Source organism: Sandarakinorhabdus sp. DWP1-3-1, assembly GCF_049896705.1.
In the GTDB taxonomy this organism is placed as follows: domain Bacteria; phylum Pseudomonadota; class Alphaproteobacteria; order Sphingomonadales; family Sphingomonadaceae; genus Sandarakinorhabdus.
In genome coordinates this window covers 509,592-620,777 of record NZ_JAFCUV010000002.1, presented here as the reverse complement: position 1 = coordinate 620,777, position 111,186 = coordinate 509,592, and the positions used below count along the sequence as shown (strand labels likewise).

The 111,186-nt window shown below is 68.6% G+C and carries 104 protein-coding genes and 2 tRNA genes (2 of these 106 running past the window's edge); 52 read left to right on the top strand and 54 right to left on the bottom strand.

The window, feature by feature from the left end:
• Nucleotides 1-534, bottom strand: partial view of a 16S rRNA (cytidine(1402)-2'-O)-methyltransferase gene (gene rsmI / locus ACP7AI_RS12395; RefSeq protein ID WP_426167775.1) — the 5' portion only. Its footprint begins 354 nt before the window's first position; 534 of the gene's 888 nt are visible here — the first part of the coding sequence; its start codon is at nt 532-534; the stop codon falls past the left edge of the window.
• Here rsmI and ACP7AI_RS12390 point away from each other — a divergent pair, their 5' ends adjacent.
• Entirely contained in the window at nt 535-1,800 is a 1,266-nt protein-coding gene (locus ACP7AI_RS12390; protein WP_426167774.1) for a penicillin-binding protein activator, read from the top strand.
• A gap of 151 nt (nt 1,801-1,951) precedes the next feature.
• On the opposite strand, the gene ACP7AI_RS12385 is transcribed toward ACP7AI_RS12390, so the two are convergent.
• Nucleotides 1,952-4,543, bottom strand: coding sequence for a TonB-dependent receptor (locus ACP7AI_RS12385; protein WP_426167773.1), 2,592 nt, complete (start codon nt 4,541-4,543; stop codon nt 1,952-1,954).
• A gap of 223 nt (nt 4,544-4,766) precedes the next feature.
• Between ACP7AI_RS12385 and ACP7AI_RS12380 the strand changes: the two genes are divergently transcribed.
• On the top strand, nt 4,767-5,540 hold the full coding sequence (locus ACP7AI_RS12380) for a glucose 1-dehydrogenase (RefSeq protein ID WP_426167772.1): 774 nt from the start codon (nt 4,767-4,769) through the stop codon (nt 5,538-5,540).
• A 58-nt stretch (nt 5,541-5,598) separates the two neighbouring features.
• Here ACP7AI_RS12380 and rpoZ read toward each other — a convergent pair whose 3' ends face one another.
• Complete coding sequence (gene rpoZ, locus ACP7AI_RS12375) at nt 5,599-5,940, bottom strand: DNA-directed RNA polymerase subunit omega (RefSeq protein ID WP_426167771.1); 342 nt, start codon at nt 5,938-5,940, stop codon at nt 5,599-5,601.
• 226 nt (nt 5,941-6,166) lie between these two features.
• On the opposite strand from rpoZ, the gene rpsD reads away from it, so the two are divergent.
• The 7 genes from rpsD (at nt 6,167) to ACP7AI_RS12340 (ending at nt 13,956) form a co-directional block, all read left to right on the top strand.
• The gene (rpsD, locus tag ACP7AI_RS12370) at nt 6,167-6,778 is read left to right on the top strand and encodes a 30S ribosomal protein S4 (protein ID WP_426167770.1); all 612 of its coding nucleotides are present in this window, start codon (nt 6,167-6,169) and stop codon (nt 6,776-6,778) included.
• A 466-nt stretch (nt 6,779-7,244) separates the two neighbouring features.
• A complete protein-coding gene (locus ACP7AI_RS12365; RefSeq protein ID WP_426167769.1) occupies nt 7,245-9,872 on the top strand; it encodes an Rne/Rng family ribonuclease in 2,628 nt (875 codons plus the stop codon).
• Between the two features lie 157 nt (nt 9,873-10,029).
• Entirely contained in the window at nt 10,030-10,815 is a 786-nt protein-coding gene (cobA, locus tag ACP7AI_RS12360) for a uroporphyrinogen-III C-methyltransferase (protein ID WP_426167768.1), read from the top strand.
• Nucleotides 10,800-11,087, top strand: a complete 288-nt coding sequence (locus tag ACP7AI_RS12355) for a DUF2849 domain-containing protein (protein ID WP_426167766.1) — start codon at nt 10,800-10,802, stop codon at nt 11,085-11,087. The genes cobA and ACP7AI_RS12355 overlap by 16 nt, the downstream gene beginning before the upstream one ends.
• Nucleotides 11,087-12,727, top strand: coding sequence for a nitrite/sulfite reductase (locus ACP7AI_RS12350; protein WP_426167764.1), 1,641 nt, complete (start codon nt 11,087-11,089; stop codon nt 12,725-12,727). The genes ACP7AI_RS12355 and ACP7AI_RS12350 overlap by 1 nt, the downstream gene beginning before the upstream one ends.
• Nucleotides 12,720-13,202 carry a DUF934 domain-containing protein gene (locus tag ACP7AI_RS12345; RefSeq protein WP_426167762.1) on the top strand — a complete coding sequence of 161 codons (483 nt, stop codon included), beginning with the start codon at nt 12,720-12,722 and terminating at the stop codon, nt 13,200-13,202. The genes ACP7AI_RS12350 and ACP7AI_RS12345 overlap by 8 nt, the downstream gene beginning before the upstream one ends.
• On the top strand, nt 13,195-13,956 hold the full coding sequence (locus ACP7AI_RS12340) for a phosphoadenylyl-sulfate reductase (protein ID WP_426167760.1): 762 nt from the start codon (nt 13,195-13,197) through the stop codon (nt 13,954-13,956). The genes ACP7AI_RS12345 and ACP7AI_RS12340 overlap by 8 nt, the downstream gene beginning before the upstream one ends.
• 112 nt (nt 13,957-14,068) lie before the next feature.
• On the opposite strand, the gene ACP7AI_RS12335 is transcribed toward ACP7AI_RS12340, so the two are convergent.
• From ACP7AI_RS12335 to ACP7AI_RS12320, 4 genes are all read right to left on the bottom strand, one after another.
• The gene (locus ACP7AI_RS12335) at nt 14,069-16,048 is read right to left on the bottom strand and encodes a DNA/RNA helicase domain-containing protein (protein ID WP_426167758.1); all 1,980 of its coding nucleotides are present in this window, start codon (nt 16,046-16,048) and stop codon (nt 14,069-14,071) included.
• A gap of 73 nt (nt 16,049-16,121) precedes the next feature.
• Nucleotides 16,122-16,616, bottom strand: coding sequence for a helix-turn-helix transcriptional regulator (locus ACP7AI_RS12330; RefSeq protein WP_426167756.1), 495 nt, complete (start codon nt 16,614-16,616; stop codon nt 16,122-16,124).
• 9 nt (nt 16,617-16,625) lie between these two features.
• Complete coding sequence (locus tag ACP7AI_RS12325) at nt 16,626-17,258, bottom strand: cytochrome b/b6 domain-containing protein (protein WP_426167754.1); 633 nt, start codon at nt 17,256-17,258, stop codon at nt 16,626-16,628.
• A gap of 112 nt (nt 17,259-17,370) precedes the next feature.
• Nucleotides 17,371-18,978 (bottom strand): phosphoenolpyruvate carboxykinase, encoded by a 1,608-nt coding sequence (locus ACP7AI_RS12320; protein ID WP_426167752.1) that lies wholly within the window; start codon nt 18,976-18,978, stop codon nt 17,371-17,373.
• A 211-nt stretch (nt 18,979-19,189) separates the two neighbouring features.
• On the opposite strand from ACP7AI_RS12320, the gene ACP7AI_RS12315 reads away from it, so the two are divergent.
• Genes ACP7AI_RS12315 through ACP7AI_RS12290 form a run of 6 tightly spaced genes read left to right on the top strand, consistent with a single transcriptional unit; the run spans nt 19,190 to nt 25,091 of the window.
• On the top strand, nt 19,190-19,924 hold the full coding sequence (locus ACP7AI_RS12315) for a response regulator transcription factor (RefSeq protein ID WP_426167750.1): 735 nt from the start codon (nt 19,190-19,192) through the stop codon (nt 19,922-19,924).
• A 16-nt stretch (nt 19,925-19,940) separates the two neighbouring features.
• Complete coding sequence (locus ACP7AI_RS12310) at nt 19,941-21,479, top strand: ATP-binding protein (protein WP_426167748.1); 1,539 nt, start codon at nt 19,941-19,943, stop codon at nt 21,477-21,479.
• Complete coding sequence (gene rapZ, locus ACP7AI_RS12305) at nt 21,476-22,858, top strand: RNase adapter RapZ (RefSeq protein WP_426167747.1); 1,383 nt, start codon at nt 21,476-21,478, stop codon at nt 22,856-22,858. Before ACP7AI_RS12310 ends, rapZ begins: the two co-directional genes overlap by 4 nt.
• Entirely contained in the window at nt 22,855-23,256 is a 402-nt protein-coding gene (locus ACP7AI_RS12300) for a PTS sugar transporter subunit IIA (RefSeq protein ID WP_426167745.1), read from the top strand. Before rapZ ends, ACP7AI_RS12300 begins: the two co-directional genes overlap by 4 nt.
• Nucleotides 23,253-23,543 (top strand): HPr family phosphocarrier protein, encoded by a 291-nt coding sequence (locus ACP7AI_RS12295; RefSeq protein WP_426167743.1) that lies wholly within the window; start codon nt 23,253-23,255, stop codon nt 23,541-23,543. Before ACP7AI_RS12300 ends, ACP7AI_RS12295 begins: the two co-directional genes overlap by 4 nt.
• A gap of 48 nt (nt 23,544-23,591) precedes the next feature.
• A complete protein-coding gene (locus tag ACP7AI_RS12290) occupies nt 23,592-25,091 on the top strand; it encodes a M28 family peptidase (RefSeq protein ID WP_426167741.1) in 1,500 nt (499 codons plus the stop codon).
• A gap of 46 nt (nt 25,092-25,137) precedes the next feature.
• Here the strand turns inward: ACP7AI_RS12290 and ACP7AI_RS12285 are convergent, their stop codons facing one another.
• The 5 genes from ACP7AI_RS12285 to ACP7AI_RS12265 all read right to left on the bottom strand — a co-directional run bounded on the left by ACP7AI_RS12285 (nt 25,138) and on the right by ACP7AI_RS12265 (nt 33,302).
• Nucleotides 25,138-27,297 (bottom strand): penicillin acylase family protein, encoded by a 2,160-nt coding sequence (locus tag ACP7AI_RS12285; RefSeq protein WP_426167739.1) that lies wholly within the window; start codon nt 27,295-27,297, stop codon nt 25,138-25,140.
• A 27-nt stretch (nt 27,298-27,324) separates the two neighbouring features.
• A complete protein-coding gene (locus ACP7AI_RS12280) occupies nt 27,325-28,599 on the bottom strand; it encodes an MFS transporter (RefSeq protein WP_426167737.1) in 1,275 nt (424 codons plus the stop codon).
• A gap of 64 nt (nt 28,600-28,663) precedes the next feature.
• Nucleotides 28,664-29,344, bottom strand: a complete 681-nt coding sequence (pdeM, locus tag ACP7AI_RS12275) for a ligase-associated DNA damage response endonuclease PdeM (protein ID WP_426167735.1) — start codon at nt 29,342-29,344, stop codon at nt 28,664-28,666.
• Nucleotides 29,345-29,383: 39 nt separating this feature from the next.
• Nucleotides 29,384-30,775, bottom strand: a complete 1,392-nt coding sequence (locus ACP7AI_RS12270) for a peptide MFS transporter (RefSeq protein WP_426167733.1) — start codon at nt 30,773-30,775, stop codon at nt 29,384-29,386.
• 106 nt (nt 30,776-30,881) lie between these two features.
• Nucleotides 30,882-33,302, bottom strand: coding sequence for a ligase-associated DNA damage response DEXH box helicase (locus tag ACP7AI_RS12265; protein WP_426167731.1), 2,421 nt, complete (start codon nt 33,300-33,302; stop codon nt 30,882-30,884).
• Between the two features lie 97 nt (nt 33,303-33,399).
• Between ACP7AI_RS12265 and ACP7AI_RS12260 the strand changes: the two genes are divergently transcribed.
• Together ACP7AI_RS12260 and ACP7AI_RS12255 are read left to right on the top strand one after the other, a co-directional pair.
• Nucleotides 33,400-33,621, top strand: coding sequence for a hypothetical protein (locus ACP7AI_RS12260; protein ID WP_426167730.1), 222 nt, complete (start codon nt 33,400-33,402; stop codon nt 33,619-33,621).
• 64 nt (nt 33,622-33,685) lie between these two features.
• Complete coding sequence (locus ACP7AI_RS12255) at nt 33,686-34,045, top strand: DUF4440 domain-containing protein (RefSeq protein ID WP_426167728.1); 360 nt, start codon at nt 33,686-33,688, stop codon at nt 34,043-34,045.
• 3 nt (nt 34,046-34,048) lie between these two features.
• Here ACP7AI_RS12255 and efp read toward each other — a convergent pair whose 3' ends face one another.
• On the bottom strand, nt 34,049-34,618 hold the full coding sequence (efp, locus tag ACP7AI_RS12250; protein ID WP_426167726.1) for an elongation factor P: 570 nt from the start codon (nt 34,616-34,618) through the stop codon (nt 34,049-34,051).
• Between the two features lie 94 nt (nt 34,619-34,712).
• Here efp and epmA point away from each other — a divergent pair, with 94 nt between their 5' ends.
• The gene (gene epmA / locus ACP7AI_RS12245; RefSeq protein ID WP_426167724.1) at nt 34,713-35,732 is read left to right on the top strand and encodes an EF-P lysine aminoacylase EpmA; all 1,020 of its coding nucleotides are present in this window, start codon (nt 34,713-34,715) and stop codon (nt 35,730-35,732) included.
• Here epmA and ACP7AI_RS12240 read toward each other — a convergent pair.
• Entirely contained in the window at nt 35,729-36,148 is a 420-nt protein-coding gene (locus ACP7AI_RS12240; protein WP_426167722.1) for a DUF3617 domain-containing protein, read from the bottom strand. The two genes, epmA and ACP7AI_RS12240, sit on opposite strands and share 4 nt — an antisense overlap.
• 112 nt (nt 36,149-36,260) lie before the next feature.
• On the opposite strand from ACP7AI_RS12240, the gene ACP7AI_RS12235 reads away from it, so the two are divergent.
• The gene (locus tag ACP7AI_RS12235; RefSeq protein WP_426167720.1) at nt 36,261-37,268 is read left to right on the top strand and encodes a ligase-associated DNA damage response exonuclease; all 1,008 of its coding nucleotides are present in this window, start codon (nt 36,261-36,263) and stop codon (nt 37,266-37,268) included.
• Here ACP7AI_RS12235 and ACP7AI_RS12230 read toward each other — a convergent pair.
• Together ACP7AI_RS12230 and ACP7AI_RS12225 are read right to left on the bottom strand one after the other, a co-directional pair.
• Nucleotides 37,265-38,926 carry a hypothetical protein gene (locus ACP7AI_RS12230; RefSeq protein ID WP_426167718.1) on the bottom strand — a complete coding sequence of 554 codons (1,662 nt, stop codon included), beginning with the start codon at nt 38,924-38,926 and terminating at the stop codon, nt 37,265-37,267. The genes ACP7AI_RS12235 and ACP7AI_RS12230 overlap by 4 nt on opposite strands.
• Nucleotides 38,927-39,030: 104 nt before the next feature.
• Nucleotides 39,031-39,285 (bottom strand): YjhX family toxin, encoded by a 255-nt coding sequence (locus tag ACP7AI_RS12225; protein ID WP_426167716.1) that lies wholly within the window; start codon nt 39,283-39,285, stop codon nt 39,031-39,033.
• Nucleotides 39,286-39,523: 238 nt separating this feature from the next.
• Between ACP7AI_RS12225 and ACP7AI_RS12220 the strand changes: the two genes are divergently transcribed.
• From ACP7AI_RS12220 to xth, 5 genes are read left to right on the top strand one after another with little or no spacing between them, the layout of a single operon-like run.
• Nucleotides 39,524-40,552, top strand: coding sequence for a quinone-dependent dihydroorotate dehydrogenase (locus tag ACP7AI_RS12220; protein WP_426167714.1), 1,029 nt, complete (start codon nt 39,524-39,526; stop codon nt 40,550-40,552).
• A 10-nt stretch (nt 40,553-40,562) separates the two neighbouring features.
• Nucleotides 40,563-40,964: a GNAT family acetyltransferase gene (locus tag ACP7AI_RS12215; RefSeq protein WP_426167712.1), complete on the top strand. Its 402-nt coding sequence runs from the start codon at nt 40,563-40,565 to the stop codon at nt 40,962-40,964.
• Between the two features lie 57 nt (nt 40,965-41,021).
• On the top strand, nt 41,022-42,710 hold the full coding sequence (ggt, locus tag ACP7AI_RS12210; RefSeq protein WP_426167710.1) for a gamma-glutamyltransferase: 1,689 nt from the start codon (nt 41,022-41,024) through the stop codon (nt 42,708-42,710).
• Nucleotides 42,711-42,720: 10 nt separating this feature from the next.
• Complete coding sequence (locus tag ACP7AI_RS12205; RefSeq protein ID WP_426167708.1) at nt 42,721-44,577, top strand: AMP-dependent synthetase/ligase; 1,857 nt, start codon at nt 42,721-42,723, stop codon at nt 44,575-44,577.
• Complete coding sequence (xth, locus tag ACP7AI_RS12200) at nt 44,574-45,344, top strand: exodeoxyribonuclease III (RefSeq protein ID WP_426167706.1); 771 nt, start codon at nt 44,574-44,576, stop codon at nt 45,342-45,344. The genes ACP7AI_RS12205 and xth overlap by 4 nt, the downstream gene beginning before the upstream one ends.
• 32 nt (nt 45,345-45,376) lie before the next feature.
• Here the strand turns inward: xth and ACP7AI_RS12195 are convergent, their stop codons facing one another.
• The 3 genes from ACP7AI_RS12195 to lptF are packed head-to-tail and all read right to left on the bottom strand — an operon-like array spanning nt 45,377 to nt 48,896.
• The gene (locus ACP7AI_RS12195) at nt 45,377-46,537 is read right to left on the bottom strand and encodes an N-acetyltransferase (RefSeq protein WP_426167704.1); all 1,161 of its coding nucleotides are present in this window, start codon (nt 46,535-46,537) and stop codon (nt 45,377-45,379) included.
• 44 nt (nt 46,538-46,581) lie between these two features.
• The gene (gene lptG, locus ACP7AI_RS12190; RefSeq protein WP_426167702.1) at nt 46,582-47,670 is read right to left on the bottom strand and encodes an LPS export ABC transporter permease LptG; all 1,089 of its coding nucleotides are present in this window, start codon (nt 47,668-47,670) and stop codon (nt 46,582-46,584) included.
• Nucleotides 47,667-48,896, bottom strand: coding sequence for an LPS export ABC transporter permease LptF (gene lptF, locus ACP7AI_RS12185; RefSeq protein ID WP_426167700.1), 1,230 nt, complete (start codon nt 48,894-48,896; stop codon nt 47,667-47,669). Before lptF ends, lptG begins: the two co-directional genes overlap by 4 nt.
• A 147-nt stretch (nt 48,897-49,043) precedes the next feature.
• On the opposite strand from lptF, the gene ACP7AI_RS12180 reads away from it, so the two are divergent.
• Entirely contained in the window at nt 49,044-49,571 is a 528-nt protein-coding gene (locus tag ACP7AI_RS12180; RefSeq protein WP_426167698.1) for a DUF2141 domain-containing protein, read from the top strand.
• 165 nt (nt 49,572-49,736) lie between these two features.
• Here ACP7AI_RS12180 and ACP7AI_RS12175 read toward each other — a convergent pair whose 3' ends face one another.
• Genes ACP7AI_RS12175 through ACP7AI_RS12165 form a run of 3 tightly spaced genes read right to left on the bottom strand, consistent with a single transcriptional unit; the run spans nt 49,737 to nt 52,641 of the window.
• Nucleotides 49,737-50,834: an FAD-dependent monooxygenase gene (locus ACP7AI_RS12175; RefSeq protein WP_426167696.1), complete on the bottom strand. Its 1,098-nt coding sequence runs from the start codon at nt 50,832-50,834 to the stop codon at nt 49,737-49,739.
• Nucleotides 50,831-51,544: a methyltransferase domain-containing protein gene (locus ACP7AI_RS12170; RefSeq protein ID WP_426167694.1), complete on the bottom strand. Its 714-nt coding sequence runs from the start codon at nt 51,542-51,544 to the stop codon at nt 50,831-50,833. The genes ACP7AI_RS12175 and ACP7AI_RS12170 overlap by 4 nt, the downstream gene beginning before the upstream one ends.
• Nucleotides 51,544-52,641 carry a type III polyketide synthase gene (locus ACP7AI_RS12165; protein WP_426168340.1) on the bottom strand — a complete coding sequence of 366 codons (1,098 nt, stop codon included), beginning with the start codon at nt 52,639-52,641 and terminating at the stop codon, nt 51,544-51,546. The genes ACP7AI_RS12170 and ACP7AI_RS12165 overlap by 1 nt, the downstream gene beginning before the upstream one ends.
• Before the next feature lie 81 nt (nt 52,642-52,722).
• Here ACP7AI_RS12165 and ACP7AI_RS12160 point away from each other — a divergent pair, with 81 nt between their 5' ends.
• Complete coding sequence (locus ACP7AI_RS12160; RefSeq protein ID WP_426167692.1) at nt 52,723-53,601, top strand: P1 family peptidase; 879 nt, start codon at nt 52,723-52,725, stop codon at nt 53,599-53,601.
• Here ACP7AI_RS12160 and ACP7AI_RS12155 read toward each other — a convergent pair.
• The gene (locus ACP7AI_RS12155; RefSeq protein WP_426167690.1) at nt 53,598-54,116 is read right to left on the bottom strand and encodes a hypothetical protein; all 519 of its coding nucleotides are present in this window, start codon (nt 54,114-54,116) and stop codon (nt 53,598-53,600) included. The two genes, ACP7AI_RS12160 and ACP7AI_RS12155, sit on opposite strands and share 4 nt — an antisense overlap.
• An 81-nt stretch (nt 54,117-54,197) precedes the next feature.
• Between ACP7AI_RS12155 and ACP7AI_RS12150 the strand changes: the two genes are divergently transcribed.
• From ACP7AI_RS12150 to ACP7AI_RS12140, 3 genes are all read left to right on the top strand, one after another.
• Nucleotides 54,198-54,274 (top strand) — tRNA-Arg (locus ACP7AI_RS12150).
• Between the two features lie 101 nt (nt 54,275-54,375).
• Nucleotides 54,376-55,461 (top strand): hypothetical protein, encoded by a 1,086-nt coding sequence (locus tag ACP7AI_RS12145; RefSeq protein WP_426167688.1) that lies wholly within the window; start codon nt 54,376-54,378, stop codon nt 55,459-55,461.
• 355 nt (nt 55,462-55,816) lie between these two features.
• On the top strand, nt 55,817-57,316 hold the full coding sequence (locus tag ACP7AI_RS12140) for an acetyl-CoA acetyltransferase (RefSeq protein WP_426167686.1): 1,500 nt from the start codon (nt 55,817-55,819) through the stop codon (nt 57,314-57,316).
• Between the two features lie 43 nt (nt 57,317-57,359).
• On the opposite strand, the gene ACP7AI_RS12135 is transcribed toward ACP7AI_RS12140, so the two are convergent.
• From ACP7AI_RS12135 to ACP7AI_RS12115, 5 genes are all read right to left on the bottom strand, one after another.
• On the bottom strand, nt 57,360-58,748 hold the full coding sequence (locus ACP7AI_RS12135; protein ID WP_426167684.1) for an amidohydrolase family protein: 1,389 nt from the start codon (nt 58,746-58,748) through the stop codon (nt 57,360-57,362).
• Nucleotides 58,749-58,811: 63 nt separating this feature from the next.
• A complete protein-coding gene (locus ACP7AI_RS12130) occupies nt 58,812-59,444 on the bottom strand; it encodes a hypothetical protein (protein WP_426167682.1) in 633 nt (210 codons plus the stop codon).
• Between the two features lie 31 nt (nt 59,445-59,475).
• Nucleotides 59,476-59,775 (bottom strand): hypothetical protein, encoded by a 300-nt coding sequence (locus ACP7AI_RS12125; protein WP_426167680.1) that lies wholly within the window; start codon nt 59,773-59,775, stop codon nt 59,476-59,478.
• Nucleotides 59,776-59,851: 76 nt separating this feature from the next.
• A complete protein-coding gene (locus ACP7AI_RS12120; protein ID WP_426167678.1) occupies nt 59,852-60,655 on the bottom strand; it encodes a TrmH family RNA methyltransferase in 804 nt (267 codons plus the stop codon).
• Nucleotides 60,655-61,275, bottom strand: coding sequence for a DNA-3-methyladenine glycosylase family protein (locus tag ACP7AI_RS12115; RefSeq protein WP_426167676.1), 621 nt, complete (start codon nt 61,273-61,275; stop codon nt 60,655-60,657). Before ACP7AI_RS12115 ends, ACP7AI_RS12120 begins: the two co-directional genes overlap by 1 nt.
• Nucleotides 61,276-61,370: 95 nt before the next feature.
• Here ACP7AI_RS12115 and ACP7AI_RS12110 point away from each other — a divergent pair, with 95 nt between their 5' ends.
• Nucleotides 61,371-62,543: a sensor histidine kinase gene (locus tag ACP7AI_RS12110; RefSeq protein ID WP_426167674.1), complete on the top strand. Its 1,173-nt coding sequence runs from the start codon at nt 61,371-61,373 to the stop codon at nt 62,541-62,543.
• Nucleotides 62,544-62,560: 17 nt separating this feature from the next.
• Nucleotides 62,561-63,358, top strand: coding sequence for a LytR/AlgR family response regulator transcription factor (locus tag ACP7AI_RS12105; RefSeq protein WP_426167672.1), 798 nt, complete (start codon nt 62,561-62,563; stop codon nt 63,356-63,358).
• Nucleotides 63,359-63,465: 107 nt separating this feature from the next.
• On the opposite strand, the gene ACP7AI_RS12100 is transcribed toward ACP7AI_RS12105, so the two are convergent.
• Nucleotides 63,466-64,677 (bottom strand): alpha/beta hydrolase, encoded by a 1,212-nt coding sequence (locus ACP7AI_RS12100; RefSeq protein WP_426167670.1) that lies wholly within the window; start codon nt 64,675-64,677, stop codon nt 63,466-63,468.
• Nucleotides 64,644-65,156, bottom strand: coding sequence for a VOC family protein (locus ACP7AI_RS12095; protein ID WP_426167668.1), 513 nt, complete (start codon nt 65,154-65,156; stop codon nt 64,644-64,646). The genes ACP7AI_RS12100 and ACP7AI_RS12095 overlap by 34 nt, the downstream gene beginning before the upstream one ends.
• Before the next feature lie 176 nt (nt 65,157-65,332).
• Here ACP7AI_RS12095 and ACP7AI_RS12090 point away from each other — a divergent pair, with 176 nt between their 5' ends.
• A complete protein-coding gene (locus tag ACP7AI_RS12090; RefSeq protein ID WP_426167666.1) occupies nt 65,333-65,833 on the top strand; it encodes an RcnB family protein in 501 nt (166 codons plus the stop codon).
• Here the strand turns inward: ACP7AI_RS12090 and ubiG are convergent, their stop codons facing one another.
• On the bottom strand, nt 65,834-66,574 hold the full coding sequence (gene ubiG / locus ACP7AI_RS12085; protein ID WP_426167664.1) for a bifunctional 2-polyprenyl-6-hydroxyphenol methylase/3-demethylubiquinol 3-O-methyltransferase UbiG: 741 nt from the start codon (nt 66,572-66,574) through the stop codon (nt 65,834-65,836). It abuts the gene before it with no gap.
• A 127-nt stretch (nt 66,575-66,701) separates the two neighbouring features.
• Here ubiG and ACP7AI_RS12080 point away from each other — a divergent pair, with 127 nt between their 5' ends.
• Genes ACP7AI_RS12080 through ptsP form a run of 3 tightly spaced genes read left to right on the top strand, consistent with a single transcriptional unit; the run spans nt 66,702 to nt 71,250 of the window.
• The gene (locus tag ACP7AI_RS12080) at nt 66,702-67,925 is read left to right on the top strand and encodes an aspartate kinase (protein WP_426167662.1); all 1,224 of its coding nucleotides are present in this window, start codon (nt 66,702-66,704) and stop codon (nt 67,923-67,925) included.
• On the top strand, nt 67,922-68,971 hold the full coding sequence (locus ACP7AI_RS12075; RefSeq protein ID WP_426167660.1) for an NAD(P)H-dependent flavin oxidoreductase: 1,050 nt from the start codon (nt 67,922-67,924) through the stop codon (nt 68,969-68,971). The genes ACP7AI_RS12080 and ACP7AI_RS12075 overlap by 4 nt, the downstream gene beginning before the upstream one ends.
• Nucleotides 68,971-71,250, top strand: coding sequence for a phosphoenolpyruvate--protein phosphotransferase (gene ptsP, locus ACP7AI_RS12070; protein ID WP_426167658.1), 2,280 nt, complete (start codon nt 68,971-68,973; stop codon nt 71,248-71,250). Before ACP7AI_RS12075 ends, ptsP begins: the two co-directional genes overlap by 1 nt.
• Nucleotides 71,251-71,297: 47 nt before the next feature.
• On the opposite strand, the gene ACP7AI_RS12065 is transcribed toward ptsP, so the two are convergent.
• Nucleotides 71,298-71,579 (bottom strand): YciI family protein, encoded by a 282-nt coding sequence (locus ACP7AI_RS12065; RefSeq protein ID WP_426167656.1) that lies wholly within the window; start codon nt 71,577-71,579, stop codon nt 71,298-71,300.
• Between the two features lie 60 nt (nt 71,580-71,639).
• On the opposite strand from ACP7AI_RS12065, the gene ACP7AI_RS12060 reads away from it, so the two are divergent.
• Together ACP7AI_RS12060 and ACP7AI_RS12055 are read left to right on the top strand one after the other, a co-directional pair.
• A complete protein-coding gene (locus ACP7AI_RS12060; RefSeq protein ID WP_426167654.1) occupies nt 71,640-71,993 on the top strand; it encodes a CidA/LrgA family protein in 354 nt (117 codons plus the stop codon).
• Nucleotides 71,990-72,673 carry an LrgB family protein gene (locus ACP7AI_RS12055; RefSeq protein ID WP_426167652.1) on the top strand — a complete coding sequence of 228 codons (684 nt, stop codon included), beginning with the start codon at nt 71,990-71,992 and terminating at the stop codon, nt 72,671-72,673. Before ACP7AI_RS12060 ends, ACP7AI_RS12055 begins: the two co-directional genes overlap by 4 nt.
• On the opposite strand, the gene ACP7AI_RS12050 is transcribed toward ACP7AI_RS12055, so the two are convergent.
• A complete protein-coding gene (locus ACP7AI_RS12050) occupies nt 72,670-72,990 on the bottom strand; it encodes a hypothetical protein (protein WP_426167650.1) in 321 nt (106 codons plus the stop codon). The two genes, ACP7AI_RS12055 and ACP7AI_RS12050, sit on opposite strands and share 4 nt — an antisense overlap.
• A gap of 167 nt (nt 72,991-73,157) precedes the next feature.
• Here ACP7AI_RS12050 and rpmB point away from each other — a divergent pair, with 167 nt between their 5' ends.
• The 3 genes from rpmB to ACP7AI_RS12035 all read left to right on the top strand — a co-directional run bounded on the left by rpmB (nt 73,158) and on the right by ACP7AI_RS12035 (nt 74,611).
• Nucleotides 73,158-73,463, top strand: coding sequence for a 50S ribosomal protein L28 (gene rpmB / locus ACP7AI_RS12045; RefSeq protein WP_426167648.1), 306 nt, complete (start codon nt 73,158-73,160; stop codon nt 73,461-73,463).
• A 69-nt stretch (nt 73,464-73,532) separates the two neighbouring features.
• The gene (locus ACP7AI_RS12040) at nt 73,533-74,141 is read left to right on the top strand and encodes a GNAT family N-acetyltransferase (RefSeq protein ID WP_426167646.1); all 609 of its coding nucleotides are present in this window, start codon (nt 73,533-73,535) and stop codon (nt 74,139-74,141) included.
• Between the two features lie 20 nt (nt 74,142-74,161).
• Nucleotides 74,162-74,611 carry a Rid family hydrolase gene (locus ACP7AI_RS12035; protein ID WP_426167644.1) on the top strand — a complete coding sequence of 150 codons (450 nt, stop codon included), beginning with the start codon at nt 74,162-74,164 and terminating at the stop codon, nt 74,609-74,611.
• Here ACP7AI_RS12035 and ACP7AI_RS12030 read toward each other — a convergent pair.
• Nucleotides 74,608-75,627 carry an esterase-like activity of phytase family protein gene (locus ACP7AI_RS12030; protein ID WP_426167642.1) on the bottom strand — a complete coding sequence of 340 codons (1,020 nt, stop codon included), beginning with the start codon at nt 75,625-75,627 and terminating at the stop codon, nt 74,608-74,610. The genes ACP7AI_RS12035 and ACP7AI_RS12030 overlap by 4 nt on opposite strands.
• A 50-nt stretch (nt 75,628-75,677) precedes the next feature.
• Between ACP7AI_RS12030 and recQ the strand changes: the two genes are divergently transcribed.
• The gene (recQ, locus tag ACP7AI_RS12025; protein WP_426167640.1) at nt 75,678-77,468 is read left to right on the top strand and encodes a DNA helicase RecQ; all 1,791 of its coding nucleotides are present in this window, start codon (nt 75,678-75,680) and stop codon (nt 77,466-77,468) included.
• A gap of 3 nt (nt 77,469-77,471) precedes the next feature.
• Here the strand turns inward: recQ and ACP7AI_RS12020 are convergent, their stop codons facing one another.
• Nucleotides 77,472-78,167, bottom strand: a complete 696-nt coding sequence (locus tag ACP7AI_RS12020) for a glycine zipper 2TM domain-containing protein (protein WP_426167638.1) — start codon at nt 78,165-78,167, stop codon at nt 77,472-77,474.
• A 144-nt stretch (nt 78,168-78,311) separates the two neighbouring features.
• Here ACP7AI_RS12020 and ACP7AI_RS12015 point away from each other — a divergent pair, with 144 nt between their 5' ends.
• On the top strand, nt 78,312-78,599 hold the full coding sequence (locus tag ACP7AI_RS12015) for a hypothetical protein (RefSeq protein WP_426167636.1): 288 nt from the start codon (nt 78,312-78,314) through the stop codon (nt 78,597-78,599).
• Nucleotides 78,600-78,615: 16 nt separating this feature from the next.
• Here the strand turns inward: ACP7AI_RS12015 and ACP7AI_RS12010 are convergent, their stop codons facing one another.
• On the bottom strand, nt 78,616-79,485 hold the full coding sequence (locus ACP7AI_RS12010; RefSeq protein ID WP_426167634.1) for a radical SAM protein: 870 nt from the start codon (nt 79,483-79,485) through the stop codon (nt 78,616-78,618).
• A gap of 220 nt (nt 79,486-79,705) precedes the next feature.
• Between ACP7AI_RS12010 and ACP7AI_RS12005 the strand changes: the two genes are divergently transcribed.
• Nucleotides 79,706-80,761 carry a methyltransferase domain-containing protein gene (locus ACP7AI_RS12005; RefSeq protein ID WP_426167632.1) on the top strand — a complete coding sequence of 352 codons (1,056 nt, stop codon included), beginning with the start codon at nt 79,706-79,708 and terminating at the stop codon, nt 80,759-80,761.
• 4 nt (nt 80,762-80,765) lie between these two features.
• The gene (locus ACP7AI_RS12000) at nt 80,766-81,791 is read left to right on the top strand and encodes an SDR family oxidoreductase (RefSeq protein ID WP_426167630.1); all 1,026 of its coding nucleotides are present in this window, start codon (nt 80,766-80,768) and stop codon (nt 81,789-81,791) included.
• Here ACP7AI_RS12000 and ACP7AI_RS11995 read toward each other — a convergent pair.
• The 8 genes from ACP7AI_RS11995 to ACP7AI_RS11960 form a co-directional block, all read right to left on the bottom strand.
• Nucleotides 81,748-82,485: a glycosyltransferase gene (locus ACP7AI_RS11995; protein WP_426167628.1), complete on the bottom strand. Its 738-nt coding sequence runs from the start codon at nt 82,483-82,485 to the stop codon at nt 81,748-81,750. The two genes, ACP7AI_RS12000 and ACP7AI_RS11995, sit on opposite strands and share 44 nt — an antisense overlap.
• Nucleotides 82,473-83,030, bottom strand: coding sequence for a TIGR04282 family arsenosugar biosynthesis glycosyltransferase (locus tag ACP7AI_RS11990; protein WP_426167626.1), 558 nt, complete (start codon nt 83,028-83,030; stop codon nt 82,473-82,475). The genes ACP7AI_RS11995 and ACP7AI_RS11990 overlap by 13 nt, the downstream gene beginning before the upstream one ends.
• Entirely contained in the window at nt 83,021-83,794 is a 774-nt protein-coding gene (locus ACP7AI_RS11985; protein ID WP_426167624.1) for a Rieske (2Fe-2S) protein, read from the bottom strand. Before ACP7AI_RS11985 ends, ACP7AI_RS11990 begins: the two co-directional genes overlap by 10 nt.
• Nucleotides 83,794-85,641, bottom strand: a complete 1,848-nt coding sequence (gene cobT / locus ACP7AI_RS11980) for a cobaltochelatase subunit CobT (RefSeq protein ID WP_426167622.1) — start codon at nt 85,639-85,641, stop codon at nt 83,794-83,796. Before cobT ends, ACP7AI_RS11985 begins: the two co-directional genes overlap by 1 nt.
• On the bottom strand, nt 85,641-86,027 hold the full coding sequence (locus tag ACP7AI_RS11975; protein ID WP_426167620.1) for a type II toxin-antitoxin system VapC family toxin: 387 nt from the start codon (nt 86,025-86,027) through the stop codon (nt 85,641-85,643). Before ACP7AI_RS11975 ends, cobT begins: the two co-directional genes overlap by 1 nt.
• A gap of 4 nt (nt 86,028-86,031) precedes the next feature.
• Entirely contained in the window at nt 86,032-86,292 is a 261-nt protein-coding gene (locus tag ACP7AI_RS11970; protein ID WP_426167618.1) for a type II toxin-antitoxin system Phd/YefM family antitoxin, read from the bottom strand.
• Nucleotides 86,293-86,366: 74 nt separating this feature from the next.
• Nucleotides 86,367-87,350 (bottom strand): cobaltochelatase subunit CobS, encoded by a 984-nt coding sequence (gene cobS / locus ACP7AI_RS11965; RefSeq protein ID WP_426167616.1) that lies wholly within the window; start codon nt 87,348-87,350, stop codon nt 86,367-86,369.
• 17 nt (nt 87,351-87,367) lie between these two features.
• Nucleotides 87,368-87,826: a J domain-containing protein gene (locus tag ACP7AI_RS11960; RefSeq protein WP_426167615.1), complete on the bottom strand. Its 459-nt coding sequence runs from the start codon at nt 87,824-87,826 to the stop codon at nt 87,368-87,370.
• 215 nt (nt 87,827-88,041) lie between these two features.
• Here ACP7AI_RS11960 and ACP7AI_RS11955 point away from each other — a divergent pair, with 215 nt between their 5' ends.
• From ACP7AI_RS11955 to ACP7AI_RS11940, 4 genes are all read left to right on the top strand, one after another.
• A complete protein-coding gene (locus tag ACP7AI_RS11955) occupies nt 88,042-88,317 on the top strand; it encodes a BolA family protein (protein WP_426167613.1) in 276 nt (91 codons plus the stop codon).
• Complete coding sequence (locus ACP7AI_RS11950; RefSeq protein ID WP_426167611.1) at nt 88,317-89,369, top strand: succinylglutamate desuccinylase/aspartoacylase family protein; 1,053 nt, start codon at nt 88,317-88,319, stop codon at nt 89,367-89,369. Before ACP7AI_RS11955 ends, ACP7AI_RS11950 begins: the two co-directional genes overlap by 1 nt.
• Nucleotides 89,370-89,404: 35 nt before the next feature.
• Nucleotides 89,405-89,479 (top strand) — tRNA-Thr (locus tag ACP7AI_RS11945).
• 76 nt (nt 89,480-89,555) lie between these two features.
• Nucleotides 89,556-90,782 (top strand): Gfo/Idh/MocA family protein, encoded by a 1,227-nt coding sequence (locus ACP7AI_RS11940; RefSeq protein WP_426167609.1) that lies wholly within the window; start codon nt 89,556-89,558, stop codon nt 90,780-90,782.
• Between the two features lie 68 nt (nt 90,783-90,850).
• On the opposite strand, the gene ACP7AI_RS11935 is transcribed toward ACP7AI_RS11940, so the two are convergent.
• The 10 genes from ACP7AI_RS11935 to ACP7AI_RS11890 form a co-directional block, all read right to left on the bottom strand.
• A complete protein-coding gene (locus ACP7AI_RS11935; RefSeq protein WP_426167607.1) occupies nt 90,851-94,135 on the bottom strand; it encodes a WD40/YVTN/BNR-like repeat-containing protein in 3,285 nt (1,094 codons plus the stop codon).
• 90 nt (nt 94,136-94,225) lie between these two features.
• Entirely contained in the window at nt 94,226-96,244 is a 2,019-nt protein-coding gene (locus ACP7AI_RS11930; RefSeq protein WP_426167605.1) for a TonB-dependent receptor, read from the bottom strand.
• 57 nt (nt 96,245-96,301) lie between these two features.
• Nucleotides 96,302-97,738 carry an aminopeptidase P N-terminal domain-containing protein gene (locus ACP7AI_RS11925; protein ID WP_426167603.1) on the bottom strand — a complete coding sequence of 479 codons (1,437 nt, stop codon included), beginning with the start codon at nt 97,736-97,738 and terminating at the stop codon, nt 96,302-96,304.
• Nucleotides 97,739-97,751: 13 nt separating this feature from the next.
• A complete protein-coding gene (locus ACP7AI_RS11920; protein ID WP_426167601.1) occupies nt 97,752-100,871 on the bottom strand; it encodes a VPS10 domain-containing protein in 3,120 nt (1,039 codons plus the stop codon).
• Nucleotides 100,872-101,094: 223 nt separating this feature from the next.
• A complete protein-coding gene (locus tag ACP7AI_RS11915) occupies nt 101,095-102,063 on the bottom strand; it encodes an ABC transporter ATP-binding protein (RefSeq protein ID WP_426167599.1) in 969 nt (322 codons plus the stop codon).
• Nucleotides 102,060-103,040: an ABC transporter ATP-binding protein gene (locus ACP7AI_RS11910; protein ID WP_426167597.1), complete on the bottom strand. Its 981-nt coding sequence runs from the start codon at nt 103,038-103,040 to the stop codon at nt 102,060-102,062. The genes ACP7AI_RS11915 and ACP7AI_RS11910 overlap by 4 nt, the downstream gene beginning before the upstream one ends.
• A complete protein-coding gene (locus tag ACP7AI_RS11905; protein WP_426167595.1) occupies nt 103,037-104,632 on the bottom strand; it encodes a DUF885 family protein in 1,596 nt (531 codons plus the stop codon). The genes ACP7AI_RS11910 and ACP7AI_RS11905 overlap by 4 nt, the downstream gene beginning before the upstream one ends.
• On the bottom strand, nt 104,629-105,735 hold the full coding sequence (locus ACP7AI_RS11900; RefSeq protein WP_426167593.1) for a Gfo/Idh/MocA family protein: 1,107 nt from the start codon (nt 105,733-105,735) through the stop codon (nt 104,629-104,631). Before ACP7AI_RS11900 ends, ACP7AI_RS11905 begins: the two co-directional genes overlap by 4 nt.
• Nucleotides 105,732-106,907 (bottom strand): hypothetical protein, encoded by a 1,176-nt coding sequence (locus ACP7AI_RS11895; RefSeq protein WP_426167591.1) that lies wholly within the window; start codon nt 106,905-106,907, stop codon nt 105,732-105,734. The genes ACP7AI_RS11900 and ACP7AI_RS11895 overlap by 4 nt, the downstream gene beginning before the upstream one ends.
• A gap of 84 nt (nt 106,908-106,991) precedes the next feature.
• Nucleotides 106,992-107,372, bottom strand: coding sequence for a hypothetical protein (locus ACP7AI_RS11890; protein ID WP_426167589.1), 381 nt, complete (start codon nt 107,370-107,372; stop codon nt 106,992-106,994).
• 57 nt (nt 107,373-107,429) lie between these two features.
• Here ACP7AI_RS11890 and ACP7AI_RS11885 point away from each other — a divergent pair, with 57 nt between their 5' ends.
• The 4 genes in view from ACP7AI_RS11885 to ACP7AI_RS11870 are tightly spaced (at most 19 nt apart) and all read left to right on the top strand, a layout consistent with a single transcriptional unit that may run on beyond the window.
• Complete coding sequence (locus ACP7AI_RS11885; RefSeq protein ID WP_426167587.1) at nt 107,430-108,350, top strand: 2-hydroxyacid dehydrogenase; 921 nt, start codon at nt 107,430-107,432, stop codon at nt 108,348-108,350.
• Nucleotides 108,347-109,930, top strand: a complete 1,584-nt coding sequence (locus ACP7AI_RS11880; RefSeq protein WP_426167585.1) for a peptide ABC transporter substrate-binding protein — start codon at nt 108,347-108,349, stop codon at nt 109,928-109,930. Before ACP7AI_RS11885 ends, ACP7AI_RS11880 begins: the two co-directional genes overlap by 4 nt.
• A gap of 19 nt (nt 109,931-109,949) precedes the next feature.
• Nucleotides 109,950-110,903: an ABC transporter permease gene (locus ACP7AI_RS11875; protein ID WP_426167583.1), complete on the top strand. Its 954-nt coding sequence runs from the start codon at nt 109,950-109,952 to the stop codon at nt 110,901-110,903.
• A protein-coding gene (locus tag ACP7AI_RS11870; protein WP_426167581.1) for an ABC transporter permease crosses the window boundary here: on the top strand, nt 110,896-111,186 show its start. The gene runs 519 nt beyond the window's last position; 291 of the gene's 810 nt are visible here — the first part of the coding sequence; it begins with the start codon at nt 110,896-110,898; its stop codon lies beyond the right edge, outside the window. Before ACP7AI_RS11875 ends, ACP7AI_RS11870 begins: the two co-directional genes overlap by 8 nt.

The following is a 111,186-nucleotide window of genomic DNA, read 5'->3' as shown; positions in this document are numbered from 1 at the left end:
CGATTCATACAGCACCAGCGTCGCCTTGATGCCGGCCAGTTCGGCGATGGCGGTGGCGCGCGCGCCGGCCTTGGCGGGCAGGAAGCCGGCGAACAGGAATCGATCGGTCGGCAGGCCCGACAGCGTCAGCGCCGCCACCGCGGCGCAGGGGCCGGGGATGGTGACGAGATTGACCCCGGCGGCGCGGGCATCGCGGACGAGCTTGTAGCCAGGGTCGGAAATCAGCGGGGTGCCGGCGTCCGAGACCAGCGCCACCGGCTCGCGCAGCGCCCGGGCAACCAGGTTCTGGCGCACCTTGTCGTCGCTGTGATCATGATAGGCGAGCATCGGCACCCGCGCACCGATATGGTGGAGCAGCTTGGCAGTCACCCGCGAATCCTCGGCCGCGATCAGCGCCACGCCGGCGAGAACGGCAGCGGCGCGCGGCGACAGATCACCAAGATTGCCGATTGGCGTCGCGACGATGTAAAGGCCGGGCCCTAGCGCCGGCGCAAGATCCGGCGAAATACGGTTTTCTGGGTGAAGAGGTTGCACATGCGTATCCTGATGCGAACGGCGGCGAATAGGCAAGCGCCGCGGCTGCTGGCGCTGGTCGTGGCGCTGGGGCTGACCGCCTGCGTCGCGCCGGAGCGCCGGGTGGCCACCGCGCCGCCGCCGATCGCCGTGCCTGTGGCCCCCGCGCCGGCGCCGCTGGTCGAGGCGCAGCAGAACCGCGTCGCGCTGCTGGTGCCGCTGACCGGATCGAATGCGCCGGTCGGCCAATCGATCGCCAATGCCGCCAACATGGCGCTGCTCGATGTCGGCGACAAACGCGTCAACCTGCGCGTCTATGACACCACGCCGGGTGCCGCGGCGGCCGCGCAGCGCGCACTGGCCGATGGCGCGCGCCTGTTCCTTGGCCCGCTGCTCGCCGGCGATGTCCGCGCCGTGCAGGCCGTCGCGGCCACCGCCGGCGTGCCGGTCATCAGCTTTTCCAACGATTCGAGCCTCGCCGGTGGTGACGTCTACGTCCTGGGCTTCCAGCCGGGCCAGTCGATCGCCCGCACCATCGCCTATGCCAAAGGCCGCGGCATCGATCGCTTTGCGGCGCTGGTACCCGCCGGCGTCTATGGCCAGCGCGCCCAGACCGCGTTCGTGCGGGCCGTCGATGCGGTCGGCGGCCGTTCGACGGCCGTGGTCAGCTATACCCGCGACCCGACCCGGATGGCGGCAGCGGCGCGCAGCGTCACCAACTATGATGCGCGCATCAAGGCGGGCGGCGGCACCGCCAGCATCCGCCCCGACGGCAGCGTGGCGGCGGTGACCGGCGCACTTGCACCGGTACCGTTCCAGGCGCTGCTGATCGCCGATTCGGGCAGCGCCGCGGCGCAGTTCCTGCCGGCACTGGCCAAGTTCGGCGCCGCCCCCGGCACTGTCATCCTGCTCGGCACCGAATTGTGGAACAACGAGCCTGGCCTAGCCCGTGCCGCGGCGCTGCGCGGGGCGCTGTTCGCCTCCGTGCCCGACGAGCGCTTCCGCCGGCTCGCCGAACGGTATCGCGCCAAATTCGGCAGCAGCCCGTCGCGGCTGGCAAGCTTTGGCTATGATTCGATCCTGCTGGTGAACAATATCGCCGGCAACTGGCCGCTGGGCGCGCCGTTCCCGCGCGGGCAATTGACGACGCGCGATGGCTTTGCCGGCATCGACGGCGCGTTCCGCTTCACGCCGGGCAATATCGCCGAACGCTCGCTGGAAGTGCAGCAGATCGGCAATGGCGCGATCACGACGGTGGCGCCGGCGGCGCGGGGGTTTGCGAACTAGTAGCGCGGGCGGGACGCCTGGGGAGCGCGGGCAAAGCCCGCGCTGACGTCAGACGCGTTCGGCCAGCGTGGCTGTCCGCCGCGCTGGCGCCTGTCGGCGCGTAACAGGTGATTGCTGCGCAATCAGCCCGTTACGCGCCGCGGCGCTGCGCTTAGAACTTCGTGCGGACCGTGATGCCGTAGGTGCGGGGTTCGGCCGGGAAGGTGATGAACAGCTGGTTGGCGGTAGCGGACAGGCCCGTTGCAACGGCGCGGAAGGTGCCACTACCCTGGAGCGGTGCGTCGGCGGCGACCTGCTGGTAGAGCTCGTCGAACAGGTTCTGCGCCCACAGTTCGATGCCCCAGCGCTTGTCCTTGCCATAAAGGCCAATGCGCGCATTGGCGACGATGAAGCCGGGCTGGATCTTTTCGAAATCGAGATCCGAGCCGGTGTTCAGCGCCGAGGTGTAGCGGAAGTCGAAGTACAACAGGGCCGACAGCGACTCGTTGATCTGCGGCGTCCAGGCGGCGCTGCCGGTGACGACATATTCCGACGAGTTGGACAGGGTGCGGCCCGGCAGCTGGAACAGCGTCGGCGCCAGCGACACGCCGTTGAGGCCGGTCAGCTGCTTGGCGTAACTGGCATCGGTATAGGTGGCGCCGGTCGTCAACGTGAAATCGGGGAACGGGAAGAAGAAGGCTTCGATTTCGAGGCCTTTCGACACCAGGCCGGCCTTTTTCTTGCCGGCGCAGGTCGAGTTGCCGGCGATCAGGTCGCGGTCGCGGCCGCCCAGGTCGTCGCCGCAGCCACCGATGTTGGTGACCTCGAAATTGACGCCGTTGAAGGTGTTGAGCTGGAAGTCGTCGAACTTCTGGTAGAAGGCGGCAACGTTGAGCTTGAACGCCTGCAGGTCGAGCTTGGCGCCCAGCTCGAACGAATTGACGATTTCCGGCGCGAACTGCAGGTTGAACGCCGAGGGCGCCGTCGCATTCAGCGCCGAGGTGTCGAGGTTGAAACCACCGGCCTTGTAGCCGCGCGAGTAGCTGCCATAGACGAGCAGGTCGTCGATCGGCTTTACCGACAGCACGGCCGTCCCGGTGAATTCGTCTTCCTTGCGCACCGTGCCCGGGTCGCCGACGTTGAAGCCCGGACCCGGCGTGTTGTTGATGACGCAGGCGACCGACGTCACCGTCGGGCGCAGCGCCGCGAGCGGGCCGAGATTGCCGGTGAAGCGGCGCAGCGCCCCGCAGAAATTGTTGCTGGACTGGAAGACGCCTTCCAGTTCCTTCTTTTCATTGGTGTAGCGCAGGCCAAGGGTCAGCGAGATCTTGTCCGGAACGATGTTGACGACGTTGTGGGTGAAGAAGGCATAGTTGGTGCTCTTCTGCTTGAAATAGCCGCCCTGGACGATGCCGGTGTTGTTGAGCAGGCTCTGCCCCGTCGGGGTCACATAACCGATGGCATTGGCGAAGGTCTGCAGCAAATTGGGGCTGAATGCCGCGAACTGGGTGTTGTAATAACGTTCGAAATCATTGCCATAAACGAGATTATCGTCGGTGCGCAGCGTCTCGCTGGAAAAATAGGCGCCGACGAGGTAGTCGAGCCGGTCACCCAGCGCATTGCCCTGCAACCGGACTTCCTGGCTGAAGGTCTGGAACTTGCGATTGGCATCGTCGCGGCGAAGGATGTCGAGATTGTTGAAATCGGCATCCTGGGCAGACTTGTTCTTGAACTGGCGATAGCCGGTGATCGAGGTCAGCTTGGCGCCGCCGAGATCCCAGTTGAGTTCACCCGACACGCCCCAGTCGCGGGTGCGCTGGTCATAGCTGGCACCCGGCGTCACCGAGGTCGCATAGGCATATTTGGTGCCGTCGGTCGGCACCGCGAACCTGCCGCCGAGCCCGGTCATCAGGGTGCGGATGCTGTTCGGCGAGAACACGACATTGCCGGCGGCATCGCGCGACAGGTTCTGCGTCGGCGCGATGATGGCGGCGGCGCAGCATTCCTCGTTCTTCTGATTATAGTCGCCGATCAGCCTGATCGAGATATCGTCGGTCGGCTTCAGCAGCAGTTGGCCGCGGACGAGGAAACGGTCGCGATTGTTGATGTCGCGGCCCGAGATGATGTCTTCGACGAAGCCGTCGCGCTTGTTGAAGACGCCGTCGATGCGGAATGCCGCCTTGTCGCCCAGGATCGGCCCGGTCAGGCTGCCCATCAGGCGGATGTTGTTGTAATTGCCATAAGTGGCTTCGGCCATGCCACCGGGTTCGAACTGCGGCAGCGCCGTGGTGATGCTGATGAGGCCCGCCGAGGCGTTGCGGCCGAACAACGTGCCCTGCGGCCCACGCAGCACCTCGATGCGGTCGATGGGGCCGAGATCGGTGAGGCCGACGCCGGTGCGCGAGCGATAGACGCCATCGATGAACACCGCGACCGAGGATTCGAGTCCGGGGTTTTCGCCGACGGTGCCGACGCCGCGGATACGCGCCGCGCCGTTCGATTCATTGGTGGCGGACGAGACCAGCAGCGACGGCGCGAGCTGGTTGAGCTGGCGAATGTCGGTACCGCCCGAATTCTGCAGCTGTTCGGCGCTGACCGCGCTGACCGCGATCGGCACGTCGGACAGCACCTGGTTGCGCCGGGTCGCCGTGACAACGATCTCGTTGTTGTTTTCGGCTGCCGCCGTCTGTTGCGCCTGGGCAACCGCCGGGATTGCGATGGGCAACACGAACGCCGCAACGGACGCCAGCCAAATGCTCTTCATGCGATCTCCCCAAGCGAAACAGGTTTGCCCTGCGAATAATTAGAGCTTCGATAGATCATTGCGATTTGGCCGCCAATGGAGGCCGCATCCGAAACGGAAAATATTGCAATGCGGTGTGGCAAGCGAACAACACACGGGCCGCCCGTACGCGCGCTTGCCGCCGCCGCGACGGACCGCCATGGTGCCGCGAAATCGCACGACATATCCTTGGGGAGACACGAGAATGAACCGCTTGTCAGGCAAGATCGCGCTGATCACCGGCGCCGCGCAGGGCCTGGGTGCCGCCATGGCGGCCAAGTTCGTCGAAGAGGGCGCCCGGGTGGTGCTGACCGACATCAATGCCGCCGGCGCCGCCGAACAGGCCGCCCAGATCGGCGCGGCGGCGCGCAGCATCGGCCATGACGTGACCAGCCCGGAGGAATGGGAGGCCGCGATCGCCTTTGCCGAAGCGGAATTCGGCGGCATCCATATCCTCGTCAACAATGCCGGCATCTCGGCGGGCACGACGGTCGAGGCCACCAGCTTCGAAGACTGGCGCCGGGTCCATGCCATCGATCTCGACAGCGTGTTCTTCGGCTGCAAGTTGGCGCTGCCGCTGATGGCGCGCACCGTGCACGCGACCGGCGTGCGCGGCTCGATCGTCAACATCTCGTCGATCGCCGGGGTCATCGCCGGCCATAACAGCGCCGCCTACAACAGCGCCAAGGCCGCCGTCCGCCACCTGACCAAATCGGTGGCGCTGCACTGCGCCAAGCAGCGCTATGGCATCACCTGCAATTCGATCCACCCGGTGTTCATCGACACCCCGATCCTCGACGGCATCACCAGCCGCTTCGGCCGCGAGGAGGGGCTGGCCAAGCTCGGCCGGCAAATCCCGCTCGGCGCCGTTGGCGAGCCCGATGACATCGCCTGGGCGGCGGTCTATCTGGCGTCGGACGAGGCCAAGATGGTGACAGGCCACGGCCTGTATGTCGATGGCGGCATTTCGGCGATGTAAGCAAAAGGGCCGGCGGGTGCCCCACCAGCCCTTTGTCATTCGCGGCGACAGGATCGCCTTATTCGTAGTCGGGCCCGAGGTTCTGGTTGCGCGGCGGTTGGGCGGCGGTGATGCGCAGCGCCTCGGCAGAGGCCGACAGCGAGCCGATGGCGTCGGGGGTATCGTCCTCGTTGGCGACGACGCGCTGCATCGAGCTGACGAGGGCTTCCTTCAGGTCGGCCGGCTTGATCAGCTCGTCGGCGATCTCGCGCAGCGCGACGACCGGGTTCTTGTCGCGGTCGCGATCGACGGTGATCTCGGCACCCGACGAGATGGCGCGGGCGCGGGTGGCGGCGAGCAGCACCAGGTCGAACCGGTTGGGGATCTTGTCGACGCAATCTTCGACTGTAACGCGTGCCATGGGGCCGGACTTTCCGATTTTCGGGAAGCGCGGCGTGTGGCGGAGGGGGGCCTGAAAGTCAAGCAGGACTTGACCTTGCGTCGCCCTTCGTCTAACCGCCGCCGCTTCGCAATTGGCCCTGCACCCCCGGTGAAGCAGTGGCCGCGTCCGGCATCATGGCCGGGCGGTGCGAGGCCGGGGTTCGGATCCACTGCCGGGTCCGCATCAGCAAATCGAAAGCGAATCGATGTCGAAGCGTCATAACAGCAAGTACAAGCTTGACCGCCGCATGGGCGAGAACATCTGGGGCCGCCCCAAGTCGCCGGTCAACAAGCGCGAATATGGCCCCGGCCAGCACGGCCAGCGCCGCAAGAGCAAGATTTCGGACTTCGGCATCCAGCTGAAGGCCAAGCAGAAGCTCAAGGGCTATTACGGCGATGTGACGGAAAAGCAGTTCCGTGCCACCTATGCTGCCGCCGTGCAGATGAAGGGCGACACCTCGCAGAATCTCATCGGGCTGCTCGAGCAACGTCTCGACATGGTCGTCTACCGCGCCAAGTTCGCGCCGACGATCTTTGCCGCGCGCCAGATCGTCAACCACGGCCATATCCTGGTCAACGGCCGCCGCTGCAACATCGCATCGGCCAAGGTGAAGCCGGGCGACACGGTCGAACTGGGCGCCAAGGCCAAGGAAATGGCGCTGGTCATGGAAGCCCAGGGCCTGACCGAGCGCGACGTTCCCGAGTATGTTTCGGTCGAAGGCCCCAAGGCCACCTATGTCCGCGTGCCGACGCTGGACGAGGTGCCCTATGCGGTGAAGATGGAACCGAACCTGGTCGTCGAGTTCTACTCGCGCTAAGCGACGATCCACCGACGATACGGAAAAGCCCGGGCCCAGCGCCCGGGCTTTTTCGTTTCCACGGCCCGGCATTGCGCCTGCGTCACGACAGCGGCGCGCTCCCCTTGCCGCTTCGCGCATCCGCTGCTACGACTATAGTGAACAGTGGCTTGGCCGCTGTCTTTCCCGGGCCTTCGTCCTGTTGCCAGCCATGGTGACGTTTGGCGAAGTCGTCCGCGAACAATGCTACCCGGCCGGGGTCGAGGCCGGGCGACTTCTAGGGGCCGGATGATCGAGACGCCAAAAAATCCAGTCGAGGCCGCCCATCGGGCGGACGCGGCATGGACAGCGTCGCGCGCAGGCCTGTCATTCATCCATTCATCAATGCCATCATTCGCACGGGACGCCGCATCGCGCGCACCCGGCACCACCGTTATGCGCCGCGCGCGCCCGTTACCGGGCGGCCGTAGCGCCATGGAGCACCACAATGTCACTACGCATGCTGATCGACGCCCGCCACCCGGAGGAGACCCGGGTCGCCGTCGTCAATGGCCAACGCATCGAGGAATTTGATTTCGAGGCTGCCGACCGGAAGCAGCTGAAGGGCAATATCTACCTCGCCAAGGTCACCAGGGTCGAACCGTCGCTGCAGGCGGCCTTCGTCGAATATGGTGGCAATCGCCACGGCTTCCTGGCCTTTTCGGAAATTCATCCCGATTATTACCAGATCCCGCGCGAGGATCGCGAGGCGCTGCTGCGCGAGGAAGCCGAATACGCTGCCGACCATGACGACCATCATGAGGAGGAACTCGACGAGAACGGCGAACCGCGGGAGCCTTCGGCCGAGGAAGTCGCCGAAACCGGCGGCCAGCACGACGAGCCGACCGACGCGCTGCGCCGCAAGCGCCAGTCGCTGCGCCGCCGCTACAAGATCCAGGAGGTCATCCGCCGCCGCCAGGTGCTGCTGATCCAGGTCGTCAAGGAAGAGCGCGGCTCCAAGGGCGCGGCGCTGACCACCTATCTGAGCCTTGCCGGCCGCTATTGCGTGCTGATGCCCAACACCGCGCACGGCGGCGGCATTTCGCGCAAGATCTCGAACCTGGCCGATCGCAAGCGGCTGAAGACGATCATGGCCGAGCTGAAGCTGCCGCAGGGCATGGGCGCCATCGTGCGCACCGCCGGGCTGAAGCGCAGCGCCGACGATATCCGCCGCGATTTCGACTATCTGACCCGCCTGTGGGACGAGATTCGCGAAAAGACCCTGTCGAGCTCGGCACCGGCACTGATCCACCAGGATTCGGACCTGATCAAGCGCGCCATCCGCGACATCTATCATCGCGATATCGAGCAGGTGCTGGTCGAAGGCCCCGAGGGCTTTGCCGACGCGTCGCGCTTCATGTCGATGCTGATGCCCGGGCACACGCCCAAGGTCGTCGAATATTCCGACAATGTGCCGCTGTTCCAGCGCTTCGGTGTCGAACAGCAGCTGGAGGGCATGTACCAGCCCGTCGTCCAGCTGAAATCCGGCGGCTACATCGTCATCAACCCGACCGAGGCCCTGGTGTCGATCGACATCAACTCCGGCCGATCGACACGCGAATACGGCATCGAGGAAACCGCCACCAAGACCAACCTGGAAGCCGCCGAGGAAATCGGCCGCCAGCTGCGGCTGCGCGACATGGCGGGCCTGGTGGTGATCGATTTCATCGACATGGAGGTTTCCGCCAACAACCGCCGCGTCGAAAAGGCGATGAAGGACGCGCTGCGCAACGACCGCGCCCGCATCCAGATCGGCCGCATCTCGGCCTTCGGGCTGATGGAAATGAGCCGCCAGCGCCTGCGCACCGGCATCCTGGAGGCCAGCACCCACATCTGCCCGATGTGCGAAGGCACCGGCATGGTGCGCTCCGTCGCGTCCGCCGCCCTCGCCGCGCTGCGCGCGCTGGAGGCGGAGGCCCTGCGCGGCCGCGCCAGCGAGTTCACGCTGCGCGCCGGCGACGAGGTGGCCGTCTATATCCTCAACCGCAAGCGCATCGAGCTGGCCGAGCTGGAGGAACTGTACGGCGTCACCATCGTCACCGTGCCCGACGAAGCGCTGATCGGCCCGAATTTCGCCATCGATGCCGGCGGTCCGCCGCCGACCAAGAAGGTCGAGATGCGCGCGCTGCCGGCGCCGGTGCGGATCGAGGACGATCCCGATGACCGCGATGATCGCGACGACGGCGACGCCGAGGACGGCGAGGAGCGGTCCGAGCGCAGCGGGCGTGGGGAACGCAGCGGAGGCGACCGCAACGAGCGCGGCAAGCGCCGCCGCCGGCGCGGTGGCCGCGATCGCGATGGCCGTGACGAAGCCGAGACCGAGACTGTTGCGCCCGTCGAAGCCGCCGAATCCGGCGACGAGATCGACGACACGCCGGTTGTCGCCCGCGACGGTGAAACCCCCGACGAGACCGAGGCCCGCGGCAGCCGCGAGCGCGGCGATCGCAAGCGCCGCCGCCGCGGCCGTCGCGGCAAGCGCGATGGCACGCCGCGCGAGGTGGCGACCGACGTCGCCGCCGATGCCGCGTCCGATACCATGGTCGAGACGCCGATCGCGGACATGACGCATGCCGATGCAGTGCCGGACAAGCCCAAGCGTTCGCGCCGCCGCAAGGCCGATGTCGAGGGCGTTCCCGACATGGTTGCCGAGCCGGTCGCCGAGCCGGAAGCGGTTGCCGTGGCAGAGGCCCCCGAGCCCGCGGCCGAACCCAAGGCAAAGGGCCCGCGCAAGCGTCCGAGCAAGGCCAAGGCCACCGCATCGCCGGCTGCACCCGAAGTCGTGGCCGAGCCGGTTGCTGCCGAGCCGGTCGTGGCCGACGCCCCGGCCAAGCCCAGACGCGGTCGCGGCAAGGCCAAGCCCGACGTTGCCGTGGCGGAGCCGGAAGCCGAAGCTGTCGCTGCCGAGCCCGTGGTCGCCAAGGCCGCGAAGCCGGCCGGCCGTGGCCGCGCCGTTGCCAAGCCGGCCACGACTGCCGAAATAGAAGCGCCGGCCGCTGCTGAAGAGCCTGCGGTACCGGCCGCCGATGCCGCGCCGGTGGTGCCGCGCAAGGGCTGGTGGCAGCGCACCTTCGGCTGATGTGATCACCGGGCGGCGGCCCTGCGTCGCCGTCCGGAATCGCGTTCGGCTCAAATCTCCACCGCTGCCATGGGGAACCCCTGCTTTTGCGGGCAAAAGAAAGCGTTGGGGCCTGGCATCTGGCGCCGGGGGGCATCGACGGCCTAAGTCCCCGATCATGAATGTTACGGAAAATCCGGTCGCAAGCGGCCATGTCGTGCTCGTCGGTGCCGGGCCGGGCGCCGCCGACCTGCTGACGCTGCGCGCCGCCCGCGCCATCGCTGCCGCCGATGTCATCGTCCATGATGGCCTGGTCGGCGCCGATGTCATGGCGATGGTGCCCGCCGGCGCCCGGCTGGTCTCGGTCGCCAAGCGCCGCGATCGCCACACCATGCAGCAGGCCGATATCGGCGCGCTGCTCGTCGCCGAGGCGCAGGCCGGCCATTTTGTCGTGCGGCTGAAAGGCGGCGACCCGTTCATCTTCGGCCGCGGCGGCGAGGAGGTCGAGGCCTGCAACGTCGCCGGGGTCAGCGTCGAGGTGATTCCCGGCGTGTCCTCCGCGCTAGGCGCCGCCGCGGCTGCGCAGATGCCGCTGACGCACCGCGACCATGCCTCCATCGTCAGCTTCGTCGCCGGCGAATGCCGCGGGCTGGCCGAACAAAACTGGGTCGGGCTGGCCGGCAAGGGCCGCACCCTCGTCATCTACATGGGCGTCACCGGATCGGAGCGCATCGCCGAAAAGCTGATGGGCGATGGCCTGGCGCCGGACACTCCCATTGCGATCGTCGAGCGCGCCACCCTGCCCGACATGCGCGTGCTGCGCAGCCTGCTCGCCGACCTCGGCGGCACCGTCGCACGCGAGGCGGTCAAGTCCCCTGCCCTCATCGTCGTCGGCGATGTCGCCACGCTCGGCACCGATACCGTTACCGAAATTGCAAAGGCCCAACCATGCCCCGTGTCCTGACCGCCAACCGGCTCGAAACCGGCGATGTCCTGTGGTGGGACGGCTGCGACTGGAGCACCAGGATCAGCGACGCCGTCGAGATCGGTCCGGAAGGCGAGGCGCTGGTCGCCGATCTCGTCTCCGCCGAGCGGGTCAACGACCCGGCGCTGATCGATGTCACCGGCAGCACGGGCAACTGGCTGCCCACCACCACCCGCGAGCGCGTGCGCGCCTCCGGCCCCAGCGTTCGCGCCGATCTAGCGCGCGGCAGCCTTTCCACGGAAGTCATCTGATGTACAAGTACGACCAATATGACCAGGCTATCGTCGACGCGCGTGTCGCCGAGTTCAAGGACCAGGTCGGCCGCCGTTTGCGCAACGAGATCACTGAGGACCAGTTCAAGCCGCTGCGGCTGATGAATGGCCTCTATCTGCAGCTGCACGCCTATATGCTGCGCGTCGCCATCCCATATGGCACGCTGTCGGGCACCCAGATGCGGATGCTGGCGCATATCGCCCGCAAGTACGACCGCGACTATGGCCATTTCACCACGCGCCAGAATATCCAGTACAACTGGATCAAGCTGGAACAGTTTTCGGACCTGCTCGACGACCTGTCGAAGGTCGAGATGCATGCCTTCCAGACCAGCGGCAACTGTATCCGCAACATCAGTTCCGACCAGTTCGCCGGCGCCGCCGCGGACGAGGTCGCGGACCCGCGGCCTTATGCCGAGCTGCTGCGCCAATGGTCGACGCTGCACCCGGAGTTTTCGTTCCTGCCGCGCAAGTTCAAGATCGCCGTCATCGCCAGCGACACCGACCGCGCCGCCATCCAGCTGCACGATATCGGCCTGCAGCTGTACCGCAATGACGCGGGCGAGCTTGGTTTCCGTGTCTATGTCGGCGGCGGCATGGGCCGCACCCCGATCATCGGCAAGGTGGTGCGGGAATGGATCCCGGTCAGCCAGTTCCTCAGCTATTCGGAAGCGATCCTGCGCGTCTACAACCGCTTCGGCCGCCGCGACAACATCTACAAGGCGCGCATCAAGATCCTGGTCAACGAGCTCGGCATCGAGGAGTTCACCCGCCAGGTGGAGGCGGAATGGGCGGTACTGGAGCCGCTCGGCCTCGACGCGCCCAAGGCCGAATATGACCGGATCATCGCGCAGTTCGCCGAGCCGGAGTATGACGCCGGCGCCCCCGACACGCTCGACCTGTCGGACCCCGACTTCAAGCTGTGGGTTGACCAGAATGTCCACGCCCACAAGCAGCCGGGCTACGCCATCGCGACGATCAGCCTGAAGCCCAAGCGCGGCATTCCGGGCGATGCCTCGTCGGCGCAGATGGACGTGATCGCCGACCTCGCCGAGCGCTATGCCCATGACGAGATCCGGGTGACGCACAGCCAGAACCTGGTGCTTGCCCATGTCCGCAAGGCCGATCTTTATGCGGTCTGGCAGGCGCTCGATGCCGTCGATCTCGCGACGCCGAACCTCGACCAGGTCACCGACATCATCGTGTGCCCCGGCATGGACTATTGCACGCTGGCCAACGCGCGATCCATTCCGATCGCCCAGAAGATCGCCGCCAAGTTCGAGGACGATGCCGCCGAGCAGCGCGACATCGGCGAACTGAAAATCAAGATTTCGGGTTGCATCAACGGCTGCGGCCACCATCACGCCGGCCACATCGGCATCCTGGGCGTCGATAAGAAGGGCGAGGAGGCCTATCAGCTCCTGCTCGGTGGCTCCGGCGCCGAAGACGCGTCGCTGGCCAAGATCCTGGGGCCCGGCTTCGACGAAAATGGCATCGTCGCGGCGGTCGACAAGCTGATCGCATTTTACCGCACCGCGCGCAGCACGCCTGACGAGCGCTTTCTCGACACTTACCGCCGTCTTGGGCCGGCACCGTTCAAGGACGCCGTTTATGGATAACCAGGACCAGCAAGCAGTCGGCGGCGCCGCCCCGCCGCCGCTCGACGATGCGCCGGCGCTGCTGCGCTGGCGGAGCGATGCGCCCGATGACGGCCCGATCGCGCCGCTGGCCGATTTCCTCGCCGGCGGCAATTTTGCGGCGGTGCGGATCGATCCGGGCGAGGATGCGCGGGACCTGGTGCCGCATCTCGGCCGGCTGAAGCTGGTCGAGGTGGCATTCCCCAAGTTCCGCGACGGCCGCGGTTATTCCTCGGCACGCATCCTGCGGGAAGCCGGCTTCACCGGCGAAATCCGGGCGGCGGGCGATATACTGGTCGACCAGATCGAGTTCATGCGGCGCGTCGGTTTCGACAGCTTTGCGCCCGACAAGCCGCTCGACCCCGAGGTCGTGCAGGCGACGCTCGATCGTTATCCGTACGTTTATCAGAAGGCCGCGGACTCCAAGCCGCCGGTCTGGGCCTTGCGGCATGGCTAACAGCGCGCTTGCGCGCGCGGGGGCCAAGCCTGCGCGCGTCATCGACAGCATCACGACGGCGCCGCCGTTCACGGCTGCCGACGTCGCGCGACTGACGGCGAAATATGCCGGGGTGAGCACCGCCGACATGCTCGCCGACCTGCTGGTCGGGGAACTCCACGGCCGCGTCGCTGCGGTGTCGTCGTTCGGCAGCGAATCGGCGGTGCTGCTCGACCTGGTGGCGGCGGTCGACAAGGACGTGCCGGTCATCTTCATCAACACGCAGAAGATTTTCGGCGAGACGCTCGCCTATCGTGACACGCTTGCCGAGCAGTTGGGCTTCACCGACCTGCGCGTCTATCGACCCGATCCGCGGCTGCTGGCGGCGAAGGACGCGACGTCGCTACGCTGGAGCTATGACCCCGACGGCTGCTGCGACCTGCGGAAGGTCGAGCCGCTGCGCCGCGCGCTGGCGCCGTTCGACGCCTGGATTTCGGGCCGCAAGGGTTTCCAGGCCGGCCGCGGCGCGCTGCCGCGGTTCGAGATCGACGAGGGGCGGCTGAAGGTCAACCCGCTTGCCGACTGGGCCAAGGCGGCGATCGACGCGGCCTTCGAGGCCCGCAAGCTGCCGCGGCATCCGCTGGAGGCGCAGGGCTATCCCAGTGTCGGCTGTGTGCCGTGCACATCGCAGGTGCAGCCTGGCGAAGACCCGCGCGCCGGCCGCTGGCGCGGGTGGGACAAGAGCGAGTGCGGGATCCACGATCCGGTCTTTTAGGCATGGTGCCGCGCGCGCAGCGCGCCGACAGGCGCAAGACCGGGCTGCGGGGCGGCTGGCGCTTTGCCAGCCGAACCCGTCTGACTTAGGGCGCGGCTTTGCCGCGACCGGGTTAAAGCTCAGGCACCCCGCACGCCGCCAGCCACGCATCCACCGCATCATAATCCACCGGCGGCCGCGTCGCATCCGCTGCATCCCCGCGCGGCACAAAGATCACCATCCCCTGCCGCGCCCGCGTCAGCAGCACGCGATAGGCGTTGCGGACATAGTCGGCACGGCCGAGCACATCGGCCTCGCCGTGAATGGCGTTCCAGCGCGTGCCGCGGAACTCGCGCGCCTCCCAGCCGGCGCCGCGACGCAGGTTGAGGTCCCAGGCGACGCAGGTCCAGTCGAGTTCCAGCCCCTGCACGGCGAATTCGGTCGCGGCATCCTCCAGGCTGTTCGACGAGCGCACATCCTCGGTCGGGTTGAGGAACCAGTTGCAGACGTCGATGTCGGCCTTGACGTACAGGCCTTCGGGCTTCAACCGCAGCGCGTTCGATGACGCGAGCAGGCCGGCGCGTTCGCCGGCGCGACGCTGCGCGCGCAGCCAGGCGCGGGCGGCCGCGAGGTCGCGGGTGCGCAGGATCGGAAAGGTGTCGGTCGCCGGCCGCAGTGCCGCGGCGGCGCCACCGTCTTCCCCCAGCAGCGCCGCGACATAGCCCGAGACCACTTCGGCCCGAAAAGAGCGCACCGATACCGCCAGGTGCAGCGCCGGATCAGGCGCCGCCACCCGATGCGCCAGATGCCACCGGAGCCCGGCATCGAGGCCCGAGCCCTCCGCCAGCAGATGCGGCGGCAGATGCACCTGCCAGTGCGGCAGTTCGGCCTGCAGCGCGCGTACCCATTCGGCGATGCCGGCCTCGCCGCGATTGATCTCCTGTCCCTCGCCGATCAGGCAGACGACGACGCACCAGTCCGGCCGGCGATCCATCACCGATAGCAGGAACGCCGGCTCCGACTGGTCGAAGCCCGCCTGGCCGCGCTTCTTGCGCATGAAATCGGCGGTCATTGCCTGGTTCCAGGCGCGCTGGGCCTCGTCGAAGACGACGACATGTTCCGATGGCACCTGGTCGGCTGCAATGTATTCGTCGCGGAAATGGTGGACATTCTGCACGAACTTGTCGGGGGAACGCTCGGCCAGATGGCGGGCATCGCCGGGCACCGGCCGGCCCCTGCGCGCCCGCACGTCGCGTTTCAGCGCCTCGCGCAGCACATCCACCAGGGGTCCGTTGCCCGACAGGAAGGTCGCATCCTCGCCGATGTCGCGCGCCATCCGCCCGCACGCAATGTTGAGCCCGGCCAGCGTCTTGCCGGCCCCGGGCACGCCGGTAACGAAGCAGATCGCCTTGCCGCCAGTCGCCTTCATGTCGGCGACGACGGCTTCGATCGCCGCGGCGGTCAGCGTCAGATTCTCGGCGCCGGCCTCGGAGCGGGAAATCTCGGTCACGTCATGGCCGCGGTACAGCGCTTCGGCCGCCTCGATGATGCTCGGCGTCGGGCGGTAGCTGCCAGCGGCCCAGGCGACGGCATCGAACGCCGCCGCATCGCCCGCCGCGACCATGCGGCGGATGGTCGGCAGCACGTCGCCGGGTGCCAGCCGCACCGGGCTGTGGACGCGATCGGGTGCATAGAAGCCGAAATCGAGCTGCTGCGGCGGTGCCTCGGTCGCGATCAGCAGCGGCACGATCGCCTTGTCATGGCTGGTGACGTGGAAGTTCTTCAGGTCGAGCGCATAGCCATGGACCTGTTCGATGGCATGGCGCGGGAAGTCCCGCTCGCCGACCTTGTATTCGAGGACGAAGACCAGCCCGCCGGCGACGATCACCGCATCGGCACGGCGCCCCATGCGGGGAATGGCAAATTCGAGGAAGATGTGCGCATCGGGCAGTTCGGCGGCCAGCGCCTGCAACTGGGCGATCTCGATCAGCCAGGCGCCCTTCTGCGCCGCCTCGACCGGAAAGTTCAACGCAGCGGCCATCGCCCCGAAGATGGCGAGCGGATCGGCGGCGGCAAAGGCTGCACCCCGTGCATCATAATAAGCTCGCCCCATGCGACCTGGTGCCAGGTCTGATCACGCGCGACAAGCACGGTCGACAGTTGACGGCCAATCCGGACAATGGCGGTCACCCGCCGCCGGTATCCACCAGATCCTCGACGAACAGCGCCATCAGCGCGACCTGGGAATTGACGCCGGCCTTGGCATAGACGCTGGCGAGCTGGGCGCGAACCGTGCCTGTGGCGGTGGACCTCAGCGACGCGATCTGTGCGATGTCACAGCCTTTCAGCGCGAACAGGGCGACATCGGCTTCGGCAGCCGTGAGATGCCATTCGGCAAAGCGCAGGCAGACAAGGTCGGCAAGAGCGCCACGGGCGGTCGCCACGGCGGCCGAGTCGCGGTGCACGCGCATGACCAGCCAGCGGAGCTGGACGGCGCCGAACACCACGCCGGCGAGCAGCGCCACAGCGGCGGCGGTCTCGACCGCCAGATGGGATCCGAAGCCGGCGCGCGCATCGCCGGCGACGTCGACAAGGAAGAAGATCGTTGCCAGCAGTTGCAGGACCACGACGACAGCCGTCATCATGGTCCTGCGCTCGAGCGTGCGCTGCCGATCGATCATGCGGCAGGCTTACTGCCGCGTCGGCAACATCGCCATGACGATCTGGCGTCCGCTGCGCCGCGTCTCGAAGACCACGCCGGCGATATGCAGCAGGATAAGGGCATAGAGAATGTTGACGGCGGTCTCGTGCAACTCTTCGGCGACACCCTTGCGCTCCCTGCCAGCGCCATGCCGCCCGTCGTCGTCATCGTCGTCGGCTTCCGAGACAGTCGCATCGGTAGGCACGGCACGCTCCCCCGTCACAGCGGCGGTACTGGGCAGCGGCGGCAGGCCCGACATGGCGATGCCGCTGCCGATGACGACAGCCAGCGTCGCCCAGATGGCGTAGACCATCAGCGCGCCGAGCGGATTATGCGAGCGATGCTCCGACCGCTGGCCGGCGGCGATATCGCGGATGTGCGCCAGCGCGCGCCGCGGGCTGGGCGGAAAGGCGCCGAACCGCGCCGACGCCGGACCGACCAACCCCCAAAGCAGCCGCAGCGCCAGCACAGCCGCCAAGCCATAGCCGACCCGGACATGCACGCCCGAGCCTACCTCCACCAGCAGCGCATTGGCAACGATCGCTGCCGCCATGGACCAGTGGGTCAGCCGGACGACGGGATCCCATCGACGCGCCGGGATCGGGGTTACGGTGATGGACATGCTCTGCTCCTCTGCCGTGGTGACAGAGAGGTGCAGGGCCGGATCGGATGGCGCCATTGCCGAACCGCTTAAGCGCGGCGCCATAAGCACGCGTTTAGCGGCGGCGCGGGGCTCAGGCGGCCTTGGGTGCGCTTTCCATCACGCTGGCATCGACGTGATCGGCGAACTGCGCAAAATTGGCGATGAACATGCCAACCAGCGCCTTGGCCTTGGCGTCATAGGCGTCCTTATCGGCCCAGGTGTCGCGCGGGTTGAGGATCTTGCTGTCAACACCCGGCACCGCGACGGGGACCTGGAAGCCGAAATTGGGATCGGTGCGGAACTCACCGGTCTTCAGCGTGCCGTCGAGCGCGGCGTTGAGCAGCGCGCGCGTCGCCTTGATCGGCATGCGCGACCCCGTTCCGCCGGTGCCGGCGCCGCCGCCGGTCCAGCCGGTGTTGACCAGCCAGACATCGACGCCGCCCCGGGCAATGCGTTCCTTCAGCAGATTGCCATAGACCGACGGATGGCGCGGCATGAACGGCGCGCCGAAACAGGTGCTGAACGTCGCATCGGGCTCGGTCACGCCGATCTCGGTACCGGCGACGCGGGCGGTATAGCCCGACAGGAAATGGTACATCGCCTGGTCGGGCGTCAGCTTCGCGATCGGCGGCAGGATGCCGAAGGCATCGGCGGTCAGCATGATGACATTGTCGGGCACGGGCCCAAGATTGTCGTCCGAAGCATTGGGGATGAAATCGATCGGGTAGGACGCGCGGCTGTTTTCGGCGAGGCTGTTGTCGTCGAGGTCGATTTCGCGCGTCACGGGATCGATGACGACATTTTCGAGCACGGTGCCGAAACGCTGGGTCGTGGCATAGATTTCGGGCTCGGCCTCGGCCGACAGGCGGATGACCTTGGCGTAGCAGCCGCCTTCGAAGTTGAAGACCGCGGTATCCGACCAGCCATGTTCATCGTCGCCGATGAGCGTGCGGCTGGCATCGGCGCTGAGCGTCGTCTTGCCGGTACCGCTGAGGCCGAAGAACACCGCCGTGTCGCCCTTGGGGCCGATGTTGGCCGAGCAATGCATGGGCATCACGCCCTTCATCGGCAGCAGATAGTTGAGGATCGAGAACACGCTCTTCTTCATCTCGCCGGCATAGGCGGTGCCGCCGATGAGGATGGTCTTGCCCTCGAAATCCACCGCCACGATGGTTTCGCTGCGGCAGCCGTGGCGGGCGGCATCGGCCTTGAAACTCGGCAGGTCGATGATCGTGTATTCGGGCAGGAAATCGGCCAGTTGGCCTGCGTCGGGCCGCACCAGCAGCGTGCGGATGAACAGGCTGTGCCAGGCCTTTTCGGTGATGACGCGGACCTTGACGCGATGTTCGGGCTGCGAGCCGCCGAACAGGTCCTGGACGAACAGGTGATCCTTTGTCGCCAGCGCGGCGGCAAAATCGGCCTTTACGGCGGCGAACTGTTCGGGCGTGATCGACTTGTTCTTGTCCCACCAGATCACATCTTCGGTGACCGCGTCACGAACGATGAACTTGTCATTGGCGCTGCGACCGGTGTGCTTGCCGGTTTCGACGACGAAGGCACCGTCCTTCGACAACAGGCCCTCGCCACGCGTTACCGCCAGCTCGATCAGCGGCGCGGTGCCGAGGTTCCAATGCTGCTCGGCCGCGGTGGGATAACCCTGGGCGTCGAGGCCATGGTTCGAAACGATCGATGATGGCACGCGCCAATCCTTCCTTTACGCCGGCAGCCAGCGGCCGCCGGGACGATGATGGCCGACGTTGCGACCGCGATCTCCCCGTAACGGGCGCATAGCGAACGCATGCGTCTTCGTCAAAAGCCCATGCGTCGATCGCGCGTGAAAAGCTGGCCCCGAGGCGCTTGAGTTGGCGCACGTCTTGCCATCGGGCGCGGCAGGCGCGACAACGCGCGCGATGTCCGGCAACGCCCCCACCATCGCGCTGGTTGATGACGACCGCAATATCCTCACTTCGGTGTCGATCGCCTTGCAGGCGGAGGGCTTCACGGTGCGCATGTATTCGGACGGCGATACCGCGCTCAAGGCGCTGCTCGACAATCCGCCCGACCTCGCCGTGCTCGACATCAAGATGCCGCGCATGGACGGAATGGAGGTGCTGCGCCGGCTGCGCGAGAAATCCGAGGTGCCGGTAATCTTCCTGACGTCGAAGGACACCGAGATCGACGAGGCGCTGGGCCTTGCCATGGGGGCCGACGATTACATCGGCAAGCCGTTCAGCCAGCGCCTGCTGATCGAGCGCATCCGCGCCGTGCTGCGCCGCGCCGCCAACCGCCGGGCGCCGCCCGAGGCGGTCGGCGACGAACCCGCCGCCGAACCGATCGTGCGCGGCCGGCTGACGATGGATCCGGCGCGCCACCGCGTCACCTGGGATGCCGGCGAGGGCCGCCGCGGCGATGTCGCGCTGACCGTCACCGAGTTCATGATCCTCGAAACGCTCGCCAGCCGGCCCGGATTCGTCAAGTCGCGCGACCAGCTGATGGATGCAGCCTACCAGGACGACGTCTATGTCGATGATCGGACCATCGATTCCCACATCAAGCGGTTACGCAAGAAATTCCGCGCCGTCGATCATGACTTCAAGGGGATAGAGACGCTCTACGGTGTCGGTTATCGCTTCAACGAGGATTAGTCCGGCACCATTGGAGGTGCAGGAATGGCGCCGGGGCCTGGGCTTCGGTTCGCTGCGCGCGCGCATCTTTGCGGTCAACGTGTTTGCCGTCATCGTGCTGGCGCTGATGCTGCTTTACATCGATTCGGTGCGATCGCGGCTGATCGAGGAGCGCCGGACCGAGCTGGCGCGCCAGGCCGTTACCATCGCCGGGTTCGCCGCCGACCTGCCCGCCACTATCCTGCCCGGCGCCATCGCCCGGCGCAGCTTTGCCCGCGGCACGCGGCTGCGGCTCTACGGTGCCGATGGCCGGCTGGTCGCCGATAACTGGCAGCGAGCCGCCACCACCCGCTTCGTGCTCGATGACCCGGCGACACAAAGCTGGCGGCGCCGGTCGGCACGCTTCATCGACCGCGCGCTCGAGGATATCGCCGCCTTCAAGCCGATCGCGACCTATCGCGAAGCGCAGCCCGATACCGTCGCGCAATGGGACGAAGCCATGGCGGCGCGGCGTGACGGCCAGGCTGCGACCAGCCTGCGCCGCGCCGAGGACGGCTATTTCATCGTCAGCGCCGCCGCGCCGGTGACAGGCGGCGCCGCGGCAGGGGCCATCGTCCATGTCACCGACAGCGCCGCCGACCTGACACGCATCCTGCGGGCGGAGCGGCTGACGTCGTTCTGGCTGCTGCTCGGCATCACCGCGCTGACGCTCACGCTGTCGTCCTATCTCGCCCGCACCATCGTCCGGCCGCTGCGCATGCTGGCCATCGCCGCCCACCGCGTCCGGCTGGGGCGCAGCCGCGAAGTCATCGTGCCGCGCCTGCCCGACCGCCGCGACGAGATCGGCGCGCTGGCGCGGGCATTGTCCGACATGTCGATCGCGCTCAGGAACCGGATCGACGCGACCGAGGCCTTTGCCGCCGATGTCGCGCATGAACTGAAGAACCCGCTGGCGTCGCTGCGCAGCGCCGTCGACACGCTCGATCAGGTCGAACAGCCCGAACTGCGCCAGCGGCTGCTGGCGGTGATCCGCGACGATGTCGGCCGCATCGACCGGCTCATCACCGACATTTCCGATGCCAGCCGGCTCGATGCCGAGCTGTCGCGCACCGGTTTCGAGCCCGTCGATGCCGGCGCGCTGGCGCAGGGCCTCGTCGCCGCCTATCGCACCGCCAGCCTGCCGCCGGGCCTCGACATCGCGTATCTGCCGCCGGCCGCCGGCGCCGCCAAGGTGCTCGGCGATCCGGCGCGGCTGGCGCAGGTACTGCGCAACCTGATCGACAACGCCATCTCCTTCTCGCCCGTACCCGGCCTCGTCGTGGTGGCCGCCGAAACCGGCCGCGGCCGGGTGCGGCTGCGGGTCGAGGACGAAGGCCCCGGCGTGCCGGCGGAAAACCGCGCCGATGTGTTCAAGCGATTCTATTCGCAGCGACCCGAGGCGGAGGATTTCGGCCGCCATTCGGGGCTGGGCCTTTCCATCGCCAGCGCCATCGTCGACGCGCACGGCGGCAGCATGGCTGTCGAGGACCGGGCGCAGGGCGGCGCGGTCTTTGTCGTCGACCTGCCGGCCGAATGATTCCGGACACGATCCACGCCACCGCGGTTGCGCTCGATGGCGAGGCAGTATTGCTGCTGGGGCCGTCGGGCGCCGGCAAGTCGGACCTGGCGCTGCGGCTGATAGATCGCGGCTGGCGGCTGGTCGCCGATGACCGGGTCGTGCTGACCGTTGTCGGCGGCCGGCTGGTGGCGAGCGTGCCGCCGGTGCTGGCCGGACAGATGGAGGTGCGCGGTCTCGGCATCGTGATGGAAGAGACCGCAGCGGCGCCGGTGGCGCTGGCGCTCGACCTGGCGGTGCCGCCCGACCGGCTGCCCGAGCCGGCTTCTGGCGCGTGGCACGGCATCGCGATTCCGCTGTTCGCCTTCGATGCGTTCGCCGAATCGGCACCGCTGAAGGCGGAGCGGGCTTTGCGCGCGGCGCTCGCCACCCTAAATAACAGGCCCGTGGCCGACCATATCCCTCCCGAAGCGACTCGCGCCGCGCCGCCGATGCTGATCATCAGCGGCATGTCGGGGGCGGGCAAGGCGACGGCGCTGAAGGCGCTGGAGGACTTGGATTACGAAGCGGTCGACAATCTGCCGCTCGGCCTCGTCGATACGCTGCTCGCCTCGGCAGAGGGCGGCGAAGGGCCGCCGAGGCCGGTCGCCTTTGGCATCGACACCCGCACCAGGGCCTTCGACGCCCAGGCACTGGTCGACCGGCTGCGCGTGCTGCGCGGCGAAGGCGTCGACATCCGGCTCGTCTATATCGACTGCAGTGACGACGAACTGGCACGGCGCTTTTCGGAAACCCGGCGCCGCCACCCGCTGGCGCTCGACCGCCCGTTTGCAGATGGCGTCGCGCTGGAACGCGAGCTGACCGCGCCGCTGAAACGCTGGGCCGACCTTGTCATGGATACCACCGGCCTGTCGGTGACCGACCTGCGCCGCCGCATCGCCGACCGGCTGGGACGCGGCGACCAGAGCCAGCTGACGGTGACAATCCAGTCGTTCGGCTTTGCCCACGGCCTGCCGCGCAACGCCGACCTGGTGTTCGACATGCGTTTCCTCGCCAACCCGCATTGGGAGCCGGAATTGCGGCCGTTGACCGGCGAGGACCCCACCGTTGCAGCCTATGTGGCAGGCGATCCGGCCTATGAACCGGCGGTTGCGCGCATCGCCGACCTGCTGGCGACACTGATCCCGGGCTATGGCCGGGAAGGCAAGGCCTACCTGACCATCGCCATCGGCTGCACCGGCGGCCGCCACCGCAGCGTTGCAGTATCGCGCGAGTTGCAGCGCCGGCTGGCAGAGACCGGGCACCCGGCGTTGCTCGTCCATCGCGACGTCGGCAAGCAGGGCAATGATGCGGCGATATTGACAGCGGCCCCCACATCGCGCGACGGGGGCGCCACATGATCGGACTGGTTCTCGTCACCCATGGCCATCTGGCCGCCGAATTCCTCGCTGCGACAGAACATGTCGTCGGTCGGCAGGAGCGTGTGGAGGCGATCTGCATTGCCGCCGACGACGACATGGAGATCCGCCGCGGTGACATCGCCGCCGCCATCGCGCGCTGCGACGCCGGCCAGGGCGTCATCATGCTGACCGACATGTTCGGCGGCACGCCGTCGAACCTTGCCATTTCGCTGATGGGCCCGGGCATCGAAGTCATCGCCGGGGTCAATTTGCCGATGCTGATCAAGCTCGCCAGTGTCAGGAAGACGATGAAGGTCGCCGCCGCCGTCGATGCTGCCCAGGAGGCGGGGCGGAAATACATCGCGGTCGCGTCGAAGATGCTGGGCGAAGCGGCTTGAGCGAAGCGGCTCCGGGGACCGTCGGCCCGGTAACCGTGCCGATCACCAACAAGCGCGGCCTGCACGCCCGGGCCAGCGCCAAGTTCGTCACCCTGGCCAGCGGCTTCGATGCCGATGTAACGGTGACGCACGATGGCGCCAGCGTGACCGGCACGTCGATCATGGGGCTGATGATGCTGGCCGCCGGCATGGGCGATTCGATCGAGATTTCGGCGACCGGCCCCGAGGCGGAGGCGGCGGTCGCCAAGCTGGCGGGGCTGGTGCTCGACAAGTTCGGCGAGGACTGACCCTTCACTGCTCCTCTCTCGCCAGCGGGAGGGGAGCAAGGAGATTTGATGACCCGCGCCCTCTTCCTCGCCCTTGTCCTCGCCGCCCCGGCAACGGCCGCACCGGATGCCGCGACGAAAGCCTGGTGGCAGACGACCACCGCGCTATCGGACGACAGCATGGAGGGCCGCGATACCGGTAGCCCCGGCCACGCCCGCGCCGTTGCGATGATCACGGCGCGGTTCAAGGCGGCGAAGCTGCAGCCGGCCGGCGAGAACGGCGGCTGGACCCAGACCCTGACCCTGCACGAGTGGAAGATCGAGCCCAACGGCACCCGTATCGCCATCGTCCAGCCGGGCAGGACGGTGCCGCTGAAGTTCCTCCACGACATCAGCCTGCGCGCCGGACCCGGCCTGCCGGCGACGATCGACGCCGCCATGGTGTTCGGCGGCTATTGTTCGCCTGCGGAACTGGGCGAGACGGTCCGGGGCATGGTCGCGGTGTGCTTCGGCAACCGCCGGGCCGGGCTGCCGTCGGCGCCTGCGCGCAGCGCCGCCGCGACTGCCGCCGGTGCCATCGCCATCGTCACCGTCGACGATCGTGAATTTGCCGTGGAGCCACCACGCTGGCCCGACGCCTATGCCCGCACCATCGTCGCCACCGACCTGCCGGCGCCGGTGGCGGCGATACCGCAGTTCCGGCTGAACGCCGCATCCTTCGCCGCGCTGATCGACGGCAGCGGCCATCTGGCATCGGCGGTGCTGACCGATGGCGGGCTGTCGCGGCCACTGGAGAGCTTTGCGCTGCCGGGGCGCTTCACCGCGACGATCAAGAGATCGGAACGCGACCTCACCAGCGACAATGTGCTGGCGCTGCTGCCGGGCACCGACCCAGCGCTAGCCGCGCAGATCGTCGTCGTGTCGGCGCACAGCGACGGCTATGGCCGCGGCGAGGCTGTCGGCGGCGACGACCTGTACAATGGCAGTTTCGACGATGCCGCCTATGTGGCGACGCTGATCCAGTTGGCCGACGCCCGACGCGGCAAGGGCTTTCGCCGGCCGGTGCTGTTCGCGGTGTTCACCGGCGAGGAAAAGGGCCTGCTCGGCGGGCGGTGGTTCGTGCGGCATCCGACGGTGCCCAAGGCGTCGCTGGCGGCCAACATCAACCTCGACGGCCTGCGTCCGCTGTTTCCGCTGCGCCGGCTGACGATGCTGGGCATGGCCGAATCGACGCTCGCCGAAACGGTACGGGCAGTTGCGGCGCCGATGAAAATCGCGATCCAGGGTGACCCCGAGCCGGAGCGCGGCATGAACGGTCGCACCGACCATGCGGCGTTCCTCGCCGCCGGCATCCCGGCGACGGCGTTCATCTTCGGCTATGCGCCGCGCACGCCGGAGGAGGCGATTTACCGCCACTGGGTCAACACCCGCTACCATCGCCCGCAGGATGACCCGGCACAGCCTTATGACGCCAAGGCTGCGGCGGATTTCAACCGGTTCTTCGGGGCGCTGACGGCGGCGGTGGCGGACGGAGCAGCGCCGCCGCGGATGACACCGAAGGAGCCGTAAGAACAACCCGTCATCCCCGCGCAGGCGGGGATGACGGTAGCGGGCGTTATTTGCCCGGGTGATATTCCCGCTGCACATGGCCCTTCAAATCCTCCGGCGTGAAATACACCGTGCGGAAATCATGCCGCCGATAGCGATCGACCTGATCGGCGAAATGCGGCGATCCGGGATCGCCGCTCTCCCCGCCGGCGGAGATCGCCAGGGCCTTTACCTGCGGGCCGAACTCCACCACCGCGACAAAGCTGTTGCCATAGGTGCCGTACCAGCGGTTGGTGCCCGGCTTGGGGCCCGACCCGAACGACGCCAGCGCGCCCCATTGCGCCGACCCGAGGCCGATCGGCGTGCTCGGCGCCTTGTCGTCGAAGGGCTGGACAAGATCGCCGCTCAGCCGCTGGAAGCGGTTGATCTCGCCCCAGGGAATGTCCCATTTGCCGAACTGGCGGGTCAGCCGCGCCACGGCTTCGGACAGGGCGGCGATGCGATCGGCATCGGTCGGCACCTTTGTCAGATAGGGCACCACCGGTTCGTCATCGCTCTTGGCCGCTTCCCCGAAGCGGTTGACGAGCGCGTCGCCCCAGAACACCGCCAGCGCCGTTGGCACCGACGCCTCGCCGGTGCGATGGTCCCAGCCCCGTAGCGCCGCGATCGGCCCGGCGAGCGCCGCGCGCCGCGGGTCGGCGGCGGGCAGGCGGTCATACGCCCCGACCAGTGTCGGCACGAGATCGGCAAACGCCGGCAGCCACGGATCATAGGCCGCCTCGAGCAGGCTGGCCGCGGTGAACTTGGGCGTGGCTTCGAGCACGCGGATGGCGTGCGGCGTGCGCGGGTTGGCACCGATCTGCGCCATATAGGCAGGGAAGTCGGCCTGTCGGGGGCTGTCGGCGCCGGCAGCGTGCCACGGCGCATCGTTGACGTTCATCACCCAGCCGTTCTTCGGCGTCAGCACCGTCGGCAATTGCGCCAGCGGCGTTTCGCCTTGCCATGCGGTCGCCGGGTCGCTGCCGTCGACGGGCTTCGAATAATCGAAGCGCGGGTCGCGTTTCGGCACGAACTGCGGATAGAGGAAGGCGATCTCGCCCTTGCGATCGGCGAGGAGCGTGTTGTTCGACGAATTGGCGCGCAGCTCGCCGACCTTCATGTAGCCGGCGATGTCCTTGGCCCGGGTGCGCAGCCAGCTTTGCTGGAGCGCCGCCACCGGCTTGTCCATCAGCGATACGCTGATCCATTTACCATTCTCGCTGCGCACCACAGGGCCGTGGAGCGTGCGCCAGGTGGTGAAACTGCGCGTCTTCATCGTGCCGTCGGCGCCGCGATAGGGTACGGCGATGGTCTTTACCGTCACCGGCTTCCAGGCGTTGCCGAACTTGTATTCGATGCGCCCGCCCACGGTGCGGGTGGTCTCGGCGAATTCGTCGACGACATCTGCGACGCTCGTCGGGTGCATCCAGCCGATATCGGCGTTGAAGCCCTGGTAGGTGAAGAACTGGCCCCAGGTCGAGGCGCCATAGACGTTGAGGCCGGTGTCGCTGCTGACCTGTGCTTCCGACCGGAAGAAGAAGCTGGTGTGCGGGTTGATCAGCAGCAGGGCATGGCCATTGGCACTGTGCGACGGCGCGATGGCAATGCCGTTGGAGCCAAGCGGTTCGGGGACCACCCTGCCCGTTTCGACATCGTTCAGCGCCAGCGGCGTGCCGTTGTAGAAGCTCTCGAGCCGGCCGAGTGACACGCCGGCGATGTCGCCGCCGATGCTACCCTCGCTGAACGCCAGCGCCATCCAGGGTTCGAAGCGCGTGATGACGCGCGGCTTCACCGCCGGATGCCGGTGGAGGTAGAAGTTGAGGCCATCGGCCCAGGCGACCATCAGCGATTTCAGCCATTGCGGGCTGGCGACGTACTGGCGCTTCAGGTCGGCGGGATCGATGAACAGCTTCATCCGCAGGTCCTGCCAGATCGCCCTTTCGCCCTCGGCCTCGGCCAGGCGGCCTTGCGCGTTGATGAAATTGGTTTCGACGCGCGGGAAATCATCTTCTGCCTGGGCATAGATCATGCCGAACACGGCATCGGCGTCGGACCGGCCATGGACATGGGCGATGCCCCAGTCGTCGCGGGTGATCGTCACCCGCGCCGCCTGCGCCTGCCAGCGCGCGACGTCATCGGCGGCCAGCGCCGGGGTGGAGACGAGGAGCGCGAGGAGCAGGGTTTTCATGAGTCAGGGCTATCGGGCAGCGAGCCTTCAGGCAAGCGCCGGTCGTTTCAGGACCAGCACGCCGATCAGGCTCGCCGCGGCCGCCGCCGCCAGATAGGCGCCGACCCAGCCCAGTCCGCCGCGTTCGGCGAGCGCCGCTGCCAGGACCGGGGCGAGGCCACCGCCGAGGATGCCCCCCATGTTGAACGCCATCGACGCGCCGGTATAGCGCACCCGCGCCGGAAACAGCCCGGGCAGCCAGGCACCCAGTGGCCCGTAGACAAAACCCATGACGAACAACGCCAGCGACAGGAAAACACCGACGAGCAGCAGGGAGCCACTGCCCAGCAACGGTGCCAACAGGCCACCGACGCCGATCGCGGCGATACAGCCGGCCGCCAGCACGGTGCGCGGGGAGAAGCGGTCGGACAGCCAGCCCGACAGCAGGATGCCGAGCGCCAGGAACAGGATGGCGACGAGCTGGACGCCGAGGAAGGTTTCCCGCGCATAGCCGAGTTTCGTCGTGCCATAGCCGAGCGCAAACGCCGTCGACAGGTAGAACAGCGCGAAGCAGACGATGACGCCGAGCATGCCGCCGAGCGTTGCGCGCCAGTGCAGCCGCAACAGCTCGGCGATCGGCACCGCCGGCGGTGGGCCCTGGGTGGCGAGGGCGACAAAGGCCGGAGTCTCGGTGAGTTTCAGCCGCACCCACAGGCCGACACCGACCAGCAGCGCGCTGGCCAGGAACGGCAAGCGCCAGCCCCATTCGCGGAATTCCGCCTCGGGCAGCCAGAGCCCCAGCAGCAGGAAGAGACCGTTTGCCGCAATGAAGCCGACCGGCGCCCCCAGTTGCGGGAACATGCCATAGCGGGCGCGCCAGCCCGGCGGGGCATTTTCCACCGCCAGCAGCGCCGCGCCGCCCCATTCACCGCCGAGCCCGAAACCCTGGCCGAAGCGCAGCAGGCAGAGCAGCACCGGGGCGAGCCAGCCGATCATCGCGTACGACGGCAGGAAAGCGATGAGGAAGGTGCTGCCGCCCATCAGCAGCAGCGACGCCACCAGCGTCGACTTGCGGCCGATGCGATCGCCGTAATGGCCGAAGACCAGCGCCCCGATCGGCCGCGCGATAAAGGCGACGGCAAAGCTGGCATAGGCCGACAAGAGCTGCGCCGACGGATTGTCGGACGGGAAGAACAGCGGCCCGAACACCAGGCTGGCGGCAGTCGCATAGATGTAGAAATCGTAGAATTCGACCGCGGTGCCGACGAGGCTGGCGCCGAGCACGCGGCGAGTCGACGGCGCGGCGGTGGTGGTTGTCCCCATGAAGGTGCGGTGGCGGTTGCCGGCGGAGCGGTCAAGCTTCCTCCCCTGCAGGAGGCAGGACAGGTTACGCCGCCGCGCGCCCCATCGGCACCGGGAACCGCAGCAGCCGGTCACCTTCCGCCACGAAGGCAAGCGCCGGGCCGCCCAATGCCGCGCCGATGGCGGGATCGGTGACCGACAGCCCGCCGGTAAAGGCGCCATAGGCCGGCAGGATCATCTTCGTTGCCGACACGGCGAAGCAACGGCGGACGATGCGGCGGCCGCGGATGTGGATGGCGACCTTGGGGTGGAAATGGCCCGACAGCTCGGGTTCGGGGGCGCCCGGCACGGCCTCGTGGCGCAAGGTCAGCGCGCCGATGCGGGCCTCCACCATCACCCGACCGCCGAGCGCACCGGCGGCATCGTCATCGTGGTTGCCGGTGATCCAAAGCCAGTCGAGATTCTGCGTCAGCAGGCGCAGCGCGGCACGCGGGCGATCGGGCAGCCGCGCCGGGCCGCCGGCATCGTGGAACGAATCGCCCAGGCAGAAGACGCGGTTGGCGCCGGTCAACTCCAGCGCATCGATCAGGCAGGCGAGCGTATCGGCGCTGTCGTGCGGCGGCAGGAAGCGGCCACGCCGGGCAAAGGCGCTGCCTTTCTCGAAATGCAGGTCGGCGACCAGCAGCGCCTGCTGCGCCGGCCAGTGCAGGCCGCCACAGGCCAGCGGCACCAGCGTTTCGCCAGCGAACGAAAGGGAAACAGACATTGCTGCCGCTATGCCCGCAAAGCCCGGCCGTCGGCAAGATCAGAACGCTGTCGTTGCCCCCGCTGCGTCGATTCCCGCCGGATGGTCGGCCAGCAGCCGCCGCGCCACCGGACGCAGCACCAGGGCCAGCACGACACCGGCACCGGCGATGGCGGCGTTGAGCCACCAGAATCGCGCCGGCCCCAGCGGCTCGTAGAATCGACCCAGCCAGCCGAGCACGACATTGGCGATGCCGACCGACATCAGCATCAGGCTCATCATCGTCGTGGTGACCGCAGCCGGGGCAAAGCGCGAGACGAAGCTGTTGCTCGGCGGATCATACCAGGCATAGGCAAGATCGATCAGCACGAAGAACAGCAGCACCATCAGGATTGGCACCGGCGCCGGCCCGGCAACCTCGGTGCCGAGCGCCAGCAGCGTATAGGCCAGTGCCACCAGCCCGCCCGAAATCACGATCTTGCCATAGGAATCGGGCTCGCGCCGGCGCGCCGCCAGCCAGCGCCACACCGCGACCGACAGCGCCACGCCGACGATGGTCATCAGCCCGTCGAAGGTGAACAGCCAGGTCACCGGAACGTCGAGTCCGTATATCTCGCGATCGACATGGTCGGCAGCCCAGAGAATGAGCACGTTGTAGGCCTGGTACGACGCGGTGTTGATCGGAATCGTGGCGATGATCATCAGCAGGATGGCTACGATGGCGCGCCAGCCACCGCGATCGATCGCCGGCGCTGGATCGGCGGCATCGCGGCGCGGCCGCCGGCGATCGGGCGGCAGGTGGCGGGTGCCGGCCATGTAGAACCCCAGGCCGATGACCATGCCGAAGGCAGCGATGCCGAAGCCATAGTGATAGCCGTAGATTTCCCCGACGGTGCCGCAGACCAGCGGCGCGAGGAAGGCGCCGACGTTGAGCGCGACCAGAAAAATGCTGAAGGCGCGGCTGCAGCGCGCGTCGCCGCGAGGATAGAGTTCGCCGACCTGCGCATACATGTTGCCCTTGAGAAAACCGGCGCCGAGCACCAGGCTGAGCAGCGCGAACAGGAAGGTTGCCTCCAGCCCCATCAGCAGATGGCCCGCCGCCACCAGCAGTAGCCCCGCCATGACCGTGCGCCGCTGGCCGAGGACCCTGTCGCCGAGCCAGGCCCCGAGCAGTGGCGTCAGGTTCACCAGCCCGACGTAGAGCCCGAAAATCTGCGCCGACAGCGCAATGCGGGTCAGCGGGCCGACCACCGCCTCAAGCCCGGCGCGAAAGCCGGCAAAGCCGATGACCTGTTCGACATGGCCGGGCAGCAGCAGTTCGTTGACCATATAGAGGCCGAGCAGTGCCTGCATGCCGTAGAAGGAAAAGCGTTCCCAGACCTGGGTCAGTGCAAGGTAGAAAAGCCCGCGCGGATGGCCGAAAAATGCTGTGTCGTTCTGAAACGCTGGCATCGGGCCCCCTCGACGATACCGGACCGTGGCAGCACGCCCGCCGCCCCGCAAGCGGCAGAATGCCCCGGCCATGCCGCTATCGAACATGCCGCGTTCGCTGTTGACCTCAGTCGAGCCGCATCGCCTCCGCCGCCAGCGCATCGGCTTCGATCAGCAGCGCCGAATCGGCAGCGCCGGCGACGCGCTCGCGGCCGGCCTCCAGCAGTACCGGCACCGCCAGCGGCGACACCCGCGGCAGCGTCACATGCACCATGTTGGCCTGCGCCAGGTCGAGCAGCGCCCCCAGCCGGGCGATATCGGTCAGTTTCGACCGTGCATCCGACCAGGCGGCGCCGAGCAGCAGGTGATCGGGCTCGTGGCGGCGCAGCACGTCGTAGATGAGATCCGATGACACGCTCATCTGCTTGCCGGTCTTGAACTGGCCGGGCAGCGCGCGATCGATGAGGCCGCCGATGATCGCCACCTCGCGAAAGGCGCGGCGCAGGAACGGCGACGCCGCCATCCAGTCGGCGAGTTCCTCCTCGAACACATCGGGGCTGAACAATGGGCGCGGGTCGGTGACCTCGCGCAGCGACCAGACTGCGACGACGTAGTCGCTGCCGACGAACCCCAGCGGCTGCAACCCCGCCGCCTCCATGCGCTGGGTGAGCAGCATGCCAAGGGTCTGGTGGGCATGGCGGCCGGCAAAGCCATAGGCGACCATGTACCAGCGACCGTCGCGCTCGAAGGTTTCGACGAGCAGGTCGTCGATGCCGGGCAGGCGCGACCGGCGCTGCTGGATGTCCAGCCATTCATGGACATCACCCGGCATCTCGCCCCAGCGTTCCGGCGCATTGAACAGCCCGCGCACCCGCGCCGCCAGATTGGTGCTGAGCGGCATGCGGCCGCCAACGTAAGTCGGCACGCGCGGGTCGCCGCGGCCCAGCCGCACGAAGATGTCGGGGCCGTCGAAGCCGGTCACCTCCAGCGTCTGGCCGGCGAACATGAAGCTGTCGCCGACGCGCAACTGCCCGCCGAACCATTCCTCGACCTGGCCGAAGCGCCGCCCGCCGCCCCGACCGCCGGCCCGGCCATAAACGACGTTCATCGTCACCGCCTCGACGATGGTGCCGCTGTTCAGCCGGTGCTGCAACGCCAGCCGCGGATGGCTCAGCCGCCAGCGGCCGTCCTTGTTCTGCTTCAACCGCTGGTAGCGATCATAGGCGCGCAGCGAATAGCCGCCGGTGGCGACAAAGCTGATCGTCGCGTCGAAACGCGCCCGCGTCAGCCCGGCATAGGGCGCGGCGCTGCGCACCTCGGCATAGAGTTCGTCGGGGTCGAAGGGCTCGGCCGCCGCGACGCCGACGATATGCTGGGCGAGCACGTCGATACCGCCGGGCCGGAACAGGTCCTGGTCGAGCTCGTGCTCGCGCACCGCATCCTGGGCGGCGAGCGATTCCAGATATTCGAAGCGGTTGCCCGGCACGATGATGGCGTGGCTGGCCTCGTCCATGCGGTGGTTGGCGCGGCCGGTGCGCTGCAGCAGCCGCGACGAGCCCTTGGGCGCGCCCATCTGGATGACGAGATCGACATCGCCCCAGTCGATGCCGAGGTCGAGGCTGGCGGTAGCGACGATGGCGCGCAGCTTGCCGTTCGACATTGCCGCCTCGACCTTCCTTCGCGCCTCCACCGACAGCGAGCCATGGTGGATGCCGATCGGCAGGGCCTGGTCATTTTCCGCCCACAGGTCGCGGAACACCAGTTCGGCGACCGCGCGGGTGTTGACGAAGACGATCGCGAGTTTCGCCGCCTCCAGCCGCCGCATGACCGCCCGCGCCGCCCAGCGGCCGTTGTGCCCGGCCCAGGGAATGCGGTCCTCGATGACAAGGATCTCCACCACCGGATCGGCGCCGGGGTCGCCGGTGACCAGCGTCACCGCCGCCGCATCGGCATCGGGGGCGAGCCAGCCCTGATAGGCCTCCGGGTCGGCGATGGTGGCGCTCAGCCCGACACGGCGCATGCCGGGCGCGATCGCCTGCAGGCGCGATAGCGCGAGCGCCAGCTGGTCGCCGCGCTTCGTCGTCGCAAAGGCGTGGATTTCGTCGACGATGACGGTCTCGACGCCGGCCAGCATCGTCGCCGCATCGGGATAGGAGATCAGCAGCGCCAGCGATTCCGGCGTCGTCAGCAGGATATGCGGCGGCCGCTCGCGCTGGCGCTTCTTGCGGTCCGACGGGGTGTCGCCGGTGCGCGTCTCGACCCGGATATCGAGACCGATTTCCCCGACCGGCGTCAGCAGATTGCGCTGCACGTCGGTCGCCAGCGCCTTCAGCGGCGAGACGTAAATGGTGTGAAGGCCATCGCGCGGGTTCTCGGCAAGATCGGCCAAGGTCGACAGGAACCCCGCCAGCGTCTTCCCCGCGCCAGTCGGCGCCACCAGCAGCGCATGGCGCCCGGCGCGCGCGGCGGCGACCATCTCCAGCTGGTGCCGACGCGGCGCCCAGCCGCGGGCCGCGAACCAGTCGGCGATGGGGGTGGGGAGGCTCACGACGCCGATATAGGGCGGTCGGCGGCAAAGTGCACCGGGCGCAGGAACTCCCGCTTCCGGCACCCGTTAGCCTGCCGCAAACGACAGGAGTACCACCATGGAACGCACGATTTCGCATTTCACGATCAACCGCGAAGACGAAAATTACATCCTGCATTTCGAGGACGACAACGGCGAAACGGTCGAGCTGACCGCCAGCTTCGACCAGCTCGACCTGATCGCCGAGGCGATCGACACGGCGCTCGACCAGGACGAGGAAGCCGAGCTGGGCGAGGATGACGAGGAGGAGGCCGAAGTCGCCGAAGACACCGAGGAATAGCGCGTCCCGGCCGGCGCATCGCCAGGGCGCGCCGGCCGCCGCCACAGGAGCAAGGAGACGCGCGATGGACGACAACCGTATCTGGGAATTCGAGGAAAGCCTGTGGGTCGGCGATGCCGAGCATTATCACGAGCTGATCGACGAGGCGTGTGTGATGGTGCTGCCGCAGTCACCGCATGTGATGACCGGGGCGCAGGCCATCGAGGCGGTGGCGCACACGCCGCGCTGGTCGAAAGTGACGTTCAGCGATCAGCAGGTGGTGCGGCCGCAGGAAGGCCTGATCACCATCGCCTACAAGGCCGAGGCAAAGCGCGACGGCGCATCGGGCTATACCGCCTGGTGCACCACGACGATGCGGCGGCTCGAACATGATGTCTGGCGCGTCGTACAGCACCAGCAGACGCCGCCGCTGGCAGCAGCGTAAGCGTCAGTCCTTGGCGCGCTCGACGTAGCTCGAATCCTCGGTGTTGATGACGATGCGGGTGCCGACCTCGATGTGCGGCGGCACCAGCACGCGGGCGCCGTTCTCCATGGTCGCGGGCTTGTAGCTCGACGACGCGGTCTGGCCCTTGACCACTGGCTCGGTGGCCATGATCGTCATGGTGACCCGCGGCGGCAGCGTAATCGACACCGGGTTGCCATCGAACATCAGCAGAGCGCACTCGGCGTTTTCCTGCAGCCAGACGACATCGTCGCCGATCATCGCCGCCTTCACGGCAACCTGGTCGTAGTTCTCGTTGTTGATGAAGATGTAATTGTCGCCTTCGTTATAGAGGTAGTTGTGGCTGACCTCCTCCACGAACGCGCGTTCCAGGCCTTCACCGGTCTTCACCGTGATGACGGTCTTCACGCCGTCGGAGATGCGGCGCATTTCGACTGTCGTCGTCGGCGTGCCCTTGCCGGGGCGGAAGCTGTCGGCCTTGAGGACGACATACAGCCCGCCATCATGTTCGAGCACATTGCCCTTGCGGACGTTGCTGGCGATAACCTTGACCATATTCGAGCCCCTGCGGCGGGATTTGTCCCGTAAACTTGCGCTCCTAGCGACGAAGCGGCCAAAGGCCAAGTTTATCGTAACCAAAGGCGTATCGATGACCCCCTATTGGGACCGCGACCGGCATGCCGACCGGCGCCCGCTGCTGTTGGTGCGGGGTCGCGTAAAGGCGGCGCTGCGCGGGTGGTTCGCGGGCGAAGGCTTCATCGAGGTCGAGTGCGGTGCGCTGCAGCGGTCACCAGGAAACGAGACGCATCTCCATGCCTTTTCGACGGCTTGGCAGCCGGAGGGTGGCGAGGCGGCGGCGCGCTATCTCCACACCTCCCCCGAGTTCGCCGCCAAGAAACTGATAGCGGCTGGCGAGACGCGGATCGTTGATTTCGCCCGTGTCTGGCGCAATCGCGAAGCGGGCCCGCTGCATGCGCCCGAGTTCACGATGATCGAATGGTATCGGGCGGATGCACCCTGGACCGATGTAATGGCCGACGCAGTGGAATTGTGCCGCACGGCGCTGGCAGCGGCCGGGCGTGAGCGGCTGACCTGGCGCGAGCGGGCCTGCGATCCGCTGGCCGAGGCCGAGCGGCTGACGCTGCGCGAAGCCTTCGACCGTTATGCCGGGCTGCGGCTGGCGGACCTGCTCGAAAACCGCGACGCGCTTGCCGCCGCCACCGCCACGCTCGGCATTACCGTCGCCGCCGACGACAGCTGGTCCGACCTGTTCAGCAAGATCGTCGTCACCCGCATCGAGCCCCACCTGGGGCACGGCCGGCTGACCTTGCTGTGCGAATACCCGGTTGCCGAGGCGGCGCTGGCGCGGCCTTGCCCCGGCGACCCGCGTTTTGCAGAGCGGTTCGAGCTTTATGCCTGCGGGGTCGAGCTGGCCAACGGCTTCGGCGAGCTGACCGACCCGGTGGAGCAGCGCCGACGCTTCGTCGCCGACATGGACGCGAAGGAGCGACTGTACGGTGAACGCTATCCGATCGACGAGGACCTGCTTGCAGCGCTGGCGTTCATGCCGCCGGCGAGCGGCGTGGCGCTGGGGTTCGAGCGGCTGGCGCTATTGGCAACCGGCGGACGGCATATCGACGACATGATCTGGACGCCGTTCCCGGTTTAGCAGGCGCCGAGCCAGCGGCCTTTGGTCGTGCTCGTCATCGTTATCATCGGCGCCTTGGTGCGGCCGGTGACCTGGTAGCTCGTCGGCCCCATCGTTCCCGTCATCGTCGAACTCATTCCGCCCGGCCCGCACGACATGGCGGCATCGACGCGGCCGCCGGCGAGGTTGAAGCGGTCGTAGCGGCATTTGCCGCCGGTCGCCTTGAACAGCGCTTCGGGACCCGACGCCGCCTGGGCGGCGGTAATGCAGGCTTTGACCACGGTGGTCTTGCCGACCATCGATTTCGCCACGCCGCCGGGGTCGCTCGGCATGTCGATGGCGGTAATGGTGTTCGTGGTTTCCCACTGCCCGGGCTTTACCGGCGGCGCCGCCGCGATGGTCAACAGGCCAGCAACAACGATCAGGCAGCGGCGCATCGGCAATCCCCGTTTGATTACGGGGGCAGCATAACCGCAAGTCGCGTGGCGGCCAAATGCCGCGACGCTTCGGCGATTGGCAATTCCTCGGCTTCGGCCCCATGTTACGGCGGTGAGTGTTTCCGCATCCCCCGACTGGCTGGTCCCGCACCCGGAGGGCATCTACATCGCCCCCGCCGATGTCTGGATCGACCCGTCGACGCCGAAGCCCGCGGCGCTGGTCACCCATGGCCACGCAGACCATGCTCGCGCCGGCCATGGCAAGGTGCTGGCGACGCGCGAGACGCTGGCGATCATGGACGTGCGCTATGGCGAACAGGTCGGTGGCCAGGGGCTGGCCTATGGCGAGACGCTGCGGCTGGGCGATGTGTCGGTGCGCTTCGTCCCCGCCGGCCATGTGCTCGGCTCGGCGCAGATCGTCCTCGAACACAAGGGCCAGCGCATCGTCGTGTCGGGCGATTACAAGCGCCGCCCCGACCCGACCTGCGCGGGGTTCGAGCCGGTGCCCTGCGATGTCTTCGTCACCGAGGCAACCTTCGGCCTGCCGGTGTTCCGCCATCCACCGACGCGCGGGGAAACCGACAAGGTGCTGACGACGCTCGCTGCCAATCCCGATCGCTCGGTGCTGGTCGGCGCCTATGCGCTAGGCAAGGCGCAGCGGGTGATCGCCGAGCTGCGTGGCGCGGGGCATGATGCGCCGATCTACATCCACGGCGCATTGCAGCGCCTGTGCGACCTGTACACCGCGTTCGGTGTCGAACTGGGTGAACTGCGCCCGGCGACGGGATTGAAAGCCGCGGAGATGAAGGGCGCGGTGATCATGGCGCCGCCATCCGCGCTCGCCGATCGCTGGTCGCGGCGGCTGCCGGATCCGATCACGGCGATGGCATCGGGCTGGATGCGTGTCCGCCAGCGTGCCGTACAGCGCGGTGTCGAGCTGCCGCTGATCATTTCCGACCATGCCGACTGGGACGAACTGACCGATACCATCACCGAACTTCGCCCCGGCGAGGTGTGGGTGACCCATGGCCGCGAGGAGGCGCTGGTCCACTGGTGCAGCCTGCGCCAGGTCAAGGCCCGCGCACTCGACCTGGTGGGCCGGGAGGACGACGACGATTAGGTGGCGACCATCTGGAAATCGTTGCAGATTTCTCGGGGCGACGCCGGCGTGACCGTCGCCCAGGCCGTTTTGAACCATTCGGACTTGTAGCGCTGCTTGACCGGCCCGGCGCTGTCCCGCAGGCCCAGCCGCAGCAGGGTCAGGTACAGACCCTGGTCGGCGCGGTCGGGTTCGCGGGTCGCCCAGCGTGCGAGCAGCATCGGGCCGGCAACGGCCGCCGCCGGCACACCCATGCGGCACAGCCCGACGGTGATCTCCCAGACGCGGCGCTTGCGCATCAGTCCGTCCATCAGCACCGGCAGCGCCGGCGGCCCCAGGTCACCGATGCGGCTGTACAGATGGCCGCTGTCCTCGAGCCAATGCTGCTCGCGTTGCCATTCGCGCTTTTCCGCCAGTCGCGCCTGGGTGGCGCGCGGGTAAAGCGCGAGGATGCGCGGGCCATGGGCAACAAACGCGCTGTCCGGCAAGGCCGCGACGATCTCCGCCAACATCCGGCCGGCGCTGGTTTGGCTCGTCCCGGCCGCAACGGCGCTTTCCAGGGCATCCATCAGGCGCGGTGCCAGCGGTACCAGATGTTCTGGCCGCGCGCGCAACAGGGCGAAATCATTGCCGTTCAACCCCATGCTCTGCGGGTCGGCGATCAACCGGTCGAGGTCGGCAACGGCAACCGCGATGCCGCGCGCCTCGGCCGCGGCGACGAGATCGGCGACAAAGGCGGGGTCGCTGCCGACGCGATCGGCGGGCGCCACCGGCCGCAACCCCAGCGCCGACGCCAACGCCACCGGATCGCCGCGGTGCCTCGATCCGGCGTCGTTGAGAGGCACGAAGCCGGTTCGGTGAAAGCCCGCGTCACAATCCCAGCTCGGACCGCCGGAATTGAGGAAACACCCGATGATCGGCATCGGAAACCGTGCCAGTGGCGAGGCCGATCCGCCCCGCAGGACATGGCGCCGTCCGTCGGGCGTGGTGACGGTTGTCGTCGTCAGTCGCAACGGCATCCCGGCCTTCGTCGTCTTCGTCTGTTCAACCTGCACCGTGACGGCCGGCAACCGCGGCTGTTCGGGCTGCTGCACCATGCAGAACCGCCGTTCCAGCTTGCGGTCGGCATAGCCTCCGCCGCCCGATTCATCGTGGAACCAGGTGGTGAAGATGCCCGCGTGGATCATGCCGGGGCCGCTGTTGAGCGCCCGGCACGCATGGTTGGCGACCAGGCGATTTGACCGCCAGGCCCGGGCGCCGCGCTTGCTGTCATAGCCGTAGACGACGGGCAGGCCATAATTCTGCACGTGCCAGCCATCGGCGACATCATGGGCTTCGGCCGACCCCTTGATGCCGACCAACGCCTGGCCTTGCGGGTCGAACGGTACCTTCACCGGCGCGTTGTTGGCAGCGACATCGGCGCGAAGCGCCACGATCGTCGCCTGGTCGCGCGCCGCAAAGACCGCATAGCCGCCGAACCAGGCCACGGGCAGCAGCAGGTACCCGCGTGACACGCGGCCCAGGATGGCCTCGACCCCGGTCCCGACAAAACCGGCATTGACCAGCGCCACCGACCAGAACGGTGCCCCCACGAACATCAGGAAGATGCCGGTCCACGGCAACGCCTGCAGCAGGAACAACAGCCCGGTGGCGGCAAAGAACAGGAAAGACTTCGGCATCTGCCCCCCGGCATGCGTGCAGCAGCATCGCCGCCTTGCCTGCCAAAGGAAAGCGATTTTGCCGCCTGGCGCAGGGACGGCGACGCCATCGCCGCCCCCGGCCATCAGCGGTTGTCGAACTGCGCGCGCACCGCCCGCAATCCGGCTGGCGAAATGCGATACGGCTGGCCGCCTTTCGACGCCACCAGTCCACGCCGGCGCAGACGCGCCAGCACCGCCAGGTTGAAATCGGCCAGCGCATGGCCTTCGCGCGTGAAGCAGGTGGCAGCGATAATGCGATCGCCGTCGCGGTCGTGGCGGATGGCGCCGCCCTGCGCCAGCGCGTGCAGCACGCGCTGTTCGTTCCGTGAAATATTCATGGGATGCTCGTTGCAAAAGGTCGCGATCGGCCCGGATCGCGACCCCCACGGGATCGGCAACCATCAGGCGCCCGGCAACGTCTCGCGGATCACCGCAGACGTTCAGCGACCGGCGACAAGCTCAAGCATCGACGCTCCATCCCGCACATCGGGAGGCGGGGAAAATACCGCGCACGCCGGCCCCGCGTCAACGGGGCGGCTGGCTTTGACCTGCGACCGCTCTCCCGCCATTACTCCGATGATGTTCCGCACGCTCCGCCCGCTGCTCTTCGCGCTCGATCCAGAGCGGGCCCATAACCTGACGATTGCTGCGCTGCGCACCGGCCTGATGCCGATGGTGCCCGTTGATGACCCGATCCTGCGTACGACGGTGGCGGGGCTGGCGCTGCCCAATCCCGTCGGGTTGGCCGCGGGATTCGACAAGGACGTGATGGTTCCCGATGCCATGCTGCGGCTGGGGTTCGGCTTTGTGGAATGTGGCTCGGTGACGCCGCGGCCGCAGGCCGGTAATCCCCGGCCGCGCTTGTTCAGGCTCGCCGAAGACGCGGCGGTCATCAACCGCATGGGGTTCAACAACCTGGGTCTCGAACATGCTGCTGTCCGGTTGAAGGCGCGCGCCGGGCGGCCCGGCATCGTCGGCATCAATCTGGGCGCCAACAAGGACAGTGACGACCGCACAGCGGACTATGTGGTCGGCATGCGGGCGGCGGCAGCTCTGGCCAGCTATGTCACGGTCAACATCTCGTCGCCGAATACGCCAGGATTGCGGGCGCTGCAGGATGGTGCGGCGCTGGACGACCTGATCGCGCGCGTCGTCGAGGCGCGGGGCAACATCGCGGTGCCGATCTTCGTCAAGGTGGCCCCGGATCTGGCGAAAGACGATTTTACAACGATTGCCCGCGCAGCATTGGACGGCGGCATCGATGGGTTGATCGTGTCGAACACGACCGTCGCGCGGCCCATGTTGCGCAGCAAGTTCGGTGGCGAAGCCGGTGGGCTGTCGGGAGCGCCGCTGGCACCGCTGGCATCAGCGACATTGCAGCAGTTCACCGCGGCAACCGGCGGCGCGTTGCCGCTGATCGCCGCCGGCGGCATCGGGTCGGGGGCCGACGCCTATGCCCGCATCCGGGCCGGCGCGAGCGCGGTGCAGCTGTATTCGGCATTGGTCTATGGGGGGCCCGGCCTCGTCCAGCGTATCAAGACCGAACTCGCGGCGCTGTTGCGGCGCGACGGCTTCGCCAGTGTCGGCGAGGCCGTGGGTGGCTGATATCGGGCCATTGACCGCCGCCGAAATCCCGGCGGCAGCGGCACTGTGGCAGGCGGTCGGCCTGACGCGGCCGTGGAACGACCCGACCGCCGATGCCCGGCGGGCGCTGGCGGCGCCGTCGGCGACGATATTGGCGGCGCGGATCGACGGCGTCCTGGTCGGCACGGTGATGACCGGGCACGATGGCCATCGCGGCTGGGTCTATTATCTCGCCGTCGCCGACACGCATCGCGGCGCCGGCATCGGCCGGCGGATGATGGCGGCGGCCGAAGCCTGGTGCGCCGGCCAGGGCGCGCCGCGTTTGAACCTGATGGTGCGTGCCGGCAATGCCGCGGTGATCGCATTCTATGAACGCATCGGTTACCGCGGTTCCGATGTCGTCGTCCTGCAAAAGGACCTGCCCGGGGGATGACCGCCCGATGACGTTGCACTTGTCACCACGGCTTTCGCCCGCCAATGTTTCGGGCACATGAAAACCGCCCTCCTCGCCGCCGCCATCGCCCTTGCCGTTCCTGCCGCCGCCCGCGAGGTGGCGCCCGACACGGCGATGGTGTCCGCCGCCGACCCGCGCGGCGCGGCCGCGGGTGTCGCCATGTTGAAGCAGGGCGGCAACGCCATGGACGCCATCGCCGCGACGCTGCTGGCGCTGAGCGTCGTGGAGCCGCAGTCGTCGGGGATCGGCGGCGGCGGGTTGCTCGTCTACCACCCGGTCGGGGCCAAGGCGCCGACGACCTTCGATGGCCGCGAGAAGGCGCCGGCCGCGGCGACACCGAACCTGTTCATGGAGGGCGCCAAGCCGCAGAACCGGCGCGAGGCGGTGCCCGGCGGCAAGAGTGTCGGCGTGCCCGGCAACATCGCGATGCTCGCACTCGCCCATGCCCGCCACGGCAAGCTGCCCTGGGCGACGCTTTTCCAGCCCGCGATCACCCTTGCCCGCGGCGGCTACGACATCACGCCGCGCCTGGCCCGCGCCATCGCCGGCGGCAGCGAGACGCTGGGCCGCACGCCCGCGGCCGCCACGTTGTTCCTCAATGCCGACGGCACGCCCAAGGCGGCCGGCACCCGCATCGTCAACGAGCCGCTGGCGCGCGTGCTGGAGGCCGTGGCCAAGGGCGGACCGCGGCAGTTTTACACCGGTGAGATCGCCGCCGGCATCGTGGACACCGTGCGCGGCGCGCCGACCAACCCGTCGTCGATGACGATCGCCGACGTTGCCGCCTATGAAGCCAAGCAGCGCCCGCCGGTATGCGCGCCCTATCGCGCCTGGCGCATCTGCACGATGGGCCCGCCATCGGCCGGCGGCATCGCCGTCATCGGCATCGTCAAGCAGCTCGAAGGCTTCGATCTTGCCAGGCTGGGGCCGAAGAGCGTCACCTCATGGCATCTGTTCGGCGAATCGGAACGGCTCGCCTTTGCCGATCGTGCGGCCTATGGCGGCGACAGCGATTTCGTCAAAGTGCCGGTCGCGGGGCTGGTTGCCAGCGACTATCTGAAGGCCCGCGGCGCGCTGATCCGCGCCGACGCGACGATGGCCAAGGTCGAGGCCGGACAGCCCGCCGGCGCCGAGCGGCGCACCGCCGCGCCCGGCGGCGAGATCCCGTCGACCACCCATTTCGCCGCGGTCGACAAGGCCGGCAACGTCGCCTCGCTGACCGCGACGGTGGAGGGCGCCTTCGGCAGCTCGCTGGTCGCCGGCGGCTTCGTCCTCAACAATGAATTGACCGATTTCAGCTTCGAACCCGCGCTCAATGGCGCGCCCGTCGCCAATCGCGTCCAGGGCGGCAAGCGGCCGCGTTCGTCGATGTCGCCGACGATCGTCTATGATCGCAGCGGTCGGCCGGTGCTCGCCATCGGCGCCGCCGGCGGCATGACCATCCCGGCGCAGGTGGCGAAAGCCATCATCGGCGTGCTCGACTGGAAATTGTCGGTGCAGGATGCGATTGCGCTGCCGCTGCTCTATGCGTCGGACGACCTGCTGATCGCCGAAAAATCACCCCAGGGCGAGCCGCTGCAGGCCATGCTGCCGGCGCTGGAAAAGCTCGGGCATCGTACCGGCAGCTATCCCTTGCCGCTGAAGGCCAATGGCATCGAACGCGTCGCCGGCGGCTGGCGCGGCGGCGCCGATCCGCGTAGCGAAGGCGTCGCAATCGGCTATTGAGAGTCCCGCCATGAGTTTGCCGACACTGCCGCCGCTGAGCCCTGCAAAAATGGCCGCGCGCATCGACGCCTGGCCGAATCTGGTCACCATGTTCCTCGATCGCGCCGACGAACATGGCGAGCGCCCGATGCTGTCGCGAAAGCGTGACGGCGCTTGGGTGGCGCAAAGCTGGGCGGAATGTCGCGACATCGTCGCCAGCCTGTCGGCAGCGCTGATCGACCTCGGCATCAAGAAGGGCGACCGCGTCGTGCTGGTTAGCGAGAACCGCCCCGAATGGTGCATCGCCGATCTCGCCATCATGGCCGCCGGCGCCATTACCGTGCCGGCCTATACGACGAACACCGAGGCCGACCATGCCCATATCATCGGCAATTCGGGTGCCCGCGCCGTCATCGTGTCGGGCCCCAAGCTTGCCGCCAACCTGTTGCCCGCCGTCGCCGCCAGCGATCATTGCCGCATCGTCATCGGCATCGACCATCTGAAGGGTGCGCAGCGCGGCGAGCTGGCCATTCATCAATGGGACGCGCTGGTCGATGCCCGCGCCGACGACATACTGACCGACCGCGCCGGCGTCCGCGCCCGGGCGACGATGCAGCGCCACGATCTCGCCTGCATCATCTACACCAGCGGCACCGGTGGGGCGCCGCGCGGTGTCCGCCAGCATCATGGCGCCATCATGCGCAATATCGCCGGCGCCAACACCGTCATCGAGCAGGATTTCTTCCCCGGCGAACCTGTGGGCGAACTGTTCCTGAGCTTCCTGCCGCTGTCGCACGCCTATGAACACACCGCCGGCCAGTACATGCCGATCGGCATGGGCGGGCAGATCGCCTATGCGGAAGGGCTCGAGAAGCTCGCCGCCAACATCGAGGAGGTGCGGCCGACCTTCATGGTGGTGGTGCCGCGGCTGTTCGAGGTGCTGCGCACGCGTATCGCCAAGCAGATCGAGAAACAGGGCGGCATCGCCGTGACCCTGCTCAACCAGGCGCTGCGGCTGGCGCGCAAGGAAGCGCGCGGCCAGAGCCTCAACATCGCCGAGAGGCTGCTTGATGCGGCGCTGGAGCGGACCATCCGCAAGTCGATCCGCGCCAAATTCGGCGGCCGGTTGAAGGGCATGGTGGCCGGCGGCGCACCGCTGAACCCCGAGGTCGGCATCTTCTTCGCCGCCATCGGCATCGCCATCCTGCAGGGCTACGGCCAGACCGAGGCCGGCCCGGTGATTTCGTGCAACCGGCCGCGGGCGCGGCTGAAGATGCACACCGTCGGGCCGCCGTTGACCGGCGTCGAGGTCAGGATCGCCGCCGACGGCGAGATTCTGGTGCGCGGCGAACTCGTCATGGACGGCTATTGGAAGAACGACGCCGAAAGTCACCGCGTGCTGCAGGACGGCTGGCTGCACACCGGCGACATCGGCCATTTCGACAAGGACGGCCATCTGGTCATCACCGATCGGAAAAAGGACATCATCATCAACGACAAGGGCGACAATGTCGCGCCCCAGCGGGTCGAGGGCATGCTGACCCTGCAGGACGAGATTTCGCAGGCGATGGTCTATGGCGACAAGCGGCCGTACCTCGTCGGCGTCGTGGTGCCCGAGACCGAATGGGCGATGTGCTGGGCCCGCGACAAGGGCATGCCGACCGACCTGCACAAGCTGGCGAAGGAACCCGAATTCCACCGCGCCGTGATGGCTGCGGTCGACCGCGTCAATGCGCGGCTGTCGGTGGTGGAAAAGGTGCGCCGGGTCGTGATCGCCGACGAGGCCTTTACCACCGAAAATCAGCAGATGACTCCGTCGCTGAAGATCCGCCGTCATGTGCTGAAGCAGGTCTATGGTCCCCGGCTGGACAAACTGTACGCGGCATGAGGATCGCCAGTTTCAACATCAACGGCACCAATGCGCGGCTGCCGCGGCTGCTCGAATGGCTGGCCGAGATGCAGCCCGATGTCGCCTGCCTGCAGGAGATCAAGACGGTCAGCGAGAATTTTCCCGTCGATGTGCTGCGCGACGCCGGCTACCATTGCCTTGTCCATGGCCAGAAGGGTTTCAACGGCGTTGCCATCCTCAGCCGCGAACCGGCGCTGGAGGTGCAGCGCGGGCTGCCCGGCGACGATGGCGACGAACAGGCGCGGTACCTGGAGGCGGAAGTCTGCGGCATCCGAGTCGCCAGCATCTATTTGCCCAACGGCAACCCGCAGCCCGGCCCCAAGTTCGATTACAAGCTGGCCTGGATGGCGCGGCTGCAGGCGCATGCGGCGATGCTGCTCGAAACCGGCGTCCCGACCGTGCTGGCCGGTGACTACAACGTCGTGCCCCATGACGACGACATCTGGTCGCCGGTGGCGCTGTCGGGCGACGCGTTGATGCAGCCCGAAAGTCGCGCCGCCTATCGGCAACTGCTGTGGCAGGGCTGGACCGACGCGCTGCGCAGCGTTCACCCGCGCGGCGGCATCTGGACGTTCTGGGACTATCAGGCCGGCGCCTGGCCGCGCGATCACGGGTTCCGGATCGATCACTTGCTGCTGTCGCCGGCGCTTGCCGATCGCCTGCTCGAGGCGGGTGTCGACAAGGCGGCGCGCGGGGCGGAAAAGGCGAGCGACCATGCGCCGACCTGGGTGGTGCTGCGGGACTGAGCACCAGCCTCTCCCGCTTGCGGGAGACGAGACTACAGCGCTTTCTCGTACACCCGGTAAGTGCGCGTCACCTTGGCTTCGATCGCGTCGGCGATGGAGCGCATCGGGCCGTTGTCATCGAGGATCCAGCCGATCTCGCCTGCGACGGCGCCATAGTTGAGCACCGCCTCGCGGCGGATGTATTCGATCATCTGGAACGCCATCAGCGAGGCGACGCGGTGGCCCTGAAGCGATTTGCGGATGCCCATCAGCGGCACCCGGATGCGCTGGACCTGGGGCTTGCGCAGCCGCCACAGCAGCCTGGCCCAACCGAACGGGAACAGGCGGCCGCCGAGATCGCGGGTCAGCTCGTTGATGTCGGGCAGCGCGATCATGAAGCCGACGGGAACGCCTTCATATTCGGCGATGCGGATCAGGTCCTCGAACACGATGGGCTTCAGCTTCTTGCCGACAAAGGCGATTTCGGCCGGGGTCAGCGGCACGAAGCCCCAGTTCGTCGCCCAGGCATCGTTGAGAATATCGAGGATCAGCGCCGCTTCCTCGGCAAAGCGCGACTTGTCGACCTTGCGCGTCACCAGCTTCGAATTGCGCTCGCTGGCGGCGACGATGCGCTGGACGATTTCGGGGAATGGCTTGGTGATCGACACCTGCCAGGTGTGCATGTCCTTGATGCCGGCATAGCCGCGGGCGAGGATGAGTTTCTGGTAATAGGCCAGATGGTGACCCATCATCACCGTCGGCGGGCGGTCGAAGCCTTCCACCAGCAGCCCGGGTTCGTCCCAGATCGACAGGCTGAACGGCCCTTGCGCGCGCGTCATCCCTTCGCCGCGCAGCCAGGTTTCGGCGGTGTCGATGAGCAGGTCGGCAACGGCCTGGTCGTCGATGCACTCGAACATGCCCCAATGGCCGGTGCCGGGGCCCATGTGCTGCAGCACCAGCTGGTCGACCTGCGCCGAGATGCGGCCGACGACGGCGCCGTCGCGCTCGACCAGCCATAGTTTCGCCCGGCCGTGCTCGAACCAGGGATTGCCCTTGATGCCGCCGATCAGCGCCGCTGCCTCGTTGCGCAACGGCGGCACGAAACTGCGATCGTCGGCGTAAAGGCTGTACGGCAGCTCGATGAAGCGCGCGCGATCGGCGGCGGTTTCCACCGCGACCAGTTTCAGCCCCCCGGCCCCTGTGGAATGCGTCATGGCGACGGCGCTTAAGTCCGCATTGCGGCCAATTTGGGACCGGATCACTCCTCCGTACGGATGAGGACGGCCTCGCCGATCAGCAGGAACAGGAGGAACGGCGCCCAGGCCGCCATCAGCGGCGGCACCGTGCCGAAATTGCCCATCGCCAGCATGAAATTGTCGGCGACGAAAAACGCGAAGCCGAGGAACATGCCGATGACGGCACGGACGAACAGCCGGCCGGAGCGCGCCAGGCCGAAGGCGGCGACGGCGCCGAGCAGCGGCATCAGTATCGTCGACAACGGCCCGGAGATCTTGTGCCAGGCGGCGACGAGCAGGTTGTCGACGGGCTTGCCGGCGGCGCGTTGCTCCGCGATCTGCGGCCACAGGTCCCAAAGCGGGATCCAGGCCGGATTGATCGACGTCGTGGTGAACTGGCGCGGCACCACCGGGGTGGCGAAATGCAGCGCCGGCGAGGGCGTCAGCGTGCCGCGCGCCACGTCGAAGACGCGCGCCGCGGTCAGGTTCCACCCGTCGCCGTCGGGCCGCGCCGTATCGGCCATGACGACGCGGACCAGCTTGTTGTCTTCCCGGTCGTAGATGGTGACGCCGCGCAGCAGCGTTGCGGGTCCGACGCCGGTCACGGTCAGCGCCCGGAACAGGTCGTCGCCGCCGCGCACCCAGCTTTCGGCGATGGGCTTTTTCTGCAGCGCCACCTTCCTGTAGCCATTGTCCTGCCAGGTCTTCAGCGTCTGTGTGGCGCGCGTCGTGACGCGTTCGTTGAATACGAAGTTGCCGACCGCGATGACGAAGGCCGCGGCGAACAGCGGCGCCAGGATCTGGTGGGCCGAGATGCCGGCGGCCTTGAAGATCACCACCTCGCTGTTCTGGTTGAGCGTCGCCAGCGTCACCAGCGTCGCCAGCAGCACCGAAAACGGCAGGAACAGCTGCACCAGCTGCGGGATGCGCAGCGAGACATAGGTCCAAAGCTCGCTTTCGCCATTGCCGGCCGCGGCGAGGATCTTGCCCGATTCGCCGAGCAGATCGAGCGATTCGAGAATGACGATCAGCCCGATCAGGAACGCCGCGGCGCGCACGGTGAACATCTTTGCCGTGTACCAGGCGATGGTATTGGAGGGAAAAAGCTTCATCCGGCGGACAACGCATCGTCGCGCCAGTTGTCGCGCCGCACCAGCCGGGCGGCGAGGCCCGACAGCGCCGCGCCGATCTTGCCGAACCAGCGGTCGAGCGCGCCGATCGGCTGGCCGCCGGGAACATAGGCGAGGCTGCGGTAAAGCCACAGCGACAGCGCGATGAATCCGAGGAACGGCACCCATTGCGCCAGCACCGGATCGATGCGGCCGAGGCTGCCCATGCGTTCGCCATATTCGGTCAGCTTGTGAAAGGTGACGAGCGCGATCAGGGCGATGAACACGCCGAGCGCCGAAGTCGAGCGCTTGGGCGGCACGCCGAGCGCCACCGACAGGAACGGCAGCACGAACATGACGAGGCACTGCACCAGCCGGCGGTTGAAGGTGGCGCTGGCGTCACGCCGCGCCTCCGGCGTGGCGTCGCTGCCGAAGATCGTCGCCGCCAGCTCGGGCAGCGTCTTTTCAAGATTGCCTTGCCCACGTTTGCGGAAATTGGAGATCGCCGGCAGGTTGACCGGCAGGTCGTGCTGTTCGAACGACAGTACCCGCGGCACGCCGCCTTCCTTGGGCGTGTGGACCAGCGTGCCGTTCTTCAGCCGCAACAGGATGACATCGGGATCGTCGGTCGACAGGAAGGTGCCCTGTGCGGCCGTCACCGCGACGCTCTGCCCGTCCTTGTCCTGGGCACGCACGAACAGCCCGCGCAGGTCGGCACCCTGTTTCTTGCTCTCCTCCACGCGCAGGGTCATGCCCTTGCCGAGGCTGGCGAATTCGCCGACCTTGACCGAGGCGCCGAGCGCACCCGACCTCAGCTCGAACTGCAGATTCTCATAGGCATAGCGCGACACCGGCTGCAGGAAACCGACGATGCCGAAGTTGACCAGTGCAAAGAAGGTGGCGAACAGGAACGGCACCCTGAGCAGTCGATTGTAGCTGATGCCGACGGCGCGCAAGGCATCGAGTTCCGACGACAGCGCGAGTTTCCGGAATGCCATCAATATGCCCATCATCACGCCGATCGGGATGCCGAGCGACAGATATTCGGGCAGCAGATTGCCGAGCATGCGCCAGACGACGCTGACCGGGCCGCCCTCCGTCATCACGAAGTCGAACAGCCGCAGCATCCGGTCAAGCAGCAGCAGCATCGCGGCGATGACCAGCGACGCGAACAGCGGCACGATGATCAACCGGGCCAGATAACGATCGAAACGGGTAAGCGCGAACAAGGTGGTGCCGGGTCCAATCCCTTGATGTCGACACTGCCGCGCCCAATTTTCGCCGCAAGCCGCCACCATGTTGCCAACCACCGGAAGGGTTGGCGACCACCCGGCGACGAACGTCGTACCCCTATAGCTCGGTGAAACTGCAAGGTCATGGCAAATTCTTTCAAGGCTGCGGCAGGCGCCGTCGGCCTGATCCTGATGATGGCGGCAGCAAGCCCGGCAGCGGCGCAGGGCCCGGTCGTGCTCGGCGGCGACGCGGCCGATTGCCGCCCCGGCGCCGCGGGCACATCGGCACTGGTGACCGTGCATGGGTTCAAGAACCGCGACGGCCGGCTGCGCATCCAGAACTACACCGGCACCAAGGGCGAGTACCTTGAAAGCGGCAAGTATCTGCGCCGCCAGGAGATCGCCATGACGGCGGACGGCGACATGACCGTGTGTCTCGCCCTGCCCGGCCCCGGCCGCTATGTCATCGTCGCGCTGCACGACACCAACAGTGACGGCAAGCTGTCGGTCTGGTCCGACGGCATCGGATTTTCGAACAACCCCAAGCTGGGCCTTGCCAAGCCACCCGCCGACAAGACGCTGTTCACGGCGACCCCCGGGGTCAATAATGTCCGGATCGTGATGAATTACCTGCGCGGCCTGTCGGTGAGCCCGCTGAAGGGCGTCAGCTAGGGTCCGTACTCAACAGGAATGGGCGTCGTGATGGTCCGGAGAGGCAAAATGGCTAGGCGGACGACCGCTGGCGGGGCTTCGCTCCCCGGCAAGGTTGTCCAACGACGCCATTTCGCCTCTCCGGACCACGCGAAGCGCGATACCCATTCCTGTTGAGTACGGACCCTAGGCGCCGGCGCGGGCGACGGCAGCGGGTTCGACGCGGGTCCAACGCGCCAGCGCCGCCAGTGCCGCCGGCACTGCGCCGAGCCCGGCGACCAGGGCAAAGCGCCCGGCGCGACTGGTGGCGAAGCGCTGCAGGTTGGTGGCGAGGCGGACCTGGCGGCCCACATCGGCGCGCAGCGCCTGCTGGAACACCGGCGCTGGCGCACCATCGGCGACCATGTCGGCCGCCAGCCGGCCGCCGTGCAGCGCCATCGCCATGCCGTCGCCGCAGAAGCTGGGGATCACCGCAGCCTGGTCGCCGAGCCGGTAGAGGTCGTCGCCGGGTCGCGCCAGATAACCATAGGGCACGTTGGCGATGGTCAGCGGCCTGGCAAGCAGCGGCTCCACATCGGCGAGCGGTGCCAGCCCGGGTTCGCGCAGCAGCGCCGCGAACAGCGCCGGCCAGCTGCCGCCGAGAACGCCGAAGCGTGTCCGATCGACCAGCAGGCACAGGTTGAGCCGGTCGCCCTCGACGCATTGCAGCCCGGCATAGCCGCCATCGAAGGCGGTGATTTCGACAGCGCCGGCGAGCGCGGCGCGCAGGCGGGGCAGGGCGCGGAAGAACTGCTTGAACCCGATGAGGCCCTGTATGGTGCCGGCGGGATCGCGGGGTTCGCCGCGCAGGTCGTGCTTGCCGGTGGCGAGCAGCAGCGGGCCGGCATCGGTGGTGCCGTCCGCCGTCACGGCGCGGCCGCCGGCGATGTGGCGGACAGCGGTGTCGCGCCGCACCTCCGCCCCTGCCGCCGCAGCATGGTCGAGCAGCGCCGCGTCGAGGCTGCGCCGGGTGACGCCGGTGGCGACAAAGGGCAGCCTTGCCTCGGCCGTGCGGTGCCCGGCGTGGATGCGGACGCGGTCGATGCGGGCGCCGCCGAGGCGCGCCACATCGAAACCGAGCGCGGACAGGTGCCGCCCGGCCTCGACCGAGAGGAATTCCCCGCAGATCTTGTCGTGGGCGCCGGCTTCGCGTTCGAGCAGCAGCGGCGCGCGGCCGCGCTGGGCGAGGCGCACCGCCGCGGCGCCGCCGGCGAGGCCCCCGCCGATGATGACGGGGCGGGTCATTTGCGGCGCCCGACGCCCCAGCGGAATGGCAGATGCCAGCGGATATCCGCGTCCGGCACGCCGGCCGCCGCCAGCAGCCGATCCCAATCGGCGCGCACGAAGGCCCGCCGCACCGACAGCGCGCCGTCGTGGCGGACGATCGGGTGCCAGCGCAGCAGCGTCGCCAGCAGGCGGAAACCGGCCCAGGCGACGGGGTGGCGGTGGAGATCGTTGATGAACCAGCCGCGCCGTGCCGTGGCGTTCATCCAGCCGATGAAGCCGACCAGCTCGGCATCGTGCATATGGTGCGCCACCAGCGACGACACGATGAAATCGGGCGCCAGCCCAAGCGCCGCGGCGTCGCCGGTCAGGTAGCGTATGCCCAGCGCCGGATCGGTGGCCGCCGTTGCCACCGGGGCGCTGCGCGGGTTGAGATCGACGCCGGTCAAAGTCGCCACCTTGCCGTGCCGCCGCGCCCAATGCGCGATGGCGCGCAGCATGTCGCCATGGCCGAAACCGACGTCGACGAGGCTGAAACCGTCCATGTCGCGCGTCGCCCGCGCCAGCCAGGCCAGCGTCGGCGGCCGTGCCATGGTGACAGTGTTGACCCGCGCCAGGTCGGCGATCAGCGCCGCATAAGTGGCGGCGTCGAGGTCGGCGCCGTCCATCAGTTCGTCGGCGTCGGCGCGCCGGCTGAGATCCACCCTGTCCGCCAGCGCCAGATTCGCCATCAGACGGTCGTGAAGCGGAAGCTCTCCGCCGCCAGCCCGGGGCCGAACGCCACGGCGAAGCCCTTGGAGGCGCGATCGACCGAGGTGCCGACCTGGCCCATGATGCGATTGAGCACGAACATCAGCGTCGCCGACGACATGTTGCCGAATTCGCGCAGCACCCCGCGCGACCAGTGCAGCGCCTCGGGCGCCAGGTCGAAGCCGGTTTCGACGGCATCGAGGATGGTGCGGCCGCCGGCGTGGACCGCCCACAGGTCGTAATCGCTGGTGCGGGTGCCGCGCAGCAGGCCTTCGCCGTCGTTGCGCTCCGTCTCGAACTTCAGCGCACGCTGGATGCGCCCCGGCACTTCGCCCGACAGGTGCATGTCGAAGCCCTGGTCGCCGACCCGCCAGGTGATGGCTTCGGCCGAATCATCGATGGTGGTAGCGCGAAAGTCGTTGAGCGCCAGGCCGGTTTCGTCGGCGGTGACCAGCGCCGCCGAGCAGCCGTCGCCGAACAGCAGCATCGACAGCAGCCGTTCGAGGTCGCCGGTTTCCTGGAAATGCAGCGTGCACAGCTCCAGATTGACGACCAGCACGCGCGCCGCGGGGTCGGAGCGGACGAAATGATGCGCCAGCCGCAGCGAATTGACCGCGGCATAGCAGCCCATGAAGCCCACCACCGTCCGCTCGACGCCGGGATTGAGGCCGGCAGCCTTGACGATGAGCTGGTCGATGCCCGGCGCGACGAAGCCGGTGCACGAGGCGACGACAAGATGGGTGATGCGCTCGCGCTCGCCATCGAGATCGAGCGCGTCGAGCGCCGCATTGGCGAGCACGGGCGCCGATTTTTCGAAGCGGGCCATGCGGGCGCCGGTCGAGGGAAATGCCCCCTTGGCATAGAAACCGTCGGTGTCGGCGAGGAAGCGATTGGGGTTGGCGAGCGGTTCGAAATAGGAAAAGCGGTGCTCGATGCCGGCGCGACCGACCATGCGCTTGAAGATGAGGGCGTTGCGGCGATCGTCGATCATGTCGCCGACGAAGCGCACGAACGCATCATGGACGTCGTTGGGCGGGACGGCGGTGCCGATGCGGTTGATGTGTGCGGTTACCAAAATTCATCTCCCGACCCCGGGGATTGCCTGCCTTGTCGGGGGACAAGTTGCAAGGCGACGCGGGGTCGCTGCTATAGCTACGTGATGACCGATCGATTCAGCGACGTTCCCGGCCTGTCAGTCGGTCACGCGCATGACCCCGTCATCAACACCGGGGTCACCGTTATCGTTCCGGATGCGCCCGTGGTGATGGCGGTCGATGTCCGCGGCGGCGGCCCCGGAACGCGCGAAACCGATGCGCTGGACCCGTCGACGCTGGTCGAGCGGGTGCATGGCCTGGTGCTGTCGGGCGGATCGGTGTTCGGGCTGGCGGCGGCGGACGAGCTGGTGCTGGGCCTGTCGGCGGCGGGCGTGGGGCTGCATATCGGCGCCGGGCTGCCGGCGGTGCCGGTGGTGCCGGCGGCGATCCTGTTCGACCTCGCCAATGGCGGCGACAAGGCGTGGGGCGCGGCGCCGCCGTATCGCCGGCTGGCGCGCGCGGCGCTGGCGGCGCTGGGCGACGACGCGTGCGGGCGTGTGGGGGCCGGCCATGGCGCGCGCGCCGGCAGCCGGGCGGGCGGGATCGGCAGCGTGTCGGCGATGCTGCCCGGCGGGCATCGCACCGGCGCGCTGATCGCCTGCAACAGCTTTGGCGAGGTCTATGAGGGCGCGCCGCCCGACGGGCCGGTGCCGATGCCGAAGCGGGCGAGCGCCGACAATGTCCGCCGCAACACCACCATCGGGGTGATCGCCACCGACGCACCGCTGACCCGGGCACAGGCGCGGCGGGTGGCGATGATGGCGCAGGATGGCCTGGCGCGCTGCATCCGACCGATCCACACGCCATTCGATGGCGATTGCCTGTTCGTGCTGTCGACGGCCGCCAAGACCGGCGCCGGCAGCGACCCGGTGGCATTGACGGAAATCGGGACGCTGGCGGCGGACCTGGTGGTGCGGGCGGTGCGGCGGGCGGTGTTCGGCTAGAGCCGTTCGCCCTGCAACTGCGCGATTCGCGACCGCAACGCCTGCGTCCGCGCCGCCAGCGCCTCGGCACCCGCCTTGCCGGCAAGGTCGTCCTCGATGGCATCGAGGGCACGTTCCTGGGCGCCGAGCGGCACATAGAGGAGCTCCAGCCGGCTGCGTTCGACCTCGGCATCGCTGGCGGCGTTCGAATCGGGGCGCGTGCCGGCGGCGCGGGCGATGGCGGCTTCAGTGGCGCGGCGCTGCGCCGGCAGCGCGTCGGCGACCGCGGCGACGGCCTTTTCGACCGAATCGAGCCGCGCCGGCACGTCGGCGGGGACCGGCGGCAGCACGATCGGCGCCGGTTCGGGGCTTTCCGTGAACACATCCTGCCCACAGCCGGCGCAGGCGCCGAGCGGCGTGCGCGGCACCATCGGCGAGATTTCGCCGGCGCGCGGTGCCAGCGACGGCCATTTGCCGCTGTTCATCCCCCCGCATCCGGCGAGCACGACACACAGCAAAATCGGGAAAAAACGCATGGCAAGGGTGCTATCGCGCACGGCAACCCCACGCAAGCAGTTGCCAAGCCCGGCGGGGTCGCTTAAGAGCCGCGCCTCTACGCACCCGTAGCTCAGCTGGATAGAGCATCAGACTACGAATCTGAGGGTCGGACGTTCGAATCGTTCCGGGTGCACCATTTCCTTCATCACTTGCTGCCATTCCCAGGCGTCCCCGGCGTTGCTACGCTGGGGTGACGGGGGCCGTGTCGTGGGGAAAAGCTTCAACATCAGTGCGGCCATGCGGCCGGCATACGGGCGCGCGCCGGACCTGATCGGGTCGCTGCGCGGCGTGCCGCGGTGGTGGCGGCTGGCGGCGCTGATGGTGCTGGCCGGGCTGGCGCTGTTTGCGGTCGACCGGTGGCGTGACAGACCTGTGCCTTCAGCGGCCGCCGCGGCGCCGGCCGATGATCCGCGCGACTATGCGGCGGCCCTGGTGGCGGCCGACCGGGCGGTGGCGCGGGCGCCGAATCGACCTGCATTGGCCGGCGCGCTGCTGCGCCGGGCGCGGCTGACGGGGTCGTTCGACGACCTGGCGCGGGCCGATGCAGTGGCGGCGACGCTGGCTGGCGGCGGCACGGCGCTGCGGCAGGCGGCACTGGCGGTGGCGCGGGGTGACTTCGCGGCGCCCGGCACCGCCACGGGGCAGCAGGCGCGGGCAACGACGGCCCTGCAGCACGGCGCGGTGGCGCTGGGGGCGGGACACTGGCCCCAGGCCGCATCATATTTCGCCGAAGCCGAGCAGGTTTTCCCCGGCTGGTGGCTGGTGGCGGCCCACCGGGCGCAAATGCTGGCGCTGCAGGGCGACCTGGAGGGGGCCAACCGGGCCTATCGTGCCATCATCGGGCGCACCGCCACGGCCGATCCGGTGGTGATGGATGCGCTGGCGGCGCTGTGTTTCGAGCGCGGCGACCTGCCCGATGGCCGGTTGTGGGCGGCGCAGGCGGCGGCGGTGTGGGAACGGCGGCTGCTCACATGGCCCGCGGCGAGCCTGGCCCGGGCCGCCGAACACGAGCTGGCGGTGGGCGATCCGGTGCGGGCGCTCGACCTGGCGCGGCGCAACCTGGCGGCATGGCCCGGCCGTGATGCGCAACTGCTGCTGGCAAGGGCGCAGCTTGCCGATGGCAAGGCTGCCGAGGCGGTGGCGACGATCGCGGCGCTTGAGGCCGGCGGCGGGCGCACGGCGGCGCAATATGTCGTGCTCGCCGATGCGCTGGCGGTGCTCGACCGCGGCGAGGAGAGCGAGGCGGCGCGGCAGGCGGCGCTGGCGATCAATCCGAAAGCGCTCGATACGCCGGCGTCGCTGCTGTGGTTCGGCGCGGATTGAGCGCGCCGGCAGCGATTTTCGGACGGTGATTTTGCCCCGATTGCCGGTCGACCCTCGTCAACGCCTGCGAAAAACGTGCGATCACCATGGCATTGCAGGCAATTTTGGCGCCACGGCCGGCGATCGCGCCACGATTTAAGCGCGTTTGTCGGTGGTTCCGGTGCGATTTCGGCGCGGTTTCGTGGTGATTCCGCGCGGAAGCAGTGGCGTCGCATGGGGTTTCGGGGGGGGGGTCGGGGGCGTTTCCGGCGCAAAAGGTCCCCGCCGGCACGGCTTCGCGGCGCGAATCTGGCAGGTTCCGTCCCGCGCGCCGCGCGCCTAGAACGGACAACCGCACCACACGGAGTTTCCAACCATGGCCCTGCCCGCCGATCGCACGCCCGTCATCATCGGCGTCGGGGACATCATCGACCGGCCCGCCGACCCGGCGCTGGCGCGGGAGCCGTTGCAGCTGATGGCCGATGCGGTGCTCGCCGCCGATGTCGATGCCGGCGGCGGTTTCCTGCACCGCATCGATTCGATCGATGTCATCAACCTCGTTTCGTGGCGCTATGATCGCGTCGCGCAGCGGCTGGTGGAGCGGCTCGGCATCGTGCCGGCGCGGGCGGTCTATGGGCTGGTCGGCGGCGAGACCCCGACGACGAAGATCCATGAGGCGGCGCTGCGCATCATGAACGGCAACAGCCTGGTCGCCGTCGTCACCGGCGGCGAGGCGGCCAATGCCGTGTCCAAGGCCAAGGCGGCGGGCATCGAGCTGCCCTGGACGCCGCCGGCGGCGAAAGTCGAGAATCCCATCATCGGCAGCGAGCATGTGACGCCGCTGGCGGTGCGCCACGGCATCATGTCGCCGGTGCATGTCTATCCGCTGTACGAGAATGCGACGATTGCCGAATGGGGGCTGACCCCGGCCGAGGCGCTGGCCGAAAGCGGCATGGCCTATCAGGCGATCTCGGAGATAGCCGCGTCGAACCCCTATGCCTGGGGGCAAAAGGCGTTCAGCGCGGCGGAGATCACCGCCGCGACGCCCGATAATCGCATGATCGCCTGGCCCTATACCAAGCGCATGGTCGCCAACAACACGGTGAACCAGGCCGGCGCCGTGCTGATGACGACGCTGGCGCTGGCGCGGGAGGCGGGCATTGCCGAGGACCGGATCATCCACATCCATGGCGGCGCGGCGGCGGCCGAGCCGATGGATTACCTCGCCCGCGACCAGTACGACCATTCGGTGGCGCAGGATGCCGTGCTCGACCAGGCGATGCGCATCGCGCGCGACGGCTTCGACCGGGTGGAGCTGTATTCGTGCTTTCCGACCGTGCCCAAGATGGCACGGCGCACGCTGGGGCTGGCGGCCGACATGCCGTTCAGCGTCACCGGGGGCCTCAGTTTCGCCGGGGCGGGGCTCAACTGCTACATGCTGCAATCGACCTGCGCGATGGTGCGGTCGCTGCGTGACCGCCCGGCGGCGCAGGCGCTGCTTTATGGCCAGGGCGGCTATGTCACCAAGCATCACGCGCTGGTCATCGGCTGCGACGCCGCCGACCCGGCCGGGCTGATGCTGCCCAAGGACGTGCAGGAGGCGGCCGAGGCAGCCCGCGCCGCGGTGCCGGCACCGGCGCTGGATTATGCCGGGCCGGCGACGATCGAGACGTTCAGCGTGGTGTACGACCGCGACGGCGCGCCGAGCCATGGCAGCATCATCGGACTGACGCCGGCGCGCGAGCGGGTATTCGCGCGGATCGACATGGGCGATGCCGGGTTCGTCGCGCGGTTGCTGTCGCTGGACGAGACGCCGGTGGGGCTTGGCGGGACGGTTTCGGTGGGTGAGGACGGGCTGCAGGCCTGGGCGGGTTGAGTTTACCCGTCATGCTGGCGAACGCCCGCATGCCGCCTGACCGTCAGCGCGGCGCCAGCGCGGCCTCCACCGGCACGCCGCCCTGTTTGTAGACGGTCCCGCCCTTCATCACCAACCCGACATTCTGCAGCAGGCCGATGGTTTCCAGCACGTCGCCGCGCACCGCGATGATGTCGGCATATTTGCCGGCGACCACGGTGCCGCTGGTCTTTTCGACGCCCATGAACTTGGCCGGCCAATAGGTGGCGGCCTGGATCGCCTCCATCGGCGGCACGCCCAGCTTGTTGACCCAGACGTCGAGCTCGTTCCAGGTCGACTGGCAGTGGAAGGTGGCGGGGATGCCGCTGTCGGTGCCGATCAGCATGATGACGCCGGCCTTGCGCAACTGCGCGAACTTGACGTCGAGCGTCGGTTTCCGGCGCGGCGTCAGCTGGTTGTATTCGAGCTGGTCGGGGTGGACGAGCGAGGCCTTGATGTCGGCGATGGTGTCGGGCTTCAGCCCGCGCGTCCAGCAGGCGTCGTCGAGCTTTTCGGGGTTCGCGATCAGGCGGTTGTAGTTGTAGAGGCCCGAGATCGTCGGGGTCCAGTACAGCGGGCTGCCGCGCACCCGGCCTTCGGCGGCGCGGGCCTCGATCGCCAGCATGATGTCGTCGGGGTAGCGCGGCGCGGCGCCGAGCCCGGTATGCTCGAAATTGTCGACGCCGATCTTCAGCCCGATGCGGATTTCATCGGGAAGGTGCGAATGGCCGACGACCTTCAGGCCGTTCTTGTGCGCTTCATCGACCAGGGCGCGGCCGACGGTCTCGCCGATCTGGTCCTGGTCGATCAGCTTGATGACATCGACGCCGGCGGCCTTCAGCTGGCGGACCTTGGCGCGGGCGTCGGCGGCATCCTTGATGCCCCAGCGATAGGCCTCCGTATCGGGATAGGGCGCGTGCTGGAGGAACGGCCCGGACATGTAAAGGCGCGGGCCGGGGATGCGGCCATCGCGCACCGCGTTGCGGACGGCAATCGAATCGTCGAGCGGCGCCCCCAGGTCGCGGGCGCTGGTGACGCCGGCGAGCAGCAGCTGGACGGCGCCGGCGGGCATGATCTCCGACCGGAACCGGTTCATGTACGCCTTGTCCCAGTGCGGATAATCGGAATGGCCGTCGATCATCAGGTGGACGTGCATGTCCCAGAGGCCCGGGAGCACGTCCATGCCGTCGGTGGCGATGACCTCCGCCCCGGCCGGCACCGGCAGCGTGCCGACGGTGCCGACCGCGGTGATGCGGTCGCCGTCGATCAGGATGACACTGTTGGCCACCGGCGGCCCGCCGTTGCCGTCGATCAGCCGGCCGCCGACCAGCGCCTTGATGGGCGCCGCCGCAACCGGTTCTCCTGGCGATGTCGCCATCAGGCACGCCGCCACCGCCGTCAAAAATATACGCATGCAATCCCCCTGTCAGGCGCCACCGTGGGTGGCCGCCCGACAGGTGTCAACGCTGCACGCCGATCAGATGACGCCGCTGCTGCGGTTGATGGTGCGTTCGGTCTCGACCTCGACGCGGTCATAGGCCGGCGAGCCGCCGTCGTAACCGCTCCAGCCGCGGGTGCGGTAATCGGCGCCGCGGGTTTCGGCATCGACGCCGTGGTTGCGCTCGAGGATGCCACGGACCTCGGCAGCCTGGGCGTCGTCCGCCTTGACGCTGACGAGGGTGCCGCCGCGGCGCAGGCCCTCGGAATAGACATGGACCTCGTCGTCGCTGTGCCCTGCGGCCTTCAGCGCGCCGACGATGCCGCCGGCCGCCGCCCCGCCCGCGGCGCCCAGGCCGGCGCCGGTGGCGGCCGCCGCCAGCCAGCCGGCGGCGACGACGGGGCCGAGGCCGGGGATGGCCATCAGGCCGAGGCCGGCGAGCAGCCCGCCGATGCCGCCGATGGCCGCGCCGGCGGTGGCGCCGCGTGACACGTCGCCGTCATCGTCGATGCCCGGCTCCTCATCGCCGGGCGCGGCCTGCTGGCCGGTACGATCGGGATCGCGGCTGGTGACGCTGATATCGTCATGGTCGACACCGGCATCGCCCAGGTCGCGAAGAGCGAGCTCGGCGTCGTGCCATTGGTCGAACAGGCGGGTGATGGTGACTGACATCGCAACATACTCCTGCGAAAACGGGCTGGGCCTATTGGGCGACCACATCGCCCTTGTAGTCGAGCGTGACGCGGACCTGCTGGGACCCCTTCATGGCGCTGCCGACCCATTGGCCATCCTTGGTCTTCACCAGGTCGGTGACGCCGGGATAGCCGGCCTTGGCCATGCGGCCGCGGGCCTGGTCGGCGGTGAAGCTGTTGGCGCCTTCGGCGAGTGCGGTGACAGCCGCCGGCGCCGGGTCCTTCAACGCCGGATTGCTCGATGCCTCCTGCGCCGCGACGGCGGTGCCGATCGCCAGCAAGGTAGTGAAAACGATGGCGGATGTCTTCATGGTCCCTCTCCTCGGGTGGCAGGGAAACAACCCCGCCGGCGGCAACAAGGTTGCACAGCCGGACCATTACGACCTGTTAAAGCGGCTCCATCTGGGCGAGCGCCGCGTACAGCAGCACGGCGGTGGCGACGGCGACGTTGAGGCTGTCGGCGGTGCCCTTCATCGGCAGTTTGACCAGCGCATCGCAGGCGGCGGCATAGGCCGGCGGCAGGCCCGATTGTTCGTTACCCATGAACAGGAACGTCGGCGCGGCAAAGCGGTGGGCGCGATAGTCGACGGTGTGCCCGTCGAGGGCCGCACCGACGAGCTCCCCCGGCCCGGCGCGCAGCCAGGCGAGGAAATCGGGGCCCGTTGCCTGGGCGATGCGGCGGGTGAAGACGCCGCCCATCGAGGCGCGGACAGCCTCCAGGCTGAACGGGTCGCAGCTTTGATCGAGCAGGATGACACCGCCGGCGCCGGTGGCGTCGCAGGTGCGCAGCATGGTGCCGAGATTGCCGGGGTCCTTCAGATTTTCGGCGACCACCCAGAGGGCGGCGGTGCCGCGGTCGATGCGGGCGAGGCCGGTATCGGGGATCGCATAGGCGGCGGCGACGGCGCCGGGATTGTCCTTGCCGGTCAGGCGGTGAAGGAGGTCGCGGGTGCTGCGGATGACGGTGCCGCGCCGCGCCTCGGTCGCGGCGACCAGCGCCGCCGTCAGCGGATGGCCTTCCGCATCGGCGGCAAAGATCAGCGTGCGCGGGACATGGCCGGTGGCCAGCGCCTCGGTACAGACGCGCAAGCCTTCGGCCAGAAACAGCCCCTGCTCGCGGCGGCCCTTCTTGTCGGCCAGCGCCTTCAGCGATTTCAGCACCGGGTTGGCCGGGCTCGTGACGTCCGTCATCATAGCGCGACGATGTTGTAGTGGTGCCACAGGAACACCGCGAGCGCCCCCCGGTGCGGGCGCCAGGGTTCGGCGAGTTCGCGGGTGCGCTTTTCGGTCGGGCGCGCCTCCAGCCCCAGCAGCTTGCCGAGCTGGATCTGCACCGCGAGGTCGCCGGCGGGGAAGACGTCCGGCCGCCCTTCGGCGAACAGCAGGTAGATTTCGGCGGACCAGCGGCCGATGCCCTTGATCGCGGTGAGCGCGGTGACGGCCTCGTCGTCGTCGGCGGGCAAATTGTCGAAATCGATCTGGCCGGTGGCGATGGCCTGGGCGAGGCCCTGGACATAGCTGGCCTTCTGCCCCGACAGGCCGGCGGCGCGCAGGTCCTCGATGGAGGTTTCGGCGATGCGGGCGTGGTCGTCCATGTCGCCGCCGCAGGCAATCTCGAGCTTGTTCCAGATGCTCGCCGCCGCCTTGACGCTGACCTGCTGGCCGACGATGGCGCGCATCATGGTGCCGGCGCCGCGGCCACGCCCGCGCGGTTCGGGATAGCCGACGTTGGCGAGCGCCGCGGCCATGGCGGGTTCGATGGCGGCGATGTGATCAAGCGAGGCGCGCAGCTGTTCGGCGGTGAGGGACATTTCGCCGCTTGTAGCGGGCCGCCGTGCGGCGCGACAGCCCTCACGCCGGCCCGGGGTATGCGCGGCTGGCGGGAATCGGCTACCATTGCCCCGAGATGTTCGAAGACCTGCGCCGCACCAGCTTTTTCCACGACAAGAATCGCGCCTTCTGGATCCTCCAGGGCGGCGGCTGGTCGGCCTATCTGCTGCTGCGCGCGCTGTCGGGGCTGGCCAACAAGATGGGGGTCGGCTTCATCCTGCCCGCGATCATCGTCACCGCCACCGGATTTTCGCTGACGCTGTTGATGGCGGCCGCCTATCGCCGGATCATCACGATGAAGCCGGTCTATGTGTGGACGCTGTCGCCGCTGATCCTGGGGGTCGCGTCGGGCGTGTTCTCGGTGCTGGAGGTGTGGGCGCACGCGACCTTCTACCAGCCGGGGTGGAAGCCGCAGGGCATCGAGTTCCTGGGCGCCATCCTCCTGGATTTTTCGGTGCTCGGCGCGTGGACCGGGCTTTATTACGGCATCAACTATTACCTGCTGCTCGCCGAACAGTCGGAGCGGATGATCAATGTCGCCCGCCAGGCCAATTCGGCGCAGTTGGAGATGCTGCGCTATCAGCTGAACCCGCATTTCCTGTTCAACACGCTGAACTCGATCTCGACGCTGGTGCTGCTGAAACAGACCGAGCGGGCCAATGCCATGTTGTCGCGGCTGGCGTCGTTCCTGCGCTACAGCCTGGTTGGTGAACGCGAAGGGCTGGCGACGGTGGCGCAGGAGGCGGAGGCGCTGAAGCTGTATCTCGATATCGAGCGGACGCGCTTTGAAGACCGGCTGCGCACGCGGTTCGACATCGCGCCCGATGTGCTCGATAGCCGGCTGCCGTCGCTGCTGCTGCAGCCGATCGTGGAGAATGCCATCAAATATGCGGTGACGCCTTCGGAGGACGGCGCCGACATCGTCATCGATGCACGACGGATGAGCGACCGGCTGGTCATCACCATTGCCGACACCGGCCCCGGCCTTGCCGCCTCCGCGGCGGACAGCGGCGGCGGCGGCAACGGCGGAACCAATGTCGGGCTGGCGAATATCAGGGAGCGACTGGCCCAGGCCTATGGCGTGGACCACCGTTTCCAATTGGCAGAAAATGTTCCGCAAGGGTTGATCGTTCTGATAGACATTCCATATCAGACCGAGGTGGTGGCACCGGCCGTCGGGGGCGATGGCCGGGTCGATACGAATCTGGGGGCGCCTGTACCCGGTCCGCAAAGCGTTGCGGCCCAATAGCGAAAGCGCCAGAAAAAATGACGATCCGAACGATCATCGTCGACGATGAACCACTTGCCATCCAGGGGCTCGAACTGCGCCTGGAGGCCTTCGACGATGTCGAGATCATCGAACGCTGCGCCAACGGCCGCGAGGCCATCCGCGCCATTCGCACGCAAAAGCCCGATCTCGTCTTCCTCGATATCCAGATGCCGGGCTTCGACGGGTTCTCGGTCGTCGCCGGTCTCGCCGATATCGAACCGCCGCTGTTCGTGTTCGTCACCGCTTTCGGCCAGCACGCGCTGAAGGCGTTCGAGGCGCAGGCGGTCGATTACCTGATGAAGCCGGTCGACCAGGATCGCCTGGCCGCCACCATCGAGCGGGTGCGCCAGCGCCTGACCGAAAAGCGCAGCTGCGAGGACAGCGAGCGGTTGAAGGAAATCCTGACCGAAGTCGCCCCCGAGGCGATGCCCGACGACTTGTCGGACGGCGACCAGCACGCCGCCAACCGCTATGAGCGGGTGCTCAACATCAAGGATCGCGGCCAGATCTTCCGCGTCGATGTCGGCGACATCGAGCGCATCGACGCCGCCGGCGATTACATGTGCATCTACACCGCCGACCAGACGCTGATCCTGCGGGAGACGATGAAGGACCTGGAACGCCGGCTCGACCCGCGCAAGTTTCAGCGCATCCACCGCTCGACGATCGTCAACCTCGACAACATCAAGAGCGTCAAGCCGCATACCAACGGCGAGTGCTTCCTGGTGCTGGGGTCGAATACCCAGGTGAAGGTGAGCCGGAGCTATCGGGAAGTGGTGGCGCGGTTTTTGTAGCGATCAGCGCTGTCATCCCGGCGAGCCGAAGGCGACCGTAGGTCAACGCCGGGACCCATGAATCGCCAGTTCACCGTCGTGGGCGCAGCCGTTGCCGAATTTGTGGTTCACGGGTCCCGGCCTTCGCCGGGATGACTGGTTGGGAATCCTCTGGCTTCCAGCCACCCCGTGACCACCCCCGTCGCCTCGGCCAGCTTGTCCGGCTGGAAGGCGTAATAGTGCGTTGCCCCCTGGACGACATGCAGCTCGCGATCGACCTGGGCGACGCAATCGTACAGCCGCTGGGTATGTGACGGCGTGCAGGCGTCGTCGGCGCTGTTGCCGATGACGAGCACCGGGACAGTGATGCGCGGGCCGCAGGCGATGCCGTCGGCGTGGCTGAGGTCGTGGCTCCACTGGCTGAGCCAGGATCGCAGCGTCGTGAAGCGGCCGAGGCCGCCGGGCGAGTCGTTGATCAGCCGCGGGTCACCGAGATAGCAGCGGCCGGGCGTGCGGTCGTTGGCATCGACGGCGGGGTCGAGCCAGCGCGGGTCGGCCATGGTACCGTGCACGACGAAGGCGCGTTCGGCATGCGGGCCTTCGCGGGCGACCAGGGTTTTGAGCGTGTCCTGCGCCCAGGCGGTGATGCGGCGGTTGCGCGCCAGCTGGCGGGCGCGAAATTCGGCGAGGAAGTCGGCGCTGTACGGCGGCTGGGCGCAGGCCGGGTCGTAGAGGTTCCACGCAGGGTCGCGCCGCGTCGGGTCGGCCTCGTCGTTGACCGACGGATCCATCCATTCGGTCAGCGTGTGGGCCCGGCTGACATGCGCCGCCAGCAGCATCACGCCATCGGCGGGCGGCAGTTTGGCATCGACCAGGCTCGGCGGGTCGCCGGCGGGGGTGGCGGTGACGCGCGGGTCCTCGGCCTCGGCCTGGTAGAACAGCGCGAGACTGCCGCCGCCCGACCAGCCGCCGAGCACGACCTTGCTGTACCCCAATTTCGTGCGGCAATGGTTGATCCATCTGCCGAGGTCGATGGCGACCTTTTCCATGATCAGCGCGCTGTCGTTGTTGGGATAACGCGACACCGCCGACAGCACATGGACACCCGCCGTCGCCAGCGCGCCGGGCAGCGGCAGATAATGCATGATGCCCATCGGGTGCATGAAGACGACGATGGTGTCGGACGCCGTTTCGGGCTTCAGATGCTGGGCCTGCAGCGCGACGACGCCATCGACACCGCCATAGGTGTCGCGCAGCCCGACGGGTTCGCGCCAGCCGATGATCAGGGGCACGCGCGCATAGGCGCTCAAGCTGCCGCGGCCTGTTTCTTTGCGGTCCATTCCGCGACGACGGCGCGGGCATGGCCGGCCTCCGTCGCCATGATCGCGTCATGGTCGGCGACGCGGGTGGTGATTTCCAGCGGCAGGCCATTGGGGTCGCTGAAATAGACCGACTTCACGAAACCATGGTCGATCGGGCCGAAGCACGGCACGCCGGCGGCGTCGAGCTTGCCCTGCCAGTCGAGCAGCGTCGCCTCGTCGCCGGCCTCGAAGGCGACGTGGCGGTCGAAGCCGTGGACGGGGGTGAAGCTGTCCGGGGTTGCGGTGCCGGGGGCATCGAAAAAGGCGATGTAGTTGCCGTCGCCCAGCTGGAAAAAGATATGGACGAAGGGGTTGCGGCGGCCGCTGCCGGGCTCGCGTTCCTCCGCCAGGGCCGCCGCCAGCGGCAGCCCGAGCAGATCCTCGTAAAAGGCGCGGGTCTCCTCGGCATCGCGGCAGCGATAGGCGCTGTGATGGATGCCGCGCAGATTGGCCGTCATCGGCAGTCTCCCCGGGTGATCTTTCGGCGCAGTCTGCACGGCGGCGCACGGCGGCTCAAGTCCGAAGCTGAACGCCCAAGCTGAACGGTGGCTAAGCAAGGCTTTCACAACGCATTCAGTCGGCGCGCGGCATTTTTCGGCTCGCGCCCTCGACGGCGTCGCAAGGGAGGTGTGGAATGTTCAAGTTGCTTGTTGCGGGCCTTGCCGGGCTGATACTGGCGGGTCCGGCGCTGGCCCAGGATGGCGATCGCGATGGCCGGCGCGGCTGGGAGGACAATCGCGGTGGTGGCTGGCGCGGCGACGATCGGGGCCGGCGCGGTGACGATCGCGGCTGGCGTGGCGACAACCGCGGCGATTGGCGTGGCAATGACGGCTGGCGCGGCAACGGCCGGGGCGGCTGGGACAATCGCCGCGGGAACGATTGGCGCTGGAACCAGCAGCGCTATCGCGGCCCGGCCTTCATCCATCCGCGCGGCTATGGCTATCGGCCCTGGGGTGTCGGCTATCGCCTGCCGCGAGCCTATTTCGGCAACCGCTATTTCATCGGCAACCCGGGGTTCTACCGCCTGCCGCCGGCCTGGTACGGCACCCGCTGGGTGCGGGTCGGCCCCGATGCGCTGCTGATCCGTCTCGGCGATGGCATCGTGCTCCGCGCGGTGCGCGGGCTGTACTGGTAGTCAGGCCCGCGTCGCCGTCAGGAAATAATTGACCGAAACGTCCGGGCCGAGGGTGAAGCCCTGGCCCGGACGCCAGGTCAGCCCCTGCCGGTCGGTGACCGTCAGCCCGGCGTGGACCAGTGCCTCGCTGAGCTCCTCGGGTGTCATGAAGCGCTGCCAGTCGTGCGCGCCGCGCGGGATGGTGCGCAGGAGCATCTCGGCGCCGCCGATCAGCACCGCCCAGGACGCCGGCGTGCGGTTGGGCGTCGACAGTACGGCCAGCCCGCCCGGCGCCAGCAGCGCCGCCAGCGCGGCAAAGAAGCTGTCGCGCCCGGCGACATGCTCGACGACTTCGAGGCAGGTGATGATGTCGAAGCGGACGCCGGTCGCCGCCAGCGCCTCCGCCGAGGTGGCGCGATAATCGATATCGAGCCCGCCCGCCGTCGCATGGGCGGCGGCGACGGCGATATTCTCGGGTGCCGCGTCGATGCCGGTCGCGGTGGCACCCATGCGCGCCAGCGGTTCGGTCATCAGCCCGGCGCCGCAGCCGATGTCGAGCGCGGTCAGCCCCTTGAGCGGCTGGCGGGACTTCACATCGCGGCGAAATCGCGCCACCGCGGCATCGCGGACCAGCCGGCTGCGCAGCGGCGTGATGCGGTGGAGCATCGCCGAGCTGCCGCGCGGATTCCACCAATCCTCGGCAAGACCCCCGAAAAACGTCGCCTCGTCTGGTGAAATACTTGGGCTCAGCAGTTCGGCCATGGCAATCCTCCTGCGCACTAAAGCGGGGCTTGCTTGCCATCGGCGCGGCGCATTTCTATCAGACCGGCAGGTTCCGCCAAGGGGCCGCACCGCCGCAGCGTCTTTTGCAAGGACAATTTTCCCCGCCATGGCCCGCATCGTTATGAAATTCGGCGGCACTTCGATGGCGGGCAGCGAGCGTATTCGCGGCGTCGCGGCGCGCGTGAAGCGCGAGATCGACGCCGGCAACGAGGTCGCTGTGGTGGTGTCCGCCATGGCCGGGGAGACCGACCGGCTGGTGGGGTTCTGCCGCGAGGCCTCGCCGCTCGCCGATCCGCGCGAATATGATGTCGTCGTGGCCGCCGGCGAACAGATCACCGCCGGGCTGCTCGCCATCGCGCTGCAGGCCGCCGGCGTGCCGGCGCGGTCATGGCTCGGCTGGCAACTGCCCATCCGTTCGTCGGCCGCGCACAGCGTCGCCCGCATCGAAGGCATCGAGACCGACAAGGTGCTGGCGGCGATGGCGCGTGGCGAGGTCGCCGTGGTGCCGGGGTTCCAGGGCGTATCCGATGCCGGGCGGGTGACGACGTTGGGGCGCGGCGGGTCCGACACCTCGGCGGTGGCGCTGGCCGCCGCGCTGAAGGCCGATCGCTGCGACATCTATACCGATGTCGACGGGGTCTATACCACCGATCCACGCATCGTGCCGCGGGCAAGGAAGCTGGAGCGCATCACCTATGAGGAGATGCTCGAACTGGCCTCGGTCGGTGCCAAGGTGCTGCAAACCCGCTCGGTCGAGCTGGCGATGAAGGAAAAGGTCCGGGTCCAGGTGCTGTCGAGCTTTACCGACGCCCCCGGTACTCTGGTCGTTGACGAGGATGAGGACATGGAACGCGAACTGATCGCCGGCGTCGCCTATGACCGGAACGAGGCCAAGGTGACTTTGGTCGGCGTGCCCGACGTGCCGGGGGTCGTCGCCAAGATCTTCGGGCCGCTCGCCGACGCCAATGTCAACGTCGACATGATCGTGCAGAACATCGCCAAGGGCGAGGGCACCACCGACGTCACCTTCACCGTGCCGCGGACGCAGTTGCCGCTGTCGCTCGACGTGCTGGGGCGCGAACGGAGCGTCATCAACTATGCCGATGTGCTGTCCGACGCGGCGGTGGCCAAGATCTCGGTCGTCGGGGTCGGCATGAAGAGCCATGCCGGGGTCGCGGTGACGATGTTCCGGGCGCTGGCCGATCGAGGCATCAACATCCAGGCGATCACGACCTCCGAAATCAAGGTCAGCGTGCTGATCGCCGAGGAATATGTCGAGCTGGCGGTGCGCGTGCTGCACACCGCCTATGGGCTGGATGCGGCAGCATGACCCGGCTCGACCAGATTTCGGCGCGCGGTCGCGAATTCCTCGGCAGCCGCCACGCCATCATGGCCGGCGCGATGACCTGGGTGAGCGAGCGCAACCTCGTGTCGGCGATTTCCAACGCCGGCGGCTTCGGGGTGATCGCCTGCGGGTCGATGACGCCGGCACTGCTCGATGCCGAGATCGCCGCGACACAGGCGCTGACAAGCAAGCCATTCGGTGTCAATCTGATCACGCTGCACCCGCAGATGATGGACTTGATCGCCGTCTGCGCCCAGCATCGCGTCAGCCATATCGTACTCGCCGGCGGGCTGCCGTCGGGCGCCGCGATCGAGGCGATCAAGGCGGCCGGCGCCAAGCTGATGTGCTTTGCCCCGACCGCGGCGCTGGCCAAGAAGCTGGTGCGCTCGGGTGTCGATGCCATTGTCATCGAAGGGTCGGAGGCCGGTGGCCATATCGGGCCGGTGTCGCTGGGCGTGCTGGCGCAGGAGATTTTGCCGGTGATCCGCGACGTGCCGGTGTTCGTCGCCGGCGGCATCGGGCGCGGCGCCGCCATCGCCGCCTGGCTGGAGATGGGCGCGTCGGGCGTCCAGCTCGGCACGCGCTTTGCGGCCTCGACCGAGAGTGTCGCGCACCCCAATTTCAAGAAGGCGTTCTTCCGCGCCTCCGCCCGCGACGCCGTGGCCAGCGTGCAGCTCGACCCGCGCCTGCCGGTCATCCCGGTCCGCGCGCTGAAGAATGCCGGCACCGAGGCGTTCACGGCGAAGCAGCGCCAGGTCGCCGAGGCCGTCGATCGCGGCGAGCTGGACCTCGCCGCCGGGCAGCTGGAAATCGAGCATTACTGGGCGGGCGCCCTGCGCCGCGCCGTCGTCGACGGCGATGTCGAGAACGGCAGCCTGATGGCCGGGCAGTCGGTCGGCATGGTGACCGGCGAGCAGAGCGTCGCCGACATCATCGCCGAGCTGGTCGCCGAGGCCGAAGCCGCGCTGGAATCAAGGGTTGGCGGCGGCATCGCCGCGGGCCGCGCCGCCCCGTACGAATCGGCTGCCTGATGGCCGCTGTCAGCGCCGCCCGCGAAATCCTGCGCCGCCTTCACGAAGTGATGGCGGCCAAGAGCGGCGCTGAAGCCAAGCTCAACCAGGTCGTCCAGATCGTCGCCCGCGAATTGTCGAGCGAGGTCGCGTCGATCTACCTGCTGCGCGACGGCATGCTCGAACTGTTCGCCACCCGCGGCCTGGCGCAGGAGGCGGTGCATGTGACCCGGCTCAGCATGGGCCAGGGCCTCGTCGGCGTCATCGCCGCGTCGCGCGAGGTGCTGAACCTCGCCGAGGCCAAGGCGCACCCCGATTTCGTCTATCGCCCCGAAACCGGCGAGGAGGATTACCACAGCTTTGCCGGCGTCCCGATCGTGCGACGCGAATCGGCGATCGGCGTGCTCGCCGTCCAGCATCGCGAGCCGCGCGATTACGACGAGGTCGAGATCGAGGCGCTGCAGACCGTCGCCATGGTGCTGTCGGAGCTGATCCACGGCGCCGGGCTGGTCGATGACTCGCAGGCGGCCAAGGCGCGGGCGGCGAGTTCCGAACCGATGCGGCTGCCGGGGCTGAAGCTGGTCGACGGGCTGGGCCGCGGCGTCGCGGTCTTCCACCAGCCGCGCGTCATCATCGAGCATACCGTTGCCGACGATACCGAGGCCGAGCGGAGCCGCGTCTATTCGGCGTTCGGGCGGATGCGCGAGCAGATCGACGCGATGATGGGCCAGGCCGAATTCGTCGGCGGCGGCGACCATCACGACGTTCTCGATACCTACAAGATGTTCGCCTATGACGAAGGCTGGTCGCGGCGCATCAACGAGGCGATCGACACCGGCCTGACCGCGGAGGCCGCGATCGAGCGGGTGCAGGCGCGGACCCGCGCCCGGATGCGGTCGATCGACGACCCGTACCTGCGCGAGCGGCTGACCGATCTCGACGATTTGAGCAATCGCCTGCTGCGTATCGTGTCCGGGCAACTGGGCACCGCCGCCCAGATGGGCATTCGCGACGATACCATCCTCATTGCCCGCAACCTGGGGCCGGCCGAGCTGCTGGAATATGACAAGCGCTATCTGAAGGGCGTCGTGCTCGAGGAAGGCAGTCTGACAGCGCATGTCATCATTGTCGCGCGGGCCATGGGCGTGCCGGTGCTGGGCCGGGTGCGCGGGCTGTTCAGCGATGTCAGCGAGGGCGACGAATTGATCGTCGATGCCGCCAATGGCGCGCTGCTGGTGCGGCCGCAGGCGGCGATGATCACCTCGTACCAGGCGATGAGCGTGCTGAAGGCCAAACAGGCCGAGAAGTTCGCCGCGGTCCGCGACCTGCCGGCGATCAGCAGGGATGGCCGCCGCGTCGCCATCATGATGAACGCCGGGCTCGCCGACGACGCCCAGGCGCTGGAGCTGACCGGTGCCGACGGCATCGGCCTGTTCCGCACCGAATTCCAGTTCCTGGTGTCGGCCACCCTGCCCCGCCGCGAGCGCCAACAGGCGCTGTATCGCGCCGTGCTCGACGCCGCCGATACCCGGCCGGTGGTGTTCCGCACCATCGACATCGGCGGCGACAAGGCGGTGCCCTATCTGCTCGACGGCAACGACCAGGAGGAAAACCCGGCGATGGGCTGGCGCGCGCTGCGGCTGGCGCTGGGCCGGCCGGCGCTGATGAAGATCCAGGCGCGGGCGCTGCTCGAGGCTGGCGCCGGGCGGACGCTCAACGTGATGTTCCCGATGGTCAGCGAGCCCTGGGAATTCGCCGAAGCCAAGGCGCTGGTCGAATCGCAACGGGCGCTGCTGGCGCGGCAGGGCCATGCGCTGCCGCTGGCGGTGCGCTATGGCGCGATGATCGAGGTGCCGGCGCTGATCGAAACGCTCGACACGCTGCTGCCGATGACCGATTTCGTGTCGGTCGGTACCAATGACCTGACCCAGTTCCTGTTCGCCGCCGATCGCGCCAATCCGCGGCTGGCCGACCGCTATGACTGGATGTCGCCGGCGATCCTGCGGGTGCTGCGCCGCATCGTCGTCGCGGCAAAGGCGGCCGGCGTGCCGGCGACGGTCTGCGGTGAAATGGGCGGCCGGCCGCTGGAGGCACTGGCGCTGATGACGCTGGGCGTCGACACGCTGTCGATTACCCCGGCCGGCGTCGGCCCGATCAAGGCGATGGTGCGGTCGGCGGAGCTGGGGCCGCTGTCGGCGGCGATGGCGGTGTGGCTCGATTCGCCGAACGTGGATGTGCGGGCAGCGCTGCTGGCGGCGGCGAAGGCGCAGGGGGTGGAGCTGGGGTGGTCGCGGGGGTGATCGCGCCGGCCGCGCAGCTTGTCATCCCGGCGTAGGCCGGATGACAGTTAAGCCGGCAAGACCTTGTGCCAGTTCGTCACCGACCGGCTCTCGAACAATCCCGCCTGGTGGTACGGATCGGCCGTCGCGAACGCCACCGCCGCGTCGCGATCGTCGAAATCGATGATCAGCAGCGATCCCATCGGCCGGCCGTCGGGACGCAGCAGCGGCCCGGCGACGAGGACGGCAGCGCCCAGCGCCGTGACATGGGCGAGATGCGCCGGGCGAGTCGCCGCGCGCAGTTCGGCCGAATCGGGCTTGTCGATGCAATGGATGGCAAAATAGGGCATCGCGAACCTGTACTGGGACTATCGTTGGTCTAGCGGCTGGACGGGGCGGGGAAAAGGGGCATGCGCAACAGCATCGAAATCGGCGCGGGCGCGTTGCTCTGCATCGCGCTGGCGATGGCCGGCGATGCGCTGGTCGCGGCGCTGCGGCTGCCGGTGCCCGGCGCCATCATTGGCCTGGTCGTCTATCTCGGCTGGCTGACCATCGGCCGCGGCATCGGCTGGAGCCGGCGCGGCGCGGCGCTGCTGATCCGCTGGATCGGCGCGATGATCGTGCCGGCGCTGGTGGGGCTGCAGGCCTATGCCGGTGCCCTCGCCGGCACGGCGCTGCCGCTGGCGCTGCTGCTGGTCGTCACGACGCTGCTGACGGCGCTGGCGACGGCGCTGCTGTATCGCGCCGCCGGCGGCCGCGGGTGATCGCCACTTTTGCTGCCTGTGGCGGCACGCTCGCCGCCTTTGCGCTGGCGCGGTGGCTGTCGGCGCGACTCGGCCATCCGCCCTGGGCTAGCCCGGTGCTGGTCGGCGCGATCATCGTCGCCGGGGTGCTGGCGCTCATGGGCGTGCCGGTGGCGCGCTATGGTGCCGCCGCGCTGCCGCTGCGCTGGCTGCTGGGGCCGGCGCTGGTGGCGCTGGCGCTGATCATCGATGCCAATCGTGCGGCCTTGCGGCGGGAGGCGGTGCCGGTGCTGGTCGCTGTTGGCGGCGGCATGGCGGTCGGCGTCGGCAGCGCCATCGGGCTGGCGCGGCTGCTCGGGCTGGCGCCGCTGCTCAGTGACGCGGTGGCGGTGAAGACGCTGTCGACGCCGTTCGGCGTAGCCATCATGGGCGCCACCGGCGGCCCGGTGGCGCTGGCGGCGGCGATCGCGGTGCTGACCGGCGTCATCGGCGCGCTGCTGGTGCCGCCGATGTTCCACCGGCTGCGCATCACCGGCGTCGCCGGCCGGGCGCTGGGGCTGGGCACCGCGGCGCACATCGTCGGCACCGACTGGCTGACCCGCCGCGATTCGCGCGCCGGCGGCCTGTCGGCACTGGCGATGGCGCTGGCCGGCACGATTGCCGCGCTGCTGCTGCCGGCGCTGCTGCGCTGGCTCGCTTAGCGGCGGTTATGCCGGGCGCGATAGATGCCGTGGCTCGCGCTGTTCTGGCGATAGGCGACCCGGGCGCGATCGCGGCGGCTGTAGCGGCCGTCGGAGGCCAGGCGGTTCTGGAAGTTGTCAATACGGCCGTTGCGGGCCTGCAGCCGGGACGCCTCGCGGGGATTGATGGTGCCCCGGGCGATACCGGTCGCGATCCGCTGTTCCTGCCGGGCGTCGCGGGCCTCGCTGGCGGCGAAGCGGCGGTCCGATGGCGAGGCGGTGGCGGGCACGGCGAGAGTGGCGAGGGCGAGTACGAGCAGGGGCGTGAACTGGATCATGGCAGGTCTCCCTTGTGTTGCTTGTTGATATCGATACGGGGGGCCGGCGCATTTCCCCCGCCGTCGCCGCCCCGCGATGGTTGACGCCCGCACCCGTCTCCGCTAACAGCCCGCGCTTGCCGTTGGTCCCCGCCGGACCGCATCGTTTCGAATCAAGGACGTTCAACATGTCGCGCGTTTGCGAACTGACCGCCAAGGGTCGCATGGTCGGGAACAATGTCTCCCACGCCAACAACAAGACCAAGCGGACCTTCCTGCCCAATCTGCAGAATGTCACGCTGATCTCCGACACGCTCGGTCGTTCGGTGAAGCTGCGCGTGTCGATGAACGGCCTGCGCTCGGTCGAACATGTCGGCGGGCTGGACAATTGGCTGCTGAAGACCAAGGCCGAAAAGCTGAGCACGCGCGCCGCCAAGCTTAAGCGCGAGATCAAGAAGAAGGTCGCCGAGGCCGCGGCGCCCGCCGCCGCCTGAGCCGCGACGCCATCGTGACCATGCAAACGGCCCGGTATCCCCGGGCCGTTTTCGTGTCCGTTTGACGCGATGCAGCGCCCGCCGATCCCCGTCCGCCCCGCCGCTGCCGATGAACGCGGCGTCACCGCGACCGTGCTGGCGCGGGCGTTCATCGACGATCCGGCCATGGCCTGGCTGTTCCGCGACGCCGGCACGCGGTCCGAACGGCTGCGGCGCTTTTTCGGACTGATCACCCGCGTCGATGGCGACCCGTCGCTATGGACGCTGGCGCTCGATGGCGGCCGGCCGGCGGCGGCGGCGATGTGGCGGCCGCCCGGCGCCTGGGCGACGCCGACATCGGCGATGCTGCGGCTGTTGCCGGCGATGATCCACGCCTTTGGCCTGTCGCTGCCGCGCGCGCTGGCACTGCAGAACCGGCTGGAGGCGCACCATCCGGCGGCGCCGCACTGGTATCTGCAGTTCGTCGGCTGCGAGCCGGCGGCACAGGGCAAGGGGCTGGGCGGCGCGGCGATTCGCGACCGGCTGGCGATGTGCGATGCCCAGCGGCTGCCGGCGGCGCTGGAAACCGCGACGCCGGGCAATCTGGGGCTGTACCAGGCGCTCGGCTTTGCCATCACCGATACTTTCGCGATCGACGACAGGCTGACATTCTGGACGATGTGGCGCGATCCGCGCTGAAACGGGGGTAGGTTATGCGAATGATGCCGATGCTGGCGCTGGCCGCGACGACGATGGCGGCGGGGTGCGCCGCGCCCGAGCGCCGGGTGATCATGGCGACCGACCCGACATTGCTCGCCGCCGAACAGGCCTATGGCTTTGCCGATGCCGTCGTCGTCGGCGACACGGTGACGCTGTCGGGCGTCATCGTCATCCCGCGCCCGGGGGAGACCGGGACCCAGCCGGCGTTCGACCGCGTCTTTGCCGCGATCGACGACACGTTGACGCGCGCCGGCTTCACCTGGGCCGATGTCGTCGAGATCGAGAGCTATCACGCCGACCTGCCGGGCCAGGCCCAGGCGATCATCGCCGCCAAGGCACGCTATGTGAAGGCGCCCTATCCGGCCTGGACGGCGATCCAGGTGACGCGCTTCCTGGTCGACGGCGGGGTCGCGGAGGTGAAGGTGACGGCGCGGAAGTCGAAGCGCTAGAGCCGCAGCTCGAATTTCATCAGCACGGTCTTTTGCAGGCCGCTGAGATTGTCGTCGGACACCATGTAGAGGAAGGTCCGCCCGCCGCTGCGGCGGATGGCCAGCCCCTCCATGTTGTCGAGGGTCAGCGGCGGCACCAGCCGGGCGAGCTCACGGGCAGGCAGCGGCGCGGTCACCTCGCCGGCCAGCGCCGGGGCAAGGTCGATCAGCGTCAGCACGCTGCTCTGGCCCATCGGCGAGAAGCGACGGTTGAGCACCAGGATGCGATGGTCGTCGAGCGCGATGGCGTCGGTCGGGGCATGATCCTCAGCGCCGCCGACGCCGATCTCGACCGTCGTGCCGCCGCGGGTGAGCAATGCGATATGACTGCCGTCGGGGCGTTGTTTCCGCTCCGAAATGACAATCCTTACGCTATCTGTCAGCGTCGCGATCGCCTCGCCGCCACCGTTCGACGGCCAGCCCGTCATCGGCGTCAGGCGTTCCGTCCGCGTTGGCACGGCGGCGAGGCTGGCCGGGCGATCGGCGTCGATGCCGGCGAAGTGCACCAGCCGGTGATCCTGTTCATAGACGATCGTCGCCGTGCCGCTGGCCGGATCCCATTCCAGCGCCTCGGCATCGCCATCGGCCTTGGTCGCCGCAGCGCCGCCATCGGGCTGGAGGATCGGGGCGATGACACCGTCGCTGACCCCGACCAGCCGCCCGCCGCGCTCCACGGTCGTAAACGCCAGCCAGTTGCCGGTGTCGCTGATCGCCAGCATGCGGTCGCCGCGGCCGGCGCGGAGGCCCGACACACCGCCGAACAGCGCGCTGGGTGAGCGCAGCTGCACGGCGCCCATGAAGCGCAGCGCGCCGACCTGGCTCCGCCCCGGATCGTCGCGATCGAGCGGCAGCGGCGTCGCCGACAGCGGCAGCGCCATCGGCGCAAAGGCCAGCGCGGGTGGCGCCCGCACCGCCAGCGCGCCGGTGGCCAGCGCCGCGGCGATGACGGCGCCGGCAAAAATCCGTTCGATCTGCATGCCAGGGGCATAGCAGCGCCGCGCCGGCTGGGCTATCGCTGCGCCGTTCCATGCTTGCCGCCGCCACCCCCCACAATATCCTGCAATCGGTCTTCGGCTTTCCCGCCTTTCGCGGGCAGCAGGAACCGATCATCACCGATGTCTGCGCCGGCCGCGACGTGCTGGCGATCATGCCGACAGGATCGGGCAAGTCGCTGTGCTACCAGATCCCGGCGCTGGTGCGGCCGGGCTGCGGCATCGTCGTGTCGCCGCTGATCGCGCTGATGGCCGACCAGGTGCGGGCGATGCGGGCCTTTGGCGTCCGCGCCGGCGCGCTCAACAGCCAGGCCACCGACAGCGACGCGACGATCGAGGCGCTGCGCAACGGCGAGCTCGACCTGTTGTATGTCGCGCCTGAACGCGCCGCGATGGACGGGTTTCGCGCGCTGATCGCCCGCGCCGAAATCGCGCTGGTCGCCATCGACGAGGCGCATTGCGTCAGCCAATGGGGCCATGATTTCCGCCCCGAATATCGCCAGCTGCGCAGCCTGTGCGACGCCCTGCCCGGCGTGCCGCGCGTGGCATTGACCGCCACCGCCGATGTCGCCACCCGCGCCGACATCTTGCAGCAGCTCGGCATCGCCGAGGACCGCATGGTCGTCGCCGGCTTCGACCGGCCCAACATCCGCTATGAAGTCATGCCCAAGCACGACAGCCACCGCCAGTTGAGCGCCTTCGTCGCGGCGCAGGCCGGGCGGCCGGGCATCATCTATGCGCCGACGCGCGCCGCCACCGACCAGGTCGCCGGCTGGCTGCAGAAGGACGGCATCAACGCCCGCGCCTATCACGCCGGGCTCGACGGCAGCGTGCGCGCGAAAAACCAGGCCGATTTCGTCAAGTCCGAAGACATGGTGATGGTGGCGACGATCGCGTTCGGCATGGGCATCGACAAGCCCGATGTGCGCTTCGTCGCCCATATCGGCCTGCCGAAATCGATCGAGGCCTATTACCAGGAAACCGGCCGCGCCGGCCGCGACGGCGACCCGGCGGTGGCGCACCTGCTGTGGGGGGCGGAGGACATCGCCCGCGCCCGCCAGTTCATCAGCCAGAGCGAGGCCGGCGAGGCGCGCAAGACCGAGGAGACGCGGCGGCTGAACGCGCTGATCGCGTTCCTGGAAACCGGCGGCTGCCGGCGGATCCCGCTGCTCGAATATTTCGGGGAGCCGCGGCCGGCGCCGTGCGGGAATTGCGACAATTGCCTGAACCCGCCGGCGCTGCAGGATGTCACCGAGGCGGCGCGCAAGCTGTTGTCCGCCTGTTACCGCACCGGGCAGCGCTTCGGCGCCCAGCATCTGATCGACGTGTTGATGGGCAAGGCCGGGGAAAAGATCAGCAAGTTCGGCCATGACGCGCTGTCGGTGTTCGGCATCGGCAACGAGCTGAGCCCCGACGGCTGGAAGGCGCTCGCCCGGCAGCTCGAGGCCGGCGAGGCGCTGGTCCGCGACGGCGAGCATGGCGGCCTGGCGCTGGGCCCGGCGGCGCGGCCGATCCTGAAGGGCGATGTGCCGATCAGCCTGAAGATCGTGGCGCCGACCCCGAAGCGCAGCCGCGGCAGCAGCACGACGACGGCCGCGGTCGATGCCGCCGACGTGCCGCTGTTCGAGGCGTTGCGCGCCGTGCGGCGCGAACTGGCGGCGGCGGCGAACCTGCCGCCCTATGTCATCTTTCACGATTCGACACTGCGGGCGATGGCGGCGAGCCGGCCGGGCACACCGGCCGAACTCGCCCGCATCCCCGGCGTCGGCGCGCGCAAGCTGGAAGCCTATGGCGAGCCGTTTTTGGCGGCTATCGCCAACAGCTGAGCGTTAGTAGCCGCCGCAGCGCTGGTTGCGCTCGATCGCCGTGCCGGTCACCGCGCCGACGCCGGCGCCGAGCACGGTGCCGAGCCCGCCATCATAGCGATTCGACAGGCCGTTGCCGATCAGGCCGCCGGCGATGGCACCGATGACGGCACCGGCGCCGCTCGACCGGCACGGATCATAATAGCCGCCGCCATAGCCGGGGCCGCCGCCGTAGTAACCGCCGCCGAAGCCCGGGCCACCGGTGATCACGACCTGGTTGAAGCCGCCGCCGCCATAATAGCCGCCATAGGGGATACCGCCGAAGGGCACACCGCCGAAGGGCACGCCGCCGAAGGGCACGCCGCCATAGGCCGGGTAATAGACCGGGCGGAAACGCACCGGCGGGCGGTAATAGCCGCCGCCATAACCATAGCCGGGGCGACCGTAATAGCCGCCACCATAGCCGGGCCGGCCGCCGTAATAAGCCGGGCGCGCATAGCCATTGTTGCGATAGCCGCCGCGATTGTAGCCGCCACGGTTATAGTCACCGCGGTTGTAGCCACCACCGTTGTAGCCACCACCGTTGTAGCCGCCGCGATGGCCGCCGTCCTGGCCGCGATAGCCGCCGCCCTGAGGACCACGGCCGTCGCCGCGCCGATCGGCGAGCGCCGGTGTCGCAACGAGCAGGGCGAGCGCCGAGGCGAGAAGCAACTTGTTCATCGAAACACCCTTTCGAGCCGGGCGCGCATTGCGCCATCATGACATCGGGTTCGCATCATGCGCCTGAACGTTTTGTGAATTCGAACGTTGGCCTTCGTTAAGCTTGCCGCTGCCATAACGAGCCGACCAACAGGAGTTTACCCCATGCGCATCACATCGACACTGCTTATCGCCGCCATTGCCGCGACGCTGCCTGCCCTGCCCGCCGAAGCGCGGCAGAAGACCCGGTACGAGTATAACGGCCGCACCTACAACAGCTATCAACAGTGCGCCGCTGCCAAGAAGCGTCACAAGCGCGACGGCGCCATCGCCGGTGCGGCCATCGCCGGTGTCGGTGCCGCCCTGCTCGGTGGTAACCTGGGCGAATCGGCGCTGATCGCCGGTGGCGGCGCCGTCGTCGGCCACGAGATCGGCGCCAAGAAGCGCTGCTGATCCGATAACGGCGGGGTCAGCCCGAACAGCTGGCCCCGCCGAGCACGCAGAAGCGCGCGCAATGCGGGTGATTGAGCGCCACCGCCTTCGAGGCGGCGGCCAGCGTCGAACCCATCTCGAACTGCGGATCATAGGCGAGCAGCGTGCAGGCCAGCACGGCCGGCGTGGCGGCGCCGCGGCGGCGGACGACCATGCGCGATGACGCGCACATCATGGCATCGGGCGCGACATCGAGGATGCCCCAGCAGGCCGTGGTGATTTCCGGCACATCGGCCCCGGCGTCCATTTCGGGGAACAGCACCAGCGGGGGGCAGGCCAGCCCGAGGCCGGCGAAGAGCGCCGCATAGCCGGCGCGTGCCTCGACATCGCTTTCGTGCGGCAAGTGGCGGCCGGCGACGGCGACGGAAAAACCTTGTCCGACCAGCCAGTTGAGACCATCGAGCGCGATCCCGAAGCTGCCGGCGCCGCGTTCGGCATCATGCACTGGCGCGGTGTAGTGATCCAAGCTGACACGAAATGTCAGCCTGTCTCGCGACATGGCGTCCATGGCCGCCTCGAATCGCCGCAGCGGCCGCATCGCGTTGGTCAGCACCAGCACGTCGAACCCGCGCGCCTGGGCCAGCGCGATCATCGCCGGCATCGCCCGGTTCATGAACGGCTCGCCGCCGGTAAAGCCGATCTCGCGCACCGGCAGGGCGTCACGGCCGATTTCGTCCAGGTAACGCTCGACATCGGCGAGTGTCAGATAGGCGAGCGCATCATTGGTCGGCGAGCTTTCGATATAGCAGGTCGCGCAGGCGAGATTGCACAGCGTCCCGCTGTTGAACCACAGCGTTTCCAGCCGGCGCAGCGCTACCGTTGCGCGCGCTTCCCCCTTCGCCGTCAACGCCGGGTCGCGGAACTTGGCCGGGTCGAGCCGCGGCGCGACGACTTCGAACGGTGAAGGGGCGGAAGCGGCGATGGGAAGCTCCCGTGGCGAAGGTGGCGCAGTCGGCCATTACCGAAATACGTCGGCAGGCGGCTTTCGGTTACAGCGAAAACGTCGCATCGTCGTAACCACGGACGACGTAACGTCGAATAGCCGGCACAGGCAAGCAGGGGCAGCGATGAACATCGAAAACAGCCGCAACTATTACGGCCAGGTGCTGCAGGGCTCCGCCGACCTGCGCACCGATGCCTGTTCGGTCGCCGACATGCCCGGCCCCGCGTTGCGCGCCGCGCTGGCCCGCGTCCACCCCGATGTCAGGGCCCGCTATTACGGCTGTGGCTTCATCGCGCCGGCCGACATCGCCGGCGCGCGGGTGCTCGATCTCGGCTGCGGCGCCGGCCAGGACGCCTATGTGCTGGCGCAGTTCGTCGGCGAGGGCGGCCATGTCACCGGCGTCGATGCAACGCCCGAGCAACTGGCGGTGGCGCGCGCCACGCAGGACTGGCACCGCGACGCCTTCGGCCATGCCGCATCGAACGTCGCTTTCGTCGATGGCGATATCGAACAGCTCGACACGCTCGACCTGGCGCCGGGCTTCGATGCCATCGTGTCGAACTGCGTCATCAACCTGGTGGCCGACAAGGCGGCAGTGTTCCGCGCCGCGCATCGCCTGCTGAAGCCCGGCGGCGAGCTGTATTTTTCCGATGTCTATGCCGATCGCCGCGTGCCCGACGCGCTGAAGTCCGATCCGGTGCTCCACGGCGAATGCCTGTCGGGGGCGTTGTACTGGAACGATTTCCTCAGCCTCGCCAAGGCGGCGGGCTTTGCCGATCCGCGGCTGGTCACCGATCGCCCGCTCGGCATCGGTGACCCGGCGATTGCCGAAATGGTCGATGGCATCGGCTTCTTCTCGGCAACCTGGCGGCTGTTCAAGCTCGACGGCCTGGAGCCCGAATGCGAGGATTATGGCCAGGCCGTCGTCTATCGCGGCACGGTCGAGGGCCAGCCCAATCGCTTCATGCTCGACAAGCACCATGTCATGGCAACCGGCAAGGTCTTCCCGGTGTGCGGCAACAGCTGGAAGATGCTCGCCGAGACACGGCTGGCGCGGCATTTCGACTTCATCGGCGATTTCAGCCGCCATTACGGCATTTTCGCCGGCTGCGGCACTGCGCTGCCGTTCGATGCCGCCGGTGCCGGCACCGGCGCGGTTGCCGCTTCGGGCTGCTGCTGACGCGATGCGGATCCTAGTCACGGGGGCGGCGGGCCTGGTCGGCGGCGAGGTCGCGGCGCGTCTGGCGGCGCGCGGCCATGCGGTGACAGCGCTGGTCCACCGGGCGGCGGCCATCCGCGGCAACGACGGGGCGGCGGTGGCGGTAAACTGCCTGTCGGGCGACGTCACCCTGCCCGGCTTCGGCCTCGCCGCGCTGCCGCGCTTCGACCTCATCATCCACAGCGCGGCGATCACCGCCTTCGACGCGGCGCCGGAGCGCTATCGCGCCGTCAACATCGGCGGCGTCGCCAATGCCGTGGCGCTGGCCGAGGCGACGGCCACGCCGCTGCTCCACGTCTCCACCGCCTATGTCTGCGGCACAAGTGACGGGGTGGTGCGCGAGACCGAGACCGGCGACGATTTCGTCAACGGCTATGAGGCGAGCAAGGCCGCCGGCGAAGCACTGGTGCGCGCGGCGATGGCGCGGGGGCTGGTCGCGACGATATCGCGGCCGTCGATCATCGTGGGCGATTGGGCATCCGGCCGCATCCGCGACTTTTCGAACATCTACATGATCTTCCGCCTGATCGCGGAAGGGCGGGTGCGGACTCTGCCGGGGGCGCCGGGCGCCAGCCTCGACCTGGTGCCGATCGATCATGTCTGCAGCAGCATCGTCGCGATGGCGGAGGACATGGCGCGCGTCGCCGGGCGGACGCTGCATTTGACGGCGGCGACGCCGACACCGTTGGCGACGCTCGGGGCCGCGATCGCCGCGGTGCCGGGGCTGGGCGCGCCGCATTTCGTCGATCCGGGCGACTTCGTGCCGGCGGCGCTGCCGCCGGTGGAGCGCCGCTACCATGCCGCGGCAGCTTCGCTGTACACGAGTTACCTGCTGCGCGGGCCACGCTTCGACACCGCCGGCGCCGCGGCGCTGCTGCCGCCCTGCCCGCCGACCGATCGCGCCTGGCTCGACCGACTGATCGGCTATTGCCTCGATGCGGGCTGGGTCACCTCACGTCCGGATAGAGCGTCCCGAGCGCTTTCGGCCTGATGCCGAGGCCCCAACGGAAGCCAACCTTCAGATAGATCCAGTTGGCCCGCCATTCGCCCCAGGCGGCGACGCGGCGATCGGAGGTGAAGACGAAACGGCCGACGAGCCGCGTGCGGCCGAGACGCGCCATGCGGACGCAGAGTTCCGCCTCCTCCATCACAGTCAGTTCGGGATCGAAGCCGCCGACCGCGTCGAAATCGACGCGGCGGAAGAACATGGCATGGTCGCCGAACAGCAGCCGGCCGCCGCGCAGGAACAGGTGCGGGCGGAACAGCAGCGGCGCGTACCAGGTCTTGATCCAATTGTGGAAGCTGGTCGCCCAGCGCACCTTGTCGGCGCCGGCGAGGATGGCAGTGAAGCCGGCGAGGTTGATGCGCGGGTCGGCCATCACCTGCCGCGCCACCGCCAGCGCATCGGGCGGTAGCCAGGTGTCGGCGTGCAGGACCATGACGATGGGTGCGGTGGTGGCACTGACGCCGGCGTTGCACTGGCGCGAGCGGCCGCGCGGCGCGGTCATGACCGGCAGGCCGAGCGCGGTCGCGACGGCGATGCTGTCGTCGCTGCTGCCGCCGTCGACCAGCATGACCTCGTCGGGCTGCGGATCGAGGGCGGCGAGGCAGCGCGCCAGGCGCGGCAGTTGCGGCGCCTCGTCGAGCATCGGGACAATGATAGCGATTTTCGTCAGAATGTCCATCGCGCCAGGTCTTCGGGACGATCAAGGTCGGCAAGGGTGGCAAGTTGCGGGATGCCGGCGGGCAGCCGGTCCAGCGTTTGCTCACATACGCTCGACGTGCCCCAATCAACGCCGACAAAGGCTTGTGGGGCAGGTGCCGCGAGGCCGAGCAGCCAATAGCCGCCGTCCTCCGCCGGGCCGATGACGGCAGGGGCGTCGGCCAGCGCGGCAACGGCGGCGTGAAGGTGATGCGGCGCCAGGTCGGGAATATCGGCGCCGAGCAGCAGGACCGGCAGCGTTTTGGCCGCCCGAGCCAACCGCGCGCCGAGGTCGCCGTCCCCTTGATCGACGACGGTAACCCCCGGCCCCAGCCAATCGGCAAACACGGGCGGGTTGGCACCGGTCGACCGCACTTCGCACGGCAAACCGGCGGCGAGCACCGTCGCGACCGTGCGCTCGGTCAGGCGGCGGTGCAGGTCGGCGGCGCCCGCGGCGCCCAACGCCGGGATCAGCCGGGTCTTGGCGCGCCCCGGCTCCGGCCAGCGCGCGAACAGGCTTACGCGCACGCCACCACGCGGCCGCGCTCGATACGGATCGTCGGAGCCGGGGCGAGCCGCAGCCCGCGGCCATCGGCGCTGCAACCGGTCGCCACGTCGAAGCGATAGCCGTGCCAGGGGCAGGTCACGACGCCGGCGGCATCCGGCGCGCCGATCAGCGGCCCCAGCCAGTGCGGGCAAGTGATGCTGTGCGCCGCCAGCGTGCCGGCGATGTCGACGACACGGAACCGCCCCGCCCCGAAATCGAAGGCGAGCGGCAGCTGCTGGCGGACATCGGCTTCTTCACCAAGGAACAGCAGCGCCGGCGTCGCCGCCTTCTTGCGCGGGGCGAGCGCCGCCTCGCGGGCCCGCATCATCGCCTCGTCCTCGTCCCACAGCGTTTCGTAGATGGCGACAAAGGCCTTGCCGATCGCCGCCAGCTTCCGGGGGTCGGCCTCGGGCACATGATATTCGACGACGACATGGCTCAGGTGCGGCGCCCGGGCGGTCACCGCGACGCGGATCTCGCTGCCGGCGCCCGGCCCGCTTTCGGTGACGACGCGATAGGCGCTGGTGTCGTAGGCGATATACAGCTTCTGGACCTGCGGCGCGGCGCGACCCTGCCCGGTCAGCCGGATCCGCCAGCCATCGGCATCGCTGTCGACCAGTTCGCAGGCGGCGAAGCTGCCGCCGTGCAGCGCCGGCAGATGTTCCCAATCGAGGACATTCTCGCGGATGCGCGCCAGGCTCGCCTGCACCTCGCGAACATAGGTGCCGGCGAGGTTGAGCGCCATCAACGTCGCCCGGCTTTGCCGTTTGTCTCGAAAAGATTGGCCATCTGCTCGATGATCGTGCCGCCCAATTGTTCGGCGTCCATGATGGTCACCGCCTTGGCATAATAGCGCGTCACGTCATGGCCAATGCCTATGGCGATCAATTCGACCGGGGATCGGCCCTCGATATATTTGATGACCTGACGCAAATGGCGTTCGAGATAGTTGCCGGTGTTGACGCTGAGCGTCGAATCATCGACCGGCGCGCCGTCGGAGATCACCATCAGGATGCGCCGGTCCTCGCGCCGCGCCAGCAGGCGATCGTGCGCCCACAACAGCGCCTCACCGTCGATGTTCTCCTTCAACAGCCCCTCGCGCATCATCAGCCCGAGGTTCTTGCGCGCCCGGCGCCATGGCGCATCGGCCTGTTTGTAGACGATGTGGCGCAAGTCGTTGAGCCGGCCGGGCTTTACCGGGCGCCCGTCGGCGAGCCATTTCTCGCGGGCCTGACCGCCCTTCCAGGCGCGGGTGGTGAAGCCCAGGATCTCGGTCTTCACGGCGCAGCGTTCGAGCGTGCGGGCGAGGATGTCGGCGCAGATCGCGGCGATGGAGATCGGCCGGCCACGCATCGAGCCCGAATTGTCGATCAGCAGCGTCACCACCGTGTCGCGGAATTCGGTGTCGCGCTCGACCTTGTAGCTCATCGCATAGCTGGGATTGGTGACGATGCGGACGAGGCGCGCGGCATCGAGCAGCCCCTCTTCCTGGTCGAAATCCCAGCTGCGGTTCTGCTGCGCCATCAGGCGGCGCTGCAGCCGGTTGGCCAGCTTGGTCACCGCCGATTGCAGCGGGATGAGCTGCTGGTCGAGATAGCCGCGCAGCCGGGTCAGTTCCTCGGCATCGCAGAGTTCCTCGGCGCCGACGATCTCGTCATGCGCCCTTGTATAGGCCTTATAGTCGAAATCGGGCGGCAGGTCCGACATCGGCAGGTTCGGCCGCCACGGGGTCATGCCCTCCTGGCCTTCCTCGCCCATCTCGGCTTCGGACACCATGTCGGTGTCCATCTCGACTTCGCGGCTTTCGGTCGCCTCGGCGTCGTCCTGCGATTCCTCGGCGCGGGTTTCGGTCGACTGGTCCTGGCCGCCGGCCTCCTGGTCCTGCTCCTCGCCTTCCTCGCCGGGCTGTTCGTCGTCGGCCTGGTCGTCGGTCTCGTCTGACTGTTCAGGCTCGGCATCCGGGTCGGCGCCCAGGCCGAGGTCGCTGAGCACCCGGCGCATGACCTGGGCAAACTTGGCTTGGTCGCCCTGCGCGGCGACGAGATCGTCGAGGTGGCCGCCGGCGCGGTCCTCGATGCCGTCGCGGACGAGGTCGATCGCCGCCTCGGCGACCTTGGGCACCGGCTGGCCGGTCAGCCGCTCGCGCACCAGCAGCCCCATGGCGGTGGCCAGCGGCACCTCCTCGGCACTGCGGGCGCGGACGATGGGGTCGGCGCGGACCCGCATCTCGGTCATGCGATCGAGGTTTTTCGACACGCCGAGCATCTCGGCACTGCCCAGCGCTTCCACCCGCGCCTGTTCGACGGCGTTCCAGATGTCGCGGGCAAGGCCGGCATCGGGCTGGTCGACATTATGCAGCTTCGTGTCGTGCAGCCGGCGGCGCAACGCGAACGAGTCGGCCCAGCCGCGGACTTCGGCGACCTGTTCGGGGGGCATCGCGCGGCCGGGCTGCGGCACCCGCGCCTGGTCACCGAAGCACGAGGGCTTGTCGGCGGTATAGGCCAGCTCGACATCGGGCGCATGGCCAAGCGCGCGCAACGTGGCGGCGACGGCCTGGCGGAAGTCTTCGATAGGGTTTTCGGGGGCGGCCATTACCAGAGTACCTTGCAGCCGAAAGCGGCGAGTTCGGGATCGCGAGTCACGATCGTCAACCCTTCTGCCAGTGCTTGCGCCGCAATCAAACGGTCAAATGGGTCGCGGTGATCGCCGGGCAGCAATCCCGCGGCAAGTGCATGCGTCTCGGTCACCGCAAGACTGTCGAAGCGGCTTGCGGCCATCTCGACAGGGAAGCGCGTCCTCGGGTCCTCGAAATCCGACAGCTTGCCGATGCGAAACTTGATGGCGATTTCGATGGCGCTGACTGCGCTGACCCAGATCTGCTCGTCGGGCGCCATGATCGCCGCGCGTGCGGCTGGGCTGAGCCTTGGCGAATCCAGCCACCACCAGATAACCGCGTGGGTGTCCAGCAGGAGCGGCACCCCGTCAGATGTCCCGCAGCTTTTGTTCCCATGCTTCGATATCGGCGTCGGTCATCGCCGACATCATTGCATCATCGGCAAGCGGCGCGAGTTCCGGCCAGCCACCCGGCGTGCGTTTGCATGGCAAGGGCGCATCATCGAGCTTGACCAACTTGGCATAGGGCTTGCCGGCCTTGGCAACGATGATCTCTTCGCCGGCATGGGCCCGCTCGAGAAGCTTCGAGAAGTGCGTCTTGGCTTCATGGACGTTGACGGTGGCAGGCATTGCACGGCTCCTGAGCTGTTAGTCCAGTTAGTCCACCTGGGCAATTCAGTCAACCGCTACCTGGGATCCGGCCCCTAGCGCCGCCCCTTCACCGCCACGCTTTCCGGCAGTTCCTCGCCGAACACCCGCTGGTAGTATTCCGCCACGATGCCGCGCTCGGCTTCATCGCATTTGTTGAGGAAACTCAACCGGAAGGCAAAGCCGACATTGCCGAAGATCGTCGCGTTCTGGGCCCAGGTGATGACGGTGCGCGGGCTCATCACGGTCGAGATGTCGCCGCCCATGAAGCCGGCGCGGGTCATGTCCGCCACCTTGACCATGTTCGATACCTGCTTGCGGCCGGCGTCGGTGTCGAAATCCTTGACCTTGGCGACGACGATGGCGCTTTCGGTGTGGTGCGGCAGGTAATTGAGCGTCGTGACGATGTTCCAGCGGTCCATCTGGCCCTGGTTGATCTGCTGGGTGCCGTGATACAGCCCGGTGGTGTCGCCCAGGCCGACGGTGTTGGCGGTGGCGAACAGCCGGAAATACGGGTTCGGCCGGATGACGCGGTTCTGGTCGAGCAGCGTCAGCTTGCCCTCCACCTCCAGCACGCGCTGGATGACGAACATCACGTCGGGGCGGCCGGCATCGTACTCGTCGAAGACCAGCGCCGTCGGCGTCTGCAGCGCCCAGGGCAGCAGGCCTTCGCGGAATTCCGTCACCTGCTGGCCGTCGCGCAGCACGATGGCGTCCTTGCCGATGAGGTCGATGCGGCTGATGTGGCTGTCGAGGTTGATGCGGATGCACGGCCAGTTGAGGCGCGCCGCGACCTGCTCGATGTGGGTCGACTTGCCCGTGCCGTGATAGCCCTGGATCATCACGCGACGGTTGTGGGTAAAGCCGGCGAGGATGGCGAGCGTGGTGTCCGGATCGAAGACATAGCTGGGGTCGAGGTCGGGTACGCGTTCATCGGCCATCGAGAAGGCGGGCACGGCCATGTCGATATCGACGCCGAAGACCTCCCGCGCGTCGACGCTGGTATCGGGCGCCATCAGGGCGGTGCTGGAAACGGACATTGCTGTGGCCACGGCGGTCAGGACTCCGATTGGAAACGGTGCGCGGATTTCAGGTGCGTATAGGCGTTGACGACTGCCTGCAACTTCCCTTCTTGCGCGCGGTCCCCCCCATTGCTGTCAGGGTGGTAGCGGCGGACCAGGCGTTTGTAGGCGCGGCGCACGTCATCGGGGGTGGCGCCATCGCCCAGGCCGAGCGCCTGCAGCGCCTGGGCATCGCCGAAGCCGGCCCAGCGTTTCGGCGACGGCGCGGGCTTGCGGTCGGCACTGAACAGGTCGAGCGGATCGCCGAAGGTAAAGGCCTCGCGCCCGCCCTTGCCGGTGGCGGCGCGTTCCCAGCCGGCGAGCGGCGATTGTGCCTCGTGGATCTCGTCGGGGCTGAGCCCGTCGAAGAAATTATACTTGGCGTTGAAGGCCCTGACATGTTCGAGGCACAGCAATTGCCAGCCGCCTTCATTGCCCGGCAGGCGGTTCGACACCGGCGCGCGAAACTCCCCCGGCGCCGCGCAGCCGACATGCTGGCAGCGCGCCGGATCGGGGCTTTCGATGCGGCCGTGCAGGCGCTGGCTGCGCCGCGGCGGGTCGGATGATTCGGTGGTGATCGGTGAATCCTTGGCGGCGGGGCCGCTTGATTTATAGACGTCGGCAGGGCCGCTTCGACTATAGACGGGGGCGACAGCGCGAAAGGGACGATATGGGCGTCATGGCGGACAAAATCGAGGCGCGGCTGCGTGCCGCACTGGCCCCCGAGATGCTGGAGATCATCGATGACAGCGACAGCCACCGCGGCCACGCCGGGCACGACGGGTCGGGCGAGAGCCATTTCACCGTGCGGCTGACGGCGGCTGGCTTTGCCGGCAAGTCCCGGGTGGCGCGGCAACGGCTGGTCTATGACGCGCTGGGCGACCTGATGGCGCCCGGCGGGGTGCATGCGCTGGTGATCAAGGCGTCGGCGCCGGGGGAGGCTTGATGCGCCATCGCGGGATCGTCGCGGTCATTGCAGGGTTGCTGGCGGCCCCCGCCCTTGCCGCGACCGAGCGGGTCGGCAGCGTCGACGGGGTTGCGGTCATCGATCGGCTCGACACCGCCGACCTGCCCGGCGGGCAGCTGCAGCGTTTCTGGTTCCGCGCCGGCGACAATGCCATCGGCCAGGGCTGGCAGGTGCCGGTGATCGTCGTGACGGGCGCCCGCCCCGGCCCCCGGCTGCTGGTCACCGCCGGCATCCATGGCGATGAACTGAATGGCATCGCGGTCATCCACCGGCTGGCGACGATCGACCCGGCGACGCTGACCGGCACGCTGGTGCTGGTGCCGGGGCTGAACACCCCTGCCCTCATCGCCAGCACGCGCGAGTTTCCCGACGGCAGCAATCTCAACCGGGTCATGCCGGGCGCCGAAACGGGGGCTGCGGCGCGCTATGCCCGACAGTTGTGGACTCGGCTGCTGCGCCCCAATGCCGATGCCGCGGTCGATCTCCATACCCAGTCGCGCGGCACCGCCTATGTCATGTACGCCTTTGCCTCCACGCCGCGGACCCGGCGCATGGCGGAACTGGTCGGGCCGGACATCATCAAGATGGATACCGGCGACAAGGGCACGGTCGAGAACGAACTGACCCGCGATGGCGTGCCGGCGATCACCTTCGAGCTGGGGCGGCCGGAGGTGTTCGATGCGGACAGCGTGGCGCGCGGGCTGGCCGGGCTGCGCAACCTGATGGCCGAGATGGGCATGGTCGCCGGCACGGTGCAGGCCAGCGCGCCGCTGGTCACCAACCGCATCCAGCCGGCGCGGGTGACCAGGGCCGGGTGGATGACCCTGCTGGTGCCGCTGGGCGCCGATGTGGTGAAGGGCCAGCCGCTGGCGACCATCGCAGACCCGTTCGGGCGGGTCATCGAGACAGTCACCGCGCCCGCCAGCGGCCGCATCAACACCATCGCCACCGACCCGCGCCGCGACGCCGGCGACATGGTGGCGCGCATCGTCTGGTGGGATCCCGACCCGAAATGCGCGCTCGGCTGTTGATTAGCGCCCGCCGACAGGATAGCCGGGCGATCAGTGCCGGATTAGCTCAGCGGTAGAGCAGCGGTTTTGTAAACCGAAGGTCGGGGGTTCAATCCCCTCATCCGGCACCAGCCACTGCATTCCCTGCCGGAGCCGAAGCGCCGGGCGAAACGTATAGTCCGCCGTCGGCAACGAGCGGGAACGGGCATGGATCGCACCAGCATTTCGCGACGCTGTTTCATCGGGCAGGCGCGTGACACCGCGGTCGTCACGCTCGCCGCCGCCGCCGCGGCGCCGGCTGTGGCGCAGACATCCGGCAAGGCGGCGGCGCGCGGTCGCCCGATGCCCGACGGTGTTACCCTGCCCTCTGCGCCACCGCGATCGCCGCGCCCCGGCAGCGTCGGTTATGCGGTCGTCGGCCTTGGCGACTATGCGCTCAACCAGATGATGCCGCGCTTCGCGCGGACCGAGCGCTCGCATATCGCGGCACTGGTGTCGGGCAATCCCGAAAAGCTGCGCCGCGTCGGCGATGCCTATGGCGTGCCCGCCGACGCACGCTATTCGTACGCGCAGTTCGACCGCATCGCCGCCGACCGGCGCATCGACGCGGTGTACATCGTGCTGCCGAGCGGCCTCCATGCCGACCATGCGGTCAGCGCCTTTGCTGCCGGCAAGCATGTGCTGTGCGAAAAGCCGATGGCGCTCACCAGCGCCGATTGCGAGCGGATGATCGCCGCCGGGCAGCGCGCCAACCGTCGGCTGATGATCGCCTATCGCGTGCATTTCGAGCCCCATAACATCGAGGCGATGGCGCTGATGCGGCGCCGGGCGGTGGGCAACATCCGCGCGGTGCGGACCGAGCAATTGTCGCGTACCGATCCGTCGTCGCGGCCGGCGGAAAACTGGCGCATCGACCGGGCGCTTGCCGGCGGCGGGCCGCTCGAGGACTTCGGCATCTATGGCCTGCAAGCGGCGCTCTATTTGACCGACGAGATGCCCGAGAGCATCACCGCCGCCACTTACCAGCCGGCGAACGACCCGCGGTTCGCGCAGGTCTTCGCCTCGGTCGCATCGCAACTGCGCTTTCCGTCGGGCGCGATCGCGCAGCTGATGACGTCATATGATTCGAGCGGATCGAACATCGCGCATGTCCGCGGCGACACCGGCGCGCTCATCATGGATCCCGCCACCGGCTATACCGGCCACCGGATGCGGCTGGAGGGGCGGGAGCGCCGCGACATCGCGCTCGGCGACCCGACGGTGCAGTTTCCCCGGGAGCTCGACCACTTTTCGGGCGCGATCCGCGACGGGTCGCCGATCCGGACACCGGGGGAGATGGGCCTGCGCGACGTGTGGCTGATGGAGGCGATCTATGCCGCGGCCAGGACCGGAACCATGGTGCGTTTGAGCCCGGACGGCCGGATGCGCGGTTGACGCGCCGGCGGCGGGGCTGACCGCCCATCGGCCGCCCCCAACGCCTCAGGGGCGGCGTTCGGCGCGGCTCAGCGCTCGCTCTTGCCCTTTTCGGCATCATCGTCGTCATCGTCCACGACTTCGGCGCCCGGCGGCTCCGACTGGCGAACGATCGGCTTCAGCCCGGCCCTGGTGAGCGTGGCGTTGAGCGGCGGCAGGTCGGTGGCCAGCACCGCATCGAGCGCCGCGGTCTGGCGGTCGAGGCGTGCCGACAGGTCCGCGAACGTGGTGCGGGTCTGGGCGGTCGGTGCCGTCTCGCCGCGTTCGACATGGTCGATGATGCCCGCCAGCTTGTCGTTGAGCCGGATCGGGTAGTTGAGCGGATCCTGCCGGCTGCGGTTGTTGACCTGGTAGATCTCGCTCTCGATCGCGTCGACGCGCGACTGGAACGTCCGGATCGCCTCCGCAACCGCGGGTTGCGGCTTGGCCTGCAGCCGGGCGTCGGTCTGGGCGCGCAGCCCACGCGCCAGCAGCACGGCCTGGTTGGCTTGCGAAACCTTGGCGCTCGCCGCCGTGGCGAGGTCGAAGCGGGCCTTCAGGTCCTCGGGCCGGGCGCTGGCCAGCCGCGGATCGAGGCGCAGTTCGAACGTCTCGCTCTGCGTCGCGCCGTCGACGACCAGCCGCGCGGTATAGGTGCCGGGCATGGCCAGCACGCCGCGATTGCGACTGGTCCACAGCACCATCTTGTCGACACGGGTGAAGCCCGGCCAGCGCATGTCCCAGGTGAAGCGGTTCATGCCCGCCTTCATTGCCGGTCGCGGCGGGGTCTTCGGCTTGGCCGGGGTGATCGCGGTCTTTTCCGCGGTGTTGCCGACGACGGCATCGCTGCCGGCGGCAACGGCGGATTCGCTGACACCGGTCGCCGGCGCCGGGGCATCGGCAGCTGTCTTGTCGGACTTCGGCTCGGGCGGCGCGAGGGTGCCGGCAAAGCTGTGGATCAGCTTGCCCGCCGGATCGATGATCTCGAGGCTCAGCTTGCGGGGCGTCCTGGGCAGGAAATAATCGATCGCCACCCCCTTATCGAGTTCGCGGATCGCCGGCGACGGCTTGAAAAGACGGACCTGGCGGGCCTGGCGACCGGCCGGGTCGAGCTGGCGCAGCACGCCGATCTTTTCCATCACCCAGAATGACCGGCCATGGGTGGCGATCACCAGGTCCTCGTCGGTGACGGCGAGGTCGGACACCTGGACGTCGGGCAGGTTGCGCTGCAGCCGCTGCCACTTGCCGCCATTGTCGAACGACAGCCAGACACCGCGTTCGGTGCCGAGATAGAGCAGCCCGGGTTTCACCACGTCCTCGCGGATCGAGCGGGCCATTTCGTCGGCCGGAATGTTGCCGGCGATCGACGTCCAGGTCCGACCGTAATCGGTCGTGCGCAGCACATAGGGCCGGAAATCGTCGAGCAGGAACCGGTGCCCGGTCATATAGGCGGTGCCGGGACGGTGCGGCGACGGCTCGACGGTGGTGATCTTCAGGTTCGCCGGCAGGTCGGCGGGCGTCACATTGGTCCAGTTGCCGCCGTCATCGCGGGTGACATGGACGAGGCCGTCGTCCGACGCTGCCCAGATCACGTCCTTTTCCAGCCGCGACGGCGCCAGCGCGAACACCGTCGCATAGGTTTCGACACCGGTCTGGTCGCGGGTGATCGGCCCACCCGACGGGCCCAGCGTCGCGGGGTCGTGGCGGGTCAGATCGGGGCTGATGCGGTCCCAGCTCTGGCCTTCGTCGCGCGACCGCCAGACATGCTGTGACGTGACATACAGGGTGCCCGCATCCTGCGGATCGAAGACGATCGGATAGGTCCATTGAAAGCGTTCGGCGATGTCAGCCGCCGAGGCGCCCATCGGGTTGTCGGGCAGCACGTTGATCGCGCGCCGCTGGCCGGTGGCATAGTCGAAACGGGTCAGCATGCCGCCATAGCTGCCGGCGTAGAAGATGTTGGGATTGCGCGGATCGTTCGCGACATAGCCGCTTTCACCGCCGCCCGCGGCGAAGCCATATTGGCCGCCGAGCGCGTTCATGTGCTTCCAGCCGCGCGACGGCACGCAGATGGTGCTGTTGTCCTGCTGGCCGCCACAGGCGAACCACGGCTTGTGGTTGGTCAGCGCCAGCCGGTAGATCTGCGCCGTCGGATAGGCCTGGCCGGTCCAGCTCTTGCCGCCGTTCACCGAGACGTTGGCGCCGCCGTCATTGGCCTGGATCATCCGCTGGTTGTCGGTGCGCGAGATCCACAGGTCGTGGTTGTCGCCATGCGGCACCTTGATCTTGGTGGGGAAGGTCTTGCCGCCGTCGTCCGACCGCCAGAAGTCGACGTTCAGCACATAGACCCGGTCCTTGACCTTCGTGTCGGCAACGAGGCGCGTGTAGTAGAAGGCGCGCTGGCGCAGGTCGCGATTGTCGTTGGTGCGTTTCCAGCTGGCGCCGGCGTCGTCGGACACGAACAGGCCGCCGTCCTCGTGCTCGACCAGTGCATAAAGGCGGCGCGGATCGACCGGCGAGACGGTCACCCCGATCTTGCCGATCAGCCCCTTGGCCGGCATGCCCGGCGCCCGGGTCAGCTCGGTCCAGTTCGCGCCGCCGTCGACACTCTTGAACAGGCCGCTGCCGGGGCCGCCCGAGCTCATGCCCCAGGGCTTGCGCCAGGCTTCCCACAGCGCCGCATAGATGGTTTCGGGGATGGAGGGATCGATGACGATGTCGACAGCGCCGCTGCGCGGGTCGCGATACAGCGTCTTTTTCCAGCTCTTGCCGCCGTCGACGGTCTTGAACACGCCGCGTTCCGGATTTTCGGCGCCATAGTGGCCGAAACCGCCGACATAGACGGTGTTGCAGTCCTTGGGATGGATGCGGACCCGCGAGAAATTCTGCACGTCCTTGAGGCCGATATCCTGCCAGGTCTTGCCCGCGTCGATTGTCTTGTAGACGCCGCGGCCCGGCAGCACGTTGCCGCGCAGCTGCGTTTCGCCGGTGGTCAGATAGACGATGTCGGGATTGGCCTCGCAGACCGCGACCCCGCCGACGGCGCCGGTCGGGATCTTGCCGTCGGTGGTCGCCGACCAGCTGGTGCCGGCGTCGGTGGTCTTCCACAGGCCGCCGCCCGTCGCGGCGAAATAATATTCATTGGGCCGCGCATCGCTGCCGACCGCCGAGATCGAGCGGCCGCCGCGGTTAGGCCCGATGTTGCGCCATTCGAGGCCGCCGAAGAACGGGTCCTCGCTGGCTGCCGGGGCCGGCACCGCGCCCGACGGCGCCTTGGCCAGCGCGATGCCCGACAGCAGAATTGAACAGGCCAGTGCCAGGACGCGGACGTTCATCGAATGATTACCCCTCAATCGCCACGACGCTTAGCAGACGGTTGCCGCCAAGCAACAGAACGACTTGCAAAAAAATCGGCGTCCCGGCGATCACCCCTGCCGCTCCGACGTTCGGCAGGGCGACGGCGCCAGCATCAGCCCCAGGCGCAGCGTGCGGCCGGGCAAGGGCAGCCCAAGCTGCGGCAGCACCACGGCGTTGGTCAGATTGTCGATGGCGGCGGTGGCCGACACGCGCGCGCCACCGACGCAGGCGAGCGGCACGCGGGCGCGCCAGTTGATTTCGGTGGCGGGCGGCAGCCGCGCCATGGCGCCGCTGCTGTCGAGGTCGCGCGCCGGGCCGATGCGGCGCACCTCGGCGCGCATGTCGAAGGCGCCGGGGTCCCAGTCGATGGCGAACATGGCCTCGTGCGACGGCCGTTGCAGCTGGGGCTGCCCGCCGGCGCGCGCGCGGAGCAGCGTGCCGGTCAACTCCAGGGTCAATCGGCTCGCGACGCTGACCTGCGCGGCGATATCGGCGCCGATGCCGGTGGCGGGACCCTGGTTGAAGCGCTGCCGCAGGTTGCGGCCGTCCACCCGCACGACACGCTGGCCGATGCTGCCCAGCGTGCGCGCCCAATAGGGGTTGACGCTCAACCGGACGCCGTCGCCGCGCCATGCCAGTTCGGCATCGGCGAGCCAGACCTGTTCGGGCGCCAGGGCGGGATTGGGCAGGAACCGGCCCAGTGCCTCGCCGAACAATTCGCGGGCGGAGGCAAAGCGGTTGCGCCGCCCGCCCGACACGGTGAGGTCGAGGCCGGTGGCCAGCTGCGCGTTGAGCGCGGCGGAAAAGGTCGCGGCCTGACGGGCCGGCTGGGCCGCCTTGTCGCCCGTCAGCGGATAGGTGGCGCGGTCGAGGCCCAGCCCCAGCGTCAAGGCCGCGACGCCGGCGATCGGCACATCGGCCTCCACCCCGCCCGAGGCCAGAAGCTGTTCGAAGCGCAAGGTCGGGCCGGGGGTGCCGGGCGGGAAGGCGGTGTCGGTCTGGCGATGGCCGCCGCGCTGGCCCGACAGGCTCCAGCGCAGCACGGCGGGGCCGGCCGGATGGGTGAGCGTGACGCGCCCGCCGGTCATGTCGTCGTCATTCGCCTCGCGGCCCTGGCGCGTCGTATAGCTGGCGTCGCGATAGGCATCGATGCGCTGGTCGAACCATTGCCGCCACGCGACACCGCGCAGGGTGGCGGCGCCGAGGTCGGCCTCGGCGGCGACCTGCGCCTGTGTCAGCCGCCAGTCCGGATAACGCCAGAAGCGCGGCGCCGCCACCGCCGGGTCGCGGTCGGATTCGGGCGCAATGCCGCGCCGGGCATCGATGTGCAGCAGGCTTGCCCGCCATTCGACGGCACCGGCCGCGCCGCCCACGGCGCCGAACAGGCTGGTGGCCGAAAGGTCGGTGTTGAGGCGCCGGTCGCCGTCGGGCTGGGTGAACGGCAGCGCCGATGCTTGCGCGACCACCAGCGCGTCCTGTGCCTGATGCGCCGCGGCGACGGTCACGGTCAGGCTGCCGACCGGTACCGCGGCCGCCGCCGACAGATTGGCAAGGCCATGGGGTCCGGCCTGGGCCTGGGCGACGGCGCCGCTGGTCCGGGTCTGCAGGTCGACCACGCCGGCGACGGCATTGGCGCCATATTCGATGGCGCCGGCGCCCTTCCTCACCGACAGGCTGCCGATGATGCCGGCGGGCAGCAGGCCGAGGTCGACACGGCCGTCCCATGGCACCGCCAGCGGCGCGCCGTCGAGGAACACCAAAGTCTGCCGTTCCTCGCCGCCGCGGACCCGCGGCGAGGTCTCGCCGCGCGAATTGGTGCGGATCGACACGCCGGGCAGGCCGCGCAGCGCGTCGGCGATGCTGCGCGGTTGCCGATCGAGCAAGGCTTTGGAGGTCAGGCCGACCAGCGGCGTGGCGACGCGGCCGGGCCGGGCGGGCGCGGTGACGGTGATGAAGGCATCTTCCGGGCTGGCGGGCGATGCCGCCGGGCTGGCGACCACCTGGGCACCCGTAGGCCCGGCGAGCGCCGATGCCAGCAGCAGCGCCGGCGCCAGGCGCTTGATCTGGTTGGGTATGGCGATGAACACGATATATTCCGAAACAATTGGGGACCGCGGCGAGCGGCGGCCCGCCCGTGACAGGGATCAGCGGCGCGGCGTCGGCACCGCTATCGGCTGGAACGCGGCCGGCTGGCGACGCAGCGCCTCGACCTCGTCGATCTCGATCGGAATGAAGCGGGTCAGCCAGTCATGGCCCGTCGCGGTGACCAGCACATCATCCTCGAACGCCACGCGGGTGCCGTCGACGACGGCCCCCTGTTCGATGGCGATGACCATGCCGGGCTTCAGCGGCCCGACATAATCGCCATGCTCGTGCACCTCCATGCCGATGAAGTGGCCGATGCCATAGGTGTAGCTCGCGTCCCAGCCGCCCTTTTTGCGCAGCTGCGCCTCGGCGATCTGCTGCAGCTGCTGCCAGGTGACGCCCGGCCTGACCGCGGCAATCACCGCCTTCTGCACGTCGAGGACACCCTGGTAGACGCGCCGCTGTTCCGGGGTGAATTTGCCGTCGACCGGCACGGTGCGTTGCACATCGGCCGAATAATGGTTCATGGCCGCGCCGGTATCGATATGGACGAGGCTGCCGGCCGTGATGCGGGCGTCGCCCTTGCGCGCCGCCTCTTCCTCGGCCGTCGTCTCCCATTTCAGCTTCTCGTTGAGGTTGCTGGCCAGCGACACGCCGGTGATGAAGCCCAGCGTTGCCCCCTGCAGCCGATAGACATGGTCGATCGTGTGCATCACCTGCAGCGTCGACAGGCCGGGCCGGGCCAGCTTCATGCCTTCCTGCAGCCCGAGGCCGGTGATGGCGATGGCCTGGTCGATGTTCTTGCGCGCAAAGCCGTCGAGCACCATGCGCATCGGATCGAGCAGGTCCCCGGCGTCGCGCACGACCAGTTCGCTGGATGCCGCCCGCATGCGATCGACGAACGCCAGCCGTGCCGCGGGCGGCTCGTTGAGGTTCTCGAAGCGGGGATAGTTGACGTAGAGTAGCTTCTCGCCGGCGCCCCAGCCGCGCGCATAGTCCGACGGCACCTCCTTGAAGCGCAGCTGGGTGATGCGGAGGTTGCGATAATCGGTGAGCGCACTGCTCATGTGCTCGAGGAAGCGATTGCGCGGGAAGACATGCCTGATCCCGGACAGGCGCGTCGCCTCCTCGGAGTTCATGTCGGTGTACAGCACCTCCTTGTAGGTGCTGCCGGCGGGGTTGAGCACCAGCACATGCCCGGGCGGCGGCGCGTCATAGATGCCGGTCAGGAACACGAAGTCCTTGTTTTCGGTATCGTCGGTATAGAATTCGTACAGCTCGTGCTGGGTGCGGTCGGCGCTGGTGATGACGGCGATGCCGCCCTTCATCTGGCGCGCCAGCCTGGCCCGGCGTTCGATGGCGGCCTCGCGATGCCCCTCCCGGAACTTGACGGCGTCGAGCGACAGCAGCCCGCTGCCGTGCGCCGCGGCGGGCGTGCCGGCCAGGACGGCGACGGCGGCAAGGCAGGCAGCAGGCAGTTTCGACCGGATCGGCATGTTCGACAGTTCCTCAGTCTGATGCGGCGGCAGGATCGGCGGGCGGCAGTTGCGGCAGCGCCCCGCCCGGCCAGGCGACGCCCGCGGCCTGTGCCGCCGCCTGCAAGGCCGGCAGCCGTTCGGTGACCAGCGCGGTGACGTCGCGGTACAGCGTCCGGACCCCGTCGCGCGCGACCTGTGTCAGCTGGCGCTGCGCCGGGTCGGGGGCCGCCGTATGGTCCTGCGTGTTGCCATAAAGCCGCCGCGTCAGCTCGGCCAGCGGCAGCACCGTCTCCTGCTGGGCGAGGCCCTCTTCCTTGCCGTTCAGCACCACGTGCAGGCGATCGGCTTCCTTCACCGCGGCCTCGGCGCGGGCGATCAGCGTGCGGTCGGCCTTCGCCTCCTGCAGCGCCTTGACCAGCGCGGCCGTCCCGGTGCGGCTGCTGTCGACCGCCTTGTCGGCATGATAGGTCGCCGTCACCAGCCGCGCCTGCGTCGCCAGCAGCGCCTGGAGCGCGGCGCTGTCCGCCCCCGAGATGCTGATCGCGGGATCGAGGCGCACATCCAGCGGCTGGACGTGCACCGCATCGCCGACCTTCAGCCGGACCTGGTAGCGGCCCGGCATCACGAACCACCCCTTCAGCTTGCGCTCGGCCGACGCCGCATCGCTCGGCGGCGCGTCGAACCGCAGATCCCAGACCGCGCGGCGCACGCCGCGCACCGCCGCGGGCTGGGCCAGCGTGCGCACCAGCCTGCCATTGCCGTCGAGGACATCGATCGAGACCGGCTGGCCCGCCGCCTGCGTGCCGATCCAGTAATCGATGATGGCGCCGCGCGGCGGGTTCCTGGTGGTGAAATACATGTCGCCGGCGCTCTTGCGGCCGCGGTCGACGTTGCGGATCTGCGTGCCGCGGCGCGGCGGCGCCAGATAGCTGTGCGACCCGACCACCTTTTCCTCAAGTTTTTCGACGAGGTTGAGCTGGTCGAGCACCCAGAAGCCGCGGCCATGGGTGCCGATCACCAGGTCGTTCTCGCGCGGGTGGACCATGATGCCCTGCACCGAATTGGTCGGCAGGCCGGCCCGCAGCGGCAGCCAGTGGCCGCCGCCGTCGCGCGAGAAATACACGCCGAAATCGGTGCCGACGAACAGCAGCTCGCCGTTTTTCGGATGGGCGGCGATGCTTTTCGTCGGGCCGAACGCCGGCAGGTCGGCGGTGATGTTGCGCCAGGTCACACCATGATCGTCGCTGCGGACGGCATGGGGAGCGAAATCATTGTCCTGATGGCCATCGAACACGGCGTACAGCGTACCTTCCCGGGTCGGCGACCAGGCCAGCATGCCGACCTTCTTGCGGTCGGGCACGCCGGGGAAGGTCGCGGACTTCTGCCAGGTGCGACCGTCGTCGCGGCTGACCTGGATCAGGCCGTCATCGGTGCCGCCCGCGAGCAGGCCGGGGCGCAGCGGCGACACCGACAACGAATGGAGATTGCCGTAGAGCGCCGTGCTGGCATGGAGATCGATGGCGCCGGCCGGCTGCACCCGGCCCTGCAGCGGCAGCGTATCGCGGCTGAGCCGGCGCGTCAGGTCGGGGCTGATGCGTTCCCAGCTGTCGCCGCGATCCCGGCTGCGAAACAGCACATTGGCCCCGAAATACAGGGTTTTGGGGTCGTGCGGTGAAATGACCAGCGGCGCGCTCCAGTTCCAGCGATAGGGCGGGAATTCGCCCTGCTGCGGCTGCCAGGGCTGGATGCGTTTCTGGGCGTGGCTGCGGCGATCGCTCCGCACCAGCCCGCCATATTGCGACTGGGAATAGACGATGTTCGCATCGGTCGGATCGGCGACCGCGTAGAAACCGTCGCCGCCCGACAGGAACGCGAAATCCTCGTTGGCGATGCCGTCGTCGAAGCGCGTGCCGATCGGGCCGCTCCACGAGCCATTGTCCTGGGTGCCGCCATAGACATTGTAGAACGGCTCCTGCATGTCGGCGGCAACCGTATAGAGCTGCATCAGCGGCAGATTGGCCTGCCAGGTCCAGCGCTTGCCGGCATCACGCGACGTGTACATGCCGCCGTCGTTGCCGACGATCAGGTGATCGGAATCCTTCGGATTGATCCACAGCGTGTGGTTGTCGGCATGGACCTGCGCCAGCGGCACGCTGGTGAAGCTCCTGCCGCCATCGTCCGACCGCGACAGCGGCGTCATCGGCACATAGACGCGGTCGGCATTGCCGGGATCGCAAAAGACTTCGCCATAATACCAGTGGCTTTGCACCTTGGTGTTGCGGCGTTCCCACGATTGTCCGGCGTCGGTCGAGCGGAAGGTGCCGCCGTCGGGCCCGACGGCGGTCGCGTACATGGTGTCGGGCTTGCCGGGGCAGAAGGTGACACCGACCCGCCCGACCGCGCTGGTCGGAAAGCCGTTGCCGACGCGCGTCCAGCTGTCGCCGCCATCGGTGCTGCGCCACAGGCCGCCTTCGCTGCCGCCGCCGACCATGCTCCACTGCCGCCGCTCGCGCTGGAAGGTCGCGGCATAGAGCAGGTCGGGCCTGGTCGGATGCATCGCCACTTCGACGACGCCGGTGAACTTGCTGGGCCGCAGCAGGCGCGTCCAGGTCTTGCCGGCGTCGCGGGTGCGGTACAGGCCGCGATCCTCGTTCGGCCCCCATAGCGAGCCGAGCGCCGCCACATAGACGGTGCTGGAATCCTTGGGGTGGACAAGGATGCGGCCGATATGGCGGCTGCCCTCCAGGCCCATGTGCTGCCAGGTCGCGCCGCCGTCGCGCGATCGATAGACGCCATCGCCGAACTGCGAGCTGCGGACATTGTTCTGCTCGCCGGTCCCGATCCAGACGGTCTCGGGATCGTTCGGATCGAGCGTGACATCGCCCATCGAGATGGTCGTGGCCTTGTCGAATACCGGCGTCCAGCTGCTGCCGGCGTTGACCGTCTTCCACAGCCCGCCCGACGCCGTCGCCGTGTAGATGATCCGCTGGTCGGTGGGATGGACGGCAAAGCGGGTGACCCGGCCGCTTGTCATCGCGGTGCCGACCTCGCGCCACTGCAGCGCTGCGAGATCCTCGGGCACCAGCCCATCGGGCGCCGCGGCCCGGCCGGCGGTCGTCAGCAGGGCAACGCAACAGGTGGCGGCGATCACCCGCAGGCCATGGCGCAAGCGCCGGACGGCCGTTGCGGACCCGGCGCTGATTGCCCGGGGTTGAAGCGACGCCGGCGCTGATGAGATCGTCACGTTGAATTGGCTCCGCTGCGGTGATGTCGAGGGGCAAGGCACTGGCAACCGGCCATGGGTAGCCGATCGCGCCGCGGCGCTCCAGCCGCCGTGGCCGGCGCTTGCCGGGGTCGATGATCGGCCGGCGCCATCAGCTTGCGTCGCTTCGGATGCACGCCGCCTGGTGGCCGGCGCCGGTCAGCGGCGGCACGACGTCGGCGCAGGCGGCAATCGCTTCGGGGCAGCGGGTGCGGAACACGCAGCCCGATGGCGGCGCGATCGGGCTGGGCGGGTCGCCGGCGAGAAGGGTGCGCTGGCGCCGGGTGCCGACGCCCGTTCCAAGACGCGGCGCGGCGTCGATCAGCGCGCGGGTATAGGGGTGGCGCGGGTTGCCGAACACCTGCTCGACCGTCCCGGCCTCCATGACCCGGCCGAGATAGAGCACGATGACCCGGTCGCAGAGGTGTTCGACGACGGCGAGATCATGCGCGATGAAGACCATGGCGAGGCCGAGTTCGGCGCGCAGGTCGCCGAGCAGGTTGACGATCTGCGCCTGTACGGAGACGTCGAGCGCCGAAACCGCCTCGTCGGCGATGATCAGGTCGGGACCGACGGCGAGCGCCCGGGCGATGCCGACGCGCTGGCGCTGGCCGCCCGACAGCGCCTGCGGGCCGCGCCTGGCACAATCGGCGGGCAGGCCGACGCGTTCGAGCAGCAGCGCGACACGCTCGCCCCGGTCGCGGCGCGTGCCGAGGCCGTGGATGGCGAGCGCCTCGGCGATGGCGGCGCCGACGGTCATGGCGGGGTTGAGGCTGCCCGCCGGGTCCTGGAACACCGCCTGCAGGCGGCGGCGCAGCGGCAGCATGGCGCGCCCCGACAGGCCGGCGAGGTCGGTGCCGTCGAAATGGACGCTGCCGGCGCTGGGTTCGACGAGGCGCAGGATGGCACGGCCGAGGGTGGTCTTTCCCGATCCCGATTCGCCGACGACGCCGACGATGTCGCCGCGCGCCACGTCGAACGACACGCCATCGAGGGCGCGCAGCGTCGCCGGGCGGGCAAAGGGCGCGGCGCGGACGGGGAAATGCACGCCGAGGTCGCGGACCTGGAGCAGCGCTGTCATGCTTCCGCCCAGCGCAGGCAGCGGCTGGCATGGCCGGCGGCGACGCTTGCCATGGCGACGACGCCGGCGTTGCAGGCATAGATCATGCGGTCGCAGCGCGGCGCAAAGGCACAGCCCGGTGGCGGCGCGCGCGGATCGACGATGGCGCCGGGGATGGCGCGCAGCCGCTGGCCGCGCCGGCCGCCCGGCAGGCTCGCCAGCAACCCCGCGGTATAGGGGTGGCGGGGCTGCGCGAAGATGGCGGCGGCCGGCGCCGCCTCGACGATGCGGCCGGCGTACATCACCGCGACGCGATCGGCGATCTCGGCAACCACGCCCAGGCTGTGGCTGATGAACAGCATCGCCATGCCGCGGCGACGCTGCAGGGTCTGCAGCAGGTCGAGGATCTGCGCCTGGATGGTGACATCGAGCGCCGTCGTCGGTTCGTCGGCGATCAGCAGGCGCGGGTTGCAGGCCAGCGCGATGGCGATGACGACGCGCTGGCGCATGCCGCCCGACAGTTCGTGCGGATAGGCGGCGGCGCGCCGGGCCGGATCGGGGATGCCGACCTCGGCCAGGCTGGCGAGGACGGCGTCGCGCAGCGCTGTGCCGCGCAGGGCCTGGTGCAGGCGCAGCGGCTCGGCGAGCTGCGCGGCGATGGTCATCACCGGGTTGAGGCTGGTCATCGGTTCCTGGAAGACCATCGCAATCTCGGCGCCGCGCACTTTCGTCAGCGCCGTCGGGGTGAGTTCGAGGAGGTTGCGGGGGCCGGCGGGGCCGTGGAGGCGGATTTCGCCGCCGATGCGGGCGGTGCGGCGGTCGAGGAGCCCCAGGATGGCGAGGCTTGTCACCGACTTGCCCGAGCCCGATTCGCCGACAAGGGCGAGGGTTTCGCCGGCGGCGAGGCCGAGGTCGATGCCGTGGAGGACGCGGACGAGATTGCCGTCGTGGCCGACAAAGTCGAGCGTCAGCCCGGCGATGTCGAGAATCGCGGTCAATCGAGCTGCCCCGCCAGCGCCATTTCGTCGGCGGCCCAGGCGATCGGCACATGGCCATGGCCGATCAGCGTGTCGTGGAAGGCGATGGTGCTGCCGCGCCAGCGCCGGCGCAGGGCGCGGATCGCCTCGATGCCGAGCCAGTACATCAGGCGGGTGGCGGGCAGCATGGCGTTGCGGGTGACTTCGGCGGCGATGCGCGACGGGGCAAAGCCGGCGGCGGCGTAGAAGTCCATCGCCTGTCCGGGGGTCCAGGCGCCGGTGTGGAGGTTGATGTCGACGATGACGCTGGCGGCGTTGCGGCGTTCGAACTGTTTGAGGAACACGCGTTCGGTGGCGGAATAGAAGCCGGGCGCCTCGGCCATCAGGTCCTGGGCATAGCAGGCCCAGCCTTCGACCATCGTGCCCGACGGCAGCATGGCGAGGCCGAGGGCGCAATCGGTGCCGGCGAGCCGCGCCAGCCGCGACGGCGCGGCGCGGGCGCGGGCGTTCTGGGTGTGGTGGCCGATGCTGCCGTGGTGGACGGCGTGGATGATCTTGACCGGCGCGACGGCATTGGCGGCGAGATAATCGGCGCCGCCTGGCGGGTGGACCCAGTAGATGCTGCCGTCGGCGGGTGTGGCAGCGGGGGGCGAACGATATGGCAGGAAGTAGAGATCGGCGGCGATTCGGGCGAAGTCTGGCGGCAGCCGGCGGTATTCCAGCGCATATTCGGTGGCCGGGGTGACGAGATCGGGGGCGGCGGCGACGGCCTCTGCGTCGAGTTTTCGGTAGAGATCGATGACGGTGTCGGGGGTTTCGGCGGTGATCTGGGACAGGCCGGCGACCTGTTCCTGCCAGCTTCGGGCCGGATCATTGGCGGCGGCAAGGGCGATGAGTTCGTCGCCGAGGCGGGCATAGTCGGCTTCGGCGCGGGCGAGCGCGGTTTCCGGGGTGCAATCGAGGCCGTGGCCGGCGGTCATCAGCAATTCGAGATAGGCGCGGCCGGTGGCGGAGGGGGCGTCGGGGAGGTTGGCGATGGCGGCGGCGAAGTGGTCGAAGGCGGCTGCGGCGGCGGTGGCAGCGTCGTTCCAGGCGGGATTCCAGTCGGGATGGCGGCGGATCTGGTCATCAAGATAGGCGGAAAAGCTGGCGGATTCACGCATCGCGCGGTCGGTGACGGCGCGCGGCGCGGCGGTCAGCTGCGCTTCGGCGGCGGCGAGGAAGCCGGGAATGGCGGCAAGGCGCGCGGCAAGGGCATCGCCACGAGATGGGCCGGGGTGCGGCAGCAGTAGCGAGACGATGCCGAACGCCGCCTCGCCGCTGTACCAGGCGGGGTTGGCGAGGCGGGGGGCGTGGTCCAGCGCGGCTTCGCCCAGGGTCAACTGGGCCTCGACATAGCGGCGGTCGAGGCGCTGCCCGGAGGTTTCGCCCGCCGGCGTCGCCGCCAGCTGATCCCGCAGCGCCGCCAGCCCGGCGCGTTCGGCGGCGGCAGTGCCAGGCCCGGCGGGCGGCAGGCGGTGATCATGCCCCGCAACCCCCATGAAGGTCGCGTCGACCGGGCGAAAGGCGAAATGGTGCGCCAGGTAAGCGTCGACCAGTTCGTCGCTGGTCACGCCGCAATGTCCACCCAGCGCCGTTCGAAATGCGCCTGGATGATGGCGTCGACGATCTGCTGGCTCTTGGCGCCGTCGTGGAAGGTGCATTCCTCCGGCCGGTCCTCGAGGATTTCATCGGCGAAAAAGCGCACCAGGTTGCGATAGTACAGCTCGGGCCAGGGCGTTTCGAGGCTGGTCCCGGGCGGCAATGCGCCAGCGGCGGGAGCAACGAGGCGAAATTCGACCTGATCGGGCGTGGCGAAGTGCAGCGTCTCGGCTAGGCCGTTCTCGGTGATCAGCCGGGCGACGGCGGCACCTTTCGAGCCATAGACGCGGATTTCGACGCCGGGATAATTGCCGACGGCGATGTAGCTCGATTGCACCAGCCCCTGCGCGCCGCCGGTGAATTCGACGAGCGCCGCGGCGCCGTCCTCGACCATGAAGCGCTGGCGCCCCTCCAGCCCGCGGACGACACGTTCGGGGACGAAGTTCTTCATGGTGCTGCAGACGCTGCCGAATTCGCCGCCGAGCCAGCGCATCAGGTCGAGCAGATGCGAGCCATAGCCGATGATCGACGCCGGGATCAGGCGGTCGCGGGGGCTGGTGACATCGAACTGGCGCAGCGGGAAATCGGGGGAAAGGAACTGCGAATTCTGCTCGAAGCCATGGATGTGGAAAATCTCGCCGAGCACGCCGTCGTCGATCCATTGCTTGATCTGGCGGATGGCCGGCGAATAGCGGAAGGTGAAGCCCAATTTGGTGCGCACGCCCATGTCGGCGGCCTTGCGCGCCGCGTCGAAGGCGGGTTCGGCGAGGGTGTGCAGCGGCTTTTCGCACAGCACATGCTTGCCGGCGGCGATGGCGGCGAGGCTGAGAGGCAGGTGCGTGTCGGTCGGCGTGCAGACGTCGATCATCTGGATGTCGGGCACCGCCAGCAGCTCGCGATAGTCGGTGTAGATGGCGCGGGCGCCGAACTTGGCCGCCATCGCCTCGGCGCGGGCCGGCACCGAGTCGCAGATGCCGGCGATCTCCACGTCCGGATGCGCGGCATAGCCCGGCAGATGCGCCTTTTCGGCCCAGTCGTGCGCGCCGATCAGGCCGATTTTCAATTTTCCGGTCATGCGGCTGCGAACATCTGGAGGCTTTCGGGGCTGTGGACACGGCCGTAGAGGTAATGGACGAAGGCGGCGCGATCGGCGGGGGCAACGCGTGTCCGCACCCGGCGGACAGCCTCGTTGCCGGCATAATAGCTGGCGATGAAGGGCCCGCGGAACGGGTGGCGGGCCATGCGGATGCGGCCCTGCACCCAGGCTTCCTGGCCATAGCCGGTGTCGCGCATGTACTGGGCGACCTCGGCCTCCGGCGTATCCTCGGCCATCAGCTTCCACGCGGCCGTCGTCTGCACGGCGCTCTTCAGCGTCTGGAAGCTGGCGTAGAGCGCGTCGTCGTCATCCTCCACCCAGTCGATGAGCGCGACACCCTGGTCGCCGATGCCTTCCTGCACGCAGCCGGTGACGGCGTTGGCGGTGCACAGCAGCGCATCCATGTCGGTGCGGCCGGCGGCGGCCTCGGCATGGGTGTAGAGCAATTGCGTGGCGTGGCCGGGGAAAACCTCGTGGCAGACGAGGTGCTTCAAGGCGGCGCGGGTGAAGCTGATGTCGACGTTCAGGTCCATGCGCCGCTCGTCGAAGCCGCAGCGCGCGGTGAAGGGGATGTTGCGCAACGGATTGAGCGCCATGTCATAGTCGCCGGTGTCGTAGATCATGCTGGCGGTGCGCGCCTTGGCGGCGGCCATCAGCTCGCGGAACACGGCCTCGATGCGGTCGGGGGCGACGGCGCGGGCGTCTTCCCAGGCATCGACGCGGGCCTTGATGCTGCCGTTGCCGAAGCCGGCGCGGGTGAGGCCGGCGTCGAGCGCATCGGTCAGCGCGGCGATATCGGCTTGCGCCACCGGCGCCGGATCGGCGCCGACGAGGTCGCGGACCTTGTCGGCATAGGTCATCGCCTCCCCCGAGAACAGCCGCGCGGCGGTGGTGACCGAGGCGACCATGGTGCGCAGGAAGGCGCCGCGATCGTCGGCCGGCAGGGTGGCGACGCGATCCGACAGGGCAGCGAGGTCGGCGAAGATGGGGTCCCAGCCGGTGTACGCCCGCGGCGGCACCAGATCGTCGCCCATCCAGATCGGCACCAGCCCCTCGCCGTCGAGCAGGCTGTCGCCGGCATTGGCGCCGCGTTCATAGCGGTCGAGCCCCATGGTCACCGCGGTCAGCTCGCGGTCGATCGCGTTGGTCATGAAATGTCCGGAAAATTGGCAGGGATGATGCACAAGTCTGGCGCATCGCCGACAGCATCGCAACGACTTGTTGGCGGCCGTCGATCAGCCGTCCGAGCCCGGCCCCAGCAGCGGCATGACCTCGACCCCGTCGCAGGGGAAGATGGTGAAGTGCGGGTGGCCGTCGAACAGCCGGGCGGCGGCCTCGTGCGAGGCGGCGCGGACGACGACAAAGACGGTCAGGGTGTTGACGACATCGGACAGGCCGTCGGCGGACATGCGCTTGGTGGGCCCGAGCGGCCCGCCGCCATAGACGATGCTGTCGCGGTTGGCGGCGTCCCAGGCCTTGACCGCGGCGAGGCCGGCCGCATCGGTGGCGCGCTGTTCGGCCTCGGTCATCGCATACCAGGCCTGCCAGCGCGGCCCGGTCTTGTCGCTGGTGAAGACCGCGAGATAATGGCCCTCATGACTTTCGGTGGTGCTCATGGCGCTGCTCCGTTCAGCGGTTCCCTTGGCCGCAAAACCTGCTCTAAGATGAATTTCATGAAAACCCTGTTCATCGCGGCGCGATCCGACCCGGAGGCGATGGCGGCGATGTTCCGCGCCGAACTGCCCGGCCATGATGTCGTGACCAAGGCGCCCGGCGACCGCCCGGTCCATTATGCCGTCGTCGGCAAGCCGCTGCCGGGGACGCTGAGCAGCCTCACCGGCCTCGAACTGGTGCTCAGCCTCAACGCCGGGATCGAGCATCTGCTGGCGTCGGGGGAAGTGCCCGAAGGCGTGCCGATCGTCCGCATGGTCGATCCGGGGCTGGTCGAGGGCATGGTGGAATGGGTGGCGGCGCAGCTGCTCGCCTGGCACCGCAACCTGTTCGTCTATCGCGACCAGCAGGCGGCCGGCGAATGGCGCCAGCATGGCGAGCTGATGGCGCGCGAGCGGGTGGTGACGGTGCTCGGCGCCGGGGCATTGGGCGGCCCGGTGGCGACGATGCTGGCGGCCCTGGGCTTTCAAGTGCGGACCTGGAGCCGGTCGGGGCGGGCGGTGGCGGGGACCGCGACATTCGGCGGTGATGACCTGGCGGCGGCGGTGGCGGGGGCCGATGCGCTGATCAACCTGCTGCCGGCGACGGCGGCGACGACCGACATCATCGATGCGGCGCTGCTGGCGCGGCTGGCGCCGGGGGCGTTGCTGGTCAATGCCGGGCGCGGCGCGGCGGTGGTCGATGGCGATGTGCTGGCGGCGCTCGATGCCGGGCAATTGTCGGCGGCGGTGCTCGATGTGTTCCGCACCGAGCCGTTGCCGGCCGACCACCCGTTCTGGGCGCACCCGCGCGTGCTCGTATCGCCGCACGTCGCGGCGCCGACCCATGCGCGGACGGCGGTGGCGGTGATGGCCGACAGCGTGCGGCGCCACGAACGCGGCGAACCGGTGCCGCACGTCGTCGACCGGTCGCTCGGCTATTGACGACAATCTCGCGCCGCATCGTGCTGCTCGGCGCCGCGGCGACGGCGTGCGTGCCGGCGCGGCGCAGTGTCCCCAACAGCCTCGTCGTCGGGCTGACCTATGATATCGACACGCTGAACGTCTATTCGACCGGCTTTCTGGGCGATGTCGAGGCCGCCGTGGTGGAGGGTCTGCTCGCCCCCGACGAGAACGCCCGCTACGTCCCGGTGCTGGCGACCGAGGTGCCGACGGTCGAAAATGGCGGCATCGTGCTGACCCCCGAGGGCGGCATGACGATCACCTACAAGCTGCGGCCCGGTGTGCGCTGGCACGACGGCGCGCCGTTCAGCGCCGCCGATGTCGCCTTCACCTGGCGCGCCGTCGGCAACCCGGCCTTCATCGCCGAATCGAAGGACGGGACGGAGGACATCGTCGCCATCGACACGCCCGATGCGCTGACCGTCGTCTGCCATTACCGCAAGGTCGTGCCGGGGTTCGCGACCACGCTGTTCACCTTCGGCATCCTGCCCCGGCACCTGCTCGAGGGCGTCGACCTCAACACCGCGCCGTACAACGACCGGCCGGTCGGCACCGGACCGTTCCGCGTCACCGATTTCCGGCGCGGGCAATATGTGACGACCGAGCGCAACCCCTATTACTGGCGCCGCGACGCCGCCGGGCGGCAACTCCCCTATCTCGACAGCCTGATTTTCAAGATCATCCCCAATTCCAACAGTCTGCTGATGCAGATCCGCTCGGGTGAACTCGATCTGGTCGTGGCGACGCCCTATGACCAGGCCAAGCAGATGGGGACGCTCGACGGCGTCGAGCTGGTGCGCTCGCCGGTGCTGCAATGGCAGCATCTCGACTTCAATTTCCGCAATCCGGCGCTGCAGGACCGCGCGGTGCGGCTGGCCATCGCCCACGCTGTCGACCGCGCGGCGCTGGTGCGCGCGCTCGGCGGCTTTCCGCAAGCCATCACCTCCGTCGTCGTGCCGATCTTTCCGTTCCACGATCCGGCGACGCCGACGCCGGGGCATGATCCGGCGCGGGCGCGCGCCATCCTCGATGCCGCCGACTGGCGGGTCGGCAGCGACGGCGTGCGGGCGAAAGACGGCCGGCGGCTCGATTTCCGCTTCATCGTCCAGTCGGGCAAGGGCGACGACGAGCTGGCGCAGCAGGTCATCATCGCGCAATTGCAGGCGATCGGCATCCTGGCGCGCGCCGACAATCGCGCCGGTGTCGCCTATCGCCAGGCCCGTTACAAAGGGGATTTCGACCTGATCTACAGCGCCTGGGTGACCGGCGCCGACCCGATCTACAGCCGTTTCTTCGGCAGCGGCGGCGCCAACAACAGCCTGAAATACGCCAATCCGGCGCTCGATCGCGTGCTGGCGACGATGGAGGGCTCGCTCGACGCCGAAACGCGGCGGGCGGCTGCGTTCGAGATGCAGCGCATCCTGGCGCACGACCTGCCGACCATCCCGCTGACGACCAATGTCGCGGTGGTGACGAAGCGGCGGGCGCTCACGGGCTTCACCCCCAATCCGACCAACATGACGCCGTTCGTCGGCGCGGCCTTCTGGCGGCTGGACGCATGAGCGCGCGGGAACTCGCGGCATGACCTGGCGGTGGCTGCTCGGGCGTTTGGCGGGTACGGTGCCGACGCTGCTCGGCATTTCGCTGGTGCTGTTCCTCGTCGTCCACCTGGCGCCGGGCGGGCCGATGGATGTCTATGCCGACAACCCCTCCGTCACCCCGGCGGCGCTGGAGCGCATCGCCGCGGCCTATGGGCTGAACGAGCCGCTGCCGGTGCAATATGGGCTGTGGCTGAAATCGATGCTCGCCGGCGAATGGGGCTATTCGATCCGCACCGGGCGGCCGGTGCTGGTGGAGGTGGCGGAGCGGCTGGGGCCGACGCTGCTGCTCGGCGGTGTCGCGATGGGCGCGGCGCTGCTGCTGTCGCTGGTGCTCGGCGTCGTCGCGGCGGCGCGGGCCGGGCAATGGGCCGACCGCATCGTCAGCGGGCTGGCGCTGGTCGGGCTGTCGATCCCGGTGTTCTGGCTGGCGCTGGTGCTGCAGCTGGTGTTCAGCGTGTGGCTCGGCTGGCTGCCGTCGGGGGGCCTGCAGACCATCGGGGTGGAGGCTTTCGGCGACCGGCTGGCGCATCTCGCCATGCCGGCGACGGTGCTCGCCATCGCGACGACCGCCAGCTGGAGCCGCTATATCCGCGCCGGCATGATCACCGCGCTGGCGGAGGACCATATCCGCACGGCGCGCGCCAAGGGCATGGGGGAGGCGACGGTGCTCGTCCGCCACGCGCTGCGCAATGCCATCATCCCCGCCGTCAGCATCATCGCGCTCGATCTCGCCAGCATCATCTCGGGCGCGGTGATCACCGAGGCGATCTTCGGCTGGCCCGGCATCGGCAGCCTTTTCGTGCAGTCCATGGACGGCCGCGATTATCCGGTACTGATGGGCATATTGATGATGGGGTCGGCCGCCGTCATCCTCGCCAATATCGCCGCCGACCTCATCCAGGCGCGGCTCGATCCGCGGATCCGGCATGCTTGAAGGGCGGAAGCTCGATCGGCGCGTCCTTGTCGGGCTGGCGCTGCTCGGGCTGGTCACCGCCGCTGCCGTGCTGGGGCCGTTGCTGTCGCCCTATCGCTATGACGAGCAGGCGCTGGACCTGCTCGGCCGGCCGCTGCCGCCGTCGCCGGCGCACTGGCTCGGCACCGACGAGCTCGGCCGCGACGTGCTGACCCGGCTGCTCCATGGCGGCCGCATCTCGCTCGCCGTCGGGCTGGTCGGCGCGCTGGTGGCGACGGCGGTGGGCACCGCGATCGGCGCGCTG

Bases quoted from the DNA above. Each gene is read 5' to 3' on its own strand.
- ACP7AI_RS12385 (WP_426167773.1), bottom strand. From the start codon at position 4,543: ATGAAGAGCATTTGGCTGGCGTCCGTTGCGGCGTTCGTGTTGCCCATC.
- ACP7AI_RS12335 (WP_426167758.1), bottom strand. From the start codon at position 16,048: ATGGGGCGAGCTTATTATGATGCACGGGGTGCAGCCTTTGCCGCCGCC.
- ACP7AI_RS12030 (WP_426167642.1), bottom strand. From the start codon at position 75,627: ATGCAGATCGAACGGATTTTTGCCGGCGCCGTCATCGCCGCGGCGCTG.
- ACP7AI_RS12285 (WP_426167739.1), bottom strand. From the start codon at position 27,297: ATGAAAACCCTGCTCCTCGCGCTCCTCGTCTCCACCCCGGCGCTGGCC.
- efp (WP_426167726.1), bottom strand. From the start codon at position 34,618: ATGGTCAAGGTTATCGCCAGCAACGTCCGCAAGGGCAATGTGCTCGAA.
- ACP7AI_RS11970 (WP_426167618.1), bottom strand. From the start codon at position 86,292: ATGCCTGCCACCGTCAACGTCCATGAAGCCAAGACGCACTTCTCGAAG.
- ACP7AI_RS12260 (WP_426167730.1), top strand. From the start codon at position 33,400: ATGGAACGCACGATTTCGCATTTCACGATCAACCGCGAAGACGAAAAT.
- ACP7AI_RS11925 (WP_426167603.1), bottom strand. From the start codon at position 97,738: ATGCCGATCCGGTCGAAACTGCCTGCTGCCTGCCTTGCCGCCGTCGCC.
- ACP7AI_RS12005 (WP_426167632.1), top strand. From the start codon at position 79,706: ATGAACATCGAAAACAGCCGCAACTATTACGGCCAGGTGCTGCAGGGC.
- ACP7AI_RS12160 (WP_426167692.1), top strand. From the start codon at position 52,723: ATGACCGATCGATTCAGCGACGTTCCCGGCCTGTCAGTCGGTCACGCG.
- ACP7AI_RS11885 (WP_426167587.1), top strand. From the start codon at position 107,430: ATGAAAACCCTGTTCATCGCGGCGCGATCCGACCCGGAGGCGATGGCG.
- ACP7AI_RS12145 (WP_426167688.1), top strand. From the start codon at position 54,376: ATGCGGCCGGCATACGGGCGCGCGCCGGACCTGATCGGGTCGCTGCGC.
- ACP7AI_RS11950 (WP_426167611.1), top strand. From the start codon at position 88,317: ATGCGCCATCGCGGGATCGTCGCGGTCATTGCAGGGTTGCTGGCGGCC.
- ACP7AI_RS12130 (WP_426167682.1), bottom strand. From the start codon at position 59,444: ATGTCAGTCACCATCACCCGCCTGTTCGACCAATGGCACGACGCCGAG.
- ACP7AI_RS12175 (WP_426167696.1), bottom strand. From the start codon at position 50,834: ATGACCCGCCCCGTCATCATCGGCGGGGGCCTCGCCGGCGGCGCCGCG.
- ACP7AI_RS12340 (WP_426167760.1), top strand. From the start codon at position 13,195: ATGGCTAACAGCGCGCTTGCGCGCGCGGGGGCCAAGCCTGCGCGCGTC.
- ACP7AI_RS11935 (WP_426167607.1), bottom strand. From the start codon at position 94,135: ATGAACGTCCGCGTCCTGGCACTGGCCTGTTCAATTCTGCTGTCGGGC.
- ACP7AI_RS12180 (WP_426167698.1), top strand. From the start codon at position 49,044: ATGGCAAATTCTTTCAAGGCTGCGGCAGGCGCCGTCGGCCTGATCCTG.
- ACP7AI_RS12065 (WP_426167656.1), bottom strand. From the start codon at position 71,579: ATGCCCTATTTTGCCATCCATTGCATCGACAAGCCCGATTCGGCCGAA.
- ACP7AI_RS12080 (WP_426167662.1), top strand. From the start codon at position 66,702: ATGGCCCGCATCGTTATGAAATTCGGCGGCACTTCGATGGCGGGCAGC.
- ACP7AI_RS11915 (WP_426167599.1), bottom strand. From the start codon at position 102,063: ATGACAGCGCTGCTCCAGGTCCGCGACCTCGGCGTGCATTTCCCCGTC.
- ACP7AI_RS12290 (WP_426167741.1), top strand. From the start codon at position 23,592: ATGACCCGCGCCCTCTTCCTCGCCCTTGTCCTCGCCGCCCCGGCAACG.
- ACP7AI_RS12050 (WP_426167650.1), bottom strand. From the start codon at position 72,990: ATGATCCAGTTCACGCCCCTGCTCGTACTCGCCCTCGCCACTCTCGCC.
- ACP7AI_RS12325 (WP_426167754.1), bottom strand. From the start codon at position 17,258: ATGTCCATCACCGTAACCCCGATCCCGGCGCGTCGATGGGATCCCGTC.
- rapZ (WP_426167747.1), top strand. From the start codon at position 21,476: ATGATTCCGGACACGATCCACGCCACCGCGGTTGCGCTCGATGGCGAG.
- ACP7AI_RS11875 (WP_426167583.1), top strand. From the start codon at position 109,950: ATGACCTGGCGGTGGCTGCTCGGGCGTTTGGCGGGTACGGTGCCGACG.
- ACP7AI_RS12195 (WP_426167704.1), bottom strand. From the start codon at position 46,537: ATGACGCATTCCACAGGGGCCGGGGGGCTGAAACTGGTCGCGGTGGAA.
- ACP7AI_RS12350 (WP_426167764.1), top strand. From the start codon at position 11,087: ATGTACAAGTACGACCAATATGACCAGGCTATCGTCGACGCGCGTGTC.
- epmA (WP_426167724.1), top strand. From the start codon at position 34,713: ATGACCCCCTATTGGGACCGCGACCGGCATGCCGACCGGCGCCCGCTG.
- ACP7AI_RS12230 (WP_426167718.1), bottom strand. From the start codon at position 38,926: ATGCCGAAGTCTTTCCTGTTCTTTGCCGCCACCGGGCTGTTGTTCCTG.
- ACP7AI_RS12300 (WP_426167745.1), top strand. From the start codon at position 22,855: ATGATCGGACTGGTTCTCGTCACCCATGGCCATCTGGCCGCCGAATTC.
- recQ (WP_426167640.1), top strand. From the start codon at position 75,678: ATGCTTGCCGCCGCCACCCCCCACAATATCCTGCAATCGGTCTTCGGC.
- ACP7AI_RS12355 (WP_426167766.1), top strand. From the start codon at position 10,800: ATGCCCCGTGTCCTGACCGCCAACCGGCTCGAAACCGGCGATGTCCTG.
- ACP7AI_RS12280 (WP_426167737.1), bottom strand. From the start codon at position 28,599: ATGGGGACAACCACCACCGCCGCGCCGTCGACTCGCCGCGTGCTCGGC.
- ACP7AI_RS12040 (WP_426167646.1), top strand. From the start codon at position 73,533: ATGCAGCGCCCGCCGATCCCCGTCCGCCCCGCCGCTGCCGATGAACGC.
- ACP7AI_RS12015 (WP_426167636.1), top strand. From the start codon at position 78,312: ATGCGCATCACATCGACACTGCTTATCGCCGCCATTGCCGCGACGCTG.
- ACP7AI_RS12090 (WP_426167666.1), top strand. From the start codon at position 65,333: ATGTTCAAGTTGCTTGTTGCGGGCCTTGCCGGGCTGATACTGGCGGGT.
- cobA (WP_426167768.1), top strand. From the start codon at position 10,030: ATGAATGTTACGGAAAATCCGGTCGCAAGCGGCCATGTCGTGCTCGTC.
- ACP7AI_RS11940 (WP_426167609.1), top strand. From the start codon at position 89,556: ATGGATCGCACCAGCATTTCGCGACGCTGTTTCATCGGGCAGGCGCGT.
- ACP7AI_RS12365 (WP_426167769.1), top strand. From the start codon at position 7,245: ATGTCACTACGCATGCTGATCGACGCCCGCCACCCGGAGGAGACCCGG.
- ACP7AI_RS12060 (WP_426167654.1), top strand. From the start codon at position 71,640: ATGCGCAACAGCATCGAAATCGGCGCGGGCGCGTTGCTCTGCATCGCG.
- ACP7AI_RS12120 (WP_426167678.1), bottom strand. From the start codon at position 60,655: ATGACGGACGTCACGAGCCCGGCCAACCCGGTGCTGAAATCGCTGAAG.
- ACP7AI_RS12075 (WP_426167660.1), top strand. From the start codon at position 67,922: ATGACCCGGCTCGACCAGATTTCGGCGCGCGGTCGCGAATTCCTCGGC.
- ACP7AI_RS12125 (WP_426167680.1), bottom strand. From the start codon at position 59,775: ATGAAGACATCCGCCATCGTTTTCACTACCTTGCTGGCGATCGGCACC.
- rpoZ (WP_426167771.1), bottom strand. From the start codon at position 5,940: ATGGCACGCGTTACAGTCGAAGATTGCGTCGACAAGATCCCCAACCGG.
- rpsD (WP_426167770.1), top strand. From the start codon at position 6,167: ATGTCGAAGCGTCATAACAGCAAGTACAAGCTTGACCGCCGCATGGGC.
- ACP7AI_RS12140 (WP_426167686.1), top strand. From the start codon at position 55,817: ATGGCCCTGCCCGCCGATCGCACGCCCGTCATCATCGGCGTCGGGGAC.
- pdeM (WP_426167735.1), bottom strand. From the start codon at position 29,344: ATGTCTGTTTCCCTTTCGTTCGCTGGCGAAACGCTGGTGCCGCTGGCC.
- ACP7AI_RS12255 (WP_426167728.1), top strand. From the start codon at position 33,686: ATGGACGACAACCGTATCTGGGAATTCGAGGAAAGCCTGTGGGTCGGC.
- cobT (WP_426167622.1), bottom strand. From the start codon at position 85,641: ATGGCCGCCCCCGAAAACCCTATCGAAGACTTCCGCCAGGCCGTCGCC.
- ACP7AI_RS12000 (WP_426167630.1), top strand. From the start codon at position 80,766: ATGCGGATCCTAGTCACGGGGGCGGCGGGCCTGGTCGGCGGCGAGGTC.
- ACP7AI_RS12105 (WP_426167672.1), top strand. From the start codon at position 62,561: ATGACGATCCGAACGATCATCGTCGACGATGAACCACTTGCCATCCAG.
- ACP7AI_RS12225 (WP_426167716.1), bottom strand. From the start codon at position 39,285: ATGAATATTTCACGGAACGAACAGCGCGTGCTGCACGCGCTGGCGCAG.
- ACP7AI_RS12020 (WP_426167638.1), bottom strand. From the start codon at position 78,167: ATGAACAAGTTGCTTCTCGCCTCGGCGCTCGCCCTGCTCGTTGCGACA.
- rpmB (WP_426167648.1), top strand. From the start codon at position 73,158: ATGTCGCGCGTTTGCGAACTGACCGCCAAGGGTCGCATGGTCGGGAAC.
- ACP7AI_RS12095 (WP_426167668.1), bottom strand. From the start codon at position 65,156: ATGACGGCCAATCTGCGCGGCATCCATCACAGCGCCTATCGCTGCCGC.
- ACP7AI_RS11995 (WP_426167628.1), bottom strand. From the start codon at position 82,485: ATGGACATTCTGACGAAAATCGCTATCATTGTCCCGATGCTCGACGAG.
- ACP7AI_RS11955 (WP_426167613.1), top strand. From the start codon at position 88,042: ATGGGCGTCATGGCGGACAAAATCGAGGCGCGGCTGCGTGCCGCACTG.
- xth (WP_426167706.1), top strand. From the start codon at position 44,574: ATGAGGATCGCCAGTTTCAACATCAACGGCACCAATGCGCGGCTGCCG.
- ACP7AI_RS12155 (WP_426167690.1), bottom strand. From the start codon at position 54,116: ATGCGTTTTTTCCCGATTTTGCTGTGTGTCGTGCTCGCCGGATGCGGG.
- ptsP (WP_426167658.1), top strand. From the start codon at position 68,971: ATGGCCGCTGTCAGCGCCGCCCGCGAAATCCTGCGCCGCCTTCACGAA.
- ACP7AI_RS12345 (WP_426167762.1), top strand. From the start codon at position 12,720: ATGGATAACCAGGACCAGCAAGCAGTCGGCGGCGCCGCCCCGCCGCCG.
- ACP7AI_RS12270 (WP_426167733.1), bottom strand. From the start codon at position 30,775: ATGCCAGCGTTTCAGAACGACACAGCATTTTTCGGCCATCCGCGCGGG.
- ACP7AI_RS11985 (WP_426167624.1), bottom strand. From the start codon at position 83,794: ATGGCGCTCAACCTCGCCGGCACCTATGTTCGCGAGGTGCAGGCGAGC.
- lptG (WP_426167702.1), bottom strand. From the start codon at position 47,670: ATGAAGCTTTTTCCCTCCAATACCATCGCCTGGTACACGGCAAAGATG.
- ACP7AI_RS12035 (WP_426167644.1), top strand. From the start codon at position 74,162: ATGATGCCGATGCTGGCGCTGGCCGCGACGACGATGGCGGCGGGGTGC.
- cobS (WP_426167616.1), bottom strand. From the start codon at position 87,350: ATGTCCGTTTCCAGCACCGCCCTGATGGCGCCCGATACCAGCGTCGAC.
- ggt (WP_426167710.1), top strand. From the start codon at position 41,022: ATGAAAACCGCCCTCCTCGCCGCCGCCATCGCCCTTGCCGTTCCTGCC.
- ACP7AI_RS11900 (WP_426167593.1), bottom strand. From the start codon at position 105,735: ATGACCGGAAAATTGAAAATCGGCCTGATCGGCGCGCACGACTGGGCC.
- ACP7AI_RS12390 (WP_426167774.1), top strand. From the start codon at position 535: ATGCGTATCCTGATGCGAACGGCGGCGAATAGGCAAGCGCCGCGGCTG.
- ACP7AI_RS12315 (WP_426167750.1), top strand. From the start codon at position 19,190: ATGTCCGGCAACGCCCCCACCATCGCGCTGGTTGATGACGACCGCAAT.
- ubiG (WP_426167664.1), bottom strand. From the start codon at position 66,574: ATGGCCGAACTGCTGAGCCCAAGTATTTCACCAGACGAGGCGACGTTT.
- ACP7AI_RS12170 (WP_426167694.1), bottom strand. From the start codon at position 51,544: ATGGCGAATCTGGCGCTGGCGGACAGGGTGGATCTCAGCCGGCGCGCC.
- ACP7AI_RS11895 (WP_426167591.1), bottom strand. From the start codon at position 106,907: ATGACCAACGCGATCGACCGCGAGCTGACCGCGGTGACCATGGGGCTC.
- ACP7AI_RS12115 (WP_426167676.1), bottom strand. From the start codon at position 61,275: ATGTCCCTCACCGCCGAACAGCTGCGCGCCTCGCTTGATCACATCGCC.
- ACP7AI_RS12240 (WP_426167722.1), bottom strand. From the start codon at position 36,148: ATGCGCCGCTGCCTGATCGTTGTTGCTGGCCTGTTGACCATCGCGGCG.
- ACP7AI_RS12330 (WP_426167756.1), bottom strand. From the start codon at position 16,616: ATGATCGATCGGCAGCGCACGCTCGAGCGCAGGACCATGATGACGGCT.
- ACP7AI_RS12110 (WP_426167674.1), top strand. From the start codon at position 61,371: ATGTTCGAAGACCTGCGCCGCACCAGCTTTTTCCACGACAAGAATCGC.
- ACP7AI_RS12135 (WP_426167684.1), bottom strand. From the start codon at position 58,748: ATGCGTATATTTTTGACGGCGGTGGCGGCGTGCCTGATGGCGACATCG.
- ACP7AI_RS12220 (WP_426167714.1), top strand. From the start codon at position 39,524: ATGATGTTCCGCACGCTCCGCCCGCTGCTCTTCGCGCTCGATCCAGAG.
- ACP7AI_RS12205 (WP_426167708.1), top strand. From the start codon at position 42,721: ATGAGTTTGCCGACACTGCCGCCGCTGAGCCCTGCAAAAATGGCCGCG.
- ACP7AI_RS11890 (WP_426167589.1), bottom strand. From the start codon at position 107,372: ATGAGCACCACCGAAAGTCATGAGGGCCATTATCTCGCGGTCTTCACC.
- ACP7AI_RS12100 (WP_426167670.1), bottom strand. From the start codon at position 64,677: ATGGACCGCAAAGAAACAGGCCGCGGCAGCTTGAGCGCCTATGCGCGC.
- ACP7AI_RS12380 (WP_426167772.1), top strand. From the start codon at position 4,767: ATGAACCGCTTGTCAGGCAAGATCGCGCTGATCACCGGCGCCGCGCAG.